Source organism: Kaistia algarum (genome assembly GCF_026343945.1).
In the GTDB taxonomy this organism is placed as follows: domain Bacteria; phylum Pseudomonadota; class Alphaproteobacteria; order Rhizobiales; family Kaistiaceae; genus Kaistia; species Kaistia algarum.
In genome coordinates this window covers 553955-665690 of sequence record NZ_JAPKNJ010000001.1, presented here as the reverse complement: position 1 = coordinate 665690, position 111736 = coordinate 553955, and the positions used below count along the sequence as shown (strand labels likewise).

Annotated in this window: 108 protein-coding genes, 1 tRNA gene, 1 pseudogene and 1 riboswitch (2 of these 111 cut by a window edge); of the genes and pseudogenes, 50 read left to right on the top strand and 60 right to left on the bottom strand. The window is 64.1% G+C overall.

Annotated elements, in window-relative coordinates:
• On the top strand, positions 1 to 639 hold the 3' portion of the coding sequence (locus OSH05_RS03415; protein WP_104217568.1) for an oligopeptide/dipeptide ABC transporter ATP-binding protein. The gene continues 309 nt to the left of window position 1, outside the view; only the last 639 of its 948 coding nucleotides appear in the window; the start codon falls outside the window, past its left edge; it ends in the stop codon at positions 637 to 639.
• Positions 640 to 668: 29 nt separating this feature from the next.
• Positions 669 to 1817 carry a M24 family metallopeptidase gene (locus tag OSH05_RS03410; protein ID WP_104217569.1) on the top strand — a complete coding sequence of 383 codons (1149 nt, stop codon included), beginning with the start codon at positions 669 to 671 and terminating at the stop codon, positions 1815 to 1817.
• 105 nt (positions 1818 to 1922) lie between these two features.
• Here OSH05_RS03410 and OSH05_RS03405 read toward each other — a convergent pair whose 3' ends face one another.
• From OSH05_RS03405 to OSH05_RS03365, 9 genes are all read right to left on the bottom strand, one after another.
• Positions 1923 to 2243 carry a hypothetical protein gene (locus OSH05_RS03405; RefSeq protein WP_104217570.1) on the bottom strand — a complete coding sequence of 107 codons (321 nt, stop codon included), beginning with the start codon at positions 2241 to 2243 and terminating at the stop codon, positions 1923 to 1925.
• Positions 2244 to 2357: 114 nt separating this feature from the next.
• Positions 2358 to 3488: a cobaltochelatase CobT-related protein gene (locus OSH05_RS03400; protein WP_104217571.1), complete on the bottom strand. Its 1131-nt coding sequence runs from the start codon at positions 3486 to 3488 to the stop codon at positions 2358 to 2360.
• A gap of 139 nt (positions 3489 to 3627) precedes the next feature.
• Positions 3628 to 4260, bottom strand: a complete 633-nt coding sequence (locus OSH05_RS03395; RefSeq protein WP_104217572.1) for a dimethylsulfonioproprionate lyase family protein — start codon at positions 4258 to 4260, stop codon at positions 3628 to 3630.
• Positions 4261 to 4287: 27 nt separating this feature from the next.
• The gene (locus OSH05_RS03390) at positions 4288 to 5628 is read right to left on the bottom strand and encodes an LLM class flavin-dependent oxidoreductase (protein ID WP_104217573.1); all 1341 of its coding nucleotides are present in this window, start codon (positions 5626 to 5628) and stop codon (positions 4288 to 4290) included.
• Between the two features lie 82 nt (positions 5629 to 5710).
• Positions 5711 to 6577: an ABC transporter ATP-binding protein gene (locus tag OSH05_RS03385; protein WP_104217574.1), complete on the bottom strand. Its 867-nt coding sequence runs from the start codon at positions 6575 to 6577 to the stop codon at positions 5711 to 5713.
• Positions 6574 to 7479, bottom strand: a complete 906-nt coding sequence (locus OSH05_RS03380) for an ABC transporter ATP-binding protein (protein ID WP_104217575.1) — start codon at positions 7477 to 7479, stop codon at positions 6574 to 6576. Before OSH05_RS03380 ends, OSH05_RS03385 begins: the two co-directional genes overlap by 4 nt.
• On the bottom strand, positions 7476 to 8366 hold the full coding sequence (locus tag OSH05_RS03375) for an ABC transporter permease (RefSeq protein WP_104217576.1): 891 nt from the start codon (positions 8364 to 8366) through the stop codon (positions 7476 to 7478). The genes OSH05_RS03380 and OSH05_RS03375 overlap by 4 nt, the downstream gene beginning before the upstream one ends.
• Positions 8363 to 9343 (bottom strand): ABC transporter permease, encoded by a 981-nt coding sequence (locus tag OSH05_RS03370; RefSeq protein WP_165801464.1) that lies wholly within the window; start codon positions 9341 to 9343, stop codon positions 8363 to 8365. The genes OSH05_RS03375 and OSH05_RS03370 overlap by 4 nt, the downstream gene beginning before the upstream one ends.
• Positions 9344 to 9353: 10 nt before the next feature.
• Positions 9354 to 10925 (bottom strand): ABC transporter substrate-binding protein, encoded by a 1572-nt coding sequence (locus OSH05_RS03365; RefSeq protein ID WP_165801465.1) that lies wholly within the window; start codon positions 10923 to 10925, stop codon positions 9354 to 9356.
• Between the two features lie 232 nt (positions 10926 to 11157).
• Here OSH05_RS03365 and OSH05_RS03360 point away from each other — a divergent pair, with 232 nt between their 5' ends.
• A complete protein-coding gene (locus OSH05_RS03360; protein WP_207778690.1) occupies positions 11158 to 11538 on the top strand; it encodes a hypothetical protein in 381 nt (126 codons plus the stop codon).
• A gap of 130 nt (positions 11539 to 11668) precedes the next feature.
• On the opposite strand, the gene OSH05_RS03355 is transcribed toward OSH05_RS03360, so the two are convergent.
• Both OSH05_RS03355 and OSH05_RS03350 read right to left on the bottom strand, forming a co-directional pair.
• The gene (locus tag OSH05_RS03355; RefSeq protein ID WP_104217579.1) at positions 11669 to 13360 is read right to left on the bottom strand and encodes a mechanosensitive ion channel family protein; all 1692 of its coding nucleotides are present in this window, start codon (positions 13358 to 13360) and stop codon (positions 11669 to 11671) included.
• Between the two features lie 309 nt (positions 13361 to 13669).
• A complete protein-coding gene (locus tag OSH05_RS03350) occupies positions 13670 to 14401 on the bottom strand; it encodes an outer membrane protein (RefSeq protein ID WP_104217580.1) in 732 nt (243 codons plus the stop codon).
• 639 nt (positions 14402 to 15040) lie between these two features.
• Here OSH05_RS03350 and OSH05_RS03345 point away from each other — a divergent pair.
• From OSH05_RS03345 to OSH05_RS03330, 4 genes are all read left to right on the top strand, one after another.
• The gene (locus OSH05_RS03345; protein WP_104217581.1) at positions 15041 to 16249 is read left to right on the top strand and encodes a glycosyltransferase; all 1209 of its coding nucleotides are present in this window, start codon (positions 15041 to 15043) and stop codon (positions 16247 to 16249) included.
• Entirely contained in the window at positions 16242 to 16511 is a 270-nt protein-coding gene (locus tag OSH05_RS03340; RefSeq protein WP_104217582.1) for a PqqD family protein, read from the top strand. Before OSH05_RS03345 ends, OSH05_RS03340 begins: the two co-directional genes overlap by 8 nt.
• 486 nt (positions 16512 to 16997) lie before the next feature.
• A complete protein-coding gene (locus tag OSH05_RS03335) occupies positions 16998 to 18116 on the top strand; it encodes a glycosyltransferase family 2 protein (RefSeq protein ID WP_104217583.1) in 1119 nt (372 codons plus the stop codon).
• Between the two features lie 3 nt (positions 18117 to 18119).
• Complete coding sequence (locus OSH05_RS03330; RefSeq protein ID WP_104217584.1) at positions 18120 to 19052, top strand: ATP-grasp domain-containing protein; 933 nt, start codon at positions 18120 to 18122, stop codon at positions 19050 to 19052.
• Positions 19053 to 19059: 7 nt separating this feature from the next.
• On the opposite strand, the gene OSH05_RS03325 is transcribed toward OSH05_RS03330, so the two are convergent.
• Positions 19060 to 22041, bottom strand: a complete 2982-nt coding sequence (locus OSH05_RS03325) for a glycosyltransferase (protein ID WP_104217585.1) — start codon at positions 22039 to 22041, stop codon at positions 19060 to 19062.
• A 378-nt stretch (positions 22042 to 22419) separates the two neighbouring features.
• Here OSH05_RS03325 and OSH05_RS03320 point away from each other — a divergent pair, with 378 nt between their 5' ends.
• Positions 22420 to 23436 (top strand): class I SAM-dependent methyltransferase, encoded by a 1017-nt coding sequence (locus tag OSH05_RS03320; protein WP_104217586.1) that lies wholly within the window; start codon positions 22420 to 22422, stop codon positions 23434 to 23436.
• 198 nt (positions 23437 to 23634) lie between these two features.
• Here OSH05_RS03320 and OSH05_RS03315 read toward each other — a convergent pair.
• The 4 genes and pseudogenes from OSH05_RS03315 to OSH05_RS03300 form a co-directional block, all read right to left on the bottom strand.
• Positions 23635 to 24620, bottom strand: a pseudogene (locus OSH05_RS03315) (IS256 family transposase); the annotation flags it as partial.
• A gap of 281 nt (positions 24621 to 24901) precedes the next feature.
• Positions 24902 to 24978, bottom strand: a tRNA-His gene (locus tag OSH05_RS03310).
• Between the two features lie 285 nt (positions 24979 to 25263).
• Complete coding sequence (locus OSH05_RS03305; protein ID WP_104217587.1) at positions 25264 to 25770, bottom strand: phasin; 507 nt, start codon at positions 25768 to 25770, stop codon at positions 25264 to 25266.
• Positions 25771 to 26156: 386 nt separating this feature from the next.
• Positions 26157 to 26537, bottom strand: a complete 381-nt coding sequence (locus tag OSH05_RS03300) for a phasin family protein (RefSeq protein WP_104217588.1) — start codon at positions 26535 to 26537, stop codon at positions 26157 to 26159.
• 227 nt (positions 26538 to 26764) lie between these two features.
• Between OSH05_RS03300 and OSH05_RS03295 the strand changes: the two genes are divergently transcribed.
• From OSH05_RS03295 to OSH05_RS03285, 3 genes are all read left to right on the top strand, one after another.
• Positions 26765 to 29710 carry an ATP-binding protein gene (locus OSH05_RS03295; RefSeq protein ID WP_266352037.1) on the top strand — a complete coding sequence of 982 codons (2946 nt, stop codon included), beginning with the start codon at positions 26765 to 26767 and terminating at the stop codon, positions 29708 to 29710.
• Between the two features lie 106 nt (positions 29711 to 29816).
• Positions 29817 to 30746: a glutaminase gene (locus tag OSH05_RS03290; RefSeq protein ID WP_104217589.1), complete on the top strand. Its 930-nt coding sequence runs from the start codon at positions 29817 to 29819 to the stop codon at positions 30744 to 30746.
• A 133-nt stretch (positions 30747 to 30879) separates the two neighbouring features.
• Positions 30880 to 31257, top strand: coding sequence for a DoxX family protein (locus tag OSH05_RS03285; RefSeq protein WP_104217590.1), 378 nt, complete (start codon positions 30880 to 30882; stop codon positions 31255 to 31257).
• 12 nt (positions 31258 to 31269) lie between these two features.
• Here OSH05_RS03285 and OSH05_RS03280 read toward each other — a convergent pair whose 3' ends face one another.
• Both OSH05_RS03280 and OSH05_RS03275 read right to left on the bottom strand, forming a co-directional pair.
• The gene (locus tag OSH05_RS03280) at positions 31270 to 31902 is read right to left on the bottom strand and encodes a chloramphenicol phosphotransferase CPT family protein (protein WP_104217591.1); all 633 of its coding nucleotides are present in this window, start codon (positions 31900 to 31902) and stop codon (positions 31270 to 31272) included.
• Positions 31899 to 32780: a LysR substrate-binding domain-containing protein gene (locus OSH05_RS03275; protein WP_104217592.1), complete on the bottom strand. Its 882-nt coding sequence runs from the start codon at positions 32778 to 32780 to the stop codon at positions 31899 to 31901. Before OSH05_RS03275 ends, OSH05_RS03280 begins: the two co-directional genes overlap by 4 nt.
• Positions 32781 to 33074: 294 nt before the next feature.
• Here OSH05_RS03275 and OSH05_RS03270 point away from each other — a divergent pair, with 294 nt between their 5' ends.
• Complete coding sequence (locus OSH05_RS03270; protein ID WP_165801466.1) at positions 33075 to 33407, top strand: DUF1127 domain-containing protein; 333 nt, start codon at positions 33075 to 33077, stop codon at positions 33405 to 33407.
• A gap of 126 nt (positions 33408 to 33533) precedes the next feature.
• Here OSH05_RS03270 and OSH05_RS03265 read toward each other — a convergent pair whose 3' ends face one another.
• From OSH05_RS03265 to OSH05_RS03255, 3 genes are all read right to left on the bottom strand, one after another.
• A complete protein-coding gene (locus OSH05_RS03265) occupies positions 33534 to 34223 on the bottom strand; it encodes a DUF937 domain-containing protein (protein WP_104217594.1) in 690 nt (229 codons plus the stop codon).
• An 87-nt stretch (positions 34224 to 34310) separates the two neighbouring features.
• Positions 34311 to 35135 carry a universal stress protein gene (locus tag OSH05_RS03260; protein WP_104217595.1) on the bottom strand — a complete coding sequence of 275 codons (825 nt, stop codon included), beginning with the start codon at positions 35133 to 35135 and terminating at the stop codon, positions 34311 to 34313.
• A 48-nt stretch (positions 35136 to 35183) separates the two neighbouring features.
• The gene (locus OSH05_RS03255) at positions 35184 to 36554 is read right to left on the bottom strand and encodes a glutamate--cysteine ligase (RefSeq protein WP_104217596.1); all 1371 of its coding nucleotides are present in this window, start codon (positions 36552 to 36554) and stop codon (positions 35184 to 35186) included.
• A gap of 120 nt (positions 36555 to 36674) precedes the next feature.
• Between OSH05_RS03255 and OSH05_RS03250 the strand changes: the two genes are divergently transcribed.
• From OSH05_RS03250 to OSH05_RS03235, 4 genes are all read left to right on the top strand, one after another.
• Positions 36675 to 37139 carry a hypothetical protein gene (locus tag OSH05_RS03250; protein WP_104217597.1) on the top strand — a complete coding sequence of 155 codons (465 nt, stop codon included), beginning with the start codon at positions 36675 to 36677 and terminating at the stop codon, positions 37137 to 37139.
• Between the two features lie 7 nt (positions 37140 to 37146).
• The gene (locus tag OSH05_RS03245) at positions 37147 to 37671 is read left to right on the top strand and encodes an SF0329 family protein (protein WP_104217598.1); all 525 of its coding nucleotides are present in this window, start codon (positions 37147 to 37149) and stop codon (positions 37669 to 37671) included.
• 62 nt (positions 37672 to 37733) lie between these two features.
• Complete coding sequence (locus OSH05_RS03240; protein WP_104217599.1) at positions 37734 to 38480, top strand: SDR family NAD(P)-dependent oxidoreductase; 747 nt, start codon at positions 37734 to 37736, stop codon at positions 38478 to 38480.
• A gap of 98 nt (positions 38481 to 38578) precedes the next feature.
• Positions 38579 to 38953 carry a PepSY domain-containing protein gene (locus tag OSH05_RS03235; RefSeq protein WP_266352036.1) on the top strand — a complete coding sequence of 125 codons (375 nt, stop codon included), beginning with the start codon at positions 38579 to 38581 and terminating at the stop codon, positions 38951 to 38953.
• On the opposite strand, the gene OSH05_RS03230 is transcribed toward OSH05_RS03235, so the two are convergent.
• Positions 38950 to 39882 (bottom strand): DMT family transporter, encoded by a 933-nt coding sequence (locus OSH05_RS03230; protein ID WP_266352035.1) that lies wholly within the window; start codon positions 39880 to 39882, stop codon positions 38950 to 38952. The two genes, OSH05_RS03235 and OSH05_RS03230, sit on opposite strands and share 4 nt — an antisense overlap.
• Before the next feature lie 279 nt (positions 39883 to 40161).
• Between OSH05_RS03230 and OSH05_RS03225 the strand changes: the two genes are divergently transcribed.
• The 4 genes from OSH05_RS03225 (at position 40162) to OSH05_RS03210 (ending at position 46488) form a co-directional block, all read left to right on the top strand.
• Positions 40162 to 41403 carry an efflux RND transporter periplasmic adaptor subunit gene (locus OSH05_RS03225; protein WP_104217600.1) on the top strand — a complete coding sequence of 414 codons (1242 nt, stop codon included), beginning with the start codon at positions 40162 to 40164 and terminating at the stop codon, positions 41401 to 41403.
• Positions 41400 to 44540: an efflux RND transporter permease subunit gene (locus OSH05_RS03220; RefSeq protein WP_104217601.1), complete on the top strand. Its 3141-nt coding sequence runs from the start codon at positions 41400 to 41402 to the stop codon at positions 44538 to 44540. Before OSH05_RS03225 ends, OSH05_RS03220 begins: the two co-directional genes overlap by 4 nt.
• 107 nt (positions 44541 to 44647) lie before the next feature.
• Positions 44648 to 45442 (top strand): transporter substrate-binding domain-containing protein, encoded by a 795-nt coding sequence (locus OSH05_RS03215; protein WP_104217602.1) that lies wholly within the window; start codon positions 44648 to 44650, stop codon positions 45440 to 45442.
• Between the two features lie 236 nt (positions 45443 to 45678).
• Positions 45679 to 46488, top strand: a complete 810-nt coding sequence (locus tag OSH05_RS03210) for an amino acid ABC transporter permease (RefSeq protein ID WP_104217603.1) — start codon at positions 45679 to 45681, stop codon at positions 46486 to 46488.
• On the opposite strand, the gene OSH05_RS03205 is transcribed toward OSH05_RS03210, so the two are convergent.
• The 7 genes from OSH05_RS03205 to OSH05_RS25095 all read right to left on the bottom strand — a co-directional run bounded on the left by OSH05_RS03205 (position 46483) and on the right by OSH05_RS25095 (position 52063).
• Positions 46483 to 47094 (bottom strand): hypothetical protein, encoded by a 612-nt coding sequence (locus OSH05_RS03205; RefSeq protein WP_133163049.1) that lies wholly within the window; start codon positions 47092 to 47094, stop codon positions 46483 to 46485. The two genes, OSH05_RS03210 and OSH05_RS03205, sit on opposite strands and share 6 nt — an antisense overlap.
• Before the next feature lie 114 nt (positions 47095 to 47208).
• Positions 47209 to 47880: a LutC/YkgG family protein gene (locus tag OSH05_RS03200; RefSeq protein ID WP_104217711.1), complete on the bottom strand. Its 672-nt coding sequence runs from the start codon at positions 47878 to 47880 to the stop codon at positions 47209 to 47211.
• Positions 47877 to 49301: a LutB/LldF family L-lactate oxidation iron-sulfur protein gene (locus OSH05_RS03195; RefSeq protein ID WP_104217605.1), complete on the bottom strand. Its 1425-nt coding sequence runs from the start codon at positions 49299 to 49301 to the stop codon at positions 47877 to 47879. Before OSH05_RS03195 ends, OSH05_RS03200 begins: the two co-directional genes overlap by 4 nt.
• A 6-nt stretch (positions 49302 to 49307) precedes the next feature.
• A complete protein-coding gene (locus OSH05_RS03190) occupies positions 49308 to 49772 on the bottom strand; it encodes a DUF29 domain-containing protein (RefSeq protein ID WP_104217712.1) in 465 nt (154 codons plus the stop codon).
• 121 nt (positions 49773 to 49893) lie between these two features.
• Complete coding sequence (locus tag OSH05_RS03185) at positions 49894 to 50433, bottom strand: O-acetyl-ADP-ribose deacetylase (protein WP_104217606.1); 540 nt, start codon at positions 50431 to 50433, stop codon at positions 49894 to 49896.
• Positions 50434 to 50441: 8 nt separating this feature from the next.
• Positions 50442 to 51209 (bottom strand): (Fe-S)-binding protein, encoded by a 768-nt coding sequence (locus OSH05_RS03180; RefSeq protein ID WP_104217607.1) that lies wholly within the window; start codon positions 51207 to 51209, stop codon positions 50442 to 50444.
• 8 nt (positions 51210 to 51217) lie between these two features.
• Entirely contained in the window at positions 51218 to 52063 is an 846-nt protein-coding gene (locus OSH05_RS25095) for a FadR/GntR family transcriptional regulator (protein ID WP_104217713.1), read from the bottom strand.
• 191 nt (positions 52064 to 52254) lie between these two features.
• Here OSH05_RS25095 and OSH05_RS03165 point away from each other — a divergent pair, with 191 nt between their 5' ends.
• Positions 52255 to 53535 carry a DUF3422 family protein gene (locus OSH05_RS03165; protein ID WP_104217714.1) on the top strand — a complete coding sequence of 427 codons (1281 nt, stop codon included), beginning with the start codon at positions 52255 to 52257 and terminating at the stop codon, positions 53533 to 53535.
• Between the two features lie 11 nt (positions 53536 to 53546).
• Here OSH05_RS03165 and OSH05_RS03160 read toward each other — a convergent pair whose 3' ends face one another.
• Together OSH05_RS03160 and OSH05_RS03155 are read right to left on the bottom strand one after the other, a co-directional pair.
• Positions 53547 to 54515 (bottom strand): nucleoside hydrolase, encoded by a 969-nt coding sequence (locus OSH05_RS03160; RefSeq protein WP_104217608.1) that lies wholly within the window; start codon positions 54513 to 54515, stop codon positions 53547 to 53549.
• Between the two features lie 149 nt (positions 54516 to 54664).
• Positions 54665 to 55585: a LysR family transcriptional regulator gene (locus tag OSH05_RS03155; protein WP_165801467.1), complete on the bottom strand. Its 921-nt coding sequence runs from the start codon at positions 55583 to 55585 to the stop codon at positions 54665 to 54667.
• Positions 55586 to 55829: 244 nt separating this feature from the next.
• Between OSH05_RS03155 and OSH05_RS03150 the strand changes: the two genes are divergently transcribed.
• The 6 genes from OSH05_RS03150 to OSH05_RS03125 all read left to right on the top strand — a co-directional run bounded on the left by OSH05_RS03150 (position 55830) and on the right by OSH05_RS03125 (position 61288).
• Positions 55830 to 57263 (top strand): FAD-linked oxidase C-terminal domain-containing protein, encoded by a 1434-nt coding sequence (locus OSH05_RS03150; RefSeq protein WP_104217716.1) that lies wholly within the window; start codon positions 55830 to 55832, stop codon positions 57261 to 57263.
• A 22-nt stretch (positions 57264 to 57285) separates the two neighbouring features.
• Positions 57286 to 58449: an FAD-binding protein gene (locus tag OSH05_RS03145; RefSeq protein ID WP_104217609.1), complete on the top strand. Its 1164-nt coding sequence runs from the start codon at positions 57286 to 57288 to the stop codon at positions 58447 to 58449.
• 23 nt (positions 58450 to 58472) lie between these two features.
• Positions 58473 to 59030: an endonuclease domain-containing protein gene (locus OSH05_RS03140; RefSeq protein WP_323181443.1), complete on the top strand. Its 558-nt coding sequence runs from the start codon at positions 58473 to 58475 to the stop codon at positions 59028 to 59030.
• 216 nt (positions 59031 to 59246) lie between these two features.
• Positions 59247 to 60548 carry a glycolate oxidase subunit GlcF gene (gene glcF / locus OSH05_RS03135; protein WP_104217611.1) on the top strand — a complete coding sequence of 434 codons (1302 nt, stop codon included), beginning with the start codon at positions 59247 to 59249 and terminating at the stop codon, positions 60546 to 60548.
• Positions 60549 to 60629: 81 nt separating this feature from the next.
• Positions 60630 to 60932 (top strand): AbrB/MazE/SpoVT family DNA-binding domain-containing protein, encoded by a 303-nt coding sequence (locus tag OSH05_RS03130; protein ID WP_165801468.1) that lies wholly within the window; start codon positions 60630 to 60632, stop codon positions 60930 to 60932.
• Positions 60899 to 61288, top strand: a complete 390-nt coding sequence (locus OSH05_RS03125) for a type II toxin-antitoxin system VapC family toxin (protein ID WP_104217613.1) — start codon at positions 60899 to 60901, stop codon at positions 61286 to 61288. Before OSH05_RS03130 ends, OSH05_RS03125 begins: the two co-directional genes overlap by 34 nt.
• Positions 61289 to 61294: 6 nt before the next feature.
• Here the strand turns inward: OSH05_RS03125 and OSH05_RS03120 are convergent, their stop codons facing one another.
• A complete protein-coding gene (locus OSH05_RS03120) occupies positions 61295 to 61894 on the bottom strand; it encodes a TetR/AcrR family transcriptional regulator (RefSeq protein WP_133163050.1) in 600 nt (199 codons plus the stop codon).
• A 69-nt stretch (positions 61895 to 61963) separates the two neighbouring features.
• Here OSH05_RS03120 and OSH05_RS03115 point away from each other — a divergent pair, with 69 nt between their 5' ends.
• Positions 61964 to 62446: a cupin domain-containing protein gene (locus OSH05_RS03115; RefSeq protein ID WP_165801469.1), complete on the top strand. Its 483-nt coding sequence runs from the start codon at positions 61964 to 61966 to the stop codon at positions 62444 to 62446.
• A 38-nt stretch (positions 62447 to 62484) separates the two neighbouring features.
• On the opposite strand, the gene OSH05_RS03110 is transcribed toward OSH05_RS03115, so the two are convergent.
• The 6 genes from OSH05_RS03110 to OSH05_RS03085 form a co-directional block, all read right to left on the bottom strand.
• The gene (locus tag OSH05_RS03110) at positions 62485 to 62928 is read right to left on the bottom strand and encodes a hypothetical protein (RefSeq protein ID WP_104217616.1); all 444 of its coding nucleotides are present in this window, start codon (positions 62926 to 62928) and stop codon (positions 62485 to 62487) included.
• A gap of 113 nt (positions 62929 to 63041) precedes the next feature.
• Positions 63042 to 64430 (bottom strand): ADP-ribosylglycohydrolase family protein, encoded by a 1389-nt coding sequence (locus OSH05_RS03105; RefSeq protein ID WP_104217617.1) that lies wholly within the window; start codon positions 64428 to 64430, stop codon positions 63042 to 63044.
• Between the two features lie 74 nt (positions 64431 to 64504).
• A complete protein-coding gene (gene budA, locus OSH05_RS03100; protein ID WP_104217618.1) occupies positions 64505 to 65335 on the bottom strand; it encodes an acetolactate decarboxylase in 831 nt (276 codons plus the stop codon).
• Positions 65336 to 65419: 84 nt separating this feature from the next.
• Positions 65420 to 66013, bottom strand: a complete 594-nt coding sequence (locus tag OSH05_RS03095; RefSeq protein ID WP_104217619.1) for an SCO family protein — start codon at positions 66011 to 66013, stop codon at positions 65420 to 65422.
• Between the two features lie 2 nt (positions 66014 to 66015).
• Positions 66016 to 66594, bottom strand: coding sequence for a copper chaperone PCu(A)C (locus OSH05_RS03090; protein WP_104217620.1), 579 nt, complete (start codon positions 66592 to 66594; stop codon positions 66016 to 66018).
• A gap of 82 nt (positions 66595 to 66676) precedes the next feature.
• Positions 66677 to 67054, bottom strand: a complete 378-nt coding sequence (locus tag OSH05_RS03085; RefSeq protein ID WP_133163051.1) for a hypothetical protein — start codon at positions 67052 to 67054, stop codon at positions 66677 to 66679.
• A 271-nt stretch (positions 67055 to 67325) separates the two neighbouring features.
• Here OSH05_RS03085 and OSH05_RS03080 point away from each other — a divergent pair, with 271 nt between their 5' ends.
• Positions 67326 to 67754, top strand: a complete 429-nt coding sequence (locus tag OSH05_RS03080) for a hypothetical protein (RefSeq protein WP_104217622.1) — start codon at positions 67326 to 67328, stop codon at positions 67752 to 67754.
• A gap of 71 nt (positions 67755 to 67825) precedes the next feature.
• Complete coding sequence (locus tag OSH05_RS03075; RefSeq protein ID WP_104217623.1) at positions 67826 to 68371, top strand: DUF1697 domain-containing protein; 546 nt, start codon at positions 67826 to 67828, stop codon at positions 68369 to 68371.
• A gap of 69 nt (positions 68372 to 68440) precedes the next feature.
• On the opposite strand, the gene OSH05_RS03070 is transcribed toward OSH05_RS03075, so the two are convergent.
• Positions 68441 to 69514 (bottom strand): alpha/beta hydrolase family protein, encoded by a 1074-nt coding sequence (locus OSH05_RS03070; protein ID WP_266352034.1) that lies wholly within the window; start codon positions 69512 to 69514, stop codon positions 68441 to 68443.
• 139 nt (positions 69515 to 69653) lie between these two features.
• Here OSH05_RS03070 and OSH05_RS03065 point away from each other — a divergent pair, with 139 nt between their 5' ends.
• Positions 69654 to 70694, top strand: a complete 1041-nt coding sequence (locus OSH05_RS03065) for a helix-turn-helix domain-containing protein (protein ID WP_266352033.1) — start codon at positions 69654 to 69656, stop codon at positions 70692 to 70694.
• A gap of 33 nt (positions 70695 to 70727) precedes the next feature.
• Here OSH05_RS03065 and OSH05_RS03060 read toward each other — a convergent pair whose 3' ends face one another.
• Entirely contained in the window at positions 70728 to 71531 is an 804-nt protein-coding gene (locus tag OSH05_RS03060; RefSeq protein ID WP_104221689.1) for a transglutaminase-like domain-containing protein, read from the bottom strand.
• 208 nt (positions 71532 to 71739) lie between these two features.
• A riboswitch (TPP riboswitch) is annotated at positions 71740 to 71852 on the top strand.
• Between the two features lie 50 nt (positions 71853 to 71902).
• Here OSH05_RS03060 and thiM point away from each other — a divergent pair.
• From thiM to OSH05_RS03040, 4 genes are all read left to right on the top strand, one after another.
• Positions 71903 to 72739, top strand: a complete 837-nt coding sequence (gene thiM, locus OSH05_RS03055) for a hydroxyethylthiazole kinase (protein ID WP_104221688.1) — start codon at positions 71903 to 71905, stop codon at positions 72737 to 72739.
• A complete protein-coding gene (gene thiE / locus OSH05_RS03050) occupies positions 72739 to 73380 on the top strand; it encodes a thiamine phosphate synthase (RefSeq protein WP_104221686.1) in 642 nt (213 codons plus the stop codon). The genes thiM and thiE overlap by 1 nt, the downstream gene beginning before the upstream one ends.
• Positions 73381 to 73506: 126 nt before the next feature.
• Positions 73507 to 75099: a malate synthase A gene (gene aceB / locus OSH05_RS03045; protein WP_266352032.1), complete on the top strand. Its 1593-nt coding sequence runs from the start codon at positions 73507 to 73509 to the stop codon at positions 75097 to 75099.
• 185 nt (positions 75100 to 75284) lie between these two features.
• Positions 75285 to 75821 carry a glyoxalase superfamily protein gene (locus OSH05_RS03040; protein WP_104218780.1) on the top strand — a complete coding sequence of 179 codons (537 nt, stop codon included), beginning with the start codon at positions 75285 to 75287 and terminating at the stop codon, positions 75819 to 75821.
• Here the strand turns inward: OSH05_RS03040 and OSH05_RS03035 are convergent.
• From OSH05_RS03035 to OSH05_RS03015, 5 genes are all read right to left on the bottom strand, one after another.
• Positions 75816 to 76298 carry a hypothetical protein gene (locus OSH05_RS03035; protein WP_207778737.1) on the bottom strand — a complete coding sequence of 161 codons (483 nt, stop codon included), beginning with the start codon at positions 76296 to 76298 and terminating at the stop codon, positions 75816 to 75818. The two genes, OSH05_RS03040 and OSH05_RS03035, sit on opposite strands and share 6 nt — an antisense overlap.
• A 9-nt stretch (positions 76299 to 76307) precedes the next feature.
• Positions 76308 to 76628: a hypothetical protein gene (locus tag OSH05_RS03030; protein WP_104218779.1), complete on the bottom strand. Its 321-nt coding sequence runs from the start codon at positions 76626 to 76628 to the stop codon at positions 76308 to 76310.
• A gap of 393 nt (positions 76629 to 77021) precedes the next feature.
• Entirely contained in the window at positions 77022 to 78521 is a 1500-nt protein-coding gene (locus tag OSH05_RS03025; RefSeq protein ID WP_104218778.1) for an MDR family MFS transporter, read from the bottom strand.
• Between the two features lie 138 nt (positions 78522 to 78659).
• Positions 78660 to 80225, bottom strand: a complete 1566-nt coding sequence (locus tag OSH05_RS03020; protein WP_104218777.1) for a DHA2 family efflux MFS transporter permease subunit — start codon at positions 80223 to 80225, stop codon at positions 78660 to 78662.
• 139 nt (positions 80226 to 80364) lie between these two features.
• Entirely contained in the window at positions 80365 to 81576 is a 1212-nt protein-coding gene (locus OSH05_RS03015; RefSeq protein WP_104218776.1) for an HlyD family secretion protein, read from the bottom strand.
• A gap of 231 nt (positions 81577 to 81807) precedes the next feature.
• Between OSH05_RS03015 and OSH05_RS03010 the strand changes: the two genes are divergently transcribed.
• The gene (locus tag OSH05_RS03010; RefSeq protein ID WP_104218775.1) at positions 81808 to 82458 is read left to right on the top strand and encodes a TetR/AcrR family transcriptional regulator; all 651 of its coding nucleotides are present in this window, start codon (positions 81808 to 81810) and stop codon (positions 82456 to 82458) included.
• A 19-nt stretch (positions 82459 to 82477) separates the two neighbouring features.
• Here OSH05_RS03010 and OSH05_RS03005 read toward each other — a convergent pair whose 3' ends face one another.
• Positions 82478 to 83089 (bottom strand): L,D-transpeptidase, encoded by a 612-nt coding sequence (locus tag OSH05_RS03005; protein ID WP_266352031.1) that lies wholly within the window; start codon positions 83087 to 83089, stop codon positions 82478 to 82480.
• Between the two features lie 126 nt (positions 83090 to 83215).
• Entirely contained in the window at positions 83216 to 83938 is a 723-nt protein-coding gene (locus tag OSH05_RS03000) for a L,D-transpeptidase (protein ID WP_104218773.1), read from the bottom strand.
• 241 nt (positions 83939 to 84179) lie between these two features.
• Here OSH05_RS03000 and OSH05_RS02995 point away from each other — a divergent pair, with 241 nt between their 5' ends.
• On the top strand, positions 84180 to 84815 hold the full coding sequence (locus OSH05_RS02995; RefSeq protein WP_104218772.1) for a DNA-3-methyladenine glycosylase I: 636 nt from the start codon (positions 84180 to 84182) through the stop codon (positions 84813 to 84815).
• 29 nt (positions 84816 to 84844) lie between these two features.
• Here OSH05_RS02995 and OSH05_RS02990 read toward each other — a convergent pair whose 3' ends face one another.
• From OSH05_RS02990 to OSH05_RS02950, 9 genes are all read right to left on the bottom strand, one after another.
• Positions 84845 to 85003, bottom strand: a complete 159-nt coding sequence (locus OSH05_RS02990; RefSeq protein ID WP_165801554.1) for a hypothetical protein — start codon at positions 85001 to 85003, stop codon at positions 84845 to 84847.
• Positions 85004 to 85125: 122 nt separating this feature from the next.
• A complete protein-coding gene (gene hisG / locus OSH05_RS02985) occupies positions 85126 to 86112 on the bottom strand; it encodes an ATP phosphoribosyltransferase (RefSeq protein WP_104218771.1) in 987 nt (328 codons plus the stop codon).
• Positions 86109 to 87221 carry an ATP phosphoribosyltransferase regulatory subunit gene (locus OSH05_RS02980; protein WP_104218770.1) on the bottom strand — a complete coding sequence of 371 codons (1113 nt, stop codon included), beginning with the start codon at positions 87219 to 87221 and terminating at the stop codon, positions 86109 to 86111. Before OSH05_RS02980 ends, hisG begins: the two co-directional genes overlap by 4 nt.
• A complete protein-coding gene (locus tag OSH05_RS02975) occupies positions 87218 to 88831 on the bottom strand; it encodes a histidine--tRNA ligase (RefSeq protein WP_104218769.1) in 1614 nt (537 codons plus the stop codon). The genes OSH05_RS02980 and OSH05_RS02975 overlap by 4 nt, the downstream gene beginning before the upstream one ends.
• Before the next feature lie 143 nt (positions 88832 to 88974).
• The gene (locus tag OSH05_RS02970; protein WP_104218768.1) at positions 88975 to 89442 is read right to left on the bottom strand and encodes a DoxX family protein; all 468 of its coding nucleotides are present in this window, start codon (positions 89440 to 89442) and stop codon (positions 88975 to 88977) included.
• 161 nt (positions 89443 to 89603) lie between these two features.
• Complete coding sequence (locus OSH05_RS02965) at positions 89604 to 91355, bottom strand: ABC transporter ATP-binding protein/permease (RefSeq protein WP_104218767.1); 1752 nt, start codon at positions 91353 to 91355, stop codon at positions 89604 to 89606.
• A 253-nt stretch (positions 91356 to 91608) separates the two neighbouring features.
• On the bottom strand, positions 91609 to 92226 hold the full coding sequence (locus OSH05_RS02960) for a hypothetical protein (protein WP_104218766.1): 618 nt from the start codon (positions 92224 to 92226) through the stop codon (positions 91609 to 91611).
• A gap of 101 nt (positions 92227 to 92327) precedes the next feature.
• Positions 92328 to 93332 (bottom strand): bifunctional riboflavin kinase/FAD synthetase, encoded by a 1005-nt coding sequence (locus OSH05_RS02955; protein WP_104218765.1) that lies wholly within the window; start codon positions 93330 to 93332, stop codon positions 92328 to 92330.
• 148 nt (positions 93333 to 93480) lie between these two features.
• Positions 93481 to 94353 (bottom strand): TIGR01459 family HAD-type hydrolase, encoded by an 873-nt coding sequence (locus OSH05_RS02950; RefSeq protein ID WP_104218764.1) that lies wholly within the window; start codon positions 94351 to 94353, stop codon positions 93481 to 93483.
• A gap of 156 nt (positions 94354 to 94509) precedes the next feature.
• On the opposite strand from OSH05_RS02950, the gene OSH05_RS02945 reads away from it, so the two are divergent.
• The 7 genes from OSH05_RS02945 to groL all read left to right on the top strand — a co-directional run bounded on the left by OSH05_RS02945 (position 94510) and on the right by groL (position 101198).
• Positions 94510 to 95931 carry a sigma-54-dependent transcriptional regulator gene (locus OSH05_RS02945; RefSeq protein ID WP_104218763.1) on the top strand — a complete coding sequence of 474 codons (1422 nt, stop codon included), beginning with the start codon at positions 94510 to 94512 and terminating at the stop codon, positions 95929 to 95931.
• A gap of 130 nt (positions 95932 to 96061) precedes the next feature.
• Complete coding sequence (locus OSH05_RS02940; RefSeq protein ID WP_133163098.1) at positions 96062 to 96652, top strand: hypothetical protein; 591 nt, start codon at positions 96062 to 96064, stop codon at positions 96650 to 96652.
• A 114-nt stretch (positions 96653 to 96766) separates the two neighbouring features.
• Complete coding sequence (locus OSH05_RS02935; protein ID WP_104218761.1) at positions 96767 to 97381, top strand: CDP-alcohol phosphatidyltransferase family protein; 615 nt, start codon at positions 96767 to 96769, stop codon at positions 97379 to 97381.
• Positions 97378 to 98349, top strand: a complete 972-nt coding sequence (locus OSH05_RS02930; protein ID WP_104218760.1) for a phosphatidate cytidylyltransferase — start codon at positions 97378 to 97380, stop codon at positions 98347 to 98349. Before OSH05_RS02935 ends, OSH05_RS02930 begins: the two co-directional genes overlap by 4 nt.
• Positions 98350 to 98353: 4 nt before the next feature.
• Positions 98354 to 99007 (top strand): lysophospholipid acyltransferase family protein, encoded by a 654-nt coding sequence (locus OSH05_RS02925; protein ID WP_104218759.1) that lies wholly within the window; start codon positions 98354 to 98356, stop codon positions 99005 to 99007.
• A 177-nt stretch (positions 99008 to 99184) separates the two neighbouring features.
• On the top strand, positions 99185 to 99499 hold the full coding sequence (gene groES / locus OSH05_RS02920) for a co-chaperone GroES (RefSeq protein ID WP_104218758.1): 315 nt from the start codon (positions 99185 to 99187) through the stop codon (positions 99497 to 99499).
• 58 nt (positions 99500 to 99557) lie between these two features.
• Entirely contained in the window at positions 99558 to 101198 is a 1641-nt protein-coding gene (gene groL / locus OSH05_RS02915; RefSeq protein ID WP_104218757.1) for a chaperonin GroEL, read from the top strand.
• A 65-nt stretch (positions 101199 to 101263) separates the two neighbouring features.
• On the opposite strand, the gene OSH05_RS02910 is transcribed toward groL, so the two are convergent.
• A complete protein-coding gene (locus tag OSH05_RS02910) occupies positions 101264 to 102019 on the bottom strand; it encodes a DeoR/GlpR family DNA-binding transcription regulator (RefSeq protein ID WP_104218756.1) in 756 nt (251 codons plus the stop codon).
• Positions 102020 to 102130: 111 nt separating this feature from the next.
• On the opposite strand from OSH05_RS02910, the gene OSH05_RS02905 reads away from it, so the two are divergent.
• Entirely contained in the window at positions 102131 to 102490 is a 360-nt protein-coding gene (locus OSH05_RS02905; RefSeq protein WP_104218842.1) for a DUF4406 domain-containing protein, read from the top strand.
• A gap of 2 nt (positions 102491 to 102492) precedes the next feature.
• On the opposite strand, the gene OSH05_RS02900 is transcribed toward OSH05_RS02905, so the two are convergent.
• Both OSH05_RS02900 and OSH05_RS02895 read right to left on the bottom strand, forming a co-directional pair.
• Positions 102493 to 103638, bottom strand: a complete 1146-nt coding sequence (locus OSH05_RS02900; protein ID WP_133163097.1) for a hypothetical protein — start codon at positions 103636 to 103638, stop codon at positions 102493 to 102495.
• A gap of 80 nt (positions 103639 to 103718) precedes the next feature.
• Complete coding sequence (locus tag OSH05_RS02895) at positions 103719 to 104171, bottom strand: nucleoside deaminase (protein WP_207778736.1); 453 nt, start codon at positions 104169 to 104171, stop codon at positions 103719 to 103721.
• 39 nt (positions 104172 to 104210) lie between these two features.
• On the opposite strand from OSH05_RS02895, the gene OSH05_RS02890 reads away from it, so the two are divergent.
• From OSH05_RS02890 to OSH05_RS02875, 4 genes are read left to right on the top strand one after another with little or no spacing between them, the layout of a single operon-like run.
• Entirely contained in the window at positions 104211 to 105317 is a 1107-nt protein-coding gene (locus OSH05_RS02890) for a pseudouridine synthase (RefSeq protein WP_104218753.1), read from the top strand.
• Positions 105298 to 105891 carry a 16S rRNA (guanine(966)-N(2))-methyltransferase RsmD gene (rsmD, locus tag OSH05_RS02885; RefSeq protein WP_266352030.1) on the top strand — a complete coding sequence of 198 codons (594 nt, stop codon included), beginning with the start codon at positions 105298 to 105300 and terminating at the stop codon, positions 105889 to 105891. The genes OSH05_RS02890 and rsmD overlap by 20 nt, the downstream gene beginning before the upstream one ends.
• A gap of 48 nt (positions 105892 to 105939) precedes the next feature.
• Positions 105940 to 107337: a M16 family metallopeptidase gene (locus tag OSH05_RS02880; RefSeq protein ID WP_104218751.1), complete on the top strand. Its 1398-nt coding sequence runs from the start codon at positions 105940 to 105942 to the stop codon at positions 107335 to 107337.
• 17 nt (positions 107338 to 107354) lie between these two features.
• On the top strand, positions 107355 to 108692 hold the full coding sequence (locus OSH05_RS02875) for a M16 family metallopeptidase (RefSeq protein WP_104218750.1): 1338 nt from the start codon (positions 107355 to 107357) through the stop codon (positions 108690 to 108692).
• Here OSH05_RS02875 and OSH05_RS02870 read toward each other — a convergent pair whose 3' ends face one another.
• The gene (locus OSH05_RS02870) at positions 108693 to 110504 is read right to left on the bottom strand and encodes a monovalent cation:proton antiporter-2 (CPA2) family protein (protein WP_104218749.1); all 1812 of its coding nucleotides are present in this window, start codon (positions 110502 to 110504) and stop codon (positions 108693 to 108695) included.
• A 215-nt stretch (positions 110505 to 110719) separates the two neighbouring features.
• Between OSH05_RS02870 and OSH05_RS02865 the strand changes: the two genes are divergently transcribed.
• Positions 110720 to 111736, top strand: partial view of a TldD/PmbA family protein gene (locus OSH05_RS02865; protein ID WP_104218748.1) — the 5' portion only. 321 nt of this gene lie beyond the right edge of the window; the window shows 1017 of its 1338 coding nt (coding positions 1-1017); the start codon lies at positions 110720 to 110722; its stop codon lies beyond the right edge, outside the window.

Sequence of the window (111736 nt, the reverse complement as noted above, 5' to 3'; positions counted from 1 at the left end):
ATCGGCGATCTCATCGCCGATGGCATCCGCGTCGCGGCGGGCCATGGCGGCCGCCTTCGCACGGTCGGCGAATGCCTGGAGCGGGTCGGCCTTTCGGCTGGCATCGCCGATCGCTTCCCGCATCAGTTTTCCGGCGGGCAGCGCCAGCGCATCGCCATTGCGCGTGCGCTCGCCGCCGAGCCGCGCTGCATCGTCGCCGACGAGCCGATCTCGGCGCTCGACGCTTCGGCGCAGGCCTCGATCGCCAATCTGCTCGTCGATCTCGTCGCGGAACTGCAGGTCGGCCTGCTCTTCATTTCGCATGACCTTTCGATCGTGCGCCGCATCGCCGACGTGACGACGGTCATGTATCTCGGCAAGATCGTCGAGACGGCGCCGAGCGAGCCGCTCTGGCAGCAGCCGGCCCATCCCTATTCGGCCGGTTTGATCGGCGCCATCACCGAGCCCGACGGCGAGGGACGGCTTCCGGACGATCTGCCCGGCGACGTGCCCGATCCCGCTGCCCCGCCGGCCGGCTGCCGCTTTCATCCGCGCTGCCCGGTCGCGATCGAACGTTGCGCCGTCGAGGAACCGTTACGTCGTCCGCTCGGGCATGGCCGAACGGCTGCCTGCCATCTCGCCGGGGCCTTTGCCCCCTGAATACCAAGCCGCTATCCGAGGAAACGGACATGACCAAGTACCAGCAGCGCATGCAGCGCTTTCAGAGCCTGATCGCCGACGCCGCCGACCTCGTCTTCTTCCATATCGGCACCGATCTCGACTATCTGGCCGGCATCCATCGCGATATCCCGAACTATGGCCGCGTCCTGCATCCGGGCGCCTGGCTGGAGGGCGCCTGGCTCTCCGCCGAGCAGGCGCCGATCCTCACCCTGCCGCGTATGACCGCGGAACTGGGCGGCAAGGGTGGCATCGAGGGCTTCGAAATCCGTGTCCTTGGGGATTGGGATGACCCGGCTGCGATGGCGAAGGGCATCATCGCGCAGATGAAGCTGCCACCTTCGCCGCGCATCGCGGTCAGCGAAAACGCCGAGGCGGAATCGCTGATCCAGATCCAGCATTTGATCCCCGATGCGCGCTTCGTCTCGGCCACGGCTTTGCTCCGCAAGCTGCGCGTCATCAAGGATGCCGAAGAGATCGCGACCATGCGCGCTGCGGGCGTCATCACGGAAGCCGCGCTCACCGACGCCATCGCGACGTTCAAGCTCGGCATGACCGAACTCGATGTCGTCTCGGAGCTGGACTACCAGATGAAGCGGCACGGCTCGCTCGGCCCGTCCTTCACCACCTCGCTCTATAATACCGGCCCAAGCCATCCGATGGTGCTGGGCCAGCCGCTGAAGACCTGGCCGCGCAAGCTGAACCCGCCGGTCTCCGTGCTGCTCGACTTCGGCGCCGTGCATGACGGCATGTGCTATGACTACGGCCGCACCGTATCCTTCGGCGCGCCGAGTGCCGAGCAGATCAAGGTCCATCGTCTCATCATGGATTCGCAGGCCGCCGGCATCGCCGCCCTGAGGGCAGGGCAGGCTACCTGCGCGGCGGTCGACAAGGCGGCGCGCGACGTCATCGCGAGCGCCAGCTACGACAAGGCGTTCCGCCACCGCCTCGGCCATTCCATCGGCTCCGACGTGCACGAGCCACCCTTCCTGACCAAGGGCAGCGATACAGTGGTCCAGGAAGGTATGATCTTCACCGTGGAGCCGAGCATCCTGCAGGACGGCAGTTTCAGCGCCCGCGTCGAGGATTGCATCGTCGTCCGGCCGGAGGGGGGCGAGAAGCTGACCAACGGCTTCCAGGACCTGCTCGTCGTCGAGTGAGGATCAGAGCATTGGACCGAAAAGTGGAATCCGGTTTTCGGAAATCCGATGCGAAAACAAAATGATAGATCGCCACCTCTGCGTCCGGAAGGACGCATGGCGATCTTAGTGGGTTTGCCCGGGAGCGCTGTCCGACGGACGGGCGGCCTCTCGGCGGCGATGCACGGCGGCGCCCAGCGCCGCCACCCAGGTGCGGGCCGGCTTGAAATCCGGCTCCGCCACGCCGCCTTCGAGCTCCGCGATCAGAGCATCGATCTTCTGCCGGGCGACGGTCAGCGTCTCACGATCGAAGCGGTCGGTGCCGGGCTCGGCTTCCAGTGCCACCGCGATGCCATCGAGCGCCGCCCGCCAGGCTTCCGGGTCGGCGAAGGTGATGTGCTGGTGCAGCGCATGATGCAGCGCGCCCAATTGCTCGAGTAGATCCATTCTTCGACCTTTCGCTTCGACCGCTCTCAGGCTTGGGGCCTGTTCATTGGGGATTGGTATGTGATTCAGGCGAAAAGGGGACACCAAAATCCGAGGAAGGGAACTTCGACGGTGTCAGGAAATGGACCAAGGTCCGATGAGAGGCTCAGGTTTCGGATCATTAATCAAGATCGCAGCCAGTAGACCGAACAGCCCGTCGCCGAGATCGTCCAAGGTCTTAACCTTTGCAATCAAAGGAAAAACGCTCTCCCAATCGTCGCCGATTTGCAGTTGAGCTACTACACGGGTCTCACCCAGCTGAGTTACCACTTCCCGCAAATGGTCCATCAGATAGTGCAAACCGTTCGCGGAGAGCGTTGAATCATCAACGGGCGCGCCGTCGGAAATGAGTACGATAGCGTTCCGCGGGCAACCATAGGAGTCTTGCCGAGACGCAGCCCAAAGCAGCGCCTCTCCGTCCACGTTTTCCTTGAGCAGGTTGGTATCGAGCATATGAACCAACGACTGCAGTCCCGTTATCGGCGCGCGGCGTCGATCCGGCGTCAGGTAGACGATATGGAGCAGGTCGCAGAGCCGTCCCGGCCGCCATCGTTTGCCGGACCATCGCCACAGCCGCCGGGACCATCCGCCCCGCCAGGATCGCGTCGTGAATCCAAGAATTTCGACGCTGACCCCAAGGTGAGCCAAGAAAGCCTGCGCAACATCGACGGCCGTTGCCGCGAGCAGCATGCGCTGGCCCCGCATGGATCCCGAATGGTCGACGAGCAGAGTGATATGCGTACCGTTCAACCGCTCCGCCGAGGTGGCCGAAATGATCTTCGCGGCGTACTCGAGACCCAGCAGCTCCCACGCAATTCGCCTCTCGACGGTTCGCTCGGCAAATGTCTGCCAGGCACGGCGAGTGGTGTTGGATACGGGAAGCGTTTTAGCATCCACTACCCGATCGAACCGGCGCGTGAAAACTCGATAGTCGCTCAAAGAAAAAGGCCCCTGTCCAATCCACCCTGAGTTCAATCGCTGGTCGGCAAGATCGCGAAACAGCGCAACACAGGCGCCGATTTCAGGGCGGTTGCTGCAACATCGTTGTCGCCTATCTTCCTCGAGATGACGCATTAAGCATGCAACGGCTTCAGCTTGGATCGCAAGGGATCCTCTTTTGAAGAGGCGCGTCGATCCCATGTCGTGCCCCAACTCACGCGGAGTCGATGCGCGTTGATCGAGCCCGGCAGAAATCAGCCAAGCCAAGCTGCCGCGAATCCAAGCTGCCGCGAATCCACGAAATGATCAGACCTGATCGTGAGGGTCACCAATCACTAAGGTACTGATTTCTTGCCGAGTGGGTATCGCCAGGAGGATCGGCATCGATCTCGACTTCGCGAGAGGGCTATTCGATGAACCGGGACGGCGTGACGATGTCCCCGCTCCAGGTGAACAGCGCCAGCAGCGGCTCGTGCCCCGTCCTCATGGCATGCGGCAGATCGGAGGGGTGCAGGATCAGCGTTCCGGGCGGCTGCGCGGCAATGGTGCTGCCCGCCGTCCATTCCGCCGTGCCTGACAGCACAAGATAGAGTTCCACGGCCGGGTGGATGTGCAGCGGATAATAGGTGTGCGGCGCGATGAGGGTGAGCCCCGCTACGATCCCAGATGCGGGAAGGAGGCTCGATTTGCCGAGGATATCGGCGAAGCCGATTGCATCACTGAGCGTCGGGCGGCGGGGATCGGGCGCATAGCCGAAGGTCCAGCGTAGTTCGTCCGCCAGGATGGCGATCGTGCCGGCGAGTTCCCTCTCCGGCCCTGACCGTGCAGCGGAGAGGGCCGGAGCTAGCCAGTCGGCCGCCGCGGGAGCGAACCGATCGGCGCCGTGCGAGCCGCGCGACGCGGGCGTATCCTCCGCAGGCAAGGCGCCCAGTATAGTCGCGACTGCGGCGGCCAGCTCCGCCGGAGAGCCGGCGCGGCTGGCGAGGCTATGCTTGAGTTGAGCCACGAAGCGCTCGGAAGCGTACTGGAACTCGCTCATGGTCTTCCTTCGAGCCTTTGGAGTGATTTAGCGGGCTGGTCTTGCGTATCGGATCGGCGGGTGCGGGAGTCCGAGATTGGCGCGCAGCGTCGTGGCGGCATAGCCGCGCTGCACGAGCCCGCGCCGCTGCAGTTCGGGCACGACACCGTTGGCGAATGCCTCGAAACCGCCCGGCAGGTGCGCGGGCGCGATGTTGTAGCCGTCGCAGGCCCCCGCCTGGTACCAGTCTTCGAGCTGGTCGGCGACCTCGGACGGAGCGCCATAGACGAGGCGGTGCCCGCTGGTAAGCGCGATCGAGCGATAGAGATCGCGCAGCGTCTTGCCCTCGCGCCGGGCCTTTTCCAGTACGACCTGCTGGCGCCCCTTGGGGCCCTCGGTTGGCGGGAGCGGCGGCAGCGGATCGTCCAGGCTGAAGCCCGAGAGGTCGGTATCGCCGATCAGGCCTGACAGGAAGGCAAGGCCAGCCGATGGCGGAAGAAGCTTGTCGAGCGCCGCGATCTGGTCCTCGGCCTCGCTCCGGCTTCCGGCAACCACGGTCACGGCGCCGGGCATGATGCTGAGATGGTCTGCCGAGCGGCCAAAGCGCATGACGCGCGCCTTGACGTCGTCATAGAAGGCCTTGGCCGGGGCGAGTTCCGATTGGGCGGTGAACAGTACCTCCCCGGTCTCGGCGGCCAGTTCCCGCCCGGCCTCCGACAGTCCCGCCTGCACCATGACGGGATGACCCTGCACCGGACGTGGCAGATTCAGGGGACCCTTCACTTGGAAATTGGGTCCGCGATGGTCGAGCGCGCGGACCTTTGCGGGATCGAAGGCGATGCCGCTCTCCGGATCGAACCGGTAGGCGTCGTCCTCATAGCCATCCCAGAGACCGGTAACGACCTCGACGAATTCCCGCGCCCGGACATATCGATCGCCATGACGGGGATGCTGGTCCAGCGAGAAATTTCCGGCCTCGGCGGCGGACGCCGATGTCACGAGGTTCCAGCCCGCCCGGCCGGCGCTGATATGGTCGAGCGAGGCGAAGCGCCGGGCGAGGCTGAACGGATCATTATAGGTCGTGCTGGCCGTGCCCACGAGGCCGATGCGGTTCGTCACCATCGCCAGCGCCGACAGGATCGTCAGCGGCTCGAACTTGGCGCCCCAACTTGTCTGCGATACGGCTTCGAGATCAGGATCCCAGATCGCGTTCGTGTCGGCCAGGAAGAAGAAGTCAAAGCAGGCCGCCTCCGCCGCCCTCGCCACATCGACATGATGCTGGAGATTGATGCCGCCATCGGGGATCGCGCCGGGAAAGCGCCATCCGGCGACGTGATAGCCGGACGGATAGAAAGAGAGGCCAAGCTTCAGGCGGCGATATGGGGTCATCGGATTCGGACAGTGGTTTTGGAACAGAAAGGCGAAATCGGCCGGCTGTCGGTGGCCGGCTAAAGCTGGAAGGCGGAATGGATCATGTTGGCGCCCCCGACGTTTCGATTGGATCCACGCCGGAGGGCGATGCATCTGGCGGGATGTCCCATGCCCCGATGCGCGGGACTGCCTCAATGAGGCTGGCCGTATAGGGATGGCGCGGCCGCTGGTAGAGTTCGGGGATTTGGGTGTTCTCGCAGAGCTTGCCGCGGAGAAAGACCACCGCGCGGTCCGCGAACCATCGCGTCAGCGCGAGATCATGGGTGATGAAAAGGATCGAAACGCTCGTGCGGGCCTGAATGTCCTTTAACAGCGCCAGCAGCGATGCCTGGACGGAGACGTCCAGGGCGGAAGTGATCTCGTCGCAGATGAGCAGGACTGGCTCGGCAGCGAGGGCTCTTGCAACGGCGACGCGCTGTCGCTCGCCGCCGCTCAGTTCCGAGGGATATCGATCGGCATAGTGCGCGGGCAGAAGGACGTCGGCGAGGAGCGCCTCGATGCGGTCCCTGAGTGCCGCTCCGCGCAGACCGAAGAAGCGCTGCAGTGGACGCCCGAGGATTGTCGCGATCCTGTGGCGCGGATTGAGCGAGCCGTCTGGATTCTGGAAAACGATCTGGATCTGGCGGAGGCTGTCCGACGATCGCTCCGCCACTGTCGGGCCAAGTTCGGCGCCGTGAAATACAATCCGTCCGGCGCTGGCTGGCAGCAATCCGGCAAGAATGCGAGCCAGCGTCGACTTGCCGCTGCCGCTCTCGCCGATGACCGCCAGCGTTTCGCCGGGGGCAATGTCGAAGGTCACTGCGTCGAGCGCCAGACTAGCCGAATGGCGGCTGCGATAGCTGTAGGAGACATCCTGAAGCGCCAGCAGCGGTGGACCGGCGGCATGGATTGGGGCCGGAACCATCATCCGATCGCCTCCCGCAGGTGAAGGGGTGCCCAACCTGTCGCCAGTGACGGAGATTTGTCCTCGCCCGTTGCGCGAGAAACCCTTGGTGACTCGCTGGGCCGGTCCAGTTGCGGCATCGCTCGGATCAGCGTCCTTGTGTATTCATGGCGCGGCGCCCCGAAGATCGCGGCTGCGGAACCGGTTTCGACGATCCGTCCCGCGTTGATTACGATGATCCGCTCGCAAAGCTCGGCCACGGTGGCCAGGTCATGCGAAACGAAGATCATCGCGACGCCATGCTCGCGGCAGAGTCGGCGCAGCAGGCCGGTTATGGAGCGCCGGAGGATCGGATCGAGCCCCGTCGTCGGTTCGTCGAGGACGAGCAGCTCGGGCCTGCAACTGACCGCGAGGGCAAGGGCGATGCGCTGCTGTTGCCCGCCGCTGAATTCGTGCGGATAGCGGCTGAGTGCGGCTTCTCCCTGGCCGAGCTCGACCTCCCGGAGCAAGTCCAGCGTAACCTTGCGTGCCGCTGACTTATCGAGGTTCGGCTGATGCCGCCGCAAGGTTTCGGCGAACAGCGCGCCGATGCGCAGGGTCGGCGTCAGCGATGCCCCGCAATTCTGCGGCACGAATGCGATCTGCGAGCCGCGAAGACTGTGAACCACGCGCCTTGATGCGGCGAATAAATCGATGCCCTTGAAGGTCACCTGGCCGGATGCGATGCGGCGATCGTCGCGACGCTCGCCCAGAAGCAGCGCGGCGAGCGTCGACTTGCCGCTCCCTGATTCCCCGACAAGTCCGATGAACTCTCCCGCCGCGAGTTGGAGGTCGATGTCGTGCAGAACGGGTCGCCAGTCGCGGCCCCGCCGGTAATCGGCGCCAAGCGAATGGATCTGCAAAAGCGTTTCATGTGAGCCGCTCATGCTGCCGATCCCCGGCTTGCGGGCGTGCCGAAGCTCTGCAGCAGAGCATCGGTCAGGAGGTTGACGCTGGTCACGAGGATGGCAATGCCGAGCGCCGGCGCCGCCACCGGCCAGATCGCCGAATCAAGCGACGAGCGCCCTTCATTGATCATCAACCCCCAATCGGGCGATGGCGGCGCAGTGCCGAAGCCGAGAAAGCCGAGGCCGCTGATGAAGAGAACCGCAAAGCCGGTGCGGATCGAGAACTCGACCAGTAGCGTCCCGTAGACGTTCGGCAGAAGCTCGCGGACGCCGATCGAGAGTGCGCCCTCGCCCCGCGCACGCGCCACCTCGATGAAATCCTCGGCCACAAAGGCGAGGGTCGCGGCCCGGATCACGCGGGCAACGTTTGGGACGGAGAGAACGCCGACGGTCAGGATCACCGTCAGGCGATCCGAGCCGGCCATGCCGACGACCAGGAGGGCGATGATGATCGAGGGGATGCTCATGATGATCTCGAGCGACCGCATCGCGACTTCATCGACGAGGCCGCCACGAAACCCAAGCAAGATGCCGATCAGGCCGCCGAGTACGGTCGAGATGGCAGCCGCGCCGGCCGCCGTAGACAGCACCGTCCCCCCGCCAAAGACGAACCGGCTCCAGACGTCGCGGCCGAGGTTGTCCGTCCCGAGCCACAGCTCCGCCGATGGTGCTTCGAGCGGGCCGGAAACGAAGACGTCAGTCGGCGAATTAGGGGTGAGGAGTGGCGCCGCTGCCGCCAGCGCGACATAGGCCAGCAGGATGCCGAGGCCGAGATAGCCTGTCCAAGGCAGATTTCCATTCCAAAGCCCGCCGGCCTTGCGTGGATTCGCCGGCGGATGGGTCGACGCGTCGGTCAGCGAGGTCATTGGAGCGTCGTCCGGAGCTTCGGGTTCACCAGGATGGTGACGATGTCCGCTATGAGGTTCACCGCGATATAGGCCCCCGACAGGGCAATGGCTGCTCCCTGAACCATCGGCACGTCATGATTGCTGATCGACTCGACGAGGAGGCGGCCGAGACCGGGATAATTGAAGACGGCCTCGACGACGACGATTCCGCCGATGAGCCATCCCGCGTTCAGCGCGATCGCATTGATCGCCGGGCCGATGGCGCTGGGCAAGGCATGGCGGAGCAGAACCCGGCTGCGCGGTAAACCCCGGAGCGTTGCCGAGCGCACGAAATCCGACTGCATGGTCTCGATCATCGACGTTCGCGTCTGCCGGACGACATAGGCCGTCATAACGAAATTCAGCGTGAGGACAGGAAGCGTCAGCAGGAGTGCGAACTGGCCGGCCGATTGGGCCTGATCGATCAGTGCCAGCGGCGGAAACCAGTTCCAGGCGGTTGACAGCCAGGCGACAAGGCCGATGCCGACCACGAATTCAGGGATCGACATGCCCAGCAGCACCGTGACCGACACGAGTGTATCGACCCCGCCATCTCGTTTCGAGGCGGCGCTGACGAGACCAAGGCCGATGCTGAGCGGAATATGGACGGCAAGCGCCGCGGCGGCCAGCAGCAGGGTGTTCGCCAGAAAGACGCCAACATAGGGCAGCACAGGCCGCTCCGCCGCAAGCGACATGCCGAAGTCGCCTCGTGGCAGTCCGGCGAGCCAATGGAGATAGCGCGTCAGAGCCGGGTCGTAGAGATGCAGCCGTACCCGCAAGGCCTCGAGCGCCTCGGGCGTTGCGTCGCGGCCCAATATGCGCTGCGCGGCGTCGCCAGGTAGCCACTCGATCGCCCAGAACACGATCGTTGCGACGACGAACAGTGACAGGACTGCAAAGATCAGCCGTCTCGCAATGAGACGGCTGATGGGGCCCGGAGGAAGCAAAAGAGACACGGGCTTAACGTCAGGTTTGGATGGAAACGTCGGAGAAGTCGTGCGTGATCTTCTGCGGGTGGACCTTGTATCCGTGGACATTGGCGCGCGTGGCGCCCACCGTATCGGCATAGATCAGGATGAGAGCGCCACCATCGTCCTGGATCACCCGCTGGGCCTTCCGATAGAGTTCGGTGCGCTTGGATTCGTCCAGCGTCTTGCGGGCTTCGAAGACGAGTTCGTCGAACTCCTTGTTGTGCCAATGGGTTTCGTTCCAGGCGGCCGTTGACAGGAATTCGAGCGAAAGGGCCTCGTCGGCCGATCGGGCATTCCATCCGGTCGCGACGAAGGGCTTCTTGAGCCAGATGTTGCTCCAATAGTCGGCTGCGGGCGCCTGAATGATATTGACGCGGATATCGGCAACGGCGGCTTGGGCCTTGAACAGCGTCGCGATCTGAATGAGGCCGACATCGGCGGCCGATGTGTAGAGGTCGATATCGATGCCATTGGGGTGTCCCGCCTCGGCCAGAAGCTTTTTGGCGGCGGCGATGTCCGGCTTGAAAGGTGCCTCGGGCAGGCCGTAGGTCTGCCATGGCGGAACGGGCGTGTCATAGGCGACGCTGCCTCGATCGCCGACGATGGCCTTCAGATATTGCTCGCGATTGACCACCAGTTTGAGCGCCTTGCGCACGCGGACATCGTCGAAGGGTGGCGTATCGGTGAAGGCGGCGAGACCGTGCCAGAACGAGGTCCTGGCCGACTGGACCTTGACGTCCGGACTGCTCTCCAGGCGTTGCAGGCCGAGTGCCGGTAGCTCTGTGACGATGTCGACCTGGTTGGCGAGCAGCGCGGCGATGCGCGAGGAGGGCTCGGCGATCGCCCGGAGCTCAACGCGGTCGACATGGGGCTTGCCCGGCTGCCAGTAGTGCTCGTTGCGAAGGAAAATCGTCGGCTCTTCGCCGGGCACGAATTTCTCGACCTTGAAGGGGCCGGTGCCGATGCCCGCCGTGCGCAGTTCCTCGGAGGTCTGGCCGGCGCGAACTATATAGGTAAAGCGATTGGCGATCAGCAGCGGGAATTCGACGACGGGCGCATGCAGCGTGAATTCGACGGTGTGGTCGTCGACCGCGCGGATACCGTTCGGGTCGATCTGACCGAGGATCGCTGCGGCTGCCGAAGCCGTCTTCGGATCGATGAGGCGCTGGAAGGTGTAGACGACATCCTTGGCCGTGAACGGCGTCCCGTCCTGGAATTTCACGTCGGGGCGGAGGGCGAAGGTCCAGACCTGGCCCGTCGCATCCGGCTTCCAGCTGAGCGCCAGCTGCGGTTGCGGGGCGAAGGCCTCGTCTGGAACGACCAGGCGTTCATAGACGAGGCTCGCCCTTGCGGCGTCGTTGTCGTTGTTGCCATAGGCTGGATCGAGCGTACCCTTCACGCCGTCCGTTTCGCCGGTAGCAACGCGCAGCGTTTTGACGTCCGAAGCGAGAGCGCTGCCTGGCGATCCAAGGATCGCAGCGCCGCCCAGCGCCGCAGCTCCACCAAGGGCGGCAGCGCCGAGCAGAACCTCACGGCGTGACGCCGAAAAACCGCGACTAGCAACCATTATCAACTTCCAAATTGTTGCGGGTGACTGGCTCAGGCCTCCGTTGATGGCCCGGCAGATGTCGAAGGCTTCCATGATGAATCTTTTAATTCAATAGAATTTATAGACTTTTCAAAGTGGTGTTTTGGGTTTTCTGGTTCGGTGCGACGCCGATGATTGGCGTAATTTTCGTCGTGCTCGGACGTGTCCGGAACTAAACTCAGACACGCGGCGCTGCGCGTTCGAGCCGATCTTGCTCGAACCGGGAAGGGGAGAGGCGGCGGCGATTGTTGGGCTGCCGAGATGGTGCGCCACGGTCGGCGCCTGCGACGGTTCGGACCCTGCCGATAATGTTACCGTTTCTTCGGTCGCGACGGCGCCGTCAGCTGTCTTTGCAGGATTTGGCAGGCCGCCCTTGCATCGAGGCGGCGATGGACCGGCCATGAATGTCGCCGAAGTTCAGTCCGTTTCCAGCAGTGCCAGGTCTTCCGTTCCGCTTATGTCGCGCATTTCGGCAAGGGTTGCGCTTGTCCAATACGACGGCTATCGCCTTCCGAACCTCAAGCATGACATGGCGGACGCGGCAGGTTTCTTCGATATTGTTGTGGCTGGGTGGATCGCTTCTGTCGTCTGAGTCCGATTGCGAACGTCGGCCAACAGAGTCTCCTTCCATGCACGCGAAGAGGCTGCGCCATTAATGGGCCCCATCAGAAATCTCAGCGCATGATTCTGCCGACGCTGGTAAATTGGACATATCCTTCGAGCTACCAAGAGATCGATGTCGCTCCGCCCGATCCAGCAAAACCCGCATCGACGTGCTGGACGATTTCCTCGATGCTGAGAAGAACCTCCTCCCGGGCCGCCAGGAAGGCGTGTTCGTCCTCGCAGCGCAAATAGGCAAAGACCTCGATATCTTTGGAGTGAGCGCCATAGCCGACGAAGCGGACATAGGAGGAATCGGGCACAACCAGAGGATTGGCCGACAGGAGATCGCGGATCTGGGTGAGCAGGAGCCGCATCTGCTCAGGAGTGGTCCCATGGCGGATATGCAGCACGGTCTGCAAAAGGCGCGTACTGCGCGCCGTGAAATTGTCGAGATGCATTTGAGAGAATTCGCTGTTGGGAACGGTTACCAGGCTCTGCTCCAGCGTGCGAATGCGCGTGGAGCGTAGCCCGATCTGCTCGACCGTGCCGATATCGTCTCCGTAGCGGCAGAAGTCGCCGACCCGCACGGGCCGGTCGGCAAAAAGCGTCAGCCCGCCGATTATGTTTTCCAGCGTAGGTCGGACCGCCAGCGCGATGGCTAGCCCGCCCGCGCCGAGACCTGCCACCAGCGGCGCGATCGGAATGCCGATCCTGCTGGCCGCAGCAGCGACGAGAAGGATCATGATGACAAGGCTGATAAGCCGGAACACCATCCTTGTCATCGCCGCGTCGAGGTGAGGGTTTCCGTCGGCTCCGGCCCTCAGCCCGCCGATGGCGTCGGCGAGCCTGTTCGACAGCAAGAATACGAACCAGGCGAGGCCCACCGCCTGAACGGCGAGGACCATCAGGCTAATGATCTCCATAGGCAGTTCGAGAAGCCCGACGACTTTCTCGGCGAGGTTTTCGAACAACTCGGCCAGGGCGACAACGAGGATTAACGCGACCGGCGTTGCGAAGCGAAGCCATGGGCTGGCTGCCAGTCGTTTGCTGTCCCAATTGATTCCAGCCAGCACGATGAGGGAGACGAGCGGCAAGCCCACCGCCACCAACATCGCAAGGGCGATCCACTGCCAGATGGCATGGCCGGCGGCGACGAATTTCGCCCATGCGGGCAGGGTGTCGCGGAAACGCTCGGGCACCCAGTCGCCAGGACTCGACAACACATCCTCATAGATGCCGACGAGAGCGTTGGGCCGGTAGGGCACGTCCTTGGCGAGATCATAGTAGGTGCGAAGCGCCGCGACCGTTTCCTTCGAGAACAGATATTCGCCGGCGCGCGGCCCGTTGGTCATCCTCTCGATCTCGAGTCGGGTATTGGGGACCACCCAGCGCGTGAGCTCGTCGTCCTTGCCGGCCGCGAGATCGGCGTCGCCGGGAATCTCCTCCAAAGGCGGGAGTGCGACCCGGTCCAGCACCTCGCTCAGGAGGGCCATGTCGATGAGCGTCGCGGCATCGTAGCCGAGGGCGGGAATCTCGCTGAAGTCGATGGTATCGCGGGCGCGCGCCAGCGCCCGGTCGATCACGTCACGGCTCTTGCCGCTCCGCCAGGCTTCAGCACTGTTGCGGAAGTCCCGAAGAAAGGTCGTCAAGGTGTCGCGCGGACTGGACGTGTCAGCAGCGCGCAGCGGGAAAGATTCGTCGATCGCGCCAGGCGGAATAGCCTCGGCCAAAGCGGCTGATGTGCTGCCAAGAACCAGGACCCACAGAATCAACGCGCGGCAGAACAGTCTCAGGCACTTCAAGCCGGTCAAATTGTCTTCCGATCTGAGGGCCTAGAGGTCGCTTCTAAATCTGGCAAGAGTCGGCTTCCAAATGGTTCCGGCCGGTCAAGAACATCGAGCTGGAGGCATCATGTGGACCCGGTCACTCGCGAGCATAGCTGCGGAGACTTTGGATACTAGACTGATTTGATGGACGCAGAGTGGGGGGATTGCGTCGCCGGCCGTCTCGATACCTTTGCCCCAGGCGAAGGCTCAAATTCATTCAGAGATGAAGAATTGCGCAATAGTTTGGTCAACCGTAACGGTGTGGAGCGCGATAGTCAGCTTCCAGAATAAGGCTCAGAACTTGTAACTCAGGCCGACGGTGGCAACTGTCTGGTCAAACCCAGCGTCCACGGGCCCGAGTGGTGTCTGATACGTCATGGAGTTGAAGTCGCTGTAGCGCATTTCAAATCGACCGAGCAAATTCGGGGTCAGTGCATACTCGACACCACCGCCGGCCGTCCAACCGACATGAATATTGCTATCGGTGACGCCATTGAAAGCGAGGTCTGCATCGGCGAACGCAACACCGCCAGTTGCAAAGAACATGAACCTGTCGACCGCGTAACCTGCTCGCAGCCTGACGGAACCTTCCCAATTGGTGTTCAACTCAAGTGTCCCGAGAGACCCGACCGCTCCGAAAGCATGACTTCCGTTGAGGTTGGCGTAGTCAAAATCACCTTCGACGCCGAACATGAACCGTTGCTGCAGCATATAATTGTAGCCGATATGCGCGCCACCGACGAAACCATTGAGATTGAAGCTATCCGCGCTCTGACCTAAGCCTAAGCCCAAGCCGCTTCCGATCGTGCACGGGCCGTTCTCGCTCTGGGAGCAATTATCGGTCTCCTTGCCCCAGCCCCAGCCAGCGTGCAAGCCGGCATAGCCACCGCTCCAGTCGAACGGAACCTGGTAAGGAACCGCGGCAGGTGCGGGCGCAGGTATGGAAACATCGAGATCAGCGGCAGAGGCCGATTTCGCCAAAAAGACTAAAGTCAATGCGGTGGTCGCTAGAAGAAGCGTTCTCATCTGAATCGACCTTTAGCTACTTGGGCCATTGATATCGACCGCTGTCGGCCAATGCGAGCAAACCAATAAGCACACGAATAGCTACAGGAATTGGCCACGCATAGTCAAAGCCGAGTTGGAGGGTGGCACGACAGCCGGTTCGTTTTTAGAGAATCGTGACGGAAGCGCCACAAAACGACAGTGTCGAGCTAAGATATCCGGCGACCTTGGCGACATCTGCCCATCGCCAAGTTCGCTCTGACGGTTGGAGTTGACTATTCGGTATCGTCCAAGGTGATATCTTACGCGGCGCTTACGGCTTGGTGCAGCGACGGGGGACGTCGCGGCTGGAACGTCACCGCAACGGCCGGTGGTGGTGACCGTACAGGTGCCGACTGCCCGTTAGGCTCGATGACTGGATCTTGCGTCCATTGCCACCAAAGGAGCCATGGTTGTTGATCAGAAGCGTCGTTTGGCTGCGGACGTTGTGTTTAGGCCGCTCGCACGAGCGCGAGCCGAAGCAATCGATGTGGCCGATCGTCTCCGTCTCGTGCAGAACCGCTCCCCCCAGCATGCCAAGCGAGCAAAGTCCTGACTAAATCTCGGAAGGCCGTCATTATTTGCCCCATCGTCCCGTCGCGGTCGGGAAACGGCCTCGCGATGCGGGTAGGCATGTTCGCGGCCGCATTGTCCCGCTTTGCGCAGCTCGATGTAATCGTTGTACCTGTCGCCGGCGGTTCAACCGAGAGGACGCCTCTGCTTCAGGAGATTGGAGCAGGCCTCAACGTCATACCGATAGCGGACCGGAATGAAACGCCCTTCGTGTTGCTTTCACGGATCCACGACCAACAAACCCGCATTGCAGCCTTTCGCGACTATGGAAAGCCAAGTCTTGCCAGCTTCCTCTCTGGTCCGGTTATGCGGGATATTGCAGGGATATTGACCGTTTGCGCGCCTGATCTCGTTCATATCAGCCGCTCCTATCTCTCACCTTGCATCCATGCGCTGCCTCCGGAAACGACGGCGACAGTCGATCTGGATGAGGACGATCTATCGGCATATTCGTCGCACGCGCGGCTGGCTCGCGTTCATGGCGCTGGAGAGGATGCCGATTGGTTGCTTCAGGAAGGCTTAGCTTGCGTCAACCTGATTTCGCGCTATGGGCCTCGCTTTCAACGCGCTTTTGTAGCCAGCCGGCAGGAATTGCAGCAACTGCGAAGCCGCCACCCGGCCCTGGACCTGGAACTGGCCGAAAATGCGGTTGATGTCCTGCCCCCTGCCGCCGCTTGCGACGACGGGGCGACGATGACATTCGTTGGGTCGCTCTCTTATTCTCCGAATGTCGAAGGACTCCTCTGGTTCGCGAGGGAAATATTGCCGAAGATGCGGGCTCGATCCTCGAAGCCTTTCCGGCTTCTGATCGCCGGTGCGCGGCCGCCTGCTCCGGTGCTTGCACTCGGCCGCCACCCCCAGATCTCGGTGCTCGGCTATGTGACGAATTTGGCCGGACTCTATCAACGGTCGACGATAGCGATTGCGCCGCTAAGATCTGGCGGCGGAACACGGATCAAACTGCTCGAAGCGGCGGCCCATGGCGTCGCAACCGTCGCTACGCCGATCGCTGCAAATGGGCTTGACTGGAAAAATAATCGTCATGGCTGGCTTGGCGCTAGCAGCGATGGTTTTGCCGAGGCGTGCTGCGAGGCTCTGGACAATCCGGTAGAAAGAAGACGGCGCGCCTTAAGCGCATGGCGTTGGGTTCGTAAGCACCATGCGAGGGAGAATGTAATCGATCAGATTTCTCGGTCGCTGATGAGCATTCCAACGGGAACGGCAGACTTAATTCCTATGGAGTTCCGATATGACTGACGGCAAGCCTCGGATCTACCGCCGGGTCGGTGGCCTTGAATGCAGCGAGGTGCCGGATGGTTATGTGATCTACGATGATCGCCGAGCCCAGGTTCACTATCTCAACCTGACAGCTGCTGCCGTTTTGGAGTTGTGCGACGGTCGATGTGACGACGACGAAATCGCCGAGGTTTTGCAAAGGGCATTCGGTCTTGCGTCGGCGCCCGTGCAGGATGTTGGCCTGTGCCTCGACTCGTTGCTGTCGCAACATCTTATCGAGTAAAGATCCCTGCCGAATCACGCAAATAGAACTTGTGTAACGCAAACGAATTCGCTGGCGGCTACCGAAGCCATCTTCGACAAGTTTGCTGCGGTCTGCTGATAAGGCTTGCCCAAAGAATAGGCATATTGACAGGATTGCGCGATCGGAATATCTGAATAACGCTTGGTGGTGAGGTGCTTACCTTCTTCGCACACAGGATCGAGGGACTTTGATGGCGGTAAATTCTCTCAAGAGAAGGCGTGAGCTAGAGAGCAAAGTGTCGCTCGACACCCAGAACAAAGTGAATGCCCTCACGGCTAAGACCAGTTACGAGGCGCCACAGGTCATTTCCTACCCGCTCGGCGGCAAGAAGTCTTTCCGGCCGGCTTATATGGGAAATCAATAGAAGAGCAGGCTAGGCTGTTCGATGGTGTATCGAATGGTTCTTATTCGGAGGCTGGCCCTTATAGGTGCCGGAACGTCTGTTTTTTGCCCGCGACCAATCCGATGACGATCGCAGCGGCGATGATTGTCCGCGATGAGGCGGCGTTCTTGGTCGATTGTCTTGCCTCGTTGCGCGATCGCGTTGATGAGATCGTCATCGTCGATACGGGATCGTCTGATGCCACGGTGGACATTGCCGTCGGAGCGGGCGGATATCTTCTTCATTTTGACTGGCAGGGAGACTTTGCTGCAGCGCGCAACGTCGCGTTGGACGCGGTCTCCTGTGATTGGGTTCTCTATATCGACGCCGATGAGCGCCTGGGCTTGCCGGCTGGAGGCGCCCTGGAGGATTATATCGATCCGACAGCAGTCGCTGCCTATGTTCGGTTTCAACCAAGGCTAGGCTACACACGCTATCGAGAGCTCCGACTGTTTCGAAGCGACCCCCGCATCCGGTTCAGCGGGCGGATCCACGAGACTGTCGTTCCAGCGATCCGGGCGCTGGAAGCATTGGACGGGAGGACGGTTGCGAGGACGGCCGTCGAAATCAATCATCTCGGCTATGAAGGCGATCAGTCGCACAAGCATGCCCGCAATCTGGCGCTGTTGCAGGCCTCGGTCCGTGCAGACCCTGACCGCGCCTATTGCTGGTATCATCTGGCAGAGACGTTGGATGCTATTGGCCGGCGCGAAGAGGGAATCGCGGCGGCAAATGCCGGCATCGCCAGCACTGAAAGACTTGATTCCGAGCAGCAGCGCGGCGCAGCCAGCCTCATCCACCAATATCTGGCGCGCGTCATGCTCGAGCAGGGCAACGATGTCACGGACATGATCGCGCTTGCCTTGAAACGCTTCCCCGAAGACCATGCGCTGCGGTTTCTGCATGGGAGGATGCTTATTGAGAGCCGTCGCCCGATAGAGGCTCTGGAGATTGCGATAGCGTTGCGCGCAGTCGACCCTGACGCCCTTGGTGATGGCTTGCTAGCCTTCGATCGCGCCATTTTTGGCGAGAAGGCTTGCGAACTCGCCGCGCTTGCCTGTTTTCAACTGGGTGACCGACAGGGCGCCGCCGATCATTTCCTGATGGCATCCCGGTTGGCGCCGCACGATCCTAGCTATCGCATCCGGGCCATCGCTCTCGGCGACGACCGAGCCGCCCGCCCAGTATCATTCCGGGATTGAGCCGTGGAGCCGAGCCGAAATCTGGTTCTCGTCCATTCGAGAGAATGGCAGGACATAAACGACTTTGAGGTGATCAGAGCCTATGTCGAAGATATGGCAGCGGATATCGAAGTCTTCATTGTCGATAACGATGCAAGGTCCTCCTATACCCGCAAGAAGGCGGCAAGCCGACCCTCACTGATATTTTCGCCTATTCGACTGGCGAGCTTCACTCCGCTTCGCGGTAAGATCTACGCCGGACAATCCATGTCGAAGTTGACGGAAATGGGTCGTCTATCCGCCGCCGGTTTGCCCGTCCCCGCCTATCAGGTAATCGAACCGGGCGTCGACCTTTCGCCGGAGACCTATGGCAACTACGTGATCATCAAACCCGCTTTCGAGTTCGCGTCCTGGGGACAGGGCGTGGAATTGAGGCGGCGGGAGAATGTCCGATTTCAGTCACCGACGGACTATCCAACCGATCATCCCGGGCGACGCGGTCCAATGGTGGCGCAGAAGTTCATCGATTGCGGGCGCGCCATGACCTGCCGCGTGCTCACTCTTTTCGGCACGCCGATCTTCACTTATTGCCGGGAATCGACTCGGGATCTGGCGTTGGACGAGGCAACAGAGCCGTACCAGCAGGCGCAATTCATGCCGGCGCCTCCCGATTCGGTTGCCTATGTCACCCATGATCCGAACATTCTCGCGCTTGCTGCCGCCGCATACCGGGCCATGCCGGAAATCGCCCTGCAAGCCTGCGATATCCTGCGCGCCAAGACTGGCGAGCTCTACCTGCTGGAAATCAACCCCGGCGGCGGAACCTGGATGTTCTCAAGCCGCTCGGCACCAGGGTACAAAACGAGACTCGGCGTCGACGACTTGACCACTGAGTTTGATGCGTTCGAGACGTGCGCGCGCATGTTGATCGAGAAGACCCGTGCTGAGGCGGTCTGACGCGACATCAATCGGCAGGAACCAGCACCGCTCTCAGCGTCTCCCGATAGCGCGCGCGATGATGCTCGGACGAAATGCGGTTCGCGGCTCCCTGCCGCAAACGCTGCCACAAGCTCTTTGATCGGTACAATTCGATGATCTGGCGCGCAAACATGGCCGGATCGGTCGTGTCGGCGGCCAGTAGTTCCTTGCCGTTTCGCCAGCCTGTCTGTTTCATCAAGAGGGTGGAAGCCACCACCGGCAGGCCAAGGGACGCGGCCTCGTGGATTTTATACGGGAGGCCGGCTGCGATGCGGGTGGGCGCAACGAAGATCCTATGCTGGTCAAAATGAGGTTCGATGTCTGCAACCGAGCCGAGCAGGGTGATCCGCGCATCATCCTTGAAGCGCGCCAGGCTGGCATCGCCAGCGGTATGGCCGATTATGGTGAGATGCGCATCGGAGCCGATCTGCTGCTCCACCAAATCCAGCACATGGTCCACGAACCAGCATAGCGAATCGTAGTTCGGCGAGTTCTCACCATGCATGGCACCGACGAAGAGAAGGCCGTGCCGCTCGTCAAATTCGCGCCGGGTGAGCTGGACTTCGCGCATATGGCCGAGGACCGACACTGCGCCTAGCCCGATTCCGCGCAGCGTTTGTGCTTCGCGTTCGCTCACCGCGAGGATCGCATCGCAGAGGCCCGCGTTCTTGAACTCCGCCTGAAGGGCCGTCTTTAGATCGAAGGGCAGACCATCGTCGGCGAGCGTCGCCCTTTGCTGATGGCGGATTGCGGAAATTGACTCCGTGTCGAGAATGACCCGAACCTGTCGCGCGGATCGAAGCTTGGACAGGGCGCTCTTCAGGTGCTCGAGATTATGGGTTCGGCCCACCCAGAGGATGTCGTAGTAGTCGCTCCGCGCAGCGAGGAATTCATTCAGATTTCCGGCAGCCTGGTTGTGCATCACCTCGACCGTATCGGGGAAATCGGCATACATCGCGACGATCTCGAAATCAGGGCGATTGATGGGGAACACGGTAACGTCGAACCCCATCTCGGCCATGAGACCGACGATGTCGTTGGAGCGCACAAATCCCGATCCGGCGAACCGGACGGGGATATTGTCCTCGATGAACAGGATGCGCAGCGAACGTCGCGGAGAGCGCGCGCTGACGCTGCTGTGCAGTTCCTTCGCCGGCTGACCAAGCAGCCATGCACCGTGCTTGCGGACGAATACGGCATGGCTGCGCGCCATCTGCGCCCGCGCGGCCTCGGATGACGCCGAGCTTCCATATTCCAGATGTTGCACGCCGATGGCGGGGTCATAGACCACCCGAAAGCCGGCCTGACGGGCCCGCACGCAAAAGTCGGTCTCTTCGAAATAGGCTGGGGCATAGTCGACATCGAAGCCGCCCAGTTTCCTGGCTAGTTCTGTATGCACCATCAGGAAGACACCCGAACAGAAGTCTACATCGCGGGCAAAATTGGCTTCAGGTGCCAGCGGGGAAGCCTCCCTCTGGTAGCCCGTTGTGTAGCCGTCTCGCCAGATGATGTTGCCCGCTTCCTGCAGCAATCCGTGCGTCCGAACGACCTTGCCGCCGACGGCACCAATATCCGGGGCGGAGTGGATGCGTCGAAGCGCCTGCTCGATCGCACCGGGCGCCAGAAGAACATCATTGTTGAGATAAAGGACCGCGTCCGCCTCGACCTCGGTCAAGGCCGCGTTGCAGGCGAGTACGAAGTTCACGTTTGTCTTGAACCGAATTATCCTCGCTCCCTGGATAAATCGGTCGATATGGGCGGTGTGATCCGCGGAGCCTGAATCAACCACAATTACCTGTAGGGCGCCGGGATAATTGCTTCTGAGGGACGACAATGTGGCCAGCGTCAGTGAGAACTGATTATGCAGTACGATGATGACGCTGAGTATCGGTTTGCCTGAATAGGAAAAGTCGATGGACTGATGACTATACAGCAGGGATGCGTTCGCAGCCTGCAAGCGGAATAGAAGCTTGGCTTCGTCTTCGGCTGGCAAAGACGAGCGGCCATTCGACGAGCGCGCTGTCAGATCGTGGATAGTCCCCATCGTCAGGAAGTGAACGAACACATTCGGAGCCCGATTTTGCTCCAGATCGACCAGTACGGACGGGTGGTTATGAAGATAGCGCCGCAGGTCGATCTGAGGATGGAAGCGCCGCATCTCGGCGATGCCGAATTGGATGAAGTGTTCATATCCGGAACGCAGCTTCCCCGAATTGATCGAGCCAGCGATGTCGAGATTATGCTGGGCATAGTAGGCCTCGGAGAAGACCGGCAGCGGATCGAAGGCCTGAGGCGTGGAGTTGGACAAGAAGTGATCCAGCGCGCTCCGCCAAATTCCGCGCGACACCTCGCCCGCAACGGCTGGATATCGCCTCAAATACCAAACAGGATCGAAATAAGGGCTGACTTGCATCTCGGGCAAGCTGATACGAAACCGCCGCAGAAAATGTCGGAGGGCGCCCTCGGTTGCGGCCTTCTTGGTTTCGTAGATATCGAGTTCCGATAGGTAGAATCCCGGACTGAAGAACGGGCTCGGGCTACGCCCTTCTTCGTCACCTCTTCGAAGAAAATGGTCGTAGTGGTTGATGAACCCCGCGCTCTGGAGCCCCTCCGACGTCAGATTCCGGTATTCCGCCCGATAGAATTTGGCATCGAAGAACCAATGCGGCTGTCGGGCTTCCTGGGCGTTCTTGGTGTAGTGCTCGAATGCCGACCGAAACTTGCCGGATTTGATGGCACGGGCGACGTCGGGATAAGTGCGGAGGTACCACGACTCATCAAAGAACGGGTTCGGCGAATGCCCGATTGTCCTGCCACGCTCTAGATAATACCGAAGCGTTTCCGCGTCGGTCTTAAGTGTTTTGTCGATCGTTCTGCTATAGGTTTCTCGATACCAGCGAGCGTCAAACTCGGTCCAGGACGCTGCGCCGGCGACTGACATCACCGGCCATTGTTCGATTGAGTGCATTCGCCTCTACCCGACAGCATGTCCCATCTAAACAGAATCTTTGCCTTGCTGATTAAGTCGCTGTCAATTGCGTTGAGGTCGCCGCTCTCAGGCTGAGCGGGCTTCATGTGATCGCGATCACACTATTGTCTGTCCAGCATGCCCATCGCAGGCAGCCCTGTCCGGCATTATCGGATGATTAAACTGTCGGGACGTCGACGGTCCTTATGGACCGAACATATGCTGTCTCGCCGCTCGACCGCGTCTCGCAACGGGCTGCATCGACCATATCGGACGCGGACAAGGGATTCGAACTTTCTATAGCCTGTCTCAAACGGGTAGGTTGCTGGGCAGATCCTTGCGCCGGTTCAGCCGGGCGACTTTTCGAACGAGGCGGGCATGCCGACCACTGCAGAGGAAGAAGCGCAGCGATTCGTGTCGGCGCTCTATCGGATTGTTCTGCACCGCGAGCCCGACCCCGCCGGCTTGACATACTACGCCGATCAGCTCGGATCCGGACGGTCGCCCGCCGCGATCACGGAAGAATTCATGAATAGCGAAGAAGCCGGATCTGGGAACGCGGTGAAGCTATTCGTCCGGCCTGGACATTTCTATTCGCCGATCGTCGATCCCATGGAAGCAAGCCGGCATCTTGCGAGAATGGCCACAGATGGCGTGCCGAGCACATTGCCGGGTATCGGGCTCGACCCCGAATCGATGATCAATACGTGGCACTCGCTGTTGCCGTTCATGACGAGCAATCCATTTCCGGAGATGAAGGGATCGAAATACCGGTATGCCTTCGAAAACTCGGCCTATTCATGGGGGGATGGCAGCGTTCTTCACGCGATGATCCGTCATCATCGCCCCCGGCGGATCATCGAGATCGGCTCAGGCTGGTCTTCCGCTTGCGCCGCCGACACGGTGGAACACTATCTTGGCGGGGCCTGCTCGCTCACCTTTATAGAGCCCTATGCGGCGCTCGTGCGGGACCTGATCGGCGACTACCCTGGACAGGTCCGGTTTATCGAAGAGCCGGTCCAGGAAGTACAGGTCGACGTTTTCAAGGAATTGGAAGCCGGCGATATACTTTTTATCGATTCCACTCATGTTCTTCGTACCGGCAGCGACGTTTGCTATGAGCTCTTCGAGATATTTCCAATCATTCGTCCGGGAGTATTGGTGCACATCCATGATATGTTTTGGCCGTTCGAATATCCCCGGGCTTGGGCGGTCGACGAAAACAGATCCTGGAACGAGGCTTACGCCGTGCGAGCCTTTCTGACGGAGAACGCAAGCTGGCGCATTGCGTGGTTCAGCGACTATCTGGTCCATTTCGAGCGTCCGATGATCGAAGCGACATATCCTCGGTTCCTGCGCAATCCGGGAGGGGCCCTCTGGCTCGAGCGCTGCTGAGGCCAGCGTCCGTATGGGTCGCCTGGCTCGCGGAAGAGACGCTCAGAAGTCGCGACGGTCGGCCGACATTGTCTTTGGCGCGGCGGTAGTTGCGACCGTGATCTGAGCCCGAAAGCTGGACCGTTTAAAGCTGGAGTTTTCCGCGCCAGAGTCCCTTGGCTGGGAGGAGCGGAAGACGATGAAGGCATCGAAGTTTTCGGACGCGCGCAGCTTGGCGCGATGCTGCGTCGGGAAGGTCGTGTAAGCGAGCACGTCGGTCTCGGCTGTGTCCATCAGGGCGGCGAGCTTGGGGATCGTCGGCCTGAGCTGGTCGGCGACCTTGCGCCATTGCTGGCTGGCGGCAGCGGCGTCGTCCTGGGCGAAGGCGGTGGCGATGAAGGCCGAGACCACCCGACGTCCGGAACGACCCGCATGAGCCAGGGCATTGCGCATGAAGTGAACCCGGCAGCGCTGCCAGGTCGCGGTCAGCACCTTCGAGACGGCGGCCTTGATGCCTTCATGGCTGTTGGAGATGACGAGCTTGACGCCGCGCAGGCCACGCCGCGCGAGCTTGCGCAGGAACGCGGTCCAGAAGGTCTCGGCCTCGGAAGGGCCGATATCCATGCCCAGCACCTCGCGCCTTCCGTCGCTGTTGACGCCGACGGCGACGATGACCGCGACCGAGACGATCCGGCCGGCCTGGCGCACCTTCACATAGGTCGCATCGATCCAGAGGTAAGGCCAGTCGCCCTAGATCGGCCGGTCGAGGAAGGCCTGGACCCTCTCGTCGATCTCTTCGCAGAGCCGTGAGACCTGGCTCTTGGAGATGCCGCTCAGGCCCATCGCCTTGACCAGATCGTCGAGCGAGCGGGTCGAGATGCCCTGGATGTAGGCTTCCTGGATCACGGCGGTGAGCGCCTTCTCCGCCATCCGGCGCGGCTCGAGGAAGCCGGGGAAGTAGCTGCCCTTCCTCAGCTTGGCGATGCGCAACGCGAACGTGCCGGCGCGGGTCTCCCAGTCGCGCTCGCGATAGCCGTTGCGCTGGGCCAAGCGCTCCGGGCTCTTCTCGCCAAAACCGGCGCCGGTCAGGCCGCCGACCTCCAACTCCATCAGGCGCTGCGCGGCAAAGCCGATCATCTCGTGCAGAAGATCGGCGTCGGGGCTCTTCTCCAGCAGCCTGCGTAAATTATCATCTCGTCGGTCATCGGGGACCTCTCGGTTCAGGGTTGGCGTCGCAACCCAAACCTAACCGGCAATCGCCGATGACCACCCTCAGCTACTCCACGCGATGGGACGCGACCGCTGCACGCAAGGATGCTCTGCATTCGTCCTCGACATGTAGCGTTTCATGTCGCATGGCGCCGCCGCGCCATCGCGGAAACCGTTGGAACTCTGCGGTTTCTGTTTGCAACACGGATGCGGCATGGAAAGGCCCGGCGCTGCCGGGCTTCCATAATCAAGTTATTGATTTTTTGTGACTTTGCTTTGGTACAGCTGGGTGGTCTCGAACCACCGACCTCCGGAGCCACAATCCGACGCTCTAACCAACTGAGCTACAGCTGCCTATTCAAAGCGAGCGGAACCTAGAAGCAATGGACGCGCGATTCAAGCGCGAATTCGGCGATTGGGGCCGAGGCCGTTGGTCGGTCTCGAAAATGCCGCCGTCGCCCACAGGAATGTGCTTTGTTCCGTAGCCGGCGTCGACGCGCAAGGTAGCGGCCGATGTCTTCCATAGGGCGCGGACCTCCATGCGGCGACCGGCGCGGGGAAGTGCCCAAAATAAAAGCGGCCCGGAAAATCCGGGCCGCCTGATCTCCAACGGCGAGCGGCAGGGCCGCGACGTCCATCTTAGTTGATCTTGGCGCTCTTGACGGCCTTGTCATAGCTCGCCTTCAGGGGGCGGGACGCCTCGGTCGCAAACTTCTGCGAGAGCTCCTGGAAGTCCTTGAACTGGGCGGCGAGCACTTCAGCCTGCTTCTTGGCGAAGCTCGTCTGCAGCTCAAGCGCCTCGGCGAAGGTCTTCACCGTCAGGATGTCCCTGAAATAAGCGAAGGTCGCGTCGGTATTGGTCTTGGCGGCGTCGAGCGACTTGTGGCTGAATTCCAGCGCGCCCGAGCGAGCGGTCTCGACGCTGTCCTCGAAGGCCTCGGTGGCCTCTTCGGCCGCCGTCTTGATCTTGGCGTAGGCCTCCTTGCTTCCCGACAGCGCCTTCTCGGCGAAGTCGCGGAAGGCGGCCGGCACTTCGTTCGACGGCACGGAGAAGCTGAATGCCTCGAAGGGCGATTCGAACGCCTTCGTGACCTTGGCAGCAGTAGCCTTCACGGCCTTGGCGGGGGTGGCAGGCGTATCGGACATCGGAGCGCTCCTTGGCTGTTCGGAGCCATTTCTTGGATTGCCGCCTCCCGGCAACCCGACGCTCCGATCGATGACGTCTATATAGCGCAGGCCATGGTGCATTGCAACAAAATGTTGCGACGCACAAAAATAGAAGGATTTCAAAGAGCTAGGTTGTTCGAAGCGCTTTGGATCAAATTCAGGGCGCGGACATAATTTGCCGGCGCGATGCAAAACGCAGCGCCGTGCTGAACACGAAGGCAAAGCGGGCCGCTATTCCTGGCAGGGCAAACGTTCAGCCGGCGACCACGCGCACCACGAGCCGTCGTCAGATCGGCTGGCGCCGACGAGCGCCGGTACACCGGCTCCTGCTCCAGATATGGCTTGGAATTTGGCTCGGCCGCGATTCAGCTCTTGGCCTTGCTGGCGGCGTCGCTGGCGACGCGGCCGACCATGTCGGAGAAAGTCTTGGAGTGGCTGCGCACCGCTTCGGTCTGCTTGGCCAGGAATTCCTTCTGCAGTTCGCCAAGTTCCTCGAGGGTCTTGGCGCGAACCATCTTCTGCGCGAGTTCGAAGGTCGCGGCGACATTCTCCTCGACGAATCCGATGGCCTGGCGGTTCAGGTCCTGCGTGCCGCTCTGCAGCGATTTCGTGGACGTCTCGGCCTTGTCGATCGCCTTCACGGTCGCCGTCATGAAGTCGTCGAAGGCCTTCCTGGCCTGGTCGACGCTCTTGTCGGCGAAAGCGCGCATGGGCTCGGGAATCTCGAACGCGGTCTTGTCGGCCATTTCGTCCTCCTCGCTGTCGAGTGGCGATCATATAGCGGTGCGTCGACAACCGGAAGACGGCCGCGCCGGGTTAACCAAGCACTGCGGAAGACGGGCGTAAGAGAAGGACGCGCGTGGACCGCGGTTCGCGTTGGCTTTATTAGGATATCATTAAGGAATTGGGCTGGTTCATGCCGACGGGTGTTTCTGTCGGCCGTCCGGGTGTCCTTGCGGAGAAGTGAGACCGAATGAGCGGTCGCAACCACGCCTTTCTCGATCTGGCCGCCCTGCCGGCGGTCGGCCCGGCGCTGCTCTCCGAGGCGCCGGCATTGCTCTATGCTGCCGACGGCCGGCGCGTGCTGTTTGCCAATGCGGCCGGCGCGGCCTTCTCCGGCGAGACTTCGATCGGGGCGCTTCTGGAGCGGCGTCTTTCCGCAGCGCTGCCAGCAACCGACGCAATCGCCCGTTTTGCCCGCTCCGTCCCGATCGGCGCCGCGCGGCTGGAGCGCATCCGTTTTTCGCGCAGCGGCGGTCTCGTAAATATCGCCGCCCATTGCACCCATCTGGCCTTGCCGGGCGGCGACACCGCCGTTCTGGTCTCGCTCGCCGCCCAATCCGGCGCGCCGCCGGTCGCCGAGCGCGCCCGCCGCCTGGCCGAGGCGCTCGCCGCGGAGGAGTGTCTGGTCGGCATTGCCGACGCGGAAGGCCAGCCGCTGACGATCATCGGCGAATTCGAGCAGATGGCCGCCGGCGAAGCGGCGATCGAGCAACTCGTCGGCGCGATGCGCAAATCGGGCGACCGCCTGGTCAAGCGCGTGGTGCGCGTCGATGCGATGCGTCGGCCCGCCGGCATGGTCCGCTTCGAGAGCGATGGCATCCCCTATTATCTGATGGTGCTCGGCCCGGGGGAGCGCATCGAGATCGAGCCTGTCGCGCCGGTTGGGGTGGAGAGGCCGTCTTTTCCAGACGTCCCGGCTGAGCCGGCCGGCGCCGTGGCGCTCGCGACACCGAAGGATACGAAGCCCGCCGAGGCGTCGCCCAACGAAACGGTCCAGCCGTCCTCGCTGACAAGCGAAGACGAAGCTGTCGGCGCATCGTCGTCCTCCGATCTCACGACCGCGCAACCCGCTCTCGATGAATCCGCCGCCGTGCCGGAATGGACAGAGCCTGTAGCGGCGATCCGGGAAGACGAAGTAGCCGATGAACCCGTGGATGGCCCGGAGCCCGTCGACGGATCCGCCGAACCGGAACCATCGTCCCCCGCCGAAGTTCCGGCTCAGAGTGAGCCCGCCTTCCGCTTTGTGCAGCCTGGCGGCCCGATCCGGTTCGTGTTTCAGATGGATGCCGAGACCCGCTTCACCTTCGTCTCGCCCGATCTCGCCGCCGTGGTCGGGCCGCAGGCGTCCGACATGGTCGGCGTGAAATGGATGGATGTCGCTGCTGCGCGCGGCCTCGATAGTGCCGCGCTCGCCGCCGTGCTGGCGCGCCGCGACACGTGGAGCGGCGTCACGCTGGAGTGGCCGGTCGATGGGTCGGACGCGCGCGTCGCGGTCGATCTTGCCGCGCTGCCGGCCTTCTCGCGTGAACGCCGTTTCGAGGGCTATCGCGGTTTTGGCGTCATCCGCCCGCTGGAGTCCCGCCGCGACAAGCCGGTGATCGCCGAAAACGGCGAGCCGCCGGCCAGTAATGTCGTGCGTCTGCCGCGCGCGGCGACGACCTCTGGCGATACGGAACGCCTGTCGCCGCCGGAACAGGACGCCTTCCGCCGTATCGCCGCCGCTCTGGGCGTCGAGGAAGCGACCCGGCGCTCCGAGAAGCCAGCGCCCGTCGCCGGGGATGTCGACGGCGCCAAAGAGGCAGAGATCACCGAGCCGGCGATCGTGGCGGAGCCCGAGAGGGCCGAGGCCCGGTCTGTCGTGTCGGAGGCTTCTCCCCCGGATCGCGCGGAGCTGGATGTCCCCGCATCGGCGACCGCGGCGGCCGTTCCGGCATCGCCGGAGCCGGCGATCGACGAAACGCCGGCAGAAGCCGCGGCTTCGGACGTCGCGGATGACGGGCTCGATCTTCTGGGCGATGCCGAGCAGCGCATTCTCGAGCTCGAGGCCATGCTCGATACGGCGACCGATGGTATCCTCGTCGTCGACGAGGAGGGCCTGATCGAGCGCCTCAACCGCAGCGCCGAGGCCCTGTTCGGCATCGAGGCGGCGTCCGTCGCCGGCCGGCCCTTCACGGAGCTTCTGGCCGAGGAGAGCCGCAAATCGGCGCTCGACTATCTCGACGGCCTCGCGCGGAACGGCGTCGCCAGCGTGCTGAATGACGGGCGCGAGGTGATCGGCCGCGTGCCGCAGGGCGGACTGATCCCGCTGTTCATGACCATGGGCCGCCTGCCGGCGACGGCGCGGTTCTGCGCCGTGCTGCGCGACATCACGCAGTGGAAGAACGCGGAAGAGGAACTGATCAATGCCAAGCGCGCCGCCGAGAGCGCGTCGATGCAGAAATCCGATTTCCTCGCCAAGGTCAGCCACGAGATCCGCACGCCGCTCAACGCCATCATCGGCTTCTCGGAAGTCATGATGGAGGAGCGGTTCGGCCCGATCGGCACCGAACGCTACAAGGAATATCTGCGCGACATCAACGTCTCCGGCGCGCATCTGATGAGCCTGCTCAACGACCTGCTCGATCTTTCCAAAATCGAGGCCGGCAAGCTCGACCTCTCTTTCCAGGCCGTGGCGCTCAACGAGATCGTCATGGAATGCGTCGCCGTCATGCAGCCGCAGGCGAACCGCGAGCGCATCATTATCCGCACCTCGCTGTCGAGCGAGGTGCCGAACATCGTCGCTGATGCCCGCTCGATCCGGCAGATCGTGCTGAACCTCGTCTCGAATGCCATCAAGTTCACGCTGGCCGGCGGGCAGGTCATCGTCTCGACGGTGATGGAGCCGCATGGCGAGGTGACGCTGCGCATCCGCGATACTGGTGTCGGCATGTCGGCCAGCGACATCGAGACCGCGCTGAAGCCGTTCCGCCAGCTCTCGACCTCGCGGGCGCGCCGCTCCGATGGCACCGGTCTCGGCCTGCCGCTGACCAAGGCGCTGGTCGAAGCCAATCGTGCCGCCTTCGCCATGGATTCGACCGTCGGCCAGGGCACGCTGGTGCGCGTCACCTTCCCGGCAACCCGCGTGCTCGCGCAATAGGGCAGGTTGCCATTTCCTGAATCGATGAATGGCTCTATCCGTGAGGTGGGCCGCGTTCCCCAACGCGGAGCTTTGTCCATTTCGCGCGGAAGAACGCCCGTACCCTATGCCCGAACTCCAGACCGTCCTTGACGAGATTGCCGGGCGCATGGCCGCCGCCAGCGATCGGGGCGCCGTTGCCCGCTATATCCCCGAGCTCGCCAAGGTCGATCCCCAGCGCTTCGGCATCGCCGTCCTGACGCCGGACGGCGTCGTCCACAGCGCCGGCGATGCCGATGAACCCTTCTCGATCCAGAGTGTCTCCAAGGTGTTCACGCTGACGCTGGCGCTCGGCCAGATCGGCGATACGCTCTGGAATCGTGTCGGGCGCGAGCCCTCGGGCAATCCGTTCAACTCGATCGTCCAGCTCGAATATGAGCACGGCATTCCGCGCAACCCGCTGATCAATGCCGGCGCGCTGGTCGTCACCGACGTGATCCTCTCCGGCTACAAACCGCGCGAGGCGATTGGCCTCATCCTTTCCTTCATGCGCGGTCTCGCCGACGACGACAGCGTCTATATCGACCATGCCGTAGCGCGCTCGGAAGACGAGACCGGATTCGGCAACCGGGCGCTTGCCAATTACATGAAGGCGTTCGGCAATATCCGCCATCCGGTCGAGATGACGACCGGCGTCTATTTCCATCAATGCGCCATCGCCATGAGCTGTCGCCAGCTCGCCGTCGCCGGCAGCTTTCTCTCCGGAGAGGGCCGCCATCCGCTGACGGGAAACCGGATCGTCTCGCCCGAGCGCGCGCGCCGCATCAATGCGGTGATGCTGACCTGCGGCCATTATGACGGCTCGGGCGAATTCGCCTTCAAGGTTGGCATTCCGGGCAAGAGCGGCGTCGGCGGCGGCATCCTCGCCGTCGTGCCCGGCAAGGCTTCGATCGCGGTGTGGTCGCCGGGCCTCAACAAGGTCGGCAATTCGCTGCTGGGTTCGCTGGCGCTGGAGCGCCTCGCCAAGGCGATGGACTGGTCGATCTTCGCGCCCTGACGCGGCTGTTTTGCGGAGTATAATCGGGCTGGCGGGACGAATTGCGACGGCGGCGTGACCTGGATCAATTCATCCTTGCCCGGAATCCCTGAACTGGTCGTGTCGGGAGTCGGGCCGCAACTCGTGAGGGCATATGAACGGAGTCGTGGAGATCTGGCTGCTGATCGTCGGCCGTATCCTGATGGGTGGCTTGTTCGTCACCGCAGGATTGCAGCACTTCTTCGATTTCGATCTGCTCACGCGGCAGCTCGCCGAACGTCGCGTTCCCCTGCCGCAACTGATCCTCGTCATCGGTACCGGCTTTCAGATTGTCGCCGGCCTCGGCCTAATGTTCGGCTTCTACGTCCTGGCCTCCTCGCTCGGCCTCGTCGCCTTCACGCTCGTCGCGTCGATCCTGATGCTGAATTTCTGGGATCTCAAGGGCGAACCCCGCAAGACGGCGCGCCAGATCTGGCAGACCAACATCGCCATCATGGGTGGATTGCTGATTTCCGCGGCCTACGCGACGTAACAGCGCGCTTCCTCACCCGCACCGTGCGGCGATCCGCTCCAAGGCGGATGGCTTCCTCAAGCCCGCGTCGAACCCAGCGAGAATGGCGGCGGCGCATTCCTCGGGGGAGGCGACCGATGTGTCGATCTCCAGATCGTAGACCCCGGGCTCGTGGACGGCCTCCTGCCAGCGTCGCACCGGCGGCGGCACTTCATCGCCCGTCCCCGGCGACACATAGTTCCGGCCCGAGACGTCAGACCTTCTCCGCTGCATGATGATGTCCAGCGGGCAGCGGACGCCGACGAGCAGCGCCGGCAGGCCGGCGAGCCTATGCGCCGCGTCGACCTGCATTCCGAGCGGCTGCGCATAGGCGTCGTGATGGCCGACATCGGCGACGACGTCGAGACCGAGCCGGCTATGGGCGGCAATCGATTCGTAGAGCGCAGCAAAGAGCGACGGCAGCAGCGGTTCCAGGTCGGGCCGTTCCCCGCCCGGCCGCAGCCCGATCCCCGGCAGCAGTCGCGGCGGCAGCATCCGCTCCATATGCATGTCGACGCCGAGATTGATCCAGATGCCGCTCGGATCGGCCTGCAGCGCGGCGACGATCGAGGATTTACCGGATCGAGGGGCGCCGTTCAGGACGACGATTCGCCCAGGCGAGGTCACTCCGCCGCCGCCCGCATCGACAGATTGTCGAGCGAGGAGACGATGTGCTCGGCCAGCGCGTCCATGATCGGGGTCGAGGGGCGGTTCGGCGCGCGCATCAACCCGATCTCGCAGGGCGCGAGGCGCGGAAAGCCTTCCGCCTCGCCGAGAACGCGCATGCCCGGCCGCAGCGCCGATTCCGGCTGCACCGATATGGCGAGGCCGGCGAGGACGGCGGCGGCGAGAGCCGTCGAGTTATTGCTCGCATAGAGCAGGCGGTAGCGGCGGTTGGTGGTGCCGAGCGCCTCGATCGCTGTGCGTCGCCAGCAGCAAGTGTCGCGGCCGAGCGCCAGCGGCAGCGTCTCTTCTTCCTCAAGGCTGTGATGGTTGGAGACCACCCAGAGCAGCGGCTCCTGACGCACGACCTCGGCGGTCGGCGTCTCCTTGATATTGGTGATGATGCCAAGGTCAAGCTCGCCGGCGCGCAGCGCCTCGACCAGCTGGACTGTCGGTTCGCAGACCACCGTCACCTCGACGCGCGGGTTGGAGCGCGAAAACCGGGCGAGAATCTCGGGTAGGAAGCGGTCGGCATAATCGTCCGGGGTCCCAAGGCGGACACGACCGGATAGCTCTTCATCGTCGAAGGCGGCGACCGTTTCGTCGGAGAGACGCACCATGCGGCGCGCATAGCCGAGCAGCCTCTCGCCATGTTCCGTGAGCTTGGCGCTGCGGCCGTCGCGGCCGAAGATCGGCTTGCCGATCCGCTCCTCCAGCCGGCGCATCTGCATCGATACGGCCGACTGCGTCTTGTGCACGGTGTCAGCCGCGCGCGTGAAACTGCCGGAGTCGGCAATCGCCACAAAGGTGCGCAGCTGATCGAGATCGAGCAAATGGGCCATGTTCGAAACCTCACATTGGTCGTTCCGCCAGGCATTCCGCGCTTTTCTTCGCATGCCGGAAGATTTGCCAGCTCAAAGCGCAGGAAACGGGTGGTGGGACGGGGCAAAGACGGTCCAGTGTCGGGACCAGACGCTTTCGCCCATGCATCATCATTTCCGATGGCTGATATTAGAAACATTCGTTGGAATGATCAATCAGAATGGGCGAATGTTCGATTGTTCCCAAGTCGCGCATTCGAGCAACCCCTTCCGCATGATGGAAGGACCCCGACGCGCCTGCCGATGGAGGCTGCCATGACCACGTTCGAGACCTATTCCACCGAGACCCGCGCGCCGCGAGCCCGCACGATCCTTGCGATCGTTGCCGCTGCCGGCGCAGCCGTCGTGACGCGTATCCGCGCGTGGAAAAATCGTCGCGACGTGGCGCGCCTGCTTGAGTGGGACGCTCATATGCTCAGCGATATCGGCCTGACCCAAGGCGACGTCTATTGCGCCATGGCGGCTCGCGTCGATGAAGACCCGTCCGTGCAGCTTTCCATGTTCGCCATGGAGCGGCGCTTCGCCCATCAGGCCCAGGTTCGCGACCGGCTCTCCCGCGCCGCCGAGCTGCGCGCTCGCCACCGCTGACACCTTCCGGTGCCGGCCGCCGCCGGCATCGAGACCCCTGCAGCCGGAATTCCCCTGATCCCCTGGGGATTCCGCACTTGGCCCGCCGTCCCTACGGCGGGCCTTTTTGTTTGGCGAGGGCCCCGGTCAGCCCTGCTTCTTGCCGCCGCCGAACTGGTCGAAGATCCGTTCCATCGACTTCCAGTAATTATCCTGCATCGAGCGGCCGGCGTCGAACATGCGGTCGATGACTTCTTCCTGCGACATTGGTTCGTCCGGCTTCGGCTCGGGCGCCTTCTCCGGCTCCTTGCCGAGGAAGGCTTCCATCATCGTGACGAAGGGGAAATCGGCGGGCTTTGGCGCACTGGCCTTCGGCTGCGTCATCTCCTGCATGAACTTCGTGAACGGATTGCCAAAGCTCTCGGACTGACGCTGCAGGCCGCCCATCATCACATTGGCATAGACGGGCATCATGCGCCGGACGACGTCCTGCGCGATGCCGGTCGCCGCTTCCACCTGCAAGGCGACAGCGCGCGAGACCTCGGGCGAGCCGAACATAGCCTCGACGAGCTTGTTGCCGTCGGCCATGCCGGACGGCGTGACGGCCGAGAGCGGATTTTCGAAATAGGATTTGTACTGCCCGCCAGCGAGTTGCTGCCAGAAGGCTGTGACGCCGAACGGATCGGACGTGTTCTTCTTCAAGCCCAGCCAGAAGGCCGGCGTCATCGCTTCCAGCGCCTTGGCCTGCTGATCGGCCGGCAGCCCGAAATTACTGGAGGCGAGCGCCGCCATGGCGTTCCGCTGCGCATCCTGCATCATGTCGAAGAAGTTTGTCATCGCGCACTCCACCCTTGTTTCCCGATGATCGGGCGTGTGCGCGTCCACGTCAAATCGCCGCTCCGCCGAGCGGATCCGTCGATGGCCTCAATGGGCCATCACGACCGGAATGGTGAGGTTCTTCAGCATGCCGCGCGTGGCGCCGCCGAGGATCCATTCGAGCAGCCGGCTATGACCATAGGCGCCCATCACGACGAGGCCGGCGCCCGATTCGGTGGCATGGGCGCGCAGCGTCTTGGCGACGTCCTTGCCCGGGTTCGGGAGCGTCTTCACCGTCACTGCGATGCCGTGGCGCTTCAGATAGGCGGAGACTCGGTTTCCCGTCGGCAGCTCCTTGCCGTCGTCGACGATGACGACGTCAACGGTCGCCGCCGCCTGCAGCAGCGGCAGGGCCGAGCGCACGGCGCGCGAGGCGGTGATGGAGCCGTCCCAGGCGATGACGACATGGCGCGGATCGATCGTCGCGGCAGCCTTGCGCGGCAGCACCAGCAGCGGCGCGCCAGCATGGAACAACACCGCCTCGATCAGCGCCTCGCGCACGGGTTCGGGCCGGTCGGGGTCGTCCTCGCCGATGACGACGAGATCGGCGAGCCGGACCTCATGGATGATGTCGTCCATACCGCCGCCGGACATGACCTCGACGACATGCGATTCGAACGAGATGCCAGCCGCCTGCGCCTTCGCCGAAAAGTCGGCTTCGGCGACCTTGGCATCGGCAATGGCCTGGTTGCGGGCGCTGATCATGAAGTCGACGGGAACCGGCGTGACCGCATAGCCCGGAACGACGGGATCATAGGCCAGCGTGAGGCCGGTCAGATGTGCGCCGAGCTGGCTGGCAAGACCGATCGCCGCCGACGCCGCGCGCCGCTCGCCGGCAAGGTCGATGACGACGCTGATGTCCTTGATGTCCATGATAGCCCCTCTCTGGCCGCGCCGCGAATACCCGCGCGCGAGCCTCCCTCAATATGCGTATCGGCGGAAGACTTCGCCAATGTCGCGATTCCAACTCGTCTCGTATTCGCCAAGCAACCGCTCGGCCGGCGTCCGGCCGCTGGCGACGATTTCCCGCAGCGGCTCCAGATAGACGCTCTCATCATGGCCGTCGGCGTTCAGCCGAGCCCGCGCCACAAGGCCGGACCGTGCAATCTCGACCATCTGGCGGGCGATATCGCGCACCGTGCCACCGCGGAAAGGCGTCGCCAGCGCTGTCTTCGGCACGCCGTCGCGCAGCGCCTGCCGCTCCTCGGCCGTCCAGTCCTTGACGAGGTCCCAGGCGGCGTCGAGCGCGCTGCCATCATAGAGCAGGCCGACCCAGACCGCGGGCAGGGCGGTCAGTGTCCGCCACGGCCCGGCATCGGCGCCGCGCATCTCGATATATTTCTTGAGCCGCACATCGGGGAACAGCGTGGTCAGATGGTTGTTCCAGTCGGAAAGCGTCGCACGCTCGCCCGGCAGTCCCAGCAACCTGCCGGCGAGGAGGTCGCGGAACGACTGGCCAGCGACGTCGTGATACATGCCGCCGCGCTTGACGAAATACATCGGCACATCGAGCGCCCAGTCGACATAGGCCTCGAAGCCGAAGCCCTCGTCGAACACGAACGGAATGAGCCCGGAACGCTGGTTGTCCGTGTCGCGCCAGATCTCGGCGCGATTGTCCAGCAGGCCGTTGGCGCGATTGTCGAGGAAAGGCGAATTGGCGAACAGCGCGGTTGCGACCGGCTGCAGCGCCAGCGAGACGCGCATCTTCTTGACCATGTCCGCTTCGCTCGAGAAATCGAGGTTCACCTGCACGGTGCAGGTGCGGAACATCATGTCGAGCCCGCGCGTGCCGACCTTCGGCATGTAGCGCGACATGATCTCGTAGCGCGATTTCGGCATAACCGGGGTTTCGGCGAGCGACCAGATCGGCGAGGCGCCGAGGCCGAGAAAGCCGACGCCGAGCGGCTCGGCGCATTCGCGAACCTGCGCCAGATGCGCATGGATCTCGCGGCAGGTCTGGTGGATCGTCTCGAGCGGCGCGCCGGACAATTCGAACTGGCCGCCGGGCTCCAGCGAGATGGCACCCCCGCCGACCGGATCGACCAGGCCGATGATCAACCCGCGATCCTCGATCGGCTGCCAACCAAGCAGGCCTTCCATCAGTCGGAGAATACGCTCGATCCCGCGCGGGCCCTCATAGGGGACGGGCGAGAGATCGGCGATGTTGAAGCCAAACTTCTCGTGCTCGGTCCCGATCCGGAAGGCCGATTCGGGCTTCGAACCCGACGCGATCTCGGCAATGAGCTGATCGCGCGATTCGACGATCGAGGAATCGGAAGCGTCGCGGGCCATGAAAACTCCGGAAGGCAGAAACGGCGCGGCACATTAGCGGGGGGCCGGGGGAACGGCAAGGAAGGGGAGGACGGCGAACAGCGAACAGCGAACAGCGAACAGGTAACAAGGCGCTCCGTCATGAGGCCGAACTGGAGAAATTCGTGGCACAAGCCTTTAGTTGAAACTGCCGCAGAGACAATGGCCCAGGGCGTCTACGAAGCTATGATAGATAAGTATAGTAGTGATCGAGAAAATTTGACCAAATTGCTCCGGTCTCACTGTGTTGAATTTGGAGTTCGATACATCGCACCGTATAGCATAAATAATAACCTGCACGGTTTGGTCGAGTTTTGCGCATATATTCCAGATTTTGGAAGCAAAAACGGCGCTTTTGTCGATTTTTTTCCGGAAATGAATGTGATGGATTTGACCTATAGGAGATCTATCGCGAATAAGATGCGGGCATTTATTTCGTTTATCAATCCAGAATCGTTGGGCTCCGGTGCAGATTTCGTCGATTGTCTGGTCGACTGGGGCTACTATGGGAGCGATGAGCAATATAGCTCGAAGATGTTCGAACTCGGAATTCCTCGTTATAGATAATGACGCAATGAGATGGTCGAAGCTTAAGCAGCGGGTTGAAGAGCGCTTCGCTCCCGAAGCCGTCGGTCGGGTCGAGGTACATGTAACCCGCTATCACAGGGCTAACGATCGGGAAGGCGAGCTGTTCGTCACTCTCGACGGAACGAAAACATATGGCGCGTCGGACTGGAACTATTTCGCAGAAAAATACGGAAACGCGTTCAATTCCCCGAACCTCAAGAATTGGAAACCGATGGAAGAGGATGACGACGATTTGCTTGCGAGGGGTATCTGGTCTCAACACGAACTCATCGCCGGGATGTCGGAATCTCTCAATCAAACTATTGACGACATGCTCGCGAGTCCTCATCCGCTGATCCGCGCTCTCGCGATCCTCGACGTGCGTTGTGGACAGCGTCGACTGGCAAAATTGGACCTGGAGATCGAACACGAACTGGTCGTGAGATTTCACGGTTTGCGCACCGCCGGGCATCGTGCCTCGTTGGACACCGTCCAACAATCCCATTCGCGGAGCGAAGAGGCATCCGCTTGAAGTAGACCTTCCCCCCGAATCCATGCACGGATAGCCCGCTTAACAAAATCGGGAGGAACGCCATGACCGGGTCATCGAGGAACGTCGCCGTCATTACCGGGGGGACGCGCGGCATCGGCGCGGCGCTGGCGCGGGCGCTAGCGGCTCGCGACACCGATCTCGTGCTTTTTGGCCGAAATCGCGATTCGGAGGTCGAGAGCCTGCTGGCCGAACTTGGCAATCAGACATCCGTCGAGTTCGTCGCGGGCGATGCCGGCGATCCGGCGACCGCGCCAATTCTGGTCGACGCCGCTATGCAGCGCTTCGGGCGGATCGATTATCTGGTGCCGGCGGCGGGCGGCGGCGTGCCTGGAACCGCGCTGACCGTGACGCCGCAAGCCTGGGAGGATGCGTTCCGCGTCCACGTCCATGCGCCGTTCCATCTTTTCCGCGCCGCCCATGAAGCGCTCGCGGTGCGCGGCGGATCGGTACTGCTGGTTTCCTCGGTTGCCGGCCTTCGCGGCGTTCCGGGCGCGGTAGCTTATGCAACCGTCAAGGGCGCGTTGCTGCAACTAGGCCGCACGCTGGCGCGCGATCATGCCGGCGAGAACATCCGCGTCAATATCATATGCCCCGGCATCATCGAGACCCGATTCCACGCCGCGATGACGCCGGAAGCGCGCAAGAACAATCTCGAAAACCGCATCCCGCTGCATCGCTTCGGTACGGCGGAGAACGTCGCCACCGCCTCGATAGAACTGCTCACCAACCCCTTCATCACTGGCGAAACGCTGGTCGTGGACGGCGGCATGAGCATGCGCGTGGTCTGAGCCAAGAGGAACCAACAAGAGGAACCAATCCGCTTCAAGGCGCGTTCCTCTCCTGACGGGATGGCCCGATTGCCGTCCCTAACAACAGGAGAAGCGCCATGAAGAACAGAATTTTCCTCGCCGGCGCCGCCCTTGCGGCAGGCCTCTTTGCCGTCGCTCCCGGAGCCTCGGCCCAGGGCGTCATGATCGGCCCGGACGGCGTGCAGATCGTGCCGCCGGGCTTCGATCGCGGCCCGCCGCCGCCTCCGCCGCGCGGCTATGATCGGGATCAACAGCGTTATGGTGAGAATGACGAGATCGGCCCGCGCGAGGCGCGGCGGATCGCCCGTTCCGCCGGCATGGCGCAGACCTATGATGTCGGCCGTCGTGGCGGTGTCTGGATCGTGCGCGGTGAGGATCGCCGAGGCCGTGACCTTCGCGTCGTGATCAGCGCCCGCAGCGGCGAGGTCGTCAACGTCGATCGGCGCGGCTAACGCTTCCCAAGTACGATCCAGTTGCCGGCCATCACCAGCACGAGGCCGGTGATGGCCAGGATCGTCCAATGATAGCCCTCGAAGATTGTCGAGATCGCCAGCGCGAAGACGGGGAACATCACCGTCGAAAAGCCTGCCCGGCCGGAGCCGATCCGGCCGAGCAGCGTCAGATAGGCGAGGAAAGCGATCACCGAGGACACGATCGCCAGCCAGAGCAGCGAGGCGACATAGGTGACGCTCCAGTCGAAGGCGAAGGTCTCGCCATTGACGATCGCCATCCCGGCCAGCAGCAGCGCGCCATAGGCCATGCCGAAGGCATTGGCGCCGACGACCGAGACGCCACGGCGTTGGGTCGAAGCCGACAGCATGTTGCCGATGCAGAAGGTCAGCGTGCCGCCGACGCAGAGCGCGAGGCCGATCGCGGCATGGGCGTCGAAATCGGTACCCGCGATCTGCGGCCGGAACATCAGCGCCACCCCTGTGAAGCCGAATACCGCGCCGATCAGCGTCCGCCGCTCGACCGGTTGGCGCAGGAAGATCGCCGCCAGCAGCATGTTGAAGACCGAGGCGAGCGAGAAGATCACGGCGAGCAGCCCCGAGGGCAGCGCCCCACCGCCATGATAGAACTGCACGAAATTCATCGAGAACAGGAAGACACCGAGCCCGGCAAAGCGCAGATGTAGCGACGGGGCGAAGGAGAGCTTTTCCCGCCGGACGATCGCGACGGCGAAGGTGACGATCGCGGCGATGGCAAACCGCCAGGTCAGCGAGACCTCGGGCGCGATCGTGCCGAGCTGGAGCTTCAGTGCAATCCAACTCGTCGACCATGCGAAGACCACGACCGCATAGAGGGCGTAGTCGAAGCCATGCATCGGCCGCGTGAAAGGCAGAGCGGTGCGCCCGGCGGGAGAAGCTTCGGCTGCGCGCATCGCTGGTTCGGTTCCTGTTGCCGACGGGAGCTATGCTCTCGCGCCAGGTCGCCGTCCAATCAAAGCTCGTGAAGCGCGGTCGCAACGCTGCTGATGGATGGCGTTTCGTCCCATCCGTCAACGGAGTTGAGCACATAAGCGTGATCACCCGGTCCGAAACCACGGCCGGCGCTATGTCTGCCCTGTCCGGCGCTTCCTGGCGCGGCTTTTTGTCTCGACGGAGAGCCTCGCTCGCTCCGTTCAGTTGGCAGTCTCCATCGGTTCCAACAGGCGGCCGTCATGCGCAAACGAGTTCTTATCGGCGTCGGGTCTCTTCTCCTCATACTCGGCGCGGGCGCTGCCTATTTCCATTTTTCCATCCCGCCCAGCGGCACGGCTCTCGCGCAGGAGGCGCCCTCGGGCGGGGGCGGAAAGGGCGGCCGGCACGCAGGCGGCGGCGCGGCCCCGGTGAAAGTCGCGACGGCAACCACGGGCGATCTGCCCGTTCGCCGTTCGACCATCGGCTGGATCCAGTCCAAGGCGGCGACGACCATCACCACGCAGCAGACGGGCATCGTGACATCGATTGCCGTGGCGAACGGCCAGGAGGTCAAGACCGGCGATCTGATCCTCCAGTTCGACGACCGCGCGGCTGAGGCGACCCTGGCGCGCGATCACGCCGCGCTGGCGCGGGACCAGACAACGGTCGTGTCGACCACGGCCGATCTGCAGCGGGTTCAGGACCTCGTCAAACGCCAGGTCGATTCCGCCCAGCAACTGGATGTTTCGACAGCCGCCGCGGCGAGCGCCAAGGCCGTGATCTCGCTCGACGAGGCCAATATCGCCGCCGATCAGGTCGTCGTCGACGAAATGAAGATCCGTGCGCCGCATGCGGGCCGCCTCGGCGCGGTCGCGGTCACGGTCGGCAGCCTCGTCCAGCCTGGCAGCGCCATCGTGACGCTCACCGATGTCGACAACATCGAAGCCGTGTTCACGGTCTCCGATGCCGATGCCGGCCTGTTGCGGGCTTCGCTCGCTGAGGGAGCGGTGCCGGTGCATGTGCGCTCCGCCGACAGCGGAGGGGCCGGGGCTCCCGCGCTCGATGCCACGGTCGATTTCATCGACAGCACCATTGTCCAGGGCTCCGGTACCATGGCGGCCCGCGCCTCGCTGGCCAATGACAAGCGCCTGTTCTGGCCGGGCGAGGCGGTGAACATCGATGTGGATTTGTCGGTCCATCGCGGCATCGTGCTTGTTCCCTCGGTGGCCGTGCAGCAGGGGCAGAACGGGCCGGAGATCTTCGTCGTCAAGGCCGACGGCACGATCGATGTCCGCAATGTCGAGGTCGCGGGCATCGTCGGCGACCAGGCCGGCATTGCCAAAGGTCTCGCCAAGGGCGAGCAGGTCGTGACCGAGGGCCAGCTCTCGCTCACCGCCGGCCAGAAGGTGACGGTGCGCGACGCGTCCGGCGGGAGCGGCGGCGATCCGGCGTCCAAGAAGTCCCGTCCGGGCGCCGGCACGGCCACGGAGAATGCATCGTGAAGATCTCCGAGCTGTGCATCCGCCGCCCGGTCGCCACGACGTTGTTCTTCCTCGGCATCGCCATGGCCGGCATCTTCGCCTATCAGCAATTGCCGGTCGCGGCGCTGCCCGAGGTGAGCTTCCCGACCATCAGCGTTTCGGCCCAGCTCCCCGGCGCCTCGCCGCAGACCATGGCGACGGCGGTTGCGACACCGCTGATAAAGCAGTTCGAGACCATCTCCGGCATCGATACGATCAGCGCCACGAGCTCGCTCGGCTCCTCGCAGATCGTGCTGCAATTCGCGCTGAGCCAGAATATCGACGCGGCGGCCGGCGACGTTCAGGCGGCGATCGACCGGGCGCAGCGGCAATTGCCGACAAATATGACGAACCCGCCAAGCTACCGGAAGGTCAATCCGGCCGACGCGCCGGTGCTGTTCCTGGCCGTGCGCGGGCCGACGCTGCCCATGTCGACCATCGACGACTTCGCCGAGAACATCATCTCGCCGACCCTGTCGACCCTGACCGGCGTGGCCCAGGTTTCGGTCTATGGCGGCCAGACCTATGCCGTCCGTGTCCAGGTCGATCCGGACAAGCTGGCGACCCGCGGCATCGGCCTCGATCAGGTGGCGAGCACGCTGTCGGACGCCAACAGCCAGACGCCGGTCGGCACGCTGCAGAACAAGAGCCAGTCCTTCGTCATCGATGCGCCGACGCAGATGACCAACGCGGCCGAGTTCCGCCAATTGATCATCGCCGATTCGAACGGCAGTCCTGTTCGCCTCTCCGACGTCGCCAATGTCGTCGATTCCGTCGAGAACGCGCAGACGGCCGGATGGTATGATGGCGGCCGCTCGATCATCCTCGCCATCCAGCGCCAGCCGAGCGCCAATACCGTGGCCGTCGTCGACGCGGTGAAGGCGGCGCTGCCCAAGCTCGAAGCCTCGATGCCGGGCGCCATGACGATCAGCGTCCTCAACGATCGCTCGACCTCGATCCGCGCGGCGATCAGCGATGTCGAGATCACGCTCGGCATCACCATCGTGCTGGTCGTTCTGGTGATCTATCTTTTCCTCGGCAAGGCGTCGGCCACCATCATCCCCGCTCTTGCCGTGCCGCTATCGCTGGTCGCGGCCTTCGGCGGCATGTACTGGCTCGGCTTCTCGATCGACAATATCTCGCTGCTCGGACTGACGCTCGCCGTGGGCCTCGTCGTCGATGATGCAATCGTGATGCTCGAGAACATCATGCGCCATATCGAGATGGGCAAGGCTCCGTTCCAGGCCGCGCTCGACGGCAGCGCCGAGGTCGGCGCGACCATCGTCTCCATGACGCTGTCGCTCGTCGCCGTCTTCCTGCCGATCCTTTTGATGGGCGGCGTCGTCGGCCGTCTCTTCAACGAGTTCGGCGTCGTCGTCACGCTCGCGATCGCCGCCTCGGCCGTCGTCTCGCTGACGCTGACGCCGATGCTCGCCGCGAGACTACCACGCTCGGCGGCCGGGCATGGACGCTTCGGGCCGGCGGCCTGGTTCGAAATCGTCTTCAACAAGGTCGAGGGCGGCTATGGCCGCGGCGTCGCCTGGTGCATCGCCCACCGCTTCGTCATCCTGACGGTGTTCCTGGCGACGGTCGCCACCTCGGGCTGGCTGTTCGTGACGCTGCCGAAGGGCTTCTTTCCGGAGGAGGACATCAGCCAGCTTTCGGTGTCGACGCAGGCGCGCCAGGACATTTCCTTCGACGCCATGGTCGGCCTGCAGCGGCAAGTGGAAAGCGTCCTTCGCGCCTCGCCCTATGTCGAGCATGTCGCGACGTTCGTCGGGGGCGGGCCGGGTTCGCAGACGCTGAACTCCGGCTCGCTCTCCGTCCAGCTGAAGCCGAAGGACGAGCGGCCGCCGCTGTCCGACATCACCGCCGCGCTTCGCCGCGACCTCGGCAAGATCGCCGGCATCCGCTCCTACATCGTGCCGGTCCAGAATTTGCGCATCGGTGGCATGAATTCGGCCAGCACCTACCAACTCGTCGTGCAGTCGCTCGACGAGAAGTCCCTCGACGAATGGACGACGAAGCTGACGGACGCGATGCGGTCGGATCCTCGTTTCGTCGATGTCGCCAACAATCTGCAGAACAATGCGCTGCAGGCGCGCCTCGTCATCGACCGCGACAAGGCCGCCGCACTCGGCATCTCCGCCGCGACCTTGCGCACCACACTGGAGGACGGTTTCGGCACCGACGTCGCGACGACGATCCAGTCGACCGGGTCGAGCTATGACGTCATCCTGGAATATGACCCCGACATCGCCTGGTCGGATGCGAGCCTTTCGACGATCCGTGTTCGCTCCTCGACCGGCACTCTCGTGCCGCTATCGAGCTTTGCCAGCGTCGAGCGCGTTTCGGGCCCGGTGACGGTGAGCCAGCTCGGCCAGCTTCCGGCGGCGACGATTTCGTTCAACCTGCCGGCCGGCGTTGCGCTCGGCGAGGCAACCGACGCCGTTACTGCGCTGAAGGGCCAGCTCGGCGTGCCGGCGAATATCTATACGTCCTATGCCGGCACGGCGCAGGTGTTCCAGGATTCGCTCTCGACGCAAGGTATTCTGATCCTGGCGGCGGTGCTGACCATCTATGTCGTACTCGGCATGCTCTATGAGAGCTTCATCCATCCGCTGACCATCCTTTCGGGCCTGCCATCCGCCGCGCTCGGCGCACTCTTGGCGCTGCGCCTGTTCGGGCTCGACCTTTCGGTGATCGCGCTCATCGGCATCCTGATGCTGATCGGCATCGTGAAGAAGAACGCGATCATGATGGTCGATGTCGCGATCTCCGAGCAGCGCGACGAGGGGCGAAACGCGGCCGAGGCGATCCATCTCGCCGCCGTGCGCCGGTTCCGCCCGATCATGATGACGACCTTCGCGGCGCTCCTCGGCGCGCTGCCGATTGCGCTCGGCAGCGGCGCCAGCGCCGAATTGCGCCAGCCGCTCGGCATCGCCGTCGTCGGCGGCCTCGTCGTCTCGCAATTGCTGACGCTGTTCATCACGCCGGTCATCTATGTCGAGATGGAACGCTTCAGCGCTTTCCTCGGCCGTTTGCGCCGTCGGCCGGCGACGGGGAGTGAGGCGACGCCATCTCCGCATGCGGCGTTGCCTCAAGGAGCTGGCGAATAGGCGTGAGTCGTCATCCGCTACGCGAGCGGCTACAACATGCGAAGAACCGCTCCGCCGCCCTGGCGGGGCGGATCGCTGCCTTGTCGCTCAACGCTGGGACCTGAACCATGCGCCTTTTGAAGACCCTGGCCTTTGCGGGCCTCGCCGTGATTGCCGCCACGGCCTCCTTCGCCGCTGACCTGCCGGACCTCAAGGGCCGCACCATCGTCGCGGTGACCGAGAATGCCTATACCCCGCTCAATTTCGTTGATCCCAAGACGGGGCAAGGCATCGGCTGGGAATATGACGCCTTCAACGAGATCGCCAAGCGGCTGAACGCCAAGGTCGATTGGAAGCTCGCGAGCTGGGATACGATGATCCAGGCCGTGCGCGACGGCCAGTTCGATGTCGGCATGGACGGCATCACGATCAATGACGAGCGCAAGAAGCAGGTCGCCTTCTCCGACCCCTACATGGTCTCGCAGCAATATATGCTGGTGCGCGACGGCGAGAACCGCTTCACCGATGCGAAGTCCTTCGGCGCGAACAAGGATCTCCTCGTCGGCGCGCAGGCCGGCACGACCAATTTCTATGTCGCGATCTACAGCGTGCTCGACGGCGACGAAAAAAACCCGCGCGTCAAGCTGTTCGAAACCTTCGGCGCTTCGGTACAGGCACTGAAAGGCGGCGATGTCGACACGGTTCTGATGGACCAGACCTCGGCCAATGGCTACATCGGCGCCTCGCCGGGCTCGTTCAAGATTGTCGGCGGTCCGCTCGGCACCGAGGAGTTTGGCTTCATCCTGAAGCCCGGCTCCGACCTGGTCGAACCCATCAACGCCGCGATCGCCTCGATGAAGGCCGACGGCACCTTCGACAAGCTGAACCAGAAATGGTTCTACGAATATCGCGCCGGGCAGTAGCTTCTCTTGACGCCCAATCTTGCAGAACCTGGCTCCCCCTCTCCCTCCGGGAGAGGGCTTCGCACCTTGGCGAGCGTAGCGAGCTTAGGTGCGAAGGGTGAGGGTCTTTCCCTTCACCGAAATGCGCCAAGACCCTCACCCTTCCGGCCTAAGCCTCTCGGCCGCTTCGCGTCCTGCGAGGCCAAGGCCGAAAGCCCTCTCCCAGAGGGAGAGGGAAGGGAGAGCGTCTCGTTCCCATGACCCCGCCTCGGAAGCCTGGCCGCGAGATTCCCTATTGGCTGCTCGCCATTGTCTTGCTCGGCGTGCTCTTCCTCTGGCTGATCGTCTCGAACGGCGACTATGCGAACATCTTCGCCGCCGTGCGGCAGGGCGTGTTCGTCACGCTCTGGGTGACGGCCATCGCCTTCGCGCTCGCCACGGCGCTAGGCCTCGCCATCGCGATGGCGCGAACCTCGCGGCACAGGGTCCTGCGCGAAGTCTCGACCTTCTATGTCGAGATCGTGCGCGGCGTCCCGATGCTGGTGCTCCTGTTCTACATGGCCTTCGTCGGCGCGCCGCAACTGGTCGCCGCGTGGAATTTCGTCCTCGCGAGGCCGATCGAATGGGGCGTGCTGCCAGCCTTCACGGTGCGCGATTTCGACATGAGCGCGCGGGCCATCGCCGCTTTGATGATCGGCTATTCGGCCTTCCTCGCCGAGATCTTTCGCGCCGGGATCGAGGCGGTGCCGCGCGGCCAGACCGAAGCGTCGTGGTCGCTCGGCATGAGCCGCCTGCAGACCTTCCGCCTCGTCACCCTGCCGCAGGCGACCCGCACCATCCTGCCGCCGCTCGGCAACGACTTCGTCTCGATGATCAAGGATTCCGCACTGGTCTCGGCGTTGGGCGTCCAGGACCTGACCCAGCTCGGCAAGGTCTATTCATCCTCGACCTTTCTCTTCTTCGAAACCTACAACGTGGTGGCGTTCCTCTATCTCGTCATGACTATCAGCCTTTCGCTGCTGGTCCGGGCGCTGGAGGCAAGGATGCGGAAGAGCGAGCGATCATAGCTGAATAGAATATAGAAATCTATGCAATATTGGTGCAAGGCTTACAATAAAGCCCAAAAAGAAAAGCCTGATTCCGATCTTTAAGAGCTTAGTATTTTCTGACATTCGTTTATTGTTGTCTTTGATTTGTTGGCTATAGTGTACTGCCGAGTGGGTCAACGAGTCTTTGAATGTCAGTCCCCGCTTTATGTCATCCACCCAATTCTCCGGGTCATTGCCCAAAAAATCGAAGTCGATAGGCTCTGCCGCTCTGAAGGCAAGTAGCATTGATACAAATGAGAAAATAAAGAAAATCGACAAAGACACAGCCGCGTAGGTGAGTTTTCCATCTGGAGAAAGTTGTGACACGGCAACGATAGCGGCAATCGATCCAGCCGAAAGGCTCGCCATAACTGATCCAAAAGTCATGGCTCGTGCATCGGATTGGAGTGCTGCAGTTAATTGGGACTCTGAATACAACTCAGCTTGTCGAATTATCTCCTGAATTGTATCTTCAGTCGCTCTATTTAGATCGTCAAAGAGAGGCATAGCATGGATATCGCGGTACTGCCTAGCAAACCCCCCACCGGAAAGAAAAGCCCCGGCTCTGGCACTTTCCGGGACCACGATACCTCAAGACCTTCGCAGAAGCCAATACCACCCTCGAAGACAGTTCCACCTTCGAAGCCGCCCCCACCTTCGAAGCCGAAGAACTGACTCGAATACTTGGATCGATCGACTTTACCCCACCACCACGATATGCAGGCTCCTCGGCCCGTGCGCGCCGAGCAGCAGCTTCTGCTCGATGTCGCCGGAGCGGGACGGGCCGGTGATGAAGTTCACCGTGCGCGGCAGCACGCCGTCGCCATAGCGGGCACGGACGCGGTCGAAGGCGCTTTCATAGTCTCCGACGATGTCGCCGGCCGAGAGCACGACGATGTGGTAGTCCGGCAGGAAGTTGAGCGTCGACGGGTTGTCCGGTCCGGAGAGCATGACGACGGTGCCGGTTTCGGCGACGCCGGCCTCGGCATGGCTCAAACCGACGAGGTCGCGGCCGGCGGTTGGGCCGGTCGAGATTGAAAGCTGCGGCGCCTTCTCCCAAGGGAGCGAGGCGAGGCGTAGATCCTCGCCATGCTTCAGTTCCGCCGGCAAGTTCTTCGAGCGCAGATACATCGCGATCGCCTCGGGAACGAGGACGGCCGAGGGCACGCGCTCAACGCTCGCCAGCGCCTTGTCGGCCTGCTGGACGAAGAGCGCGATTCGCTCTGGCTCGGGAAGCTGCCCGCGCGCCGGAATCACGCCGCGCGGTACATTGGCGAGCCGCTCCGCCACTTCGCGCCGGCGCGATTCCTCGTTGCCGGTGACGCCGAGCGACTGCCGAATCTTGGAGAGAACCGCTTCACGCCCGTTCATGCTGCCGACCCCCGCTTCGCCTTCCACTGCTGCTGGAACGTTGCCCCCTCCGGTGCCGGGAAATCGCGATATTTCGTCCAGCCACCGGCGAGCGGCAGGAAGGTGAACTTGCCCCTGGAACGGCCGAACGCACCTAGCACGCGCATCGCGAGGCCCGTGCCGAACTGGTAGAGCTTTGGCCGCTTGGCGAAGAACGACCAGAAGGAGAGCCCCCAGCGCACGGTGGCGGGCGAGAGGTTGCGCTCGAATTCGCGCTCGCGCCAATGCCGCATCATCTTCGGCAGCGGAATGCGCATCGGGCAGACGCTCTCGCAGCGCCCGCAAAAGGTCGAGGCATTGGGCAGGTGCCCAGTGTGATCGATGCCGACCAAAGTCGGAGTCAGCACGGCGCCCATCGGGCCCGGATACACCCAGCCATACGCATGGCCGCCGACCGTATGATAGATCGGACAATGGTTCATGCAGGCGCCGCAGCGTATGCAGCGCAGCATGTCCTCGAACTCGGTGCCGAGCATCGACGAGCGGCCATTGTCGAGGATGACGACGTGGTATTGCTCCGGCCCGTCTGGATCGCCTGGGCGGCGCGGACCGGTGGAAAACGTCGTGTAGACCGACATTTCCTGCCCGGTCGCCGAGCGGGCCAGCACGCGCAATATCTGCGAAGCGTCGTTCAGCGTCGGCGTGATCTTCTCGACCGAGGCGATGACGATGTGGATTTTGGGCAGAATCTGCGTCAGGTCGCCATTGCCCTCATTGGTGACGATGACCGAGGTGCCGGTCTCGGCGATGAGGAAATTGGCGCCGGTGATGCCGACATCGGCGGCGAGGAATTTCTCGCGCAAGACGGATCGCGCCTCGCTCAGGAGCGAGGCAGGCTCAGTGAGGTCGCGGTCGGCGGGGAAATCCTTGTGCACGCGGCGGAAATCGGCCTCGACCTGCTCCTTGTTGAGGTGCACGGCTGGGGCGATAATGTGGCTCGGCCCCTCGTGGCGGAGCTGGATGATGTATTCGCCGAGATCGGTCTCGACGGTGCTCATGCCCTGCGCCTCGAGATGATCGTTGAGGCCGATCTCCTCGGCGATCATCGACTTGCCCTTGGTCACGGTCTTGGCGGCGACGCTCCTGCAGATCGCAGCGATGATCTCGCAGGCGTCCTTCGCCGTCTCCGCGAAATGGACGTGCCCGCCAGCCTCGGTCACCTTGGCCTCATAGGCTTCCAGATAGAGGTCGAGATGGGCGAGCGTGTGGTTCTTGATGTCGCGCGCATTGTCGCGGAGCGCCTCGAATTCCGGCAGAGCGGCGGCGGCCTTGGCCCGCTTGTCGATGAAGCCGACACGCACATTGCTGAGCGCCTTCTGCAACGGCTCGTCGTGCAGCGCGTGGCCGACATTCGACTTGAACTGAGGCGAGGTGAGATGCAACGAGGCCTACTCCGGCAGGAAGTCTTCTTGGCGGAGCTGTTCCAGCGTCCATGGGCATTCGGCGGGGAAGGCGGATTTGGGCAGGCCGGTTTCGTCTGCGGCTTCGCGCACAGACCTTCGATAGACGCGATCGACAATCTGGCCGGCCTGGCCTGCCAGAGTCCTGCTGTCCACCTCCCGACTCTGGATGTTGTCGCGTTCCCTGCCAATCGTGACCCTCCACGACGTCGATCGTTTCGACGGCTGGAACTTCCACTTCAGCAGATGCGCGATGAGCAGGCGATAGGATGACTCGAGCGCATGCAGCTTCTCGCTCCCCATGTCCTCGAGTTCCCTGATCACGTTGGGCAGGTCGACTTCGTTGATCCGCTTCAGCCGCAGCAATTCGATTTGCTCGTAGAGCCACAGATAGTCATCGTCCTCGTAGTCCGTCGGCGGATTGTAGAGCGGCTTTTCCTTGGCGAGGCCCATGGTCTTCTCCAGACGCGGCTCAGAAAGTTCTGTGTCGATCATGACACGTTCGCCCCAAAGGGGCGAGATTGTCCGGCAATTCCGGCTCCGCTGGGCGGCCTGGGGCACATCGCCGGGCGCATCAGCTTTCCTCGGCGAAGGCGGCTTGATAGTGCGCCGCGCTGGAGGGATCGAAGCAGCAGAAGACGACGCTTTCGATCGCCGCATCGGCGATCGCGCGGCGTGTCGTCGACACCGCGATCCGGGCCGCCAGATCCCCCGGGAAGCGATAGATGCCGGTCGAAATGGCCGGAAAGGCGATCGACCGGATATCGTGCCGGACCGCCAGAGCGAGCGAATTGCGGTAGCAGCTTTCCAGCAGTTCTGGTTCACCCTTGTCGCCGCCCTGCCAGACCGGCCCGACCGTGTGGATCACGCGCCGGGCTGGCAGCTTGTAGCCTTGGGTGATCTTGGCTTGACCCGTCTTGCAGCCATGCAGCATCCGGCATTCTTCCGCGAGCTTCGGGCCGGCCTTGCGGTGGATCGCGCCGTCGACACCGCCTCCACCGAGCAGCGATGAGTTCGCGGCGTTGACGATCGCGTCCAGTTCGAGCGTGGTGATATCCGCGATGATGACGGAAAGCTCCGTGCCGTTCTCGACGAGGAGAGCCGGGATCTGCATGGGCTACGTTACCGCTTCTCGCCGATCGCCGGGCCTTCGGCCATGCCGGCCAGCACCTCGGCGACGTGGCGGACTTGGATCTTCGAGCCTTCGCGCTTCAGCTTGCCGGCCATGTTCATCAGGCAGCCGAGATCGCCGGCCAGCAGCGTCGTGGCGCCGGTGGTCTCGATATCGGCGGTCTTGCGCTCGACGATCGCGTTCGAGATGTCGGGATATTTGACGCAGAAGGTGCCGCCGAAACCGCAACACACGTCCGGGTCCTGCATCTCGGTGAGCTTCAGCCCCTCGACCGAGGCGAGCAGCTTGCGCGGCTGCTTCTGAATGCCGAGCTCGCGCAGTCCTGAGCAACTGTCGTGATAGGTGACGCTGCCGGCGAAGCGCGCCTCGACCGTGCCGACGCCGATGACGTCGGTGAGGAACGAAACGAGTTCATAGGTCTTGGCGGTGAAGGCGCCGACGCGCGACGCCCAGGAGGCGTCGCCCCTGAAGAGATCGCCATAATGCGACTTCATCATGCCGGCGCAGGAGCCGGACGGCGCCACGACATAGTCATAGGGCTCGAAGGCCGCGATGACGCCTTCGGCGATGGCGCGCGCATCGGCCCGGTCGCCGGAATTATAGGCGGGTTGGCCGCAGCAGGTCTGCGCCGCCGGCACGAAGACCCGGCAACCGGCATCCTCGATGAGCTTGACGGCAGCGAAGCCCACATTCGGGCGGAACAGATCGACCAGGCAGGTGACGAAGAGGCCAACGGTGGGTTGCTTCGTGGTGGGCATCGTCGCTTCTATCCCTTGCGTGCCGTATTCTTGCTCTTGGCATCCGTGGTCTTGATCGCCGTCCGACGGATGGGACGACCGACATTCGCCTGCTCTTCCAGCCGTATGAGGCGCAGCGTCGCGATCTCGAGTCGCGCGCCAGCCTCTGCCTCGGCCTTCAGCGCGGTTTCGATATAGTCGATATGGTCGATCGCGGCGCGGCGGCTCGCCGCTGCGTCGCTGGCGAGGATCGCGTCCAGGAGGGCGCGGTGCTGGTCGAGAATCGCGTCGCGGGCGCCACCCCGATAATAGAGCCGGCTGCGGTTCTGGAAGACGCCGTCCGAGAGCAGACGGTAGCAGGCGCGCAGCACATGGATCATGACGATGTTGTGCGTCGCCTCACCGATCCCTTTGTGGAACTCGACGTCGAGCGACGCCTCGCGGGCGAAGTCGGTCGCCGCATGCGCGGCTTCCATCTCGGCGAAGAGCCGTTTCAGGATGATCCGGTCGGCTTCGGTCGCTCGGTTGGCCGCCATGGCGGAAGCCGTCGCCTCGATCTCGCGGCGGAATTCGAGATAGTCGCCGCCGGCCTTGGGGGAGGCGGCGATCAGGCTGACGATCGGTGCGGCGAATATATCGCCCTCGATGGCCGCGACATAGGTTCCGCCGCCGTGGCGGCTCTCGATCAGGCCATGGCCTTCGAGCGCCTTCAGCGCCTCGCGCAGGATCGGCCGCGACACGCCGAGCTGCACGGCAAGATCGCGTTCGCCCGGCAGACGGTCGCCCGGATGCAGAACGCCTTCGAGCACCAGATGCTCGATCTGGCGCGCTACATCGTCGGCGGTGGCACGGGGTGCGACAGGCTGGAACAGCATGGCGCCATCTATCACCGATGGATTGGAACTGGTCAAGAAATCGATCCAGTTCGGAAACGGCAGCATTGTGCCATCTCGGCGGGCGTGAAGCAGGATTAATTTCTGGGTCTGAAGTACTGTTTGTCGGAGGGCATGCGGTTGCGCGAGCCGGACGAACCCGTCTAATGGCGGCTCGCAAGGGGGAGGGCGCCATGCGCGAAGGACCAGGCCGCTTCACGGACCATCCGCTCAGGGCGGCGGCCTTGCACGAGGTGCATGCGCGGCCCTTCCAGATGATGGAAGCGCCGCGGATCGTGCTCCATCTCGCCTTCATGACCGATGCGGCGCAGGCGGGGGCCGCGCGCGAGCGTCTCGCCGCGCTTTGCCTGCGCAACGGCCTTCCCATGCCGGCCGACCATGCGCGCCACCATGTCGTGCCGCTTTCCGGCGGCTTTCTGCGCTGGGAGGCGCATGCCGAATTCACGACCTATAGCTGGGACGCGCGCGGCGGAGTGGGTGCCCTGCCGGCGGAAACGCCGTTCGGCGAGGCCTTCGAGGCGCCCGGCCCGCTGATGGTGGCAGCAAGGCTCGATCTCCTGCGCGACGAACGCCCCGTCGCGCATCTGGTCGAGAATTTCGATCCGGGTTCGCTGGCCGTGTCGCAGGCCGCCGGCGGCCGCGTGGTGATCGCGACGGATTTCCGTGAGGATGGCGACGGCTATACGCGTCTTCTCGTCGTCGATCGCGGTCTTGGTCCGCAGGAGGCCGGGCCGATCGTGCAGCGCCTCCTGGAGGTCGAGACCTACCGGACGCTCGCGATGCTCGGCCTGCCGGAGGCCCAGCGCCTGCAGCCGGAGATCCGCCGCGTCGAGAACGAACTGGTCAAGATCGGCGGCCTTTTCCGCGCGAGCGAGGGGCTGGAGGCCAATCGGGACCTGCTCGACGAATTGACGCTGCTGGCCGGCGAAGTCGAATCCGGCGCGGCCGAAACCTCGTTCCGGTTCGGCGCTTCAAGAGCCTATGCCGAGATCGTCGGCCTGCGTTTGAAGGCGATGGATGAACAGCCGATCGAGGGCTATTCGAGCTTTTCCGATTTCCTTGCCCGGCGCATGCAGCCGGCGATGCGCACCTGCCAGACGCTGGAGAACCGCCAGCAAGATCTGTCGCGTAAGCTCGCTAGAGCCGCCGCCCTGCTGCGCGCCCGCGTCGATGTCGAACTATCCCAGCAGAACCGCGCGCTGCTCGATTCCATGAACCGCCGTGCCCGCCTGCAACTCCGTCTGCAGCAGACGGTCGAGGGGCTGTCGGTGGCGGCGGTCAGCTATTATGTCGTCGGCCTGATTGGCTATCTCGCCAAGGGCTCCTCGGTCCTCGGCGTCGAGCTCGACCCGGCCCATGTCACGGCCTATGCGGTGATCCCGGTGGCCCTGATGGTCTGGTTCGTCGTTCGCCGGGTGCGCGGAGAGCACAAGGACGGACCCGGCGACGACTGAGTTCCTGCGCCTCAGGCGGTCCGCGAGAACGCTTCCTTCAAGAGCGCGAAGAACAGGTCGCGATCGGCGTCGAAGGCGACATGGCAGTTCGGTGCCTTGCGGCGGAATGCTTCCGTGCGGACCTGCGTGTCGATCACGGTGCGCCCGACGGTCAGGGTTCCGGCGGTCTCGACATCCACATGCAGGAACTTGGTCGTGATCACCTCGGGACGGATCAGCGAGGCGACGGCGAGCGCGTCATGGATCGGTGCATGGCCACCGCCGGGCAGCGGCTGCACGGCGTCATAGGCGGCGATGCGGTGATTGATGAACAAGGACGCCGCCTTGCCGGCCGGCGTGCCGAGACCCTCCAGCGTGGCGCTGTTCTGGGAGGAGAGCGAGGCCTGGTAGGTCGCGTCGAGCGGCACCAGCGTGATCTTGCGGAAGCCGGCCTGGAACACCATCGCCGCCGCTTCGGGATCGGCCCAGATGTTGAATTCGGCCGCCGCCGTGACATTGCCCCAGCCATGGGCGCCGCCCATGATCACGACCTCGGGCACGTTGTCGACGAATTTCGGATCGAGTGCGAGCGCCGCGGCGATGTTGCTGAGCGGCCCGACCGGCACCAGCGCGATCTCGTCGGTCGCGGCGCGATAGGTTTCGATCAGGAATTCGACGGCGCCCGTCGCTTGCTTCTTCAGGGTTGTCTCGGGCAGCGGCAGCGTCGGACCATGGATCTTGCTCGACTGGTCGCCCTCGCGGCGCGGCACCGGGAATGTGCGGCGCGCCAGCGGCCGCGTGAGGCCCTCGAAGACGGGGATTTGCGGCATGCCGATATACTCGACCACCCGTAGCGAGTTGTCCGTGCAGTTCTCGACCGCCGTGTTGCCGTTGACCGTGGTGCAGGCCACCAGTTCCAGTTCGGGATGCAACGCCGCGAGCATGATGGCGATCGCGTCGTCCGTTCCGGTGTCGACGTCGAGGATAAGCTTCTTGGCCATGGGGAGTTCTCTCTATCGGATGATTTTGGCTCGCGGGAGGTCGGGCCGCAGCGTCTTGTTGTTTTGGGGAGGCACCGTTGAAGGGACGGCATCGCGATTATGGCACGAGTGAAAATGCAAGTCGCGATGTCACGCGGCCATGCGGGATTTCATTCCCGGATAATTGTGCCCAGCCCTTCGTCCCATTGCGGGTGCTCGCCATAGAGGGAGGCTAGAAAATCGATGAAGAGGCGCACCTTCGCCGCCAGGAAGCGCCGGCTCGGATAGACGGCATGGACCGCGACGCGGCGCGAGGCGCGATAGGCCGGCAGCACATGGACGAGCCGGCCTTCGCGCAGTTCCGGCCCGACATCCCATGTCGAACGCAGCGCAATCCCAAGGCCGGCGATCACCGCCTCGCGCACGACCTCGTTCGAATGGGTCTTGAGCCGTCCCTCGACATGGAACGTCACCGGCCCCTGCGGCCCTTCGAGGCGCCAGGGATCCTGCCCCGCGGTGGCGAGCAGATGGTGGCGCGAGAGATCGGCGAGCGTCTTTGGCTCGCCATGGATGGCGAGATAGCCGGGTGTCGCGCAGAGCAGGCGATGGTTGGGCGCCAGCCGCCGCGCCACGAGGCTCGAATCGGTCAGTTCGGCGATGCGGATCGCGACATCGACACCTTCCTTGACCAGATCGACGAAATCGTCGGAGAGCACAAGGTTGATGGTCAGCCCCGGATTGGCGTCGAGGAAGGGGCCGAGATGCGGCGCGATATGCAGGCGGCCGAACGAAGTCGGGGCCGAAACCTTGAGGGTGCCACGGGCGGCGGCGGAGCGCCCGCCGACATAGGCTTCCGCCTCCTCGATCGAGGCGAGGATCTGCACGACGCGCTCGTTGAAGCCGCGCCCGGCCTCGGTCAGCGCGATCTGCCGCGTCGTGCGTTGAAGCAAGCGCGTGCCGAGCCGGTCCTCCAGCCGCTTCAGCCGCTTGGAGACGACGGCCGGCGACAAGCCGAGTTCACGCCCCGCCGCCGACAGGCTGCCGGCAGTCACGACGCGCGCGAAGATCTCCATGTCGGTAAAGTCGCTCATTGCGGATCATACTGGCAACAAAGCACGGCGATTTTCAATGGTGGGGAAAGGATGATTGTTTGGCCGCAAGGCTTGGGGGTGGCGCCATCGGCGCATAAGATAAGAGTCGCTCTAGAATAAAGCTCCGTCATCCCGGCCGGAGCGAAGCGCCGGGCCGGGATTCATGCAGCCGTAGGATGGCGGCTGAATGGATCCCGGCTTTTGCGGGGATGACGGCTATTCGGGTGCCTGCCGGGAGGGTTTGATGTCCGCCATTTTGATGCCGAAGCCCGATGAGCGCGTGCTAGCGCGGCGCGATGCGATCATCGCCGGCCTCGCTGCGCTGCTGCCTGCAGCCTCGCTGATCACCGAGGAGGACGAGCGCCGCGCCTATGAGACCGACGCGCTCACCGCCTATCGCCAGATCCCTCTCGCCGTCGTGCTTCCGCAGACGACCGAGGAAGTCTCGGCTGTGATGAAGTTCCTGAACGCCGAGGGCGTCAAGGTCGTGGCGCGCGGGGCCGGCACCTCGCTTGCCGGCGGCGCACTGCCGACGGCCGATGCCGTCGTGCTCGGCGTCTCCAAGATGAACCGCATCCTCGAAATCGACACCGCCAACCGCACCATCCGCGTCGAGGCCGGCGTCACCAATCTCGGCGTCTCCGGTGCCGTGAACCATCTCGGTTTCTTCTATGCGCCCGATCCGTCGAGCCAGCTCGCTTGCACCATCGCCGGCAATATCGCGATGAATTCCGGCGGCGCGCATTGCCTCAAATATGGCGTCACGACCAATAATGTCCTCGGCATCAAGATGGTGCTGGTCGACGGCACGGTGGTCGAGATCGGAGGCGCCGCGCTGGACAGCGCCGGCTATGATCTTCTCGGCCTCATGGTCGGATCCGAGGGCCAGCTCGGCATCGTCACCGAGGCGACATTGCGCATCCTGCCGATCGCCGAGGGAGCACGGCCGATGCTGATGGGTTTCCAGTCGGCGGAGGCCTGCGGCGCCTGCGTCGCCGCGATCATCGGCTCGGGCATCATCCCGGTCGCGATCGAATATATGGACCGCCCGGCCATCAAGGTCTGCGAGGCCTTTGCTCATGCCGGCTATCCGCTTGATGTCGAGGCGCTGCTCATCATCGAGGTGGAGGGCTCCGAAGCCGAGATCGCCGATCTCATCGGCAGGATCACGGCCATCGCCGCCGAGTTCAATCCTTCCACCATGAAGGTCTCGCAGTCCGAAGCCGAGAGCGCGGCAATCTGGAAGGGGCGCAAATCCGCCTTCGGCGCCATGGGCCGCATCGCTGACTATATGTGCATGGACGGCACCATCCCGACCGGCTGCCTGCCGCAGGTGCTGACCGGCATCTCCGATATCTGCGCCGGTTACGGGCTGCAGGTCGCCAACATCTTCCATGCGGGTGATGGAAATCTGCATCCGCTTGTCTTGTTCAACGCTAATCAGCCGGGCGAACTGGAAAAGGCGGAAGATGCTGGCGCCGACATATTGAAGCTCTGCGTCGAGGTCGGCGGCTGCCTGACCGGCGAGCACGGCGTCGGCGTCGAGAAGCGCGAACTGATGATCCACCAGTTCAACAAGATCGATCTGGACCAGCAGATGCGCGTCAAGACGGCGCTCGACCCGCAATGGCTGCTCAATCCGCACAAGGTGTTCCCGCTCGAAGGACGGCCGGTTTGATGGGCTTCAAAGAGTACGGCGCATGACCTCCATCCTCCTCCCCGAGGCCGAAGCCGAGATCGAGGCGATCGTTGCCGAGGCTGCCAGCTCGAACAGCCCGCTCGCCATTCACGGCGGCGGCACGCGCGACATCGGCCGGCCGGTGCAGGCCGCGCGCATTCTGTCGACTCAGGCCATGACCGGCATCACGCTCTACGAACCATCCGAGATGGTGATCGCGGCGCGCGCCGGCACGAAACTCGCCGAGATCGAGGCGACGCTGAAGGCGAGCCGCCAGCGTCTCCCCTTCGAGCCGATTGACTGGCGTCCGCTGCTCGGAACCAGGGGTGAGCCGACCCTCGGCGGCGTCACGGCCTCCAATGCCGCCGGTCCGCGCCGCATTCAGGCCGGAGCCGCGCGCGATCATCTGATCGGCATCCGTGCTGTCACCGGCCGCGGCGAGACGATCAAGTCCGGCGGCCGCGTCATGAAGAACGTCACGGGCTATGATCTCGTGAAGCTCATGGCCGGCTCCTGGGGCACGCTCGGCATCCTGACCGAGGTCACCTACAAGGTGTTGCCGGAGGCCGAGACCGAGACGACGCTAATCCTCGAAGGCCTTTCGGCGGAGCGCGCCGTCGAGGCCATGTCCATGGCGCTCGGTACGCCGTTCGAGATCACCGGAGCCGCCCACATTCCGGGCGCGCCCTCGCAAACCCTGCTGCGTTTCGAAGGCTTCACCGCCTCCTGCGCCTATCGCCGCGACCGCCTCGTCGCGATTTTGAAGCCGTTTGGCGCCGCGACCGCTATCGAGGGCGACGCCTCGCAGGCACTCTGGCGGCCGATCGCCGATGTGACGGCGCTTGGCGACGCGCCGGGCGATGCCGTCTGGCGGATTTCGGTCAAGCCGTCCGAAGGCCCGGCAGTGGGCGGGCGCCTCGAAACCGAACTCGGCAGCAGCCTGCTCTATGACTGGGGCGGCGGCCAGATCTGGGCTAGCGCCCGCGACGAAGGCGACGCCGGCGCGGCGATCGTTCGCGCCGCGATAGCGCCGGGCGGCCACGCGACGCTCGTCCGCGCCTCGCCGGTCACCCGCGCGGCGGTCCCGGTCTTCGAGCCTCAGCCAGCAGCGGTCGTCGCGATGGCCGAGAAGGTCCGCGCGGAGTTTGACCCCGCTGGTGTTCTCAATCCGGGGAGGATGGGGTGATCACCACGTCCCAACCGAGTTCCATGCCTGCCGACCCCCCTCTCCAGCTCTCCTCCACAATGGGGGAGAGGGCCGGCCTGAGTTCTTCATCAATGCCAGTGAGATCGACGGTTACTTTTTTCTCCCTCCCCCCTTGTGGGGGAGGGCGGGGGAGGGGGGTCGGCTGCCGAGGCATAGGGAGGCGCGCGATGTCGGATGACGGCAGGAAGCGCTCGACAAAGCCGGTCGCTCCACTCCTGAGGCAGAGATCCCACGAACTCCGTCAGGTTATGTCGGAGCCGGAGCAGATCATCTGGAAGCACCTCCGCGCGCATCGCTTCCATGGGCTCGGCTTTCGCCGGCAGGTTCCGATCGCCGGCTACGTCGTCGATTTCGTCTGCCATGAACGACGTCTGATCGTCGAAATCGATGGCGCGACCCATGCCGCTGACGACGCCATCCGTAGAGATGAAGTTCGCACCCGTCGCCTGGAAGCCGAAGGTTATCGTGTCGTTCGCTATTGGAACAATGACGTCATGACCAACATCGAGGGCGTCCTGCTCGATCTCGCCGATGTGCTCGATCCGGGGAGGATGGAGTGACCGTCATGTGCCGGCTGAATTCCATGCCTGCCAACCCCCCTCTCCAACTCTCCCCCACAAGGGGGGAGAGGGTCGTCCTGAGTTCTTCATCAATGCCAGTGAAATCGACGGGCACTGTCTTCTCCCTCCCCCCTTGTGGGGGAGGGCCGGGGAGGGGGGCCAACCGCCGAGGCATAGGGCGACGGCTCGCACTGAGCCTGCCGGGAGAGAAATAGAATGCAAACCTCCTTCACCCTCGCCCAGCTCGCCGATCCGGACACCCGCGAATCCGAGAAGATCTTGCGGACCTGCGTCCATTGCGGTTTCTGCACCGCGACGTGCCCGACCTATCTGCTGCTCGGCGACGAGCTCGATTCGCCGCGCGGGCGCATCTATCTGATCAAGGACATGCTGGAGGGGTCGAAGCCGGCCAATGACGAGGTCGTCAAGCATGTCGACCGCTGTCTTTCCTGCCTCTCCTGCATGACGACCTGCCCCTCGGGGGTGAACTATATGCATCTCGTCGATCATGCCCGCGCGCATATCGAGGAGACCTATAATCGGCCCTTCGCGGACAAGGCGATCCGCGCGACGATCGCTGCGGTCCTGCCCTATCGCAGCCGCTTCCGTCTCGCGCTTGTCGGCGCTGCGATCGCGCGTCCCTTTGCCGGCGTCGTGGCGAAGATCCCCGGCTTCGAGCGCATCGGCGCGATGCTGAAGCTCGCGCCGCGCTTTCCGCATGGCCGGACGGCGTCGGAAGGGCCGGGCGTATTCCCGTCCGGGGCCGCGAAGCGCGGACGCGTCGCGCTGCTTTCGGGCTGCGTGCAGCCGGTGCTGGACCCCTCGATCAACGAGGCGACGATCCGCCTCCTGAACCGCGTCGGTGTCGAGGTGGTGATCGCCAAGGGGGAGAGCTGCTGCGGTTCGCTCGCCCATCACATGGGTAAATCCGACCAGTCGCATGCGCAGGCGCGACAGACGATCGACGCCTGGATCGCCGAGATGGATGGCGAAGGCCTCGACGCGATCATCATCACCGCGTCGGGCTGCGGCACGACGATCAAGGATTACGGCTTCATGTTCCGCGAGGACTCGGCCTATGCCGAGAAGGCGCGCCGCGTCTCGGGAATAGCCAAGGACATCACGGAATATCTCGAGAGCTTGAAGCTCGATCCGGTCGCGGCGCCGGCGCCGCTCACCGTCGCCTATCATTCGGCCTGTTCGATGCAGCACGGCCAGCAGATCAAGACGGCGCCGAAGACGCTGCTGCAGAAGGCCGGCTTCACCGTCCGCGACGTGCCCGAGGGCCATATCTGCTGCGGCTCGGCCGGAACCTACAACATGCTGCAGCCCAAGCTCTCGCAGCAATTGAAGGCGCGCAAGCTCGGCAACATCGCCAAGGTTGCCCCCGACATCGTCGCGACCGGCAATATCGGCTGCATGACCCAGCTCTCGGACGGCGCCGGGGTCCCGGTGGTGCACACGATCGAATTGCTCGACTGGGCCTATGGCGGTCCGAAACCGGCGGGCGTGGCGTAGGCGGGGTTTGTGGTGACTGGCTTTTGATGCGAAACTGACGATCTAAGCCCGTATATCGCGATGCGCGATGGGGAAGATCCGATGCAGGACGTCAGGGTCAGAATATCCGATAGCGGCGAAGTGAGCCTGCCCGCCGAGTTTCTTGAACAACTCGGCCTGCGGACGGGGGATACTGTTGTTGTCAACGTCGACGACGGCGATATCTGGATCAGAGCCGCCGGCAAACCGCTGCATCCTGCACAACTCCTGGTCAAGGAGCTTGAGAAGAAATACGGATCGCTTCCCACCGTCGACGAATTTATCGCCTGGCGTCGGGAAGAGGCGGCGCGCGAAGAGGCGGAGTGGGATGAGTGGCAGCGTACGTCCTCGACGCCTCGGCCCTGATCGCCTTCCTGCGCCGCGAGCCGGGCGCAGAGATCGTCGAGCGGGTCGTTGGCGATAGTTCGATCTCGGCGGTCAATTGGAGCGAAGTCGTCGCCAGCTTCTCGCGCGGCACAACGCTGGCCGACGCGGTCCGCTCGACGCTGGCAGCGCTTTCGCCGCCGATCATACCTTTTGATGCCGAACTCGCCGTTGAAGCGGGATTGATAGCTCAAGCCACCCGGTCCGCCGGCCTCTCGCTCGGCGATCGCGCCTGCCTGGCGCTCGCCAAGCGCCTCGGCGTTCCCGATCTCACCGCCGACCGTGCGTGGGCAACCATTGCTGAGGCGGCCGGCGTCGAGATCGTCCTGATCCGCTGACGCCAGCTATTCGGCCATCACGCCGGCGACCAGCGTTCGCGCCAGGTCGCGGGCCGTCGCCTCGATCACGTCTTCGCCCAGTCCGCAGACATCGCGGAGCACGATGATCGTCTCGATTCCGGTGAGGAGCGCGAGGCCGGTCACCAGCCGCTCCTGCCGGGCGGCATCGAGATCGCCCAGCCGGGGCGCCAGCGCCTCGCGGATCCAGCCGAGACGCCGGCCGCCGCGCGGCGCCGCCGGGCGCGATCCCCCGCCGACCGAGACGCTGAGGAAGGTGCGGAACAGCGCCTCATGGGCGAGCACCATCCGCAAGATCCCCGAGACGACGAATTCGGCCCTGCCGGCAAGATCGGCATCCGTCGGCGCATCGGCGAAATTCACCGCGGCGAACTCGCGCGCGATGGCGTCGAGCACCGCTTCCTGCGCCATGGCGTCGGGCGCCGAGAAATAGCGATACGCCGTTGCGCGCGAAATTTTCGCGCGGTCGGCCGCCTCGGCGACCGTCGGGTGCTTCCCCTCCGCCAGCCATTCCCGCGTCGCTTCCAGCAGCGCGCTGCGCGTCCGCTGCTTCTGCGCCACGCGCTCGAAACCCTCTTGACTACTCAAGCGCCACCTTTATAAGACAAAAATCTCGTAACGAGAAAAATGTATCACAAACCCGACGGACAGACAATCATGAACGCCCCAATTGCCCCTGCGACCCCGGCTTCGAAAGCCGGCTCCACGATCCATCTGCTCGGCACGCTCGTCACCTTCCGGGCGACGGCCGCCGACACGGAAGGCGCCTTCTCGCTGGTCGAGGCGAAGACGGCCCCCGGCCAGGGCACGCCGCCGCATATCCAGCGCGACGACGCTGAGGCCTTCTTCGTGCTCGAGGGCGAGTTCGAATTCATGGTGGCGGGCGGGGTCTCGCGCGGCGGGCCGGGCACGTTCCACTATATTCCGCGCGGTGTCCCGCACGGCTTCTCCAATCCGGGCGACAAGCCGGCACGCATGCTGATCATCAACCTGCCGGGCGGGCTGCACGAGAACTTCTTCGTCGAGGCCGGCGATCCGGTCGCCGATGCCGTGAACTTCCCGCCGATGAGCCCGCCGGATATTCCTCGCCTCATCGCCGCGGCCGGCCGATACGGCATCGAGATGCTGCCGCCGGCCTGAGGCTCGGCAGCCATTTCGGATCACGCCGGCTTGATCGCTCACTGCGTCGCGCGGCAGTGCGTCTCGGCGCCCTTTTCGAGCGTGTTGGCGGCGAAGTCGAAGCGGGCCTGGACGTCGATCACCGGCGTCAGGCCGTTCGTCTCGATCTGCGCGAGATCGGGACAGTTCGCCGCCGTCGCCTTTGCGCTGCTCGGGGTCCAGAAGCTGGCACCCTCGGTGTCGATCGCGATCGTGTCGCTGTCATAGCCGCCGGAATAGACGAGCTTGCGGGTCTTCAAGTCGAAGATCTTCAGCTCGCGATCCGGTCCGGTGCCGGAATCGATCAGCAGCGTCGAACCGACGAGCTTCAGCAGATAGAACGCGTCGTCCGCGCTGCCGACGACATAGTCGCCCTTCGCGGCTTTCGTGCTGCAAGCCGCCTTGGGATGGGCGGCCTTGTCGCGGACGATATAGCTGTTGCCGGCATCGTCCTTGTTCGGCACCTCGACGACGAGGAACCCGGCGTCGCTGGTGCATTGCGGGGCCGCCGCCGCGAACTGCGGCAGGGCGACGAGGGCGCCGCAGAATGCAAGGGCGGCGAGGGCTGGTGTCCGGATCAGGATCGCGCGCTCCGCACCGCATCGACCGTCATGGCGCAGACCGCGCTGGTCGTCGTTTTCGCCGGGCGGCGCATATAGGTCACGAGTTCGTCGCCGATCGGGTCGATCCAGCGCTTGTCGATCGAGGCGAAGCCCTTGGCGATTGCGACGGCAGCCAGCATCTGCGCCGCGTTGCAGTCGACGTCGTGGCCGCAGCCGCCGATAATGGCGAGCGTTTCGTCGAAATCGCCCTGGCCGAACCAGAGCGCGATCACCTGCGCCGCCGCGTTCGGATAGGCGTGGATCCAGTTATATTCGACATATTCCGCGTCGCAGAGCGCCCAGGCGCTCTTCCAGTCGGCCGATTTCCGGGCCGCATCGAGCGCGAAGCGGACGACGGCGCCGTATTCGGTGTCGGCCGGCATCAGCTCGACGGTCTCGGCGGCGAGCTTCCTCATATCCGTCTCGACGAAGGCGCGCGCGACGAGCACGGCGTTGAACACCTCGCCGAGAATGCCGTTGCCGGTATGTGAGACCTCGGCGTCGAGCCAGGCGAGGCGCGCCGCCTCGCGGGCGCGGCCGGGCGCCACCATGCCGACGATCGCGCCGCGCATCTGCGCACCGATCCATTCGTCGAACGGATTGCCGTCGAGTGCGCTCTCCGGCGGATAGACGCCGCGGCGCAGATTTTCGAGCGCCACCGCCTCGGCCGACCAGGCGACGGGAATGAGGCTTACCCAATAATCGCCGACATCGGCGCTGGTGATCGCGTGGCCCTTGAGCGCGAAGGCATAGAGGAAGGCGAGTTCGAAGGTGATGTCGTCGTTGTAGGTGTTCGGCGGCCGCATATAGCGATCGATCCTGCCGAAGGCCTTTTCGAGCTTCTCGGTCGTGTAGCCTTCGAGCGCGGTCCCGACGGCCGCGCCGATGATCTGGCCCCACCAGCCGGCGGCGATGCGGTCCTCGAAATCCTTGCCCTCGACGTCATAGGCGACATCCGGCGGAAAGCTCACCGCCGCCTCGTACTCCGCGAAGGAGGAGAAGCGCTTCGTCTTCTGCGACGGGTGCTCCGGGTCGGGCTTCGCCTGGCGCAGCACGGCCTTGAGGCGGGAATGGGCGACATGCAGCGCCTCCATGTCGCCCTCGTCGACGGCGGCGAGGCCCTTTTCGAGCCACAGCGCATTCTCGGCCGGAACGACCCAGCCCTTGTTTTCGAGCGATTGCACCGCCGCGACGGCGAGGCTCTCCGGCGCGCCGGAGCCCGGCACATTGGATTGCCAGAACATGCGCACCCAGAAATCCTGGCCGGCGATCGCCTCGGAGGCGTCCCAGGTCTGCTCTTCCTCGCTGCGGAGCACGGGCTCGGCGTTACGCAGCAGGTCGCGGGCAAATTCCCAGGCTTTCATCGATCGGTTCCATCTCAAGTGAAGGTGCGGCGGCACAGTAGGGGATCTAGGTCTGGTGTCGAGGGGCGCCGCCGCTAACGGCCCCGCTCGGCAGTGGCGAGTTCGGCGGCGGTGTTGCCGCCGATCGTCGCGCGGAGATAGGCCTCGGTTTCCGGCAGAGCGAGGTGGAAATTGCTCAGCGGCTCGATCTGCAGCTTGAGGCCCTCGGCATCCACATCGAGGACATGGCCGCCATGAAGGCGGTCGGCCGAGATGAAGTGGAAATGATAGCCCGCGACGCTGAACGGCCCGGAGAATTCCGGCGACCAGATGCCCACCAGCGTTCCCTCCATACCCGTGAAGGTGAATTCGTGCTGCCCCTTGGCGGCCTCGGCAAGGCGGGTCCCCGGCGCCTGCGGGCCGATCGAGCGCGCCTTCACGCGAGCGAAGCGGCCGTCGAGCCTCAGCGCGTAGAAGATGTTGCCGGAGCCGCGCAGCGGATCGCAGGCGGATTCGAGCTCCGCGAAGCTGCGGACTGGGCCGAGCGTCGCCTGCTGTTCCGGGCTGAAACGCGTGACGATCGCAAAGGGCGTGCCCGCATCGGGCGCAACCCGCAAGACGTCGCCATTCACGTCGGCACGATAGGCGTGGCCCTCCAGCAGGATCATCTCGCCGTCGAGCCCGGTGAAGGTGCCGAGGCCGAAATCGCCGTGGTCGAGCAGCGCGCCGACGCTGACCTCTCGATCCGAGACGCCGGCCACGAGCGCGCCGGAGGTCGAGACCTGGAAGACGGTGTGGAGCGACGTCTCGAAATATTGCGACAGGGCATCGCGGATGATGCTGTCGATGCCGCGGCCGGTTCTGGCACTCTCGGCATCGAGCGACGCGCGCAGCGACGCCGGTATCGTGTAGCCCGTATGGTGCATGGGGTCCTGCCAGAAAGCCCGCCGATCCGTCGCGGACTTTGCGACGGATCGGCGGCCGGGGGCAACCGCGAAGGACGGGTGTCCTCAGCCGTTTTCCGCAAGCTTCTTCAGCTTGGCCAACTGCGTGTCGCGATTTTCCTCGAAGGCGAGGGTGCCGACGAAATGGCCCTTCGCATTCATCAGATAGACGCTCGCCGTATGGTCCATCGTGTAGTCGCCGCTATCCGTCGGAACCTTGCGGTAGAAGACTCGATAATCCTTGGCGATCGCCGCGATCTCGTCAGGCGTGCCGGTGACGCCCATGATGCGGGGATCGAAGGCGGAGAGATATTCCTTCATCGTCGCCGGCGTATCGCGGTCCGGGTCGACCGAGACGAAGACCACCTGGATCTTGTCGGCGAGCGGGCCGAGCTGGTCCAGATCGAGCGTCAGGTCCGACAGTGTCGTCGGACAGACATTCGGGCAACGGGTGAAGCCGAAGAAGATCGCATAGGGCTTGCCGCCGATGTCGGCATCGGTGAAGCGACCGCCATTCATGGAGGCAAGGTCGATTGGCCCGCCAATGTCGGCGATACCGCCCGGCTGGTTGCGGGTGAGCATATAGGCGACGGCCGCCGAAAGGCCCAGGGCGACCAGCGCCGCCGCGAGCCATGCCGTCACGCGAGTGCGGCGGGTCATTGCTACTTGCTCATGTCCATGCCGGGCATGGTGTCGTCGTGGCCGGCCTCTTCCGGCGCCTTGGCACCGATCGCCTCGACAGCGAACTCGACCTTGACCGTGCCGGCCTTCTCGAAGGTGAGCGTGCCGGGGATCTTGTCGCCCTTCTTGAGCGGTCCCTTCAACTGCATGAACATGATGTGGTAGCCGCCGGGTGCGAGCTTTACCGTCTCCTTGGCGGGGATCGGCACGCCGTCGGGCAGTGGGGCCATCTTCATGACGCCGTCCTCGACCTTCATTTCGTGGATCTCGACGCGGCCGGCGATGTCGGCCGTGGCCGAGACGAGACGGTCGGCCGTGTCGCCATCATTGGTGATTTCGACATAGCCGCCACCGACCGCCGCGCCGGGCGGCGTCGCACGCGTCCAGGGATGCTCGATCTCGATCGAGCCGATCTTGAATTCATGTGCGAAGGCGGACTGTGCCGAGAAGAGGAGCAGGGCGGCGGCAAAAGCCGTGAGGCCTATCCGTTCCTCGATGCTGCGGAAACGGCGAGCGAAACGGAGCGCCGAAGCGCCCGTGGAAGCGATTGTGAACGACATGGTTATTTCCCGATGGATCGATGAAGTCGTCGCGGCGCATGCCGGCGACCCTATGGTTCCGTCTTGGTGACGGCGAGGCGGATCAGGCCTCGGGCGGCGCTCGGGAATGAAGCGGCGACAACTCGAAACGGCCCGGCTGGTGGGCCTCATGCGAAGCGCGGGCGGCGAGCCCGGCGAGAACCGGCGGCACGCTCGCAGCGGCGGCTTGCGGCGCCGGCAGGCCGCCCAGCATCGGGCAGCCGAGCGTGCAGCAATCGGCGAGATGGTCGCGATCGGAAGGCGAGGAAGGCGTCTCCGCCGATAGGGAGCGGCTGCCGAGGCAGAGGACCTCGCCAGCGGAACCGAGCGTGTCGGCGCGGGCGCCGATCGAGAGGCCGCTGAAGAAAGCCTGGACGACGAGAAACAGCGCTACGGTAAGCGCCACTTCGACCGACCAGCCCCTCGACCTGCGATGTCGCACGATAGTCTCCTCGCCGGAGAGCCATAGCAGGTCAGCTGATCCCTGGAAACGGACCATTCCGCCGCATTGGAACCACGGGGCGTACTTCATCGGCGTCGGCGCGGCGCCATCAGCCTCGGTTCCTTCGAGGCCTCGGGTTCATCCCGGAGCGCGCGCCAAGGGCCGGGTCCAGCCAACGGCGATTGACGAGGTTCGTGCGAGATTGCATACAATCTGAAGTCAGCGGCACTAGAAGGCGCCAAGCCGCAATCCTTTCATCCGGGGAAATATCATGTCGAGGTTTGGTACCGTCGCGGCGGGGCTCGCTCTGGCTGCCTTGTTCGCTGGAACTGCCATCGCGCAGGAGATTCCGAACATGGTCGGAACGTGGAAAGGCAGCACGCGGGCCGTCATCATCGGCTCCAATCCTTACCGCGTCGCCGAATCCAACGGTCCGAACCTTCCTCCCAATCTGATCGAATTCACCTATTCGATCACGAAGCAGGAAGATAACCGCTTCGTCGGCACGTCGGGCGCTGGCAAGTTTGGCGAGACCCTGATCGGCGCCATCAACCCGGACGGCAAGTCCGGCATCATGATCGACGACGACGGCCAGTATCAGTTCACCTTGCGCGATACCGACACGATCGACATGTGCTACTGGCACTCCAACCTGACCAGCAAGGTCGTGTCCTGCTGGCAGTTGAAGCGCTCGAAATAGGCGGCGTCCAACCTTTCGCGGCGACCGGTGCGCCACAATATGTTGCGCTGATCGCCGCGCTCGGGAATTTCATGCCCTCTCACGTCGCGCTTCTCTACAGCATCGTTCTGACGCCGACGCGGCGGGTCGTCATGACAGACCTGAAGGCGGCCGCCGAGGCGGCTGGGCTCCAGAATGTCGAGACCCTGCTCGCCACCGGCAATCTGGTATTCGATGCCGGCGATCTTGCGGTTCCGGCCGTGGAAGCCGCGCTGGAATCGACCTTTCAGCGTAAATTCGGCAAGCCCGTCGACATCATCGTTCGCGACGCTGCCGCCTTCAAGGCACTCGTCGCTGCCAATCCGTTCCCGGCTCAGTCGGCGGAAGACGGCAGCCGCGTGATCACGCGCATCATGCGAAGCGGCGTCCCATCTGACGCGGAAACCCGGCTGCGCAGCCTATTGGACGAGGGTGAACGCGTTGCCGTCATCGGGGGTGACATCTGGGCCGCTTTTCCCGCGCGGCCGAGCGCCTCGCGCCTGCTCTCCGCGATCTCATCGAAGAAGCTTGGAATCGGCACGGCGCGCAACTGGAACACGATCCAGCGGCTCGCTGTGAGACTTTCGCCGGCGCCGTGACGACGGCGAAGTGCGAGAGGATGGTCGCGCCGAAGCTGGGCGTCATCGGCGCGTCCACCGCGTCGCGCCCTATGGTGCCGGTTTCAGATCATGGGCAAAATCGGCGGCGATCCTGTCGCCGAGCTCGGCATGCATGTCAGCGCGCGGCCGTGTGCCGCCGTCGTCGCAAAGCTGGTCAGCCTCGCCGATCTCGACCAGCAGCGCCTTTCCTCCCACCTGGCATTCGGCGAGGAAGGTGAAGTGCACGGCGCCCTGAACCTGAGCATAGTCGCCCTTCGGCGTCAGGCGCGCGAGATCGTCGGCGATCACGCCGGGAGGGACGGTTTCGGGACCGCCGAGATTGATGAAGTGCATCGGGATCGCGATGGCCTCAAGGCTCGCCGGCTGGAACGCCTTCGCCATGCCGGGATCGACCAGCACCGCCGAGGCGATGCGCGGATCGCGGTTGGAGTGCTCGAACCGGCTCTTGTCCATCTGGCGCAGATCGACCTTCTGGCTGGGAACCTCCTTCCCATCGACATAGCCCTTGCCGCCAGCGAACCAGATGCAGTCCATCATCGCGGGATAGGTGTCGCAATAGCGCGCATAGGCCTCGCGATCGATCGTCGCGCCTGCGAGCTCCATCGCTGTCGTGCCGCCGAGCGAGAAGCCGAGCACACCGACCCGCCGCTCGGCGAGCGCGTCGCGCCAATCAGGGTTCTCCGTCAACGCCGTGAGCAGCGTCGAGAGATCTGCCGTGCGCTCCCACACATTCGGCGTATCGATCGGGGTCGAGTCGCCGCTGGTCGTGCCGGGGTGGTTGGGCCCGGCGACGATGAAGCCGGCGGCGACCAGGCGGTTCGCGATCCAGCCGAGATTTTCGATCCGCGCGCCGGAGCCGTGCGAAACGAGGATCAGCGGAAAATGGCCGCGCGCGAGCGGCGCATCGGCGAAGGCGGGGGCGCCCCGGAAGAGCTTGCTTTCGCCGACGCGGATTTCAGCTCCGCCGGGCGTCGCCGGATACCAGATGGTGACAGCGAGATCACGGCCGCGGGCAGGCGAGGGGACCGCGAGGGTCTTGACGCCGACGACATCGGCGGCGAGGACGGGTTGGGCGGTCGTCGCGAGGGCGACCAATGTGAATAGAAGGGCGAGGGGCTTCATGGAAACTCCGGATTGGCGAAGCATGGCAACGGTGCCGGCCTGCCACCTCCGATCCGCCCGCCGCGTCCTCGAACCTGTTTGAGGTCGTCCGCAATCGTGATTTAGGTCACGTTTCGTCGTTGGAGCCGCTTTTCGCCGGGTGCCCCGCTTGCTCTTCGTGCCTTTGCCCTTCGTGGTCGCGCTGCTGCTCGCGATCCTGTTTCTGGCCCTGCTGCGCTTCGGGGAGGGGGCGGGTGCCGGTCGGCCGTTCCTGCTGCTGATCGGGCTCTGCGCGCTGCAATCCGTGCTGATCGGGCTGAGGTGGGGGTATGGCTTCTCGGCGCTACGCTTCGCCTTGCCGGTGCTGGCGGCCTCTCTGCCACCGCTCGTCTATGCGAGCTTTCACCGTTTGATCCGCCCGGACCCTCCGGCGCATCGCCGTGACCTACTGGCCGCCACGCTACCGCCTTTGCTTGTCGTCGTCCTGTTCTTGACGCTGCCGCAACTGATCGACATCGCGCTCGTCCTGTTGTTCGTCTTCTATGCGGTCGCCTTGTTGCGGCTCGGGCGTTCTGGGCCCGACGGGCTCGGCGAAGCGCGTTTCGAGGGCGTCACGCCGGTTCATCGGGCGCTCTACGTCGCCGCCGCGGCACTCTGCCTTTCGGCATTGTTCGATCTCGCGGTGTTTCTGAACTTCGAGCAGATGCACGGCGCCAATGTCGGCGCCATCGTCGGCAATGCCAATTTCCTCGGGCTGCTCATGATCGGCCTGACGGCCTGGATCGCCGGCAGCAGCCAAGCTGCGCCGGACGGGACGCCCGAGATCGAGCCAGCCGCGCTCGAGCCGGACGCTAACGACGACCGCGAGGTGCTGGCCAGCGTGGAGGCGCTGATGAAGCAGGAGAGGCTCTACTGCGACGAGAACCTCAATCTGTCGCGCCTCGCCCGGCGGGCCGGCATGCCGGCCCGGCGGATTTCCGCCGCCGTCAATCGCCTCGCCGGCATGAACGTGTCGCAATATGTCAACGGCTACCGCATCGAGGAGGCGTGCCGTCTGCTGCGCGACACCGACGTGACAGTGACCGCCGCGATGCTGGAGGCGGGGTTTCAGACCAAGTCGAACTTCAATCGGGAGTTCCGCCGCGTGACCGGGCTTAGCCCGGCCGCGTGGCGGACCAAGCTCCGGCCATTTGCCGCGTGATCTATCGGCTTGGGGAGAAAATCGGTCCGTTTCCTACGCTTCTTCCGTGATCACGGCGAAGCGCGAGAGGATGTTCGGGCCGAAGGTGTGCGTGATCGGCACATCGGCCGCGTCGCGGCCATAGGCGATCGGGATACGTCCATAGCGCCGCTTGTTGTTGCGCGGATCGAACACGTGCCACTGGCCCGACAGATAGACCTCGATCCAGGCGGCGAGGTCCATCGCCGCATAGGGCGGTGGCTCGCCGACATCCGAGATATAGCCGGTGCAATAGCGCGTCGGAATGTTGAGCGTCCGGCAGAAGGCGACGGCCAGATGCGCGAAGTCTCGGCATACGCCCACGCCTTCCGCATAAGCTTCGGCAGCCGTCCGCGTGTTGCGCGCGTTCTCATAGCCGAAGCGGATGTGATTGTGCACGAAGTCGCAAACGGCCTGCACCCGGCCCCAGCCGGGCTGCGTGTGCCCAAACAGGCGCCAGCCCTCATCAGCCAGGCGGTCTGTTTCGCAATAGCGGCTGCCCAGCAGATAGACGAGGGTGTCGTAAGGAAGGTCTTCGACTCGGTGCTGGATTGCTTCCGGATGGTAGGGATCCGGCAGGCCGTTGTCGCGGATCACCGTGCTGGTCCGGATTTCGAACCGGCCGGCCGGCGCCAGCAGGCGGCAGCACCAATTGCCGTATCCGTCGTAATAGCCGTGGATCGGAACGGCAGGCGTGGTGGTGATCAGATCGGGATATTCGAGCCGCGACGCCACGCTCGGATGGACATTCACCATCGTAATCATCGGCGTGTCGGCGGCGAGCTGATAGTCAAGCTCAACCCCCAGCCGCAAGCGCAGTGGCAAGGCCGCCGAAGCGTTGTCTGGCATCTGCTGGGTCGACGTGAACCCGGCCGGCGAGGGAATATCCTGCATATGGTGGCTCTCCTGGCGCTGGGCGCGCCGATGCGAAACAACAAAATACCACGGAGTTGGTTCCCCTCGTTGGCGCAATTGCCGGCAGGTACGGCCTCCTCCTTGCGCGCCCGCAACTTCGTGCTAGTTTGCGCCCGTCTCATCGGGGTGCCTCGATCCGTTCCGGATCCTGGCTGAGAGGCCTTCGGGCTAACCCGCGAACCTGATCCGGATCATGCCGGCGGAGGGATTGAGCCAAAGGCGCGGTTTGCGCCCAAGCCATCGTTCCGTCCTGCGCCAGCGCCAAGGACGAAGAAATGACTGAACATTCCGAATTGAAACTGTCCGTCACGGACGCCCATGGCGCGCTCGAGGCGGTGCGCGCCGCCCGCCCGCTTGTCCAGAACATCACCAACTATGTCGCGATGACCATCTCGGCCAATGTGCTGCTGGCGCTCGGCGCCTCGCCGGCCATGGTGCACACGGCCGAGGAGGCGGATGATTTCGTCGCGATCTCCAGTTCGCTCGTCGTCAATATCGGCACCTTGTCGCCGCCCTGGGTCGAGGGCATGCGCCGCTCCATCGCGCGCGCTCGTGAACTCGGCAAGCCTTGGGTGCTCGACCCGGTCGGCTGCGGCGCCACGCCCTACCGTACCGGCATCGCGGTCGAATTCGCTGCGCTCAAGCCAGCGGTGATCCGCGGTAATGCCAGTGAAATCCTGAGCCTGGCCGGGGCGTCGGGCGCGGGTGGCAAGGGTGTCGATTCGACGGCGAGTTCCGATGCGGCACTGGATGCGGCCAAAGCTCTGGCCATCAGCACGGGCGCAGTCGTCGCCGTCACGGGCGAGACGGACTATGTCACCGATGGCAGGCTCGTCGTCGCGATCACCGGCGGCGATGCGCTGATGCCGCTCTCGACCGCGCTCGGCTGCGCGCTCTCGGCGACCGTCGCCGCCTTCGCCGCCGTCCGCCCGCCGATGGAAGCTGCCGTCGCCGCGCTGGCCGTCTATGGCGCCGCCGGCGCCGACGCCGCCATCCATGTGAAGGGCCCCGGCCATCTCCCGGCCGAACTCTGCGATGCGCTCCATCGCATCGATGCTGCCACGATCGAACGCCACGCGACGATCCGGGTCGTCGAGGGGGAGGCCATCTGATGCGCCGTCCGTTCGACCTCTCGCTCTATCTGATCACCGATGAGGGACTCGCCGGACCGCGCGGCGTCGTCGAGACCGTTCGGCAGGCCATCGACGGCGGGGTCACGCTCGTCCAGCTTCGCGATCCGGAGAACAAGACACGCCACCTGATCGATACAGCCGCGGCGCTCATCGATATCCTCCGGCCGCGCGGCATTCCGCTTATCATCAACGACCGTGTCGACGTCGCGCTCGCCGTCGACGCCGACGGGGTCCATGTCGGCCAGAGCGACATGCGCACGCGGACGGTTCGCGACCTGATCGGGCCGGACCGGATCATCGGCCTCTCGGTATCGCGCGTTTCCGAACTCGTGGCCGAGGACATCGACCCGGTCGATTATCTCGGCGTCGGCCCGATCTACTTCACCTCGACCAAGCCGAACGCCCCGACGCCGATCGGCTTCGACGGCGTCGGCGCGATCCGCGCTGCCTCGCGGCTGCCGATCGTCGTCATTGGCGGCGTGAAGGCGGAAAATGGCGAAGCCGCCATCCGCTCCGGCAGCGACGGCATCGCGATCGTCTCGGCGATCATGGGGACCGCCGATCCGCAGGCCGAAGCGGCGCGCCTGCGCTCTGTCGTCGACGCCGCCAAGGCCGGGTGAGGCGAGGGCGGTTGCGCCTGATCATTTTCTCCCAAGCGGAAAAGGTCCTCGGAGCTTTCCGCTTGTTTCGTTGAAGACGGCGGCATGACATGATGCCTCCACCTTGCCCGCCTGAGGAGAAATCCATTGTCCGCCCATGCCAGCCGCCTTGTCGTCACCGGCGCTTCCGGTCCCCGCTTCGACGAGATCCTGACGCCCGAGGCGCTTGCCTTCGTCGCCGAATTGCACGGCCGTTTCGATGGCACCCGGCGGGCGCTGCTGGAATTCCGCAAGGAACGCCAGGCTTTCTTCGATGCCGGCGGACTGCCGGATTTCCTGCCCGAGACCGCGTCCGTCCGGTCCGGTGATTGGAAAGTAGCGCCGATTCCGGCTGATCTTCTCGACCGCCGCGTCGAGATCACCGGGCCGGTCGATCGCAAGATGATCGTCAATGCGCTGAATTCGGGCGCCAAGGTCTTCATGGCGGACTTCGAGGATGCGTCCTCGCCGGTCTGGGCCAATATGGTCGAGGGCCAGATCAATCTGAAGGATCGCTGGGCCGGCAAGATCGATTTCACCGACCCGAAGACCGGCAAGGAATACAAGGTCTCGTCGAAGCCGGCGGTCCTCGTCATCCGGCCACGCGGTTGGCATCTTCCCGAGCGCCATATCACGTTCGAAGGTGAGCCGGCTTCCGGCTCGCTGGTCGACTTCGGTCTCTATTTCTTCCACAACGCCAAGACTGCACTGGCGCAGGGATCGGGACCGTATTTCTATCTGCCGAAGATGGAGAGCCATCTTGAGGCCCGGCTTTGGAACGACGTGTTTACGGCCGCTGAGGAACTGCTCGGCGTCCCGCACGGTTCGGTCAAGGCCACGGTCCTGATCGAGACACTGCCCGCTGCCTTCGAGATGGACGAGATCCTGTTCGAATTGAAGGACCATATGGCCGGCCTCAATTGCGGCCGCTGGGACTACATCTTCTCCTTCATCAAGACGTTGCGGAACAACAAGAGCTTCCTTCTGCCCGACCGTGGCCAGGTCCTGATGGGCAAGGCGTTCCTCAAGGCCTATTCGGAGCTCTTGATCAAGACCTGCCATCGTCGCGGCGCCTTCGCCATGGGCGGCATGGCCGCGCAGATTCCGATCAAGAACAATCCGGCCGCCAATGAGGCGGCCTTCGCCAAGGTTCGCGCCGACAAGGAGCGCGAGGCCGGCGCCGGTCACGACGGAACCTGGGTTGCCCATCCCGATCTCGTCCCGGTCGCCATGGAGGTCTTCGACCGCCTGATGCCCGCGCCGAACCAGCTGACGCGCCTGCGCGAGGAAGTCAGCTACGGCCAGAAGGACATGCTCGAAGTCCACGAGGGGACGCGGACTGAGGAAGGGCTCCGTCACAATATCCGCGTCGGCGTCCAGTATATCGAGGCCTGGCTGCGCGGCCGTGGCGCGGTGCCGATCTATAACCTCATGGAGGATGCAGCGACCGCCGAGATCAGCCGGACCCAGATCTGGCAGCAACTGCACTTCGAGGCGACGCTGGAAGGCGGCGAGCAGGTGACGAAGGCGTTGTTCGCCAAGTTGCTTGCCGAGGAGATGGAGGTCGTCAAGGGGGAGATCGGTGCCGACAATTACGCGGCCGGCCGGTTCCCCGAGGCGATCGACCTGTTCGCTCGCCTGTCGACCGCTGACGAATGCGAGGCGTTCCTCACCGTCCCGGCCTACAATCTGATCGACTGACCGCTCTTGACCTTGGTGCATGTCATTTCCTAGCATCGCGGCAGGCTGATGCAGCCTGCCGCTTGCGCCCTCCGGGGTAGGGTGAATGCATCGGGAGGCAAGATCGGGTCCGTTTGCGCATCGGCGAACCTATCAGCAATGCAAGCTCTGATCGTCCGTTCGCCGCAACGCAAAGGACTGGAATCATGCGTGATTTTCGCGATGCGAAGACCATGGCCAAAGAGCTGCGCGCCGAGTTCTCCGGCCGCGGCGTCGATCTCACGCACAGCGAGACCCTCGAACTGATCGCCCGACAGTTCGGCCTGCGCGACTGGAACGCGCTATCGGCCGCGCTCGTCGCTGGAGTTGGGAATCCGGGGCCGGTTGTTCGGGAGGTGATCCCGATCCTGCGCATCTTCTCGGTCGACAAGGCGCGGGAGTTCTATGAAGGCTTCCTCGGTTTCACGTTCGACTGGGAGCATCGCTACGAGCCGGGATTGCCGCTCTATGCCGAGGTTTCGCGAGCCGGCATGAAGCTTCATCTCTCTGAGCATCACGGCGATGCGAGCCCAGGCTCCACGGTTTTCGTCTGGATGACGGGAATTCGCACCTTCCATCGCGAATTGACTGAAAAGGTCTATGGCTATTCCCGGCCCGGCTTGCAGGAAACCGGCTATGGCGCGTTGATGGTCGAAGTACCGGATCCGTTCGGCAACCGGATCCGGTTCAACGAGAGGCTATAGCTTAGGGTCGCTCGCCGTTGGCGCGTCGCCATGGCTTTTGCCGGTTGGAGGCAGAGCGATGGCGGCGAGTTCGGCGTGGCTGCCGTCATCGGTCGTCGAAATCTGCGGGCATCGCTTGCAGGCCGCGCCGCCTTCCTGCGCGAACCACCGGCAGGATCGGCGGATGTTGCACGGTGGCAGCGACGACACCACCTCCGGCAGCCTGGCGACGATCCGGACCGCCAACTGGCAATCCTTGCCGTCGAAATGCTGGCATTTCCGCGTCTCGCAGGTGCCGGAGAGGCGGAATACCGCCGTTGGCGGGGCAGGGGCGGCGCGGGCGAGCAGGTCCTCGTCGGCCGGCAGCCGCGCGTTCAGATAGGCGATCCGGGGGCCCTCCGGCCCATGTTCGACGAGCCCAAGCACCTGCAGATCGGCCATGCCAGGCTGGGCGCTCGGACAGGCGAGCGTCTCCCCCACTGCGATTGTCTCGGCCATGGTTGCCGCCTATCTGGGCGGGTCCTGGAAGCGGCGATAGGGGAAGAAGCCGCAAACGATATATTTGCCCCAGAAAACGAACGCGGGATCATAGGGATAGCCGATACCGCCCACGATTGTTCGCGCGACCTGCCGTCCCTCGGTCAGATCGAGACCCTTGATTTCCTCTTCGCTCAGGATGAACCCGATGATCCCCGGATCGGGGAAGAAGCGCGCATCCGGCTTGAGCGCTGCGAACTTGGCGTTGGCTTTGACCGACTTCACGGCCTCGGGAATTCGGTTCGAGAGATCGGTAAGCGAAATCGAGACCGGCTTTGACTCGGACGTCATCTGCGCCTCCCTGGCGATAGGCTCGCCCAGGAGCCCATGTCGGGCCGGGTGGAACGGACGCGTCAGCGGCGCGGAAATACGCGGCAGGCGCGGCAATAGTTCACACGCCAACGACCTCGATCGAGGTCATCGCACAATACGATACGGCATAGGCTTCGAAAGCAAGCGATGCGGCGGTCAGAACAACACCAAAGGCCGTTCCCGCCCTGCAATATAGTTTCAGCGCGCTCACATCCTCACCGGGGATGCAGTCCTCCGCGCCGATCTATCACAATACTATATCAGAAAGCGCGGATGTTTCAACGTGGCGCCCGGATCGCGCTCGGCTCCGGTTTGTAGGGAGAACGGCCGGAACGGAAATTCGGCCGGTCGCCCGGTTTCGAGTCGTGTCCGTCAGGCCTCGGCGCCGGCGCCATGGCCGGGGCTGCCGCCGCGGATCGGGCGCTCTTCCATCAGCGTGAAGAAGATGAGTGCGATGGTGATGCCGATGGCGGCGGCGGCGAAGACGCCGCTGAAGGCGCTGCCGAGCGACAGGCCGGCTTGCGTTGCCTGCGCGACCTTCTCCTCGACGGACGTTCCCCCGGTAGAGGCCAGGCGATCGACGCCGGCCAGGAAGATCGCCCCGAAGCTCGCGACGAGGATCGCGCTTCCGAGCGCCCGCATGAAGTTGACCGTCGCTGTCGCCGAACCCAGATGGTGAGGCGCCACCGCACTTTGCACCGCGACGATCGTCACGGGGAAGAGAGAGCCGAGACCGAGACCGATGATGGTAAGGAGAATTTCAAGCGGGATCAGGCCGAGCTGGTCGGCGAAGAGTGCGAGCGAAGCTGTGGTGAGCGCGGAGATCAGAAGCCCGATGATCGGGAGCCTTTTGTAGGAGGCGACTCGTGCCATCACACGTCCCGACGTCTGCGCGCCGATCACCGTTCCAATGGACATCGGGATAAGCGCGACGCCGGAAGCGCCGGCGGAAAGGTGAAGGACCGACTGGAAGAACAGCGGCAGATAGATCGACAGCGACACCATCGTGCCGATGCCGAAGAACCCGGCAAGCGTTGCGAAGGCAACGACGCGGTCGCGCAGCACGCCGAGCGGCAGGAACGGCTCCGGCGCGGTCAGGAGGCGGGCGACGAAGAGCGCCCAGGAGATGGCCGACGCTCCGAAGAGCCCGAGGATCGTCGCCGAGGACCACGGATAGGTGACCCCGCCCCAGGAGAGCGCCAGCAGCAGCAGCACAGCCGCCGCGACCAGAAGCAGGGCTCCGAGGAAATCGATGCGGTGCGGTCGCTCGTTCCGGGGCAGCTTGCGCAGCGCCGTAGCGGTCATGGCGAAGGCAAGCGCGCCTAGCGGAATGTTGATCCAGAAGATCAGCGACCAGTGCCAGACCTGCGACAGCACGCCGCCCAGCACCGGTCCGGCGACGCTCGACAGCGCGAAGACGGCGCCGAAATAGCCCATATAGCGGGCGCGCTCCTTCGGCGACATCGCATCGCCGATGATGGTGTGGGCGAGCGAGATCAGCCCGCCGCCGCCCAGCCCTTGCAGAAAGCGCGCGACGATCAGCGCGAACATCGTCGGCGCGAGAGCGCAGGCAACCGAGCCGATCATGAAGATCGTGATCGCGGTCAGCAGCGTCGACCGCCGGCCATAGATGTCGCTGACTTTGCCATAGAGCGGCGTCACGGCCGTCGAGGAAAGCAGATAGGCGGTGACGACCCAGGAGATATTCTGAAGATCGCCGAGCTCGCGGCCGATGGTCGGCAGCGCCGTCGCGACGATCGTCTGGTCGAGGGCGGCGAGCAGCATCGCGAGCAGCACGCCGATCACGATGGTCCGGATCGTTGCGTCGTCGAGCTTGACCGGCTGCGGGGCAGGGGAAGCGGTAGCGTCCATGACGGAGGAGCCAGAGGGTTAGCGGGCGGCGGGAGCAGAAGGGCTATCTGTCGGTCCGCGAGGCCCGTTCAAGAGGATGAGAATATAATATTCGCTTCGTCTGCCTGTCGCAATGATCAGGCTTCCAAAGAAATGGCGCTAGTGTCCCCCGCCGCCACCCGCACCACGAGCCTGCGGCTTGCGTGCCAGCGGCACCAGAAGGACGATCGCGCCGAACAGGATGGCCAGCATCAGGAAGACGTCCGAAAAGGCCATGACAAGCGCCTCTTTTCGGACCGACTGGCTCAGCACCTGCAAAGCACCGATCTCGGCATTGGATCCCAGCGCCGACAGGCCTCGCGAGAGCGCGACGATGCGCTCGTTCGCCACCTCGCGGCCCCACTGGACCGATTCATGCAGACGGCTGATATGCAGATCCCAGCGATTATTGAGCGCGGTCGTGATCACGGCAAGACCGACGGCGCCCCCGAGATTGCGCGTCAGGTTGAAGAGACCTGACGCATTCTTCATCCGATCGGGCGGCAACGTGCCGAGCGCCAGCATGTTGACGGGGAGCATCGACGTCATCAGGGCGATGCCGCGCAGTGCCTGCGGGATGAACAATTCGTGGAACGACCAGTCCTTGGTGATAGGCACCAGTTCCAGGCACGACACGGCGAACAGCCCGAGACCAAACGCCATCATGGCGCGGGGATCGACCCGCTGGGCGATCTGTCCGGCGATCGGCGCAGTGATCATCATGAAGATGCCGGTGACGAACATCGTCTCGCCGATCTGGAGCGAATTATAGCCGCGCACCCGGGCCAGAAACACCGGGTAGAGATAGACGAGCCCATAGAGGCCGACGCCCAGCATGAAGGAGAACAGCGAGCCGGTCGCGAAGTTGCGATCCTTGAAGGCGCGGATGTCGACGATCGGCTCGTTCGCCGTCAGCACCCGCCAGAAGAAGCCGATGCCGGCAAAGAAGGACACGACGGCGAGGATCAGGATCGTTTCATCCTGGAACCAGTCATTCGCGGATCCTTCCTCCAGAACATATTCGAGGCTGCCGAGAAAAAGCGCGAGCGTCACAAGGCCGATATAGTCGAAATGGTCGAGCAGCTTGAAATTGGGCTTATCCCAGTCGATCAGGAAATAAGCGCCGAGGGTCACCGCAATTCCTGGAATGACATTGACCAGGAACAGCCAGTGCCACGAGAACAGGCTCGTCAGATAGCCGCCGACGGTCGGGCCGATGGTGGGCGCCAGCGTCGCGATCAGGCCGATGATGGCGGAGACCATGGCCTGGCGATTGCGCGGGAAAATGGTGAAGGCCGCGGCGAAGACGGACGGGATCATGCCGCCGCCGATGAAGCCTTGCAGGCCGCGCCAGATGATCATCTCGGTGATCGTATTGGCGGTCGAGCATCCGATCGACGTGATCGCGAAGCCGGCCGCAGCGATTGAGAACAGATAGCGCGTCGAGAGTGCGCGCCCGAGAAAGCCCGAAAGCGGGATCATTACGATCTCGGCGATCAGATAGGCGGTCTGGACCCAAGAAACTTCGGATGCGCTGGCCGACAGGCCCGCCTGGATCTCGGCCAGCGACGACGAGACGATCTGGATGTCGAGGATTGCCATGAACATGCCGACGCACATGGCCACGAAGCCGAGGGTCCGCTTGGCGGTCATCTCCGGTTGGACATGGGGGGCTGGAGGCGCCATGGCGTCGTCTCGTCTCATTCGGACGTCGGTCGGGGATATCTCGCCGGCGGTTGGGAAATTCTGGTGGAGAAGGGGGAGACGGGCACCGGGAGGGCGGTGCTCGTCTCCCCCTTCCTCCCTCCGAAGAGGGATCGGGGTATCAGGCGCCGGACTGGGACGCTCCGCCGGTCCGGCTGTCGACTTCGACCGTGACCGAAAGGCCGGGCCGCAGATTGCCCGAAGCGATCGCGTTGGCCGGCACTCGGATCCGCACAGTGACGCGCTGCGTGATCTTGGTGAAATTGCCGGTGGCGTTGTCGGGAGGCAGCAGGCTGAACACGGCGCCGGAGGCGGGCGCGATGCTTTCGACGGTGCCGATGATCGGCGGGCCGTCCGCGGCGTCGACGGTAATGGTGGCCGTCGCGCCCGGCCGGATCCGCGCCAACTGGGTTTCCTTGAAGTTGGCGTCGATATAGAGATCGGCGATCGGAACGAGCGCGAGCAGCCGCTGGCCGGCCGACACATATTCGCCCGGATCCACGGCGCGGTTGCCGACGATGCCGTCGAACGGTGCGCGGATCACCGTGCGATCCAGCTCTAGCTTCTTCTGGTCGAGCGTGGTGCGAAGCTGGTCCAGTGCGCGCTCGGCCTCGACGCGCTGGGCCTGGAGAACCGCGACATTCGCCTCCGCAGTCGTCAGCCCGGCATCGGCGGAGGCTGTTGCAGCCTTCGCCTTGTCGCTCGTCGCCTGCGCCTGTTCCAGGCTCTGGCGGCTGGCGAACTGGCTGGCATTCAGCTGGGTTGCCCGGTCGAGATCGGCCTTGGCGAGTTCGAGATCGGCTGCGGCGGAGGTGATGGTCGCCTGCGCCTGGGCAATCCCGGCCTTCGCGGCCTCGGTCTGCTTGTCGATACGGGAAAGCGTCGCCTGCTGAGAGGCGATCTGGTCCTCGATCGCGGCCACGGCGAGACGTTCATCGGCATCATCGAGCTGGACGAGGGGATCGCCTGCCTTGACGCGGCTGTTGGCGACAGCCGGCACGCTGGCGACATAGCCCGAGAGGCGGGGCGCGATCACGGCCGAATCCGCGCTGATATAGGCGTCGTCGGTCGATTCCATGAAACGGCCGATCGTCCACCATTCATGACCGAAATAGGCGCCCGCCACGATCGCCACGAGCCCGAGGCCCGATAGGACGATGCGGCGGCGGCCGCCCTTCTTCTTCGGCTCCGCAGGCTTGCTCGGTGCCGCTGCAACTGGCGCGGCAGGAGCCTCGGCCGGCTTGGCAGCGGGCAGCTCCGCGGTGCGCCGCGCGTCCAGCGTGGTGCCGCCAGCTTCTTCGGATGAAGTTTCGACGAGGGCGACCTTCGCCATGGTCCCGCTCCTGCTCATATCAATTTTGATGGATTGACCGAACCGTTCGGTCATTAGCGGTTGAATTAGACCTGTCGACCGACTAAATCAAGATCGAACTGAACGGTTCGGTCAAAAAAAATCGATCCGCGATCTGCTGTGCGCAAGCCGTGGGCAATCGTTGACTGAATCGGATAGAGTAGCTCCAAGAAACGCTCCGCTGCTGCAGGCGGATCAGCAAGGATCGAGAAGGTGACGCTCGCCCAACATGTGGTAGCCGTCGAAATCGACGAGAGTTCCGCCGGTCAGGACCCGCGCAAACGCCGTCAGATCATGGATGGCGCGCGTCGGGTTTTCCTCGACAAGGGGTTCGACGCGGCCAGCATGAACGACATAGCGCGGTCCGCGGGGGTTTCGAAGGGTACGCTATACGTCTACTTCGAAAACAAGGAGCGGCTTTTCGTCGAGCTGATCTCGACGGAAAAGCGCGAGGAGCTCTTCAGCGTCATCCAGCTCGATCTCGAGAACCACGATGTGGCCCGCGTGCTGGCCGAATGCGGCTACCAGCTGATCGAGATATTGACGCGGCCCTATTACATCCAGGCGATGCGGACGGTCTTCTCGATCGTCAATCGCATGCCCGATATCGGCGTCGAGTTCTATGGTCGCGGCCCGCAGCTCTGTGCCGACCAGATCGCGCGATACCTGAAGGCGCAAGTCGAGGCTGGTGTACTCGACGTGCCGGACTGCGACGTGGCGGCCTTGCAATTCATGGAACTGGCGCAGACCGGGATCATGCGCAAGCTGCTCTTCGGCCTTTTGCAGACACCGCCGCCGGACGAGATCCGGCGGCGCGTCGATGCGGCCGTTGTGTTCTTCATGAAAGTCTACGGCAGGCCTTGAGGCGCCTCAGTCTGCAAATTTAGCGGACGATGACCTTCGTTCCGATCGGGGCGCGGCTGTAGAGGTCGGATACGTCCGCGTTGACCATGCGGATACAGCCCGACGAGACGTTGTGGCCGATGGTCCAGGGCTCGCTGGTGCCATGAATGCGGAACATCGTGTCGCGGCCGCCATCATAGAGATACATCGCCCGGGCGCCGAGCGGGTTCTGCGGTCCGCCCTCCATCGATACGGGCAGGATGCGGCCCTTTTTGCGCTCGCGGGCCCGCATCTCCGGCGGCGGGGTCCAGGTCGGCCATTCGGCCTTGCGGCCGATCTTGACCGTGCCGTTCCAGCCGAAGCCTTCGCGACCGACGCCGACGCCGTAGCGCATCGCCTTGCCATTGCCCTCGACCAGGTAGAGGAATTTCTGGTCCGTATCGATGACGATCGTCCCCGGCTTCTCGTTCGTGCCGTAGTTCACCCGCTGGCGCTGATATTTGGACTGGAGCGAGACGCCCGGGCCTGATGGCTGGAAATCGCCATTGCCCTGGAAGAGCAGCTTCAGGAAGTTCTCGGCATTCGCGTGCTGCGAGGGCATGGTCATCGCCGCGGCGAGCAGCATTCCGCTCAGTACTCGTCCGATCTTCATTGTCGTCCCCGCTTGTCTTTTTGAATTGCCTTGTGCCGCACGCCCCCGACGGACGAATCTACACCAAAATACGATAGAAAAGCACCGCGGTCGTCGCAAGAGACGGAAACCGCGGGGCGAGGAGCTTCAGAGGACGATCACTTGGGTGCCGACCTTGACCCGGCCGAAGAGGTCCGTGACGTCCTCGTTGCGCATGCGGATGCAGCCGGAGGACACGGCGCGGCCGATGGTCCACGGCTCGCTCGTGCCGTGGATACGGTAGAGCGTCGAGCCGAGATACATCGCGCGAGCGCCAAGCGGATTGCCGGGACCGCCCGCCATGTGGCGCGGCAGTTCGGGGCGGCGGCGGCGCATTTCCGGCGGCGGCGTCCAGTCCGGCCACTCCGCCTTGCGCGTGATCGTGTGGGTGCCGGCCCATTCGAAGCCGGGTTTGCCGACTCCGACGCCGTAGCGGCGGGCCGTGCCGCCCGTTTCCACCAGATAGAGATAGCGAGCCTCGGTATCGATGACGATCGTTCCGGGGCGTTCGGGCCCGCTATACGACACGACGATCGGCAGAAAGGCCGGATCGAAGCTGCGTGCGCCGGTCGCCGCGGCGGGCGCCTTGGGCTTTACGCCGGGAAAGAGCAGCGCGACCGGCGCGGCCGGCTGTCGCCGCACGGGTGCGGCGATCGTGACACGATTGTCCGGATGAAGCTGCATCAGCCAGGGCTCCGCCAGGTCCGGGCTCAGCATCACCGGCGGGCGCGGAATATAGCGATTGTTGGACGCCGCGCTCGCGGGTTGGACGAGCAGGGCCACGAGCGCAGGCACAAAGGCGAGCGTTAGGACGAGGGCGTGATTTCGCATGGACGGACTCGAGCTACAGGCGTCTTGCGAAACTGGGAACGCGCGGTGATTCGCAACGCCGCACCCGCATCGCCGCCAGGGAATCCTCCAATGCCCGCCCCAAGAATTGGTAAATCTACGGCGATCCGCCAGGATTATGGTGAACCGCCGGTTAAGAGACGGGCGGCATAGCTATCCCTTGCGACAATGGATCTGTCCGGCTATTCATCAGAACAAAGGATGAACATATTGGAGGTAGGCCTTGGGTCTTCCGAGCGGATTGGAGCGGGGCGCCGACGGGCAGGTTCGTTGCTGGTGGGCGCATGGCGACGCGGCCTATGAGGCTTATCACGACAAGGAGTGGGGACGGCCTGTCGTCGATGATCGCCGCCTGTTTGAGAAGCTCTGCCTCGAAGGTTTCCAGTCGGGCCTGTCCTGGCTGACGATCCTGCGCAAGCGCGAGAATTTCCGCCGGGCCTTTGCGAATTTCGAGCCGGCAGCCGTCGCTGCCTTCGACGAGAGCGATGTCGAGCGGCTGCTGGCTGATGCCGGCATTGTGCGCCATCGCGGCAAGATCGTCTCGACCATCAACAATGCGGGCCGGGCGCTGGATATCATCGCCAGCGAAGGGTCGCTCGCCGCCTATATTTGGCGCTTCGAGCCCACCGTGGAGGAGCGTCCGCACCGGGTCGACCGGGCGACGCTCGCGGCGATGCCGGCCTCGCCGACGTCGATCCGCCTATCCAAGGATCTGAAGAAGCGCGGCTGGAGCTTCGTCGGTCCGACGACCGTCTACGCCTTCATGCAGGCGATGGGTCTCGTCAACGACCATCTGGAAGGCTGTCATTGCCGGGCCGAGGCCGAGGCATTGCGCGCGACGACTCCCATTCCGCACTGAGTCGATTGGGTTGGCTTCTAGGCCAGCCCTCAGTAACCGTAGCGGCCGCGGCGGCTCTGCTTGGCAAAACGGCGGTGGATCATCTCGACTTCGATCTGGTCGCCGGCCTGGTTGAGTGCCTCTGTCTCCGCGTCATAGCTCATATAGTCGCGGAGGCCCTGGCGAAGCTTCTTCAGCGTGGGGAACATGATCTCTTACCTTTCATGGATGCGCTCTGTCGCATCGGCATGACCTAAGAGTAGTCCTCGTTTGCTGCATCGCAACACGTTATATGCGCATCGCAGCAATGCGATGAGCGCATAGGCGGCGTTCAGCCGCCATTGTGTCCATCAAGGCGGCCGAGCAGCCGGGACGCGAGCGGGCTGGTTGACGAGAAGACCATGTCGAGCTTCTCGACCGTGACGATCCGCGCGCCCGCGCCGGTCCGCAGCCACTCCGCACAGGCATAGACCTTCGCCGCTTCACAATGCAGCGTCAGCGGTCCGGCCGGGGTTCCAAATGGGGCGCAGGCGCCGAAACGGTCGGCGGCCACGAGTGCCGCGCCCTCGGGATCGGCGACATCGGCGCGAATCTGGCGCAGCGAGCGCCCGGCAGCCTCCGCCTCGATCCGGTCGAGGATGATGCGCAGGGCGCCGCGCGCCGCGCCGCTCCAATGGGCCGCAAAGCTCGCCACGATATGCGCCTCGGAGCGCAGGATGACGCCATCCTCCAGCACCTTCAGCGCATTGGCCGAGAGCGTCGAACCCGTCGTGGTGATGTCAACGATGAGATCGGCCGCACCCGAAGCTGGCGCCCCCTCGGTCGCGCCGAGGCTTTCGACAATGCGGTAATCCGCGATGCCGTGCTGACCGAAGAAACGCCGCGTCAGATTCACATACTTCGTCGCAACCGTAAGCCAGCGGCCATGGCGTGGCCGGAAATCGGCGGCCACATCATCGAGGTCGGCCATGGTGCGGACGTCGATCCAGCCTTCCGGCACGGCGACGACGACATCGGCATGGCCGAAGCCGAGCGGCAGCACGAGGTCGAGGCGCTCGGCGAAGTCCGGCACCTCCTCCTCGACGAGATCGCGGCCGGTGACGCCGAGATGCACCGTTCCGGCGGCGAGTTCGCGCGTGATCTCCGAGGCGGAGAGATAGGCGATCTCGACATCCGGCAGTCCGACGATGCGGCCGCGATAGGAGCGCTCATTGCCGGCGGACTGCACGGGCAGTCCGGCGCGGGTGAAGAAGGCGTTGGCGTTTTCCTGCAGCCGGCCCTTGGAGGGGACGGCGAGGACGAGCGGTGCGTCGGTCATGCGGCGTCTCCCTTGACGCGGTCGAGCCACAGCGCGAATCCGACAGCCGGCACGCTCGCCTTGGCGCCCAGCGCCGGCAGCAGCCGGTCATAGCGGCCACCGCCGACGACCTGCTGGCCGGGTCCGAGCGCCGGATCGTGGATTTCGAAGACGAAGCCGGAATAGTAATCGAGCCGCCGGCCGAAATCGGCGGAGAAGGCGAGGGCGGAGAGATCGATGCCGCGGCGCGACAGGCCCTCGGCCCGCTTCTCGAAGCCTTCGATGGCCGTGTCGATGCCTAGCTTTTCGTCGCCGGAAAGCGCCTTGAGCGCTTCCAGCGCGCGGTCCGGCGCGCCTTCTATCGAGCGGAAGCGGGCGAGGACGGCGACGGCGCGCTCGTCCAGCCCCGCGCCGGCGGCGAGCGAGGATTGCTCCAGGAAGCGATCGGCGATCTCGCCAGGCGTACGGCCGCCGACCGACTTGATCCCGGCGATCGAGAGCAGATCCTCGACGACGCGATGGGCGGCGTCATGGTCGCTGCCGTCGAGCGCGGCGAGGAAGCCGGCATGCGAGGCGGCCGGTGCCGAGCCGCTGCCCGAAAGCCGGGCGATGGTGGCATCGAGCCGCTCGGCATCGCCAAAGGCGCGCGCGAGCCGGCGCTTCCAGACCGGAGCAATACCCAGCGCATCGATCACGGCGGAGAAAAGCAGCGAATCGCCGATGCGCACGACCGGCTCGGCGAGGCCGTAGAGCCCCACGGCGTCGAGCGCGAGCGCCAATATGTCGGCATCGGCGGTGATGCGGTCGGTGCGGCCGAGCGATTCGACGCCGGCCTGCAAGAATTCGCCGACCCCACCAGGCCGATGCCGGAACACCGGCCCCAGATAGGCATAATCCGCCATGCGGTGCGCATCGCCGGTGGCGAGGTGGTGCAGGCAGACGGGGATGGTGAATTCAGGGCGCAGGCAGAGCTCGCGTCCATCGGTCTCGTTCGTCGTATAGAGCCGGCGGCGCAGATCCTCGCCCGCGACCTCCAGGAAGATCGACGCATCGGAGAGGATCGGCGGCTCGACGAAGCGATACCCCGCCTCGGAAAGCAGGATGCGCAGCGGCATGGTGTCGACGCTCATTGGCTCTGCCCCTGCCGCTGGAGGATCGACCGAACCGCGGCGACCAGATCCGCCTCCGGCACTTCGAACTGACCGGGCCGCTCCTCGCGCCACGCCGCGTTGTCGGTGACGCTGGCAGATTGTGCCTTGCCGGCGGCGAGATCCTTGATCTGCACGACGCGCTTGGCGAGTTCGTCGCCGCCCTGGATGACGACGCAGGGACTGTTCCGCTTGTCGGCATATTTGAGCTGCGCCTTGGGGCCCGAGCCGCCGAGATAGAGTTCGGCGCGGATGCCCGCATCGCGCAGCGCTTTCACCATGCGCTGGTAATCGCCCATCCGATCCCGATCGAAGATCGTGACGACAACCGGGCCAGCCTCGGCCGCGACATCGATCTTGCCGAGCGCGGAAAGCGCCGCCATCAGCCGCGACACGCCGATCGAGAAGCCGGTCGCCGGCACCGGCTCGGAGCGGAACCGCCCGACCAGCCCATCATAACGCCCGCCGCCACCGACCGAACCGAACCGCGCCGGCTCGCCCTTGTCGTTGACGGTCTCGAACAGAAGCTCGGCCTCAAAGACGGGACCGGTGTAATATTCGAGGCCGCGGACGACTTCGGCAGTAATGCGAACTCGCGCAGAGCCATATCCAGCAAATCTCAACAAGGCCAGGATTTCTCGAAGCTCGTTGACTCCCTGCTGTCCTGCCTCGGATTCCTTTATGAGTTCGGCCCAAGTGTCTAGAAGGGCTGACGTATTATAGAACCAGGGCGTTCCGCCTTGTTCTTCCGGGAGGCGATGTCCCGGAAATAAGCCATGGAATTCGATCCATTCATCGTCGGTTGGCAATTTCGAGTTTTTTAATTCTTGCCAAGTCTGCCCCACACCCGACATCAATCCTAGGACAGTATCAATCTGAGCAGGATCTAGTCCTGCTCCCTTCGTAAAGTCCCCACTTTCGTCTTTGCGGCCCTCTCCAAGTAGCAAGCGGACACCGTCAACTCCGAACTTGTCGAGTTTGTCGATGGCGCGCAGGACCGTGAGTCGTTTGATCGCATTGTGGTCCCCCGCGAGACCGATGGTTTCCATAAGCCCATCAAGAACTTTGCGGCTATTGACCTTGATCACATACTGCCCGCGCGGGATCCCTAACTCCTCGATCGTATCCGCCATCATCATGCACATCTCGGCGTCAGCCGCCGGGGATGCGGCGCCGACCGTGTCGGCGTCGAATTGCATGAACTGGCGGAAGCGGCCGGGGCCGGGCTTTTCGTTGCGGAACACCCAGCCGGCGCGGTAGCTGCGATAGGGCTTGGGCAGCGCGTCGAAATTCTCGGCGACATAGCGGGCGAGCGGCGCCGTCAGATCATAGCGCAGCGACAGCCACTGCTCGTCATCGTCCTGAAACGAGAACACGCCCTCGTTCGGCCGGTCCTGATCGGGCAGGAATTTTCCCAGCGCGTCGGTAAGTTCGATCAGCGGCGTCTCGACCGGCTCGAAGCCATAGCGCTCATAGACCTCGCGAATCGTGGCGAGCATCTTTTCGCTGGCCTTGATCTGTCCGGCATGGCGATCGACGAGCCCGCGCGGCAGGCGCGCCTTGAGGGCGTTCGTCTTTTTGATATCGGCCATGGCTTGGATCCCGTCGTGAAGCGGTGCGTTTCGTACCGCATCGACTCACCAGGGGCAACCTTGCGGCAACTCTCGCCGCCGCAAACGAAAAGGGGCCGCCCGAAGGCGACCCCGAAAGCGCTTGGGAGGAAGCGCTGCTTTGATCAGATGGCGCGGCCGAGCGCGGCGTCGAGCGAATATTTGTTGCCGCCGCGGAAGACGAAATAGAGCGTGATGAACAGCCACAGCGCCGGATATTCGAAGCCGCCGCCTTGGGCAAAGAAGCCATTGCCGACATGGACCGACATCACGGCGACGAGCAGGACGATGCTGGTCACGACGGCGGCCGGGCGGGTGAACAGACCGAACGCCAGAAAGAGGCCGCCGGCGAACTCGCCAAGGCCGGCGAGGATGGCGAGCGGAACCGAAGGCTGCAAGCCGATCTGGGCGAAGAAGCCGGCCGTGCCCTCGATGCCGCCGCCGCCGAACAGACCGAACAGCTTCTGCGCGCCATGCGGCACCATCCAGAGGCCGGCGGCGAGGCGCAGGATCGTTTCGAAAAGCGGCGTGGCGTTGGCATAGAGGCCGCCAAGGGCCGGGACGATAAGCTTCTGGGACGAGACGTCGGACATTGGGGGGACTCCAGATCGGGGATTTGATGACCCGGACCTACAACATTCCGATTGTCTCCGGAACCTGTCCAATGCTCGACACAGTGTTCACTTTTACGGCGTTCAACTAAATCGGCTCTCGCCGTGATCGGGGCGTGTTTCGAGCGATCGCTCTCTTCATCTCAGGCCGGCATGGGAGCCGGCGCTTCGATCTCGACAAGGCGATGGGCACCGCCCTCGCTGGCGGCCAGCGTAAGGAAGCGCTCATGCAGCTTGGCGAGGCTGGACCGATGGCCGATCGAGACGACCGTCGTTTCCGGCAGCCGTTCGGCGATCAGGCGATAGACCTTCTCCTCCGCGGCTTCGTCGAGCGCGCTGGTTGCTTCGTCCAGCAGCAGCCAATCCGGCCGGGCAAGAAGCGCCCGCGCCACGGCGATGCGCTGCTGCTCGCCGCCGGAAAGGCGGTTGCCCCAATTGGCGGTCTCGTCCAGTTCGCCTTCCAGCCGCGCGAGCCCGACCGCGCCCAGCGCATCCAGAGCCTCCTCGCGCGAGATCGCGTCCGGTTCGCGCGGATAGGCGAGCGCGGCGCGCAGGGAGCCGAGCGGCATATAGGCGTTCTGCGGCAGGATCAGCAGTTCGGCGCCCTTGGGGATATGCACCTCGCCGCTGCCGAACGGCCAGATGCCACCGAGCGAGCGGAACAGGCTGGTCTTGCCCGAACCGGACGGCCCGGTGACAAGCACGCTCTGCCGCGGCTTCAGGACGAGATCGTCGACCTCGACGATCTCGCGGCCATCGGGGAGACGGACGACGAGCTTGTCAATGGCAAGGCCGGCCGGGACGCCGTCGGGGACGAGGGTGGGGCCTTCGACTAGGCCGTGCTCCGCTGCGCCGATTGCGGTCTCGAAATCGTCGAGACGATCGACCACGGATTTCCAGTCGGCGAGGTTGGAATAGTAGTCGACGAAGAAGGAAAAGGCGCCCTGAACGGTTCCGAAGGCGCTAGCTACCTGCACAATGCGGCCAAGCTCCGTGCCACCGAAGAAATACGCCGGCCCGATGAGAATGAAGGGTACCACGACAGAGATTTGCCCGAAGCTCGCTGTGAAGAAGGTGAGCTTCTTGGTCCGGCTCATGATCTCGTAGAAATTCCCGATCACGAAGCCAAACCGACCCTGCAGCAGCTTCCGCTCGGCCGGCTCGCCCCGCAGCAGGGCGATCTCTTCGCCATTCTCGCGATTGCGCACGAGGCCGAAGCGGAAATCGGCTTCGTATCGCTGCTGGTCGTAGTTCAGCCGCACCAGCGGCTTGCCGATCTTGTGTGTGAAATAGGTGCCGATGATCGAATAGACGAGCGCGACCCAGACGAGATATCCCGGGATCGAATAGGTCTTGTCGAAGATGATGAGCGGCGTTTCTGACGACAGAGTCCACAGGATGGCCGTGAACGTAACCAGCGTGACGATCTGGCCGAGCAGGGCGACCGTCGTTGACAACGTTCCCGAGACGAAACGATCCGTGTCCTCGGCGATGCGCTGGTCCGGGTTGTCCGCCGGATTTCCCTCAAGCCGCATCCGGTAGTGGACGCCATTCGACAGCCACTGGCCCAGATATTTTTGGGTAAGCCAGTTCCGCCAGCGGATCTGCAGCCACTGATTGAGGTAGAGACGATACACCGCTGCCAAAATGGACAGTCCGGCGATCCAACTAAAAACGACAAATAGCTGGTATTTGAAGGTGACCCAGTCCTTCTTCTGCAGGGCGGTATAAAAGTCGCTCTGCCAAGTATTGTACTGAACATCTAGCCAGACGGCGAACAGACGCAGCCCTATGATAACGGCGAGCATACCGATCGCGAACTTGGCTTCCTTCGATCGGAAATAGGGCAGGGCGATCCGCAGGACGGTTGCGATCGCTTGCTTGAGTTTCAGCATTGGGGTCTCCCGCCAGCATCCGATATCCGGCCGTTTCGCCGACTATGGGAAGGTCAGCCTGTCGGCGGGATTGCCGTCACATTACCGGAACATGACAGTTCGTTCGCGGGAAGGCGGCGAAGAACAATGGAGGGGCAGGGGAAGGCGTAGATCGCCGCTCCGGCAGGCCGGGTGGACAGGCCGCGACGAGCGCACCCCGGGACTAATCAAGCCTGCGTCAAAGAACCCCGTGGGCTTTGATGAACAGTCGAAATCAGAACGGCCAGAGCTTGCTCAGATCCCACTTCTTCGCCGCCGATTTCGGCGGCTCTTTCATGGGCTGGTTCGGATCGGGCTCGCGATAGGCGACGGGCGGCTCGGTCAGATATTTGCGGGTCGGATTGCCCTGCGCGTCATAGGAGCCGGCCTTGCCTTTGTGCAGCGCATCCCAAGCCGCCTTGCCCTCAGCACGCGTCTGGTCGGTCGATTCCGTGGTCGCGACGTCGTAGCTCGTCTTGCCCTTCGGCAGGATAAAGTTCGGGACCGGGCTGTTGGCGGAAGCCTGGGCCTCTTCCTCGGCCTTCTTGCGCTTGGCCGCATCCGGATCCTTCGGCCAGTTCGGATCCTCGGCGGCGGAGGCCGTCGCCGCGGAAGCGGTGCCTGGAGGCGGAAGGTTGGCGGTCGGCGGCGCCACGATGCCGCCACGCGGCTTGTAGTCGATCGGCGGCGGATCGTTGCTGCCGAGGCTTGCCAGCGACATGACGTCCTTCATCGTCTGCTCTTCAGCCGAAACACCGGTGCCATAGGTCGTACCCGAACAGCCGGCAAGGCCGACGAGTACAACAACGCTGGCGGGCGGAACGAACCTTCGCAGAACGGGCGAGACAGCCATGGTCGAAAGCAAACTCCTCAGGCGCTCGAATCGGAACGCGATCACTTCACCCCATCCAACGACAAGAACCGGGCGAAAATCCGGCGCGCGCGACAAACCTTCTAAGATATCGGTAAAGTCCGGGCAACCATTGTCGCGGCAATGCGGCGATCGAGCCCGCTTCCCTCGCCCGCCGAGGCCAGGATCGCGCGGGCGGCGAGCGAATCGCGGTCCATCTGTTCGATGAGGGCTTCGATGGAGGCAAAGCGCTCCTCGCCGCGCAGATAGGCGAAGAAAGTGACGGCGACTTCCTCGCCATAAAGGTCGCCGGCGAAATCGAAGACATGGACTTCGAGCAGCACCGCGCCATTGTCGAAGGTCGGCCGCTTGCCGTAGCTCGCAACCGCGGCCAGCACGGTGCCGTCGGCGCGGGTGAGGGTTACGGCATAGATGCCGAGCGCGAGACCGCAATCGGCTGGCAGGCGGACATTGGCCGTCGGATAGCCGAGTTCGCGCCCGCGCTTGTCGCCATGCTGGACGGTTCCGGTGACGAACCAGCGATAGCCGAGGTCCCGGTTCGCTCCCGCGATGTCGCCGATCTCCAACGAGCCCCGGATCGCGGTCGCCGAGAAGGGAGCGCCGAAGGCGTCGGTCACCGCGCCGACCACATGGACGGCGAAACCGTGGCGCGGCCCCTCCTGCTCCAGATAGGCGGGGGAACCGAGGCGATCATGGCCGAACAGGAAATCATGCCCGACGACGACGGCGGAAATGCCGAGCCGTTGCACCAGGATATCCGCGACGAAGGCTTCCGCGCTCATCTGGGAGAAGGCCGCGTCGAAATTGGCGACCACGACGCCCGCAAGCCCGAAGGCTCCGGCAAGCCGGGCCTTGGCAGTCAGCGGCGTCAGGCGGAAGAAAGGCTCCTGCGGGCGCAGCACTGTGCGCGGATGCGGCTCGAAAGTCAGCATCAAGGCCGGCACGCCAAGCCGATCGGCGTGCTGCCGCGCCGCCTCGAACAGCGCATGATGGCCGCGATGCATGCCGTCGAAATTGCCGATGGCCAGCACGGCACCCCGGAACGAGGCGGGCACGGCGTCAAGCGGGATCAGCGTCGCTGGAGACATGGGGTGATTTCGAGATGGGTGGGATCGGGGCCGGCCGTCCGGCGGGCATTGCGCTCCTTCCCGGACGAGGCCCGCAACCTGACCGCTCGGCGCGTCCGGGTCAAGCTTGCGATGCCGCCGCGTCCGGCAGGCAAGGGTCGCGCACCCCTTACCATTGGAGATGCGGGAGGAAGGCGCGCGCGCCGATCTGCTCCATCTCCAGAAAGCGCCCGACAGCCCCGGCCTCGGGCGATTCCGTCGGTCCGAAGTTCGCGGCGTGGATGCCGCCGGTGACGAAGAGGACGTCGAGTCCCTGGCCGCAGGCGCCGGTCAGGTCGGTGGGCGCGCCGTCGCCGATCGCTAGCACACGGGAACGGTCGATGGGCATGCCGCGCAGGACCTCGGCCCTTGCCAGCGCCGCGTCATAGATCGGCTTGTGCGGCTTGCCGGCGACGAGAGTGGTGCCGCCGAAAGACCGGTAGCGCTCGGCGAGCGAACCGGCGCACCAGATGAAGCGGTTGCCGCGCTCGACGACGAGGTCCGGATTGGCGCAGATCATCGGCAGCCCGCGGGCGGCGTAGGATTTCAGTTCTTCGTCATAGTCGTCCGGGCTTTCGTGCTCGTCGTCGCGGAGGCCCGTGCAGCAGATGACATCGGCCTCGAGGCCGTCCGTGAGCGTGATATCGAGGCCAGCATAGAGCGGCAGATGGTTGTCGGTGCCGATATGCAGCGCCTTGGCCTTGCCCCGCTTCGCCAGCAGGTCCCGCGTCACGTCGCCGGAGGTGACGACCGCATCGTAGCTCGTGTCTTCCACGCCCAGGCTGCGCAACTGGTCGATAATCGGCTGGCTGAGGCGCGGCGCGTTCGTCAGCAGCACAACGGTTCCGCCACCGTCCCTGAAGCGGGCAAGCGCTTCCCGGCCAGCGGGGAACGATCGGACACCATTGTGAACGACGCCCCAGACGTCGCACAGCACGGCGGAATAGCCATCGGCGATTTCCGAAAGGCCCTGGATGCGGATTGGCGCGGTCGAGTTGCTCATGCGCGGGGCGTATTGGTTCCGGGGCGGCCGGTCAAGCGGGCTCGTCCTCCTCTGCCTCGATGCGGGCGAGCGTCGATTGGAACCCTTTATTTACCCTGTCGGGAGAGAGTCGTTCCAAGCGCGAAAGGGTCGCGCCGGGAGAGGGGTCTTCCTGGGATGGGGTTCGCTGACGGCTCGAACAATGAGCCGGTCCAGATATTGATCATCGATTCCGATCCGGTGCAGCGCCGGCTCGTCTCGGCGCATCTTGCCGCCGGCGCCGGACCCGCGGTCCAGACTCTGGCCGTGGCAAGCCGCGACGAGGCGGTCCATAAGCTGTCCGGGCATCGCCCGTCGCTGATCCTGGCCGATGTCGAAACGCTTGGCGGGGTCGAGGCGCTCGGCAACCTGGTCGGGGCCCATACGCGCGTCATTGCGACCAGTGCACGAGGATCCGTTCATTCCGCCGTCGCGGCCATACGGGCGGGCGCCGTCGACTATCTGCCAAAGCCGTTCGGCGCTGCGGCGCTGATCGAGCGGGTCGAGGCGGCGATCGTGCAATGGAACAAGCTCGGCAGCGAGCCGGGAAAGATCACGAACAAACTCCCGCATCCTCCGACGGCAAAAGCCGATCCCGCCGGCTTCGAAGGCTTCGTCGGGCTCTCCGCGCCCATGCGGGCGATCTTCGACCAGGTCGAGCGGATCGCGCCTTCTCGGGCCCCGGTATTCATTACCGGCGAGAGCGGCACGGGCAAGGAGCTCTGTGCCGAAGCCATCCACTCCCGCTCCGGCCGAGGCGGCAAGCCCTTCATCGCGATCAATTGTGGCGCGATTCCCAAGGATCTCATGGAGAGCGAGATCTTTGGCCATGTGCGCGGCGCGTTCACCGGTGCTAGCGACACGCGGCCGGGCGCCGCGGAACTTGCCGATGGCGGCACCCTGTTTCTCGACGAGATCGGCGAGATGGAACTCGGCCTGCAGGCGAAGCTGCTGCGCTTCCTGCAGAGCGGTACCGTGCAGCGCGTCGGCGAGACGACGGCCCGCCGCGTCGATGTCCGCATCGTCAGCGCCACCAACCGCGATCCCTTCGCCGAGATCGCTACCGGGCGCTTCCGCGAGGATCTGTTCTATCGGTTGCACGTCCTGCCGATCCATATGCCGCCGCTGCGCGAGCGCGCCGACGACATTTTGCTTCTGGCGGAAACCTTCCTCGCGCGCTTCGCGGACGAGGAGCGCCGCGATTTCATCGGCTTCTCTGACGAGGCAGCTTCCTTGCTCATGCGCCATGCCTGGCCCGGCAATGTGCGCGAGCTTCAAAATGCGATCCGCCGCATGGTCGTGCTCAACCGGGGCACCGAGATTACCGCCGCCATGCTGCCGGCGACGATCGGCGGCGTGCCATCCGTGCCCCGCCAGGCTGGCCCGTCCTCGCGCATGCCCGACCCGATAGTTCCGTTCTGGGAGCAGGAGCGCTCGATCATCGAAAGCGCGGTCGGCGCCTTCAGTGGTAATATCGCCCGCGCCGCGGCGGCCCTCGAGATCAGCCCGTCGACGATCTATCGCAAGCGTCAGGCATGGCTCGAAAAGCGCAGCGCCTGAACTAAGCGTCAGCCTGCGATTCATCCTCAGCCACCGAAATGCTTGCGTGCGCCGCGGCATCTCGGCATGTTCCGCTTGGATGGGCTGTGAAGGGCTGCCGCAAGTCGGCGCCAAACAAGGGGTTAGAAGCATGAAGGGTCTGGGATCTCGGGTCTCCGGGATCGCGATGGCGGGCGCTGCGGCGCTTGTCTGGATCGCTGCGTCGACGGGCGCAATGGCGGGTGAGGCGGCTACCAAGGCGGGCGATGCCGAGAACCTTCTCGCGGCCGGCAAGGTCAAGGAGGCGGTCGAAGCGTTCGACGCGTCGGCCGAGGCCTTCTGGAAGGGCGTGCCGCTTACCTTCCGCAAGGCTCTCTTCGCCGACGATGTGAAGGGCTATGGCGAATATGTGGCCCATAAGGGCTCGACCTTCGCGCCCGGCTCGGAACTCAAGATCTATGCGGAGCCCGTCGGGTTTGGTTCGACGCCTGTCGGCGAGAACCGGCGGATCGCTTTCAAGTCGGAGATCGAGATCCGCAACGACAAGGGCGTGATCTACGCCAAGTCGCCGGCGCCGGCTGAATTGGAGAAGGTGAGCTCGAGTCCGAGCCGAGACTTCCATCTGACGGTTGGCTTCCGCGTGCCCGATCTGAAGCCGGGGATGTACAAGCTTATCCTGACCGTGACGGACGAAGCGACGGGCAAGTCAGCACCGATCGAGCTGCCGCTGACGATCGGCTGAGATCGGGGACGCTCGACGGCGGTGTGACCGGCCTCATAGCCCCGACAGCGGGCGCGGTGTTCAACACCGGCCCAGTTGCCGTATCCCTCGGCGGCTGCGCTCCGGTTCGGGCCAATGGTCACCGTCTACGATTTGAAGCCACGCTTTCAGGCGCTGCTACGGCCGTTCGTTCGCCAATTGGCTGCGAACGGCGTCACGGCCAACCAGGTGACCCTCGCCGCTGCCCTGCTGAGCCTGGTGGCCGGCGCCGCAGTCGCCGTCGTGGCTGGCGTCCGGCTGAGCCTGCTGCTCTATCCCGCCGTGCTCTTCATCCGTATGGCGCTGAACGCCGTCGACGGCATGCTCGCCCGAGAGTACGGGCAGAAAAGTCGGCTGGGGGCCATATTCAACGAGGTCGGCGACGTGGTCTCCGACGCAGCGCTATATCTCGCTCTCGTGCCGGCGCTGGCTCCCTTCGGCGCCCATGGCTGGCCGATCGTCGTCTTCGTTCTGATGGCGATCCTGACCGAGTTCGTCGGTATTCTGGGCGTGACCGTCGGCGGCGGTCGGCGCTATGACGGCCCGATGGGCAAGTCGGACCGCGCTGCCGCCATCGGACTCCTTGCCTTCTGCCTCGCCCTTGGCCTTCCAGGCGGCGCCTGGCTCGATGGTGTCATGCTCCTGTTGTCGGCACTCGCCCTGTTCACGGCGTATCGGCGCGCCCGCCTGGCTCTGGAGGTCGGGAAATGAACGCGCTCCCCGATATCGCCGGCTCTATCGGCCTCCCGGCGCCGATCCTCCTCACTCTGTTCCTCATCCTGATCGGCCTTGCCGCCGCTACCGCGCTCGTCTGGCTGAAGCCGGCCGCAGGCGACGCGTCCGCGGCGTCGAAGCAGGCCGAACTGAAGGCCCGTATTGGCTCCTGGTGGGCGATGGTCGGGATCTTCGCCGCAGCCCTGCTGCTCGGTCGTGTGGCGACGGTCGTGCTCTTCGCCTTCATCAGCTATCTGGCGCTGAAGGAATATTTCACGATCATTCCGACGCGAAAGGCCGATCGTGTCGTGCTTCTCTTCGCCTATCTGGCGGTGCCGATCCAGTATTGGTGGGTGGGCACGTCCTGGTACGGCATGTTTGTCATCTTCGTGCCCGTCTACATGTTCCTGATCCTGCCGACCGCGATGGTGCTGCGCGGGGAGACCAGCGGTTTCCTGAAGGCGGCGGGGACGCTGCATTGGGGGCTGATGATCGCCGTCTTCGCGATCAGCCATGCCGCTTATCTGATCGCGGTCCCGCCTCCGGCGGCGCCGCCAGGCACGGGCGCCGGCCTGCTGCTGTTCCTGCTGATTGCGACCGAGTTCAACGACGTCGCGCAATTCGTTGCGGGCAAGAGCTTCGGCCGGCACAAGATCACGCCGAAGGTGTCGCCTAACAAGACCGTGGAGGGCTTCATCGGCGGCCTGGCGGCCACCACGCTTCTGGCAACGGTTCTTGCGCCGCTCCTGACGCCGATCGGTCCGTTGCAGGGGGCACTGATCGGCGCGATGCTGGCGTCCGCCGGCTTTTGCGGCGACATCGTCATGTCGGCGATGAAGCGCGATCTCGGCATCAAGGATACCGGCACCATCCTTCCGGGGCATGGCGGCATCCTCGACCGGATCGACAGCCTCGTCTTCACGGCGCCGCTGTTCTTCCACACCGTCCGCTATTTCTATTTCTGATCCGATGTCGATCCGCCTTGTCGCCAGAAATGCCCTTCGGATCATTTTCTTCGCGGCGATCGTCCGTCCATTCCTGCTTGTCGCGATCGGTCTGGCCATACGCCACCGCGAGCGGCTGCCGAAGCATGGGCCTGTCATCCTGGCGGCCAACCACAATAGTCATCTCGACACGCTGGCGCTGATGTCGCTCTTTCCGCTCGCGCAATTGCCGAAGATCCATGCTGTGGCGGCGGCCGACTATTTCCTTCGCAATCGCTGGCTCAAATGGTTTGCCGTCGACCTGCTCGGCATCGTGCCGATCGAGCGCAGCGCGGTGAAGGGAGGGCGGGATCCGCTGGCGGCGGCCTTCGATGTCCTCGACCGCGGCGAAGCGCTCATCGTCTTTCCGGAAGGCTCGCGCGGCGAGCCGGAAATGCGGCAGGCCTTCAAGCGCGGGATAGGCTATATCGCTCGGAGGCGGCCGGACGTGCCCGTCGTTCCGATCTTCCTGCGTGGTTTTGGCCGCGTGCTGCCGAAGGGCGACCATCTTCCCGTCCCATTCGTCTGCGATGTCGTTGTTGGCGAGCCTATGACGGGGTCCGGCGAGGGGTTCGTCGCCCGTCTGGAGGCAGCGGTGGACGCCTTGGCCGGCGAGACGCCCTCGGCGGACTGGATGTGAGCCGCGGCGACGCATCCCTGGGGAAGAGAATTTTAGCCGCCCCTCTCGCTGCGCCTTGACAGGAAGCAGGCCCGCTCCTAGATGCACTATGCCTGTTAGCACTCGGCACAAGTGAGTGCTAACACATCACTTACGAGGCCGCCCGAAGAGGTGGCCTTACGCGAGGAGAGAAGAAAGATGGGTTTCCGTCCTCTGCATGACCGCGTTGTCGTCCGTCGCCTCGAAGGCGAAGAGAAGACCAAGGGCGGCATCATCATCCCGGACACCGCCAAGGAGAAGCCGCAGGAAGGCGAAGTCGTCGCCGTCGGCCCCGGTGCCCGCGACGATGCCGGCAAGCTGGTTTCCCTGGACGTCAAGGCTGGTGATCGCATCCTGTTCGGCAAGTGGTCGGGCACGGAAGTGAAGATCGATGGTGAAGATCTGCTGATCATGAAGGAATCCGACATTCTCGGCGTGATCGACACCAAGGCTGCCGGCAAGAAGGCCGCGTAAGGGTATCCCTTCACGCGGTTTTTTATTGCCCAGTTAGCAAACAAAGGGAGCAGGCCACATGGCTGCTAAAGAAGTAAAGTTCTCTGCCGATGCGCGCGAAAAGCTGCTGCGCGGCGTCGATATCCTCGCCAACGCCGTCAAGGTCACGCTGGGTCCGAAGGGCCGCAATGTCGTGATCGAGAAGTCGTTCGGCGCGCCCCGCATCACCAAGGACGGCGTCTCCGTCGCCAAGGAGATCGAGCTCGAGGACAAGTTCGAGAACCTCGGCGCGCAGCTGCTGCGCGAAGTCGCCTCGAAGACCAACGACAAGGCCGGTGACGGCACGACCACGGCGACCGTTCTCGCCCAGTCGATCGTCAAGGAAGGCGCCAAGGCCGTTGCGGCCGGCATGAATCCGATGGACCTGAAGCGCGGCATCGATCTCGCCGTCGCCGAGGCCGTCCGCGATCTCGAGAAGCGCTCGAAGAAGATCAAGACCTCCGAGGAAGTCGCTCAGGTCGGCACCATCTCTGCCAATGGCGAGAAGGAAATCGGCCAGATGATCGCTTCGGCGATGCAGAAGGTCGGCAACGAGGGTGTCATCACCGTCGAGGAAGCCAAGACCGCCGAGACCGAGCTCGAAGTCGTCGAGGGCATGCAGTTCGACCGCGGCTATCTCTCGCCTTACTTCATCACCAATGCCGAGAAGATGGTTACGGAGCTCGACGATCCGTACATCCTCCTGCACGAGAAGAAGCTTTCGAACCTGCAGGCGATCCTGCCGGTGCTCGAGGCTGTTGTTCAGTCGGGCAAGCCGCTCCTGATCATCTCGGAAGACGTCGAAGGTGAGGCTCTGGCCACGCTCGTCGTCAACAAGCTCCGTGGCGGCCTCAAGGTCGCGGCCGTCAAGGCTCCGGGCTTCGGTGATCGCCGCAAGGCCATGCTCGAGGATATCGCCATCCTCACGGCTGGCCAGGTGATTTCGGAAGACCTCGGCATCAAGCTCGAGAACGTCACGCTTGCCATGCTCGGTCGCGCGAAGAAGGTCACGATCTCCAAGGAGAACACGACCATCGTCGACGGCAACGGCAAGAAGAAGGAAATCGAAGCCCGCGTCGGTCAGATCAAGGCTCAGATCGAAGAGACGACGTCGGACTACGACAAGGAGAAGCTCCAGGAGCGTCTCGCCAAGCTCGCAGGCGGCGTCGCGGTCATCCGCGTCGGCGGCTCGACGGAAGTCGAAGTCAAGGAGCGCAAGGACCGCGTCGACGACGCGCTCAATGCGACCCGCGCGGCTGTTGAAGAAGGCATCGTCCCCGGTGGCGGCGCTGCTCTCCTTCGCGCCAAGAAGGCCGTCGAGAAGCTGAAGTCCGACAATTCGGACATCGAAGCCGGCATCAAGATCGTGCTCCGCGCGCTCGAGGCTCCGATCCGCCAGATCGCCGAGAATTCCGGCGTCGAAGGCTCGATCGTCGTCTCCAAGGTTCTGGAGAACAAGTCGGACACGTTCGGCTTCGACGCCCAGAGCGAAGAGTTCGTCGATCTGGTTGCCGCCGGCATCATCGACCCGACCAAGGTCGTGCGCACGGCGCTGCAGGATGCGGCTTCGGTCGCTTCGCTGATCGTCACCACCGAGGCCCTCATTGCCGATCTGCCGAAGCCCTCGTCGGGCGCTCCGCAGATGCCGGGCGGCGGCGGCATGGGTGGCATGGACTTCTAAGTCCAAGCCAACTCCAAGATATCGGAAGGGCGTGGCGCAAGCCGCGCCCTTTCTTTTTGATCGGTTCAGGCCCTGGTCACCGCGATGTCCTGCGCTTCCATCATCTGCACGAAGTCTGGGCTGACGTCCGATTCGGTGACGATGCCGGCCAGCGCGCCGATGGGTGCCACCAGAAAAGGCGCGGCGGTTCCGATCTTGTCTCGCGAGGCGAGCGCTACTGTCTCCGCCGCTTGCGCCATCCAGGCCCGCTTGATGCCGGCTTCGTCATAGTCGCCTGTCGTGAGTCCGGCCTCCGGATGGATGCCCGTCACGCCCAGGAAATAGAGATCGGCGCGGATGCGCCGGATCGAATCGATCGCGTCGGCGCCCGTCGTGACGACCGAATGCTTGAACAGACGTCCGCCGATCAGGATCACCTCGACGCCGGCAAACGGGACCAGTTCGACCGCGGTGCTGGGGCTATGCGTCACGATCGTGGCGCGAAGGTCGGGCCGAATGTGGCGGGCAACCTCGATCGCTGTCGTGCCGCCGTCGAGGACGACCACTTGCCCATCCTCGATCAGTGCCGCGGCCGCTCGGCCGATCGCCTGCTTGCCCGATGGCTCGATCGACCGCCGGCCGGAAAAGTCGACGATGCCCGGCGAGGCCGGCAACGCGCCGCCATGCACCCGCGTCAGCAGGCCTTCGCTCGCCAATTCGCGCAGATCGCGCCGGATCGTGTCCTCGGAGAGACCAAGCTCGCCGCTGACGGCCTTGGCGACCACACGGCCATCGCGCTTGAGGATTTCAAGAAGAAGCCGCTTTCGCTCAACCGTCATCATGAAAAATCTCCGACTGCACGATATTGCATGAAATAACACGATATTGCATGATTGATCGTCAGTCCATGAAATATCGTGAGGAATCAAGACATGATGAGCCCATTCGAACCCATGGTGATTCTGGTCGCCGGACCCTATCGTTCCGGCACGGGCGACGATCCCGCGAAGATGCGCGGCAACCTGCGCCGTCTGGAGGACGCGGCGCTGCCGTTGTTTCGCGCCGGCCATGTGCCGCTGATCGGCGAATGGCTGGCCTTGCCGCTGATGGAGGTGGCTGGTTCAAAGGCTGTCGGGGATGCGATCTATGAGGAGATCGCCTATCCCGTCGCTCATCGCCTGCTGCCGCGCTGCGACGCGGTGCTGCGGCTGGAAGGCGAGTCGAAGGGCGCGGATCAGGACGTCGCCATGGCGCGCGAGCGCGGGCTCAAAGTCTTTTTCCGCATCGAGGACGTGCCGGGCTGTCGGGCCTGACCTCAGGAATAGCCGCGCCGCTTCCGCCGGAAGCGGCGTTCCAGCAGCTTGCCGGTCGAGCGAAAGACCAGACCGAGATCGCGGAGGCCGGCACGGAGCACCTGCCAAGGGGAGCTCTCGGTGGATACCCTGTTGTAGAGCGCTAGGGGCGGGGGGCCCTTGAACTCCCGCCTCGGCATCTTGCGGCGAATCTCCGCTGCCTCGGACGGCTCGGCGGAGTTGTAGCTTTGGCTGCCGGACAGCAGGCCTTCCAGCAGATCGTCCTCCACGGCGTCGTCGAGCGTGCGTCCGCTCGGCGGCAGCTCCATTTGCGAAAGAAGGCTCAGCGCCTTGCGTTCCGAGAGGACGTGAACCCAGCGTATCGTCAGCTCGGCGAGTGCATAATTGGGCTCCTTGGGATCTTTGGAGCCGTAATGATCGCGCTCGATCCGGTTGAGGCGCCGCTGCAACTCATTCGCCAGTTTCGGATCGACGCCGGGAGCCCGCGACTGCGCATTCAGGAAGTCGGCGCTTATTTCGGCGAAGCGGTGCCATTCGCCATCGTTCCAGGCCTGATCATGGGTGTGATGCAGCAGAACCGGGTCGTCGACCAGCACGAGCGGCGCATAGAGGCTGGCGGCGACGGGGAACGCATAGTCCCACCACGGAACGCCGAGCTGATAAGGGAATCGTGTGAAGGCCTCGATCGCCGGCGCGATCTTCTCTGGCGTGAAAGCGAGCAGGTCGACGCCAAGATCGAATCGGCGGCCCTGCCGCCGCGCCAGCGAGGGAACCTCCCAGCGGTGCATCACCACCGTGGCGTTCGCGGCGGTCGCTGACAGTCTTCCGGCGAAATCGGGTGATTCGGCCATGAAGACATCGGCGTTGATGATCCCGACGGGCTCGCCTGGCGGCAGGTCAGCGAGCACCGCGGCGAAGGACGGCGTCTTGCGAGCCGCAGGGCCGAGCTGTTCCTCGACGAAACGATACTCGACGCCCGGGAAACCGTCGCCGAGCAGCTTCTCCTCGGCCTTGTTGTGCACGGAGAGGACGCGGAAACCATTGTCCTGCCAGGAGCGCAGGCAACGGCCGACCAACTCCTTGCCGACATCGGTTCCGTGTTCGTCGAAACGCTTCAAGTGAGGGAACGCGGAGGTAAGCAGCAGCAAGATGTCGTTCCTGGCCGGAAAGCGGTTCCCAGCCATTACCGCACCCGCCTGGCGTTCGCCAGCCCGATGCGCTCTGTCCGTCAGCGCCGGTCGCGAAAGAAGCCGCGCAGCAGTTCGCTCGCCGTGCCTTCGGCTATCCCGTCATAGACGTCGGGCGCATGGTGGCAGGTCGGCTGGTGGAACAGGCGGACGCCGCTTTCCACCGCGCCGCCTTTTGGGTCGCGGGCGGCATAGTAGAGCCGGCGGATGCGGGCGAAGGAAATGGCCGCGGCGCACATCGGGCACGGTTCCAGCGTCACATAGAGATCGCAATCTGGCAGCCGCTCAGAGCCGAGCGCCTGGCAGGCGGATCGGATCGCCAGCATCTCGGCGTGAGCCGTGGGATCGCGCAGCTCCAGCGTCCGGTTGCCATCTGCGGCCAGGATTTCGCCGTTCCGCACCACCACGGCGCCGATCGGAACTTCGCCGCGGGTCGCTGCCGCGCGCGCTTCCGCCAGCGCCGCTTCCATGAAGGACGATCCGGGACCGCACATCGTCTCGCTTCGCCTCCTCGGCTCTGCTATCAGGGCTCGATGACCCGAGCCGTAAAGCCACCAAACCAACGCACGAACCATCCCCCCGCGCAAGCTGGAGCGGCCGAAGGCGAACGCATCGCCAAGGTGCTGGCGCGCGCCGGCCTCTGCTCGCGTCGCGACGCCGAACGCTGGATCGCCGAAGGCCGCGTGGAACTGAATGGCCGGACGTTGTCGAGCCCGGCCGTGAATGTCGGTCCCGACGATAAGGTGGTCGTTGACGGCAAGCCGTTGCCACAGCGCGAGCGCAGCCGGCTCTGGCTGTATCACAAGCCCAAGGGCCTGGTCACCACGGCCCGCGACCCCGAGGGACGTCCGACCGTTTTTGACGCCCTTCCCGACCATCTGCCTCGCGTTGTCGCAATCGGTCGGCTCGACATCAATACAGAGGGTCTTCTGCTCCTGACGAACGATGGCGGCCTGGCCCGCGTTCTCGAACTACCTTCGACCGGGTGGCTGCGCCGCTATCGCGCGCGGGCCTGGGGCGACGTCATGCAGTCCGATCTCGACCGGCTCAAGGACGGCCTTGAGATCGACGGGACGCTCTATGGCGCTATCGACGCCACTCTCGAGCGCGTCCAGGGCAGCAATGTCTGGATCATGCTCGGCCTGCGGGAAGGCAAGAACCGAGAGGTCAAGAATGTGCTGTCGACCATCGGGCTCGACGTCAATCGCCTGATTCGCGTCTCCTACGGGCCCTTCCAGCTCGGGGATCTCGCCGAAGGCGAGGTGGTCGAGATTCGCGGCCGTGTCCTGCGGGAGCAGCTCGGCGAGAAGCTCGCCCGTGACGCAGGGGCGGATTTCGATGCGCCGGTGCGCGAGACGCCGCCCGCCAAGGCGAAGGAGCCACGGCCAGCTCCATCGGCGGAGAAGGCTGCCGCAAGACCGCGTCCAGCTCGGGCAGCGGACACCGAGAAGCCCTCGCGTCCACCGGTCAAGGGCCGCCGCTCGGCCGATGAGGCGTCCTCCGGACGCCGGGGTGGCGACGACAGGCCTCCGCGCCGCGACGGTCACCAGCCGTCCGGCGATCGTGGGCCGACCGGTCCGAAGGATGGGAAGCCGGGGCGCGGCCCGAGAGGACCAGGTCATGCGGATCGTCGGCGGTGAATTCCGGGGGCGCAGCCTCGCGTCCCCGCAGTCCCAATCGATCCGCCCGACTTCTGACCGGCTCCGCGAAAGCCTGTTCAACGTGCTCGCCCATGGCTATGGCGACCCCGTTGCAGGTGCCCGCGTGCTGGATCTCTTCGCAGGAACCGGTGCGCTTGGGCTTGAGGCCATGTCTCGTGGCGCCGCCTTCGGGCTCTTCGTCGACGAAGGCGTCGAGGCGCGCGGGCTAGTCCGCCGCAATGTCGAGGCGCTCGGACTGACCGGACGGACCAAGCTATTTCGGCGCGATGCCACCAAGCTCGGCCCAGCAGGGACGGTGGCACCCTTTGATATCGTCTTTGCCGACCCTCCCTATCGGCGTGGTCTCGGCGAGCTTGCGCTTGTCTCCGCCTTGGGAGGCGGCTGGATGAAGCCAGGAACCCTCGTCATTTTGGAGGAGGCGTCCGATACCGAAGTCTCGACGCCGAACGGTTTGGAGTTGATCGAGCGCCGGGAGGCCGGGGAGACGCAATTGCTGTTCTACCGGTGGGCAGCCGGCGACGAGAATTTGCGCTCGCCTAGCGATGAGGACTAGCCTAGCCTAGGAGCACGCGTTGGGGAGCGCAGAAACGACCGAGGATCGATGGTTTCCGTGATCAGCCGTACGCCGCAGTTCTTGCGTGAAATTCTGCCTGTCCTTGCGTTCATGGTACTGCTGGCTCTGAAGCCGGCTCCCGCAGACGCCGAGACCGCGACCCGGATCGCCCCGGATGCTTCCGAGTTCACGCTGACCAACGGCCTACAGGTCGTCGTCATTCCAGATCATCGTGCACCGATCGTAACGCATATGATCTGGTACAAGATCGGCGCTGCCGACGATCCGCCTGGAAAGTCGGGCATTGCGCATTTTCTCGAACATCTGATGTTCAAGGGCACAAAAGCGCATCCGGCCGGAGAATTCTCGGCCCGCGTTTCGGATCTCGGCGGTTCGGAGAACGCGTTCACGACCAACGATGCGACCGCCTATCACCAGACCATCGCCAAGGCAGAACTCGGGACCGTGATGGCCTTCGAGGCTGATCGCATGCGGGGCCTCGTTCTGACGGACCAAGTCGTTCTGCCCGAGCGGGATGTCATCCTCGAGGAACGGCGCATGCGGATCGACAATGATCCCGGCTCGCAGCTCTACGAGGCGATGAACGCGGCCCTCTATCAGAACCACCACTACGGCATTCCGACCATCGGCTGGCCGCAGGAGATGGCTGGGCTGACGCGAGAAGACGCGCTGAAGCAATATTCGCGCTATTACGCGCCGAACAACGCCGTCCTCGTCGTGACCGGGGATGTGACGCCCGAGGAGGTCCGCCGCCTTGCCGACGAGACCTTTGGCAAGGTTCCGGCAAGCGCCGAGCCGATCGTTCGGAGCCGTCCGAAGGAGCCGCCGCAGCTAGCCGAACGTGTTGTGACGCTGGCCGATCCGCGGGTCAGCGAGCCGTCGTGGTCGCGCAGCTATCTCGTGCCATCCTATACCACCGCGGCTCCGGGCGAAGCCGAAGCGCTTGACTTGTTGTCTGACATACTCGGCAGCGGCCCGACCAGCCGCCTGTTCCGTACGCTCGTCGTCGAGAAAGCGCTGGCGAGCGCCGTCGGTGCCTATTATTCGGGCGATGCCATCGACTACGGCCAGTTCGGCGTCGTCGCCACGCCGCGTGACGGGGTGACGGTCGAGCAATTGCAGACCGCGATCGACGCCATCCTGACCGATCTGCGCGATCACGGTGTGACGGCCGACGAGTTGCAGCGGGCGAAGCAGCGCACGCGCGCGTCGGCGATCTTTGCGCAGGACAGCCAGAGTTCGCTCGCTAGGATTGTCGGAACGGCGCTGCTCTCCGGGCAGAAGCTGCCTGACGTTCAGGACTGGCCGGCCCGTATCGACAAGGTCTCGGCCTCGGAGGTTGCGGCTGTCGCCGCGAAATATCTCGACCGCAGGCAATCGGTGACCGGCATCCTGAAGCCGGCGCCGGCCGACGGCCGCAGTTAGTTCCAGAGAAGAGGAAGATGGCCTTGCGCTTCAATCGTTTCGGCATCGCCCGGCCGCTGCTCGCGGTTGCCGGCCTTCTCGTCATGGTGTCCGCCGCCCAGGCGACGCGGATTCAGAATGTCGTCAGTCCCGGCGGCATTGAAGCCTGGCTGGTCGAGGACTATGCGGTTCCGATCGTCGCCATGAACTTCGCTTTCGAGGGCGGCGCGGCGCAGGATCCGGCGGGCAAGCCCGGTGTCGCCAACATGCTCTCGGGCCTGCTCGACGAAGGGGCGGGCGATCTGGACAGCAAGTCGTTCCAAGCCGCGCTCGATGAGAAGTCGATCCAGATTTCCTTCGACGCCGGCCGCGATGATTTCTTCGGCACGCTGCGTATGCTCGCCGAGGATCGCGATGAGGGCTTCAGCCTGCTCGCGCTGGCGCTGCAGTCGCCGCGCTTCGACGCGGAGCCGGTTGCGCGCATCCGTGCCCAGCTTGAGAGCAATATCCGCCAATCCGCGAAGGACCCTGAATCCGTGGCCATGGAGGCCATCTGCGCCGCCGCCTTCCCCGGCCACCCCTATGGCCAGCCGGTCGACGGTACCGAGGCGAGCGTCAAGGCGATCACGGTTGCCGATTTGAAGACCTATCGCGAGCGTGTTTTTGCCCGTGATCGGCTGCATGTCGTCCTGGTGGGCGCTATCGATGCGGCAAGCGCCGGCAAGGTTCTGGACAGCGTCTTCGGCGGGCTGGCGGCGAAGGCCGTCCTGACACCGGTGGCCGACGTCGTGCCTGCCGGTGGCGATGTGCATATCGACATGCCCAATCCGCAGACGCTGGTCCGATTTGGCGGTCCGGGCATTCCCCGCCATGATCCGGATTTCATGGCGGCCTATGTCGTCAACCACATTTTGGGTGGGGGTTCCTTCTCGTCGCGGCTCTATTCCGAAATCCGCGAAAAGCGCGGCCTCGCCTATTCGGTTTCCTCGACGCTGGTGCCGCTGGCCCATTCGAGCGCGGTCGCGGGCGGTACGGCGACGCGGGCGGACCGGGCCGAAGAGACGGTCGGGATCATCCGCGATCAGGTGAAGAAGTTCGCCGAGGACGGACCGACCGCCGACGAACTTGCCAAGGCCAAGAGCTATTTGACCGGCTCCTATGCGCTGCGCTTCGATTCCTCGGCCAAGATCGCGCGCCAGCTTCTCTCCATCCAGATCGACAATCTCGGCATCGATTATGTCGAGAAGCGCAACGACATGATCTCGGCCGTTACGCTGGAAGACGCAAAGCGTGTGGCCAAGCGGCTGTTCGCCAATGGTACAGACATGCTCGTGTTGGTCGGTCCGAAGAAGGCTGAGGCATCACCGAAATCGTGATCACTCTGCCGCTTCGGCTGTCGCCTGCTTGGCTTCCTCGTTGAGCGCCTTCGCCTGCCGCTTGGGAACCGTGAGCGGCTCCGGCTTCAGCTTGCCCGTGATGGCATCGGTGTAGGAGATCCGGCCGCCGGCCATCTGGATAGCCAGGCGGTTCGCCTCGCGGGCACGAAGATCCTCCGAGATTTCGGCAATCCGCTCGGCATCGTAGCCGAGCTCCTCCAGCGACTTCATGCCGAAGGCGAAGGCCGATTCGAAGGTTTCGCGCATCTCGAAGTCGACGCCTTGCGCGCGCAGCTTCAAGGTATGCTGGCGGTCATAGGAGCGGACATAGAGCGTCGTCAGCGGATATTCGGACCGGATCAGTTCGACGATGCGGTCGGTGTTTTCGCGCTTGTCGGTGCAAACCACCACCAGTCGGGCGCTGCCGATCCCGGCCGCGCGCAGCACGTCCAGCCGCGCGCCGTCGCCATAATAAACCTTGAAGCCGAATCGAGCCGCGCTGCGCACCATGTCCGGATCCGAATCGATCGCCGTCACGTCGATGCCTTCGGATAGCAGGAACTGCGCGGCGATCTGACCGAAGCGGCCGAAGCCGATCATCAACACGCTCGCTTCGAGCCCGTCCGCGACGTCGAGCCCGTCCAGAGACGGCTTCGGCTCCGGTATCAGGCGGATCGCGGCGACGACGAGCGGCGTCAGTGCCATGGAGATGATCACGGTTGCCGTCAGCACGGCATTGGCGTTGCCGTCGAGAATGCCGGCCGAAGTTGCCGCGGCGTAAAGGACAAAGGCGAACTCGCCGCCCTGCGCCATCATCGCTGTCCGCGTCAAAGCCTCCCGACTGGACGCCTTGAAAAGCCGGGCGACGGCAAAAATACCGACGCCCTTCAGTACCATATAGCCGATGACGGCGCCCAGGATCAGTGGCCATTGCGCGGCGATCACCGAGAGGTTGAGCGACATGCCGACGCCGAGGAAGAAGAGACCGAGCAGGATGCCGCGGAACGGTTCGATATCGGCTTCGAGCTGGTGCCGGAAGCTCGATTCGGAAAGCAGCACGCCCGCCAGGAAGGCGCCGAGCGCCATGGAGAGACCACCGAGCTGCATCACATAGGCGGCACCGAGAACCACCAGCAGCGCGGCCGCCGTCATCACCTCGCGGGCATTGGCTCTGGCGAGGATGCGGAACATCGGATTGAGCAGCCAGCGGCCTGCGGCCAGCAAGGCCGCGACGACGCCGGCGGCGGTTGCGATAGCCACCCAACGCGATTCATGCGCGGCGCCGGGGTCGTTGCCGAACAGCGCCACGACGGCGAGCAATGGGACGATGGCGAGGTCTTCCAGCAGCAGGATCGAGACGATGCGCTGCCCGGCCGGTGACGTGGTCTCGCCGCGCTCGTCGAGCAGTTGCATCACGGTCGCGGTCGAGGTGAGCACGAAGCCCATGCCGGCGACGAAGGCGACGATCGGCGGCAACCCGACCAGCACGCCGGCCCCCATCAATATGGCACCGCACAGGACGACCTGGGCGAGGCCGAGTCCGAAGATCTCGCGCCGGAGGCCCCAGAGCCTCGACGGTCGCATCTCCAGCCCGATCACGAACAGGAACATGACGACGCCGAGCTCGGCGACATGCAGGATTGCCTGCGGGTCGGTGAAGAGGCCGAAACCGAATGGACCGATCACGAGGCCGGCGCAGAGATAGCCCAGAACGGCGCCGAGGCCGAGCTTCTTGAAGATTGGGACCGCGACGACGCCGGCCCCTAGCAGGGCAACCAGTTGCGCGAGATCGGTGCCTGGCTCGGCGGCCATGGGAAACTCCGTAAGCTGAGGAGCGCGGCGAAAACGGGCCGGTCTGGAAAAGAATGCAAGCGGCGGGCCGTCGGCCGGTCGATTCGGAATGTAGGCATGTTTCGCGACGAATGGCAGTCGCATTGCGGCGGCAGAGGCGTGGGCGCGTCCGGCGGGTTCCACCACACTTGTTACGGCCCGCATCGATGCCTACACAAGGGGCCAAGGAGAATGCCATGACCGTGTTGCCCGACCAGACTTTGCTCGTCGCCCGTGCCGCCGAACTCGTCGCGGCCGCGCGGCGGGCCGGCGCCGATGCCGCGGATGCCTTTGCCGTGCGCCGTATCGGCTTTTCGGTCGATGTCCGGCACGGTGCCGTGGACGAATCGACCCGTTCCGAAAGCGACGATGTCTCGCTGCGCGTCTTCGTCGGCAAGCGCCATGCGAGCGTCTCGACCAACACGGTCGCCGCGGCCGATGAATTGGCAGTCCGCGCCGTGGCGATGGCCCGGGTGGCGCCGGAGGATCCGTTCGCCGGCCTGGCGCCGCAGGACCGGCTCGCCACCTCCTGGCCCGATCTCGATCTTCTCGATCCGGCGATACCCGATGCCGCCGAGCTTGCGGAGCGTGCCCGCCGCGCCGAGGCGGCGGCACTCGCCGTTCCCGGTATCGCGAAGTCCGGCGGCGCTTCCGCCGGCTGGTCTTTGACCGGGGCTTTGATCGCGACCTCGCATGGGTTTTCCGGCTCCTATTTGCTCTCCCGCTCCGGCGTCTCGACCACCGCGATCGCGGGCGAGGGGACGGCGATGGAGCGGGATTACGACAGTGATTCCAAGGTCTATGGCGCGGACCTCCGCTCACCGGAAGATATCGGACGCCTGGCCGCCGAGCGTGCCGTCCGGCGGCTGCGGCCCTCGCGCATGCCGACGGGCAAGGCGACCGTGGTCTTCGATCCCCGCGTCGCATCCAGCCTCCTTGGCCATTTCGCGGGAGCGATCAACGCTTCGGCGATCGTGCGCAAGACGAGCTTCCTGCGCAACTCACGTGGTGAGGCCGTTTTCTCTCCGCAGATCCGCATCACCGATGATCCGCGCCGCATCCGGGGTCCGGCGTCCCGGCCCTTCGACGGCGAGGGCGTGGCGTCCGAGGCGATCGATCTCGTGCGTGACGGCATATTGCAGGACTGGCTTCTCGACAGTGCGACGGCGCGGGAACTCGGACTCTCGACCAATGGTCGCGGCTCGGGCGGCGGC

Excerpts from the sequence above, each read along its gene's own strand:
- OSH05_RS03410 (WP_104217569.1), top strand. The coding sequence starts at position 669 with ATGACCAAGTACCAGCAGCGCATGCAGCGCTTTCAGAGCCTGATCGCC.
- OSH05_RS03405 (WP_104217570.1), bottom strand. The coding sequence starts at position 2,243 with ATGGATCTACTCGAGCAATTGGGCGCGCTGCATCATGCGCTGCACCAG.
- OSH05_RS03395 (WP_104217572.1), bottom strand. The coding sequence starts at position 4,260 with ATGAGCGAGTTCCAGTACGCTTCCGAGCGCTTCGTGGCTCAACTCAAG.
- OSH05_RS03390 (WP_104217573.1), bottom strand. The coding sequence starts at position 5,628 with ATGACCCCATATCGCCGCCTGAAGCTTGGCCTCTCTTTCTATCCGTCC.
- OSH05_RS03385 (WP_104217574.1), bottom strand. The coding sequence starts at position 6,577 with ATGATGGTTCCGGCCCCAATCCATGCCGCCGGTCCACCGCTGCTGGCG.
- OSH05_RS03380 (WP_104217575.1), bottom strand. The coding sequence starts at position 7,479 with ATGAGCGGCTCACATGAAACGCTTTTGCAGATCCATTCGCTTGGCGCC.
- OSH05_RS03375 (WP_104217576.1), bottom strand. The coding sequence starts at position 8,366 with ATGACCTCGCTGACCGACGCGTCGACCCATCCGCCGGCGAATCCACGC.
- OSH05_RS03365 (WP_165801465.1), bottom strand. The coding sequence starts at position 10,925 with ATGGTTGCTAGTCGCGGTTTTTCGGCGTCACGCCGTGAGGTTCTGCTC.
- OSH05_RS03350 (WP_104217580.1), bottom strand. The coding sequence starts at position 14,401 with ATGAGAACGCTTCTTCTAGCGACCACCGCATTGACTTTAGTCTTTTTG.
- OSH05_RS03345 (WP_104217581.1), top strand. The coding sequence starts at position 15,041 with ATGCGGGTAGGCATGTTCGCGGCCGCATTGTCCCGCTTTGCGCAGCTC.
- OSH05_RS03340 (WP_104217582.1), top strand. The coding sequence starts at position 16,242 with ATGACTGACGGCAAGCCTCGGATCTACCGCCGGGTCGGTGGCCTTGAA.
- OSH05_RS03335 (WP_104217583.1), top strand. The coding sequence starts at position 16,998 with ATGACGATCGCAGCGGCGATGATTGTCCGCGATGAGGCGGCGTTCTTG.
- OSH05_RS03325 (WP_104217585.1), bottom strand. The coding sequence starts at position 22,041 with ATGCACTCAATCGAACAATGGCCGGTGATGTCAGTCGCCGGCGCAGCG.
- OSH05_RS03320 (WP_104217586.1), top strand. The coding sequence starts at position 22,420 with ATGCCGACCACTGCAGAGGAAGAAGCGCAGCGATTCGTGTCGGCGCTC.
- OSH05_RS03305 (WP_104217587.1), bottom strand. The coding sequence starts at position 25,770 with ATGTCCGATACGCCTGCCACCCCCGCCAAGGCCGTGAAGGCTACTGCT.
- OSH05_RS03300 (WP_104217588.1), bottom strand. The coding sequence starts at position 26,537 with ATGGCCGACAAGACCGCGTTCGAGATTCCCGAGCCCATGCGCGCTTTC.
- OSH05_RS03295 (WP_266352037.1), top strand. The coding sequence starts at position 26,765 with ATGAGCGGTCGCAACCACGCCTTTCTCGATCTGGCCGCCCTGCCGGCG.
- OSH05_RS03290 (WP_104217589.1), top strand. The coding sequence starts at position 29,817 with ATGCCCGAACTCCAGACCGTCCTTGACGAGATTGCCGGGCGCATGGCC.
- OSH05_RS03285 (WP_104217590.1), top strand. The coding sequence starts at position 30,880 with ATGAACGGAGTCGTGGAGATCTGGCTGCTGATCGTCGGCCGTATCCTG.
- OSH05_RS03275 (WP_104217592.1), bottom strand. The coding sequence starts at position 32,780 with ATGGCCCATTTGCTCGATCTCGATCAGCTGCGCACCTTTGTGGCGATT.
- OSH05_RS03270 (WP_165801466.1), top strand. The coding sequence starts at position 33,075 with ATGACCACGTTCGAGACCTATTCCACCGAGACCCGCGCGCCGCGAGCC.
- OSH05_RS03265 (WP_104217594.1), bottom strand. The coding sequence starts at position 34,223 with ATGACAAACTTCTTCGACATGATGCAGGATGCGCAGCGGAACGCCATG.
- OSH05_RS03260 (WP_104217595.1), bottom strand. The coding sequence starts at position 35,135 with ATGGACATCAAGGACATCAGCGTCGTCATCGACCTTGCCGGCGAGCGG.
- OSH05_RS03255 (WP_104217596.1), bottom strand. The coding sequence starts at position 36,554 with ATGGCCCGCGACGCTTCCGATTCCTCGATCGTCGAATCGCGCGATCAG.
- OSH05_RS03250 (WP_104217597.1), top strand. The coding sequence starts at position 36,675 with ATGAGGCCGAACTGGAGAAATTCGTGGCACAAGCCTTTAGTTGAAACT.
- OSH05_RS03245 (WP_104217598.1), top strand. The coding sequence starts at position 37,147 with ATGAGATGGTCGAAGCTTAAGCAGCGGGTTGAAGAGCGCTTCGCTCCC.
- OSH05_RS03240 (WP_104217599.1), top strand. The coding sequence starts at position 37,734 with ATGACCGGGTCATCGAGGAACGTCGCCGTCATTACCGGGGGGACGCGC.
- OSH05_RS03235 (WP_266352036.1), top strand. The coding sequence starts at position 38,579 with ATGAAGAACAGAATTTTCCTCGCCGGCGCCGCCCTTGCGGCAGGCCTC.
- OSH05_RS03230 (WP_266352035.1), bottom strand. The coding sequence starts at position 39,882 with ATGCGCGCAGCCGAAGCTTCTCCCGCCGGGCGCACCGCTCTGCCTTTC.
- OSH05_RS03225 (WP_104217600.1), top strand. The coding sequence starts at position 40,162 with ATGCGCAAACGAGTTCTTATCGGCGTCGGGTCTCTTCTCCTCATACTC.
- OSH05_RS03215 (WP_104217602.1), top strand. The coding sequence starts at position 44,648 with ATGCGCCTTTTGAAGACCCTGGCCTTTGCGGGCCTCGCCGTGATTGCC.
- OSH05_RS03210 (WP_104217603.1), top strand. The coding sequence starts at position 45,679 with ATGACCCCGCCTCGGAAGCCTGGCCGCGAGATTCCCTATTGGCTGCTC.
- OSH05_RS03200 (WP_104217711.1), bottom strand. The coding sequence starts at position 47,880 with ATGAACGGGCGTGAAGCGGTTCTCTCCAAGATTCGGCAGTCGCTCGGC.
- OSH05_RS03190 (WP_104217712.1), bottom strand. The coding sequence starts at position 49,772 with ATGGGCCTCGCCAAGGAAAAGCCGCTCTACAATCCGCCGACGGACTAC.
- OSH05_RS03185 (WP_104217606.1), bottom strand. The coding sequence starts at position 50,433 with ATGCAGATCCCGGCTCTCCTCGTCGAGAACGGCACGGAGCTTTCCGTC.
- OSH05_RS03180 (WP_104217607.1), bottom strand. The coding sequence starts at position 51,209 with ATGCCCACCACGAAGCAACCCACCGTTGGCCTCTTCGTCACCTGCCTG.
- OSH05_RS25095 (WP_104217713.1), bottom strand. The coding sequence starts at position 52,063 with ATGCTGTTCCAGCCTGTCGCACCCCGTGCCACCGCCGACGATGTAGCG.
- OSH05_RS03165 (WP_104217714.1), top strand. The coding sequence starts at position 52,255 with ATGCGCGAAGGACCAGGCCGCTTCACGGACCATCCGCTCAGGGCGGCG.
- OSH05_RS03160 (WP_104217608.1), bottom strand. The coding sequence starts at position 54,515 with ATGGCCAAGAAGCTTATCCTCGACGTCGACACCGGAACGGACGACGCG.
- OSH05_RS03155 (WP_165801467.1), bottom strand. The coding sequence starts at position 55,585 with ATGAGCGACTTTACCGACATGGAGATCTTCGCGCGCGTCGTGACTGCC.
- OSH05_RS03150 (WP_104217716.1), top strand. The coding sequence starts at position 55,830 with ATGTCCGCCATTTTGATGCCGAAGCCCGATGAGCGCGTGCTAGCGCGG.
- OSH05_RS03145 (WP_104217609.1), top strand. The coding sequence starts at position 57,286 with ATGACCTCCATCCTCCTCCCCGAGGCCGAAGCCGAGATCGAGGCGATC.
- OSH05_RS03140 (WP_323181443.1), top strand. The coding sequence starts at position 58,473 with ATGCCTGCCGACCCCCCTCTCCAGCTCTCCTCCACAATGGGGGAGAGG.
- glcF (WP_104217611.1), top strand. The coding sequence starts at position 59,247 with ATGCAAACCTCCTTCACCCTCGCCCAGCTCGCCGATCCGGACACCCGC.
- OSH05_RS03130 (WP_165801468.1), top strand. The coding sequence starts at position 60,630 with ATGCAGGACGTCAGGGTCAGAATATCCGATAGCGGCGAAGTGAGCCTG.
- OSH05_RS03115 (WP_165801469.1), top strand. The coding sequence starts at position 61,964 with ATGAACGCCCCAATTGCCCCTGCGACCCCGGCTTCGAAAGCCGGCTCC.
- OSH05_RS03105 (WP_104217617.1), bottom strand. The coding sequence starts at position 64,430 with ATGAAAGCCTGGGAATTTGCCCGCGACCTGCTGCGTAACGCCGAGCCC.
- budA (WP_104217618.1), bottom strand. The coding sequence starts at position 65,335 with ATGCACCATACGGGCTACACGATACCGGCGTCGCTGCGCGCGTCGCTC.
- OSH05_RS03095 (WP_104217619.1), bottom strand. The coding sequence starts at position 66,013 with ATGACCCGCCGCACTCGCGTGACGGCATGGCTCGCGGCGGCGCTGGTC.
- OSH05_RS03090 (WP_104217620.1), bottom strand. The coding sequence starts at position 66,594 with ATGTCGTTCACAATCGCTTCCACGGGCGCTTCGGCGCTCCGTTTCGCT.
- OSH05_RS03080 (WP_104217622.1), top strand. The coding sequence starts at position 67,326 with ATGTCGAGGTTTGGTACCGTCGCGGCGGGGCTCGCTCTGGCTGCCTTG.
- OSH05_RS03075 (WP_104217623.1), top strand. The coding sequence starts at position 67,826 with ATGCCCTCTCACGTCGCGCTTCTCTACAGCATCGTTCTGACGCCGACG.
- OSH05_RS03070 (WP_266352034.1), bottom strand. The coding sequence starts at position 69,514 with ATGAAGCCCCTCGCCCTTCTATTCACATTGGTCGCCCTCGCGACGACC.
- thiM (WP_104221688.1), top strand. The coding sequence starts at position 71,903 with ATGACTGAACATTCCGAATTGAAACTGTCCGTCACGGACGCCCATGGC.
- thiE (WP_104221686.1), top strand. The coding sequence starts at position 72,739 with ATGCGCCGTCCGTTCGACCTCTCGCTCTATCTGATCACCGATGAGGGA.
- OSH05_RS03040 (WP_104218780.1), top strand. The coding sequence starts at position 75,285 with ATGCGTGATTTTCGCGATGCGAAGACCATGGCCAAAGAGCTGCGCGCC.
- OSH05_RS03035 (WP_207778737.1), bottom strand. The coding sequence starts at position 76,298 with ATGGCCGAGACAATCGCAGTGGGGGAGACGCTCGCCTGTCCGAGCGCC.
- OSH05_RS03030 (WP_104218779.1), bottom strand. The coding sequence starts at position 76,628 with ATGACGTCCGAGTCAAAGCCGGTCTCGATTTCGCTTACCGATCTCTCG.
- OSH05_RS03025 (WP_104218778.1), bottom strand. The coding sequence starts at position 78,521 with ATGGACGCTACCGCTTCCCCTGCCCCGCAGCCGGTCAAGCTCGACGAC.
- OSH05_RS03020 (WP_104218777.1), bottom strand. The coding sequence starts at position 80,225 with ATGGCGCCTCCAGCCCCCCATGTCCAACCGGAGATGACCGCCAAGCGG.
- OSH05_RS03015 (WP_104218776.1), bottom strand. The coding sequence starts at position 81,576 with ATGGCGAAGGTCGCCCTCGTCGAAACTTCATCCGAAGAAGCTGGCGGC.
- OSH05_RS03005 (WP_266352031.1), bottom strand. The coding sequence starts at position 83,089 with ATGAAGATCGGACGAGTACTGAGCGGAATGCTGCTCGCCGCGGCGATG.
- OSH05_RS03000 (WP_104218773.1), bottom strand. The coding sequence starts at position 83,938 with ATGCGAAATCACGCCCTCGTCCTAACGCTCGCCTTTGTGCCTGCGCTC.
- OSH05_RS02990 (WP_165801554.1), bottom strand. The coding sequence starts at position 85,003 with ATGTTCCCCACGCTGAAGAAGCTTCGCCAGGGCCTCCGCGACTATATG.
- hisG (WP_104218771.1), bottom strand. The coding sequence starts at position 86,112 with ATGACCGACGCACCGCTCGTCCTCGCCGTCCCCTCCAAGGGCCGGCTG.
- OSH05_RS02980 (WP_104218770.1), bottom strand. The coding sequence starts at position 87,221 with ATGAGCGTCGACACCATGCCGCTGCGCATCCTGCTTTCCGAGGCGGGG.
- OSH05_RS02975 (WP_104218769.1), bottom strand. The coding sequence starts at position 88,831 with ATGGCCGATATCAAAAAGACGAACGCCCTCAAGGCGCGCCTGCCGCGC.
- OSH05_RS02970 (WP_104218768.1), bottom strand. The coding sequence starts at position 89,442 with ATGTCCGACGTCTCGTCCCAGAAGCTTATCGTCCCGGCCCTTGGCGGC.
- OSH05_RS02965 (WP_104218767.1), bottom strand. The coding sequence starts at position 91,355 with ATGCTGAAACTCAAGCAAGCGATCGCAACCGTCCTGCGGATCGCCCTG.
- OSH05_RS02960 (WP_104218766.1), bottom strand. The coding sequence starts at position 92,226 with ATGGCTGTCTCGCCCGTTCTGCGAAGGTTCGTTCCGCCCGCCAGCGTT.
- OSH05_RS02955 (WP_104218765.1), bottom strand. The coding sequence starts at position 93,332 with ATGTCTCCAGCGACGCTGATCCCGCTTGACGCCGTGCCCGCCTCGTTC.
- OSH05_RS02950 (WP_104218764.1), bottom strand. The coding sequence starts at position 94,353 with ATGAGCAACTCGACCGCGCCAATCCGCATCCAGGGCCTTTCGGAAATC.
- OSH05_RS02945 (WP_104218763.1), top strand. The coding sequence starts at position 94,510 with ATGGGGTTCGCTGACGGCTCGAACAATGAGCCGGTCCAGATATTGATC.
- OSH05_RS02940 (WP_133163098.1), top strand. The coding sequence starts at position 96,062 with ATGAAGGGTCTGGGATCTCGGGTCTCCGGGATCGCGATGGCGGGCGCT.
- OSH05_RS02935 (WP_104218761.1), top strand. The coding sequence starts at position 96,767 with ATGGTCACCGTCTACGATTTGAAGCCACGCTTTCAGGCGCTGCTACGG.
- OSH05_RS02930 (WP_104218760.1), top strand. The coding sequence starts at position 97,378 with ATGAACGCGCTCCCCGATATCGCCGGCTCTATCGGCCTCCCGGCGCCG.
- OSH05_RS02925 (WP_104218759.1), top strand. The coding sequence starts at position 98,354 with ATGTCGATCCGCCTTGTCGCCAGAAATGCCCTTCGGATCATTTTCTTC.
- groES (WP_104218758.1), top strand. The coding sequence starts at position 99,185 with ATGGGTTTCCGTCCTCTGCATGACCGCGTTGTCGTCCGTCGCCTCGAA.
- groL (WP_104218757.1), top strand. The coding sequence starts at position 99,558 with ATGGCTGCTAAAGAAGTAAAGTTCTCTGCCGATGCGCGCGAAAAGCTG.
- OSH05_RS02910 (WP_104218756.1), bottom strand. The coding sequence starts at position 102,019 with ATGATGACGGTTGAGCGAAAGCGGCTTCTTCTTGAAATCCTCAAGCGC.
- OSH05_RS02905 (WP_104218842.1), top strand. The coding sequence starts at position 102,131 with ATGGTGATTCTGGTCGCCGGACCCTATCGTTCCGGCACGGGCGACGAT.
- OSH05_RS02895 (WP_207778736.1), bottom strand. The coding sequence starts at position 104,171 with ATGTGCGGTCCCGGATCGTCCTTCATGGAAGCGGCGCTGGCGGAAGCG.
- OSH05_RS02890 (WP_104218753.1), top strand. The coding sequence starts at position 104,211 with ATGACCCGAGCCGTAAAGCCACCAAACCAACGCACGAACCATCCCCCC.
- rsmD (WP_266352030.1), top strand. The coding sequence starts at position 105,298 with ATGCGGATCGTCGGCGGTGAATTCCGGGGGCGCAGCCTCGCGTCCCCG.
- OSH05_RS02880 (WP_104218751.1), top strand. The coding sequence starts at position 105,940 with ATGGTTTCCGTGATCAGCCGTACGCCGCAGTTCTTGCGTGAAATTCTG.
- OSH05_RS02875 (WP_104218750.1), top strand. The coding sequence starts at position 107,355 with ATGGCCTTGCGCTTCAATCGTTTCGGCATCGCCCGGCCGCTGCTCGCG.
- OSH05_RS02870 (WP_104218749.1), bottom strand. The coding sequence starts at position 110,504 with ATGGCCGCCGAGCCAGGCACCGATCTCGCGCAACTGGTTGCCCTGCTA.